The 113,735-nt window shown below is 65.3% G+C and carries 103 protein-coding genes (2 of these 103 running past the window's edge); 51 read left to right on the top strand and 52 right to left on the bottom strand.

The genetic code is table 11. The features are described 5' to 3' along the window. Together ACIPPQ_RS15340 and ACIPPQ_RS15335 are read left to right on the top strand one after the other, a co-directional pair. Nucleotides 1–259, top strand: the end of a protein-coding gene (locus ACIPPQ_RS15340; RefSeq protein ID WP_446544932.1) for a GNAT family N-acetyltransferase. The gene continues 293 nt to the left of window position 1, outside the view; only the last 259 of its 552 coding nucleotides appear in the window; the start codon falls outside the window, past its left edge; the stop codon is at nt 257–259. Between the two features lie 136 nt (nt 260–395). Further along, on the top strand, nt 396–1,145 hold the full coding sequence (locus ACIPPQ_RS15335) for a hypothetical protein (RefSeq protein WP_446544931.1): 750 nt from the start codon (nt 396–398) through the stop codon (nt 1,143–1,145). A gap of 69 nt (nt 1,146–1,214) precedes the next feature. On the opposite strand, the gene ACIPPQ_RS15330 is transcribed toward ACIPPQ_RS15335, so the two are convergent. Next, entirely contained in the window at nt 1,215–1,397 is a 183-nt protein-coding gene (locus ACIPPQ_RS15330) for a CsbD family protein (protein WP_327456057.1), read from the bottom strand. A gap of 214 nt (nt 1,398–1,611) precedes the next feature. Between ACIPPQ_RS15330 and ACIPPQ_RS15325 the strand changes: the two genes are divergently transcribed. Further along, complete coding sequence (locus ACIPPQ_RS15325; RefSeq protein WP_446544930.1) at nt 1,612–2,349, top strand: pentapeptide repeat-containing protein; 738 nt, start codon at nt 1,612–1,614, stop codon at nt 2,347–2,349. 9 nt (nt 2,350–2,358) lie between these two features. Here the strand turns inward: ACIPPQ_RS15325 and ACIPPQ_RS15320 are convergent, their stop codons facing one another. The 3 genes from ACIPPQ_RS15320 to thiS are packed head-to-tail and all read right to left on the bottom strand — an operon-like array spanning nt 2,359 to nt 3,688. Further along, nucleotides 2,359–3,135 carry a bifunctional sulfur carrier protein/thiazole synthase protein gene (locus ACIPPQ_RS15320; protein WP_446544929.1) on the bottom strand — a complete coding sequence of 259 codons (777 nt, stop codon included), beginning with the start codon at nt 3,133–3,135 and terminating at the stop codon, nt 2,359–2,361. A 2-nt stretch (nt 3,136–3,137) separates the two neighbouring features. Next, nucleotides 3,138–3,488 carry a VOC family protein gene (locus tag ACIPPQ_RS15315; RefSeq protein ID WP_446544928.1) on the bottom strand — a complete coding sequence of 117 codons (351 nt, stop codon included), beginning with the start codon at nt 3,486–3,488 and terminating at the stop codon, nt 3,138–3,140. Continuing rightward, on the bottom strand, nt 3,488–3,688 hold the full coding sequence (gene thiS / locus ACIPPQ_RS15310; RefSeq protein ID WP_446544927.1) for a sulfur carrier protein ThiS: 201 nt from the start codon (nt 3,686–3,688) through the stop codon (nt 3,488–3,490). Before thiS ends, ACIPPQ_RS15315 begins: the two co-directional genes overlap by 1 nt. Nucleotides 3,689–3,768: 80 nt before the next feature. Between thiS and ACIPPQ_RS15305 the strand changes: the two genes are divergently transcribed. The 4 genes from ACIPPQ_RS15305 (at nt 3,769) to ACIPPQ_RS15290 (ending at nt 7,574) form a co-directional block, all read left to right on the top strand. Continuing rightward, a complete protein-coding gene (locus tag ACIPPQ_RS15305; protein WP_446544926.1) occupies nt 3,769–4,209 on the top strand; it encodes a type II 3-dehydroquinate dehydratase in 441 nt (146 codons plus the stop codon). A gap of 69 nt (nt 4,210–4,278) precedes the next feature. Then, entirely contained in the window at nt 4,279–4,764 is a 486-nt protein-coding gene (accB, locus tag ACIPPQ_RS15300) for an acetyl-CoA carboxylase biotin carboxyl carrier protein (protein ID WP_446544925.1), read from the top strand. Nucleotides 4,765–4,775: 11 nt separating this feature from the next. Next, on the top strand, nt 4,776–6,137 hold the full coding sequence (accC, locus tag ACIPPQ_RS15295) for an acetyl-CoA carboxylase biotin carboxylase subunit (RefSeq protein ID WP_446544924.1): 1,362 nt from the start codon (nt 4,776–4,778) through the stop codon (nt 6,135–6,137). Nucleotides 6,138–6,209: 72 nt separating this feature from the next. After that, nucleotides 6,210–7,574: a L,D-transpeptidase family protein gene (locus ACIPPQ_RS15290; protein WP_446544923.1), complete on the top strand. Its 1,365-nt coding sequence runs from the start codon at nt 6,210–6,212 to the stop codon at nt 7,572–7,574. A gap of 48 nt (nt 7,575–7,622) precedes the next feature. Here ACIPPQ_RS15290 and ACIPPQ_RS15285 read toward each other — a convergent pair whose 3' ends face one another. Next, nucleotides 7,623–8,390 carry an AraC family transcriptional regulator gene (locus ACIPPQ_RS15285; RefSeq protein WP_446544922.1) on the bottom strand — a complete coding sequence of 256 codons (768 nt, stop codon included), beginning with the start codon at nt 8,388–8,390 and terminating at the stop codon, nt 7,623–7,625. A gap of 94 nt (nt 8,391–8,484) precedes the next feature. Here ACIPPQ_RS15285 and ACIPPQ_RS15280 point away from each other — a divergent pair, with 94 nt between their 5' ends. Then, entirely contained in the window at nt 8,485–9,729 is a 1,245-nt protein-coding gene (locus ACIPPQ_RS15280; protein ID WP_446544921.1) for an MFS transporter, read from the top strand. Nucleotides 9,730–9,771: 42 nt separating this feature from the next. On the opposite strand, the gene ACIPPQ_RS15275 is transcribed toward ACIPPQ_RS15280, so the two are convergent. After that, on the bottom strand, nt 9,772–10,518 hold the full coding sequence (locus ACIPPQ_RS15275; protein ID WP_446544920.1) for a murein L,D-transpeptidase catalytic domain family protein: 747 nt from the start codon (nt 10,516–10,518) through the stop codon (nt 9,772–9,774). Between the two features lie 169 nt (nt 10,519–10,687). Here ACIPPQ_RS15275 and ACIPPQ_RS15270 point away from each other — a divergent pair, with 169 nt between their 5' ends. Then, nucleotides 10,688–11,032, top strand: a complete 345-nt coding sequence (locus ACIPPQ_RS15270; RefSeq protein WP_446544919.1) for an arsenate reductase family protein — start codon at nt 10,688–10,690, stop codon at nt 11,030–11,032. On the opposite strand, the gene recF is transcribed toward ACIPPQ_RS15270, so the two are convergent. Continuing rightward, nucleotides 11,029–12,138: a DNA replication/repair protein RecF gene (gene recF / locus ACIPPQ_RS15265; RefSeq protein WP_446544918.1), complete on the bottom strand. Its 1,110-nt coding sequence runs from the start codon at nt 12,136–12,138 to the stop codon at nt 11,029–11,031. The two genes, ACIPPQ_RS15270 and recF, sit on opposite strands and share 4 nt — an antisense overlap. A gap of 414 nt (nt 12,139–12,552) precedes the next feature. Here recF and ACIPPQ_RS15260 point away from each other — a divergent pair, with 414 nt between their 5' ends. Beyond that, nucleotides 12,553–12,732, top strand: coding sequence for a PspC domain-containing protein (locus tag ACIPPQ_RS15260; RefSeq protein WP_039580111.1), 180 nt, complete (start codon nt 12,553–12,555; stop codon nt 12,730–12,732). A 93-nt stretch (nt 12,733–12,825) separates the two neighbouring features. Here the strand turns inward: ACIPPQ_RS15260 and ACIPPQ_RS15255 are convergent, their stop codons facing one another. The 8 genes from ACIPPQ_RS15255 to ACIPPQ_RS15220 all read right to left on the bottom strand — a co-directional run bounded on the left by ACIPPQ_RS15255 (nt 12,826) and on the right by ACIPPQ_RS15220 (nt 27,552). Further along, nucleotides 12,826–13,527, bottom strand: a complete 702-nt coding sequence (locus tag ACIPPQ_RS15255; protein ID WP_446544917.1) for a TonB-dependent receptor — start codon at nt 13,525–13,527, stop codon at nt 12,826–12,828. 114 nt (nt 13,528–13,641) lie between these two features. Then, nucleotides 13,642–17,928: a DNA-directed RNA polymerase subunit beta' gene (gene rpoC / locus ACIPPQ_RS15250; RefSeq protein WP_446544916.1), complete on the bottom strand. Its 4,287-nt coding sequence runs from the start codon at nt 17,926–17,928 to the stop codon at nt 13,642–13,644. Nucleotides 17,929–17,981: 53 nt separating this feature from the next. Next, on the bottom strand, nt 17,982–22,160 hold the full coding sequence (gene rpoB, locus ACIPPQ_RS15245) for a DNA-directed RNA polymerase subunit beta (RefSeq protein WP_446544915.1): 4,179 nt from the start codon (nt 22,158–22,160) through the stop codon (nt 17,982–17,984). Between the two features lie 240 nt (nt 22,161–22,400). Next, a complete protein-coding gene (locus ACIPPQ_RS15240; RefSeq protein ID WP_446544914.1) occupies nt 22,401–23,510 on the bottom strand; it encodes a hypothetical protein in 1,110 nt (369 codons plus the stop codon). Nucleotides 23,511–23,589: 79 nt separating this feature from the next. Then, on the bottom strand, nt 23,590–24,258 hold the full coding sequence (locus ACIPPQ_RS15235) for a DUF4197 domain-containing protein (RefSeq protein ID WP_446544913.1): 669 nt from the start codon (nt 24,256–24,258) through the stop codon (nt 23,590–23,592). A gap of 139 nt (nt 24,259–24,397) precedes the next feature. Continuing rightward, nucleotides 24,398–24,952, bottom strand: coding sequence for a hypothetical protein (locus tag ACIPPQ_RS15230; RefSeq protein ID WP_446544912.1), 555 nt, complete (start codon nt 24,950–24,952; stop codon nt 24,398–24,400). A gap of 111 nt (nt 24,953–25,063) precedes the next feature. Next, nucleotides 25,064–26,848: a diguanylate cyclase domain-containing protein gene (locus ACIPPQ_RS15225; RefSeq protein WP_446544911.1), complete on the bottom strand. Its 1,785-nt coding sequence runs from the start codon at nt 26,846–26,848 to the stop codon at nt 25,064–25,066. 89 nt (nt 26,849–26,937) lie between these two features. Further along, nucleotides 26,938–27,552 (bottom strand): TetR/AcrR family transcriptional regulator, encoded by a 615-nt coding sequence (locus ACIPPQ_RS15220; protein ID WP_446544910.1) that lies wholly within the window; start codon nt 27,550–27,552, stop codon nt 26,938–26,940. Nucleotides 27,553–27,636: 84 nt separating this feature from the next. Between ACIPPQ_RS15220 and ACIPPQ_RS15215 the strand changes: the two genes are divergently transcribed. After that, on the top strand, nt 27,637–29,079 hold the full coding sequence (locus tag ACIPPQ_RS15215) for an 8'-apo-carotenoid 13,14-cleaving dioxygenase (RefSeq protein ID WP_446544909.1): 1,443 nt from the start codon (nt 27,637–27,639) through the stop codon (nt 29,077–29,079). On the opposite strand, the gene ACIPPQ_RS15210 is transcribed toward ACIPPQ_RS15215, so the two are convergent. Then, nucleotides 29,000–29,863 (bottom strand): NTP transferase domain-containing protein, encoded by an 864-nt coding sequence (locus tag ACIPPQ_RS15210; RefSeq protein ID WP_446544908.1) that lies wholly within the window; start codon nt 29,861–29,863, stop codon nt 29,000–29,002. The genes ACIPPQ_RS15215 and ACIPPQ_RS15210 overlap by 80 nt on opposite strands. Next, on the bottom strand, nt 29,860–30,888 hold the full coding sequence (locus tag ACIPPQ_RS15205; protein WP_446544907.1) for a D-alanine--D-alanine ligase family protein: 1,029 nt from the start codon (nt 30,886–30,888) through the stop codon (nt 29,860–29,862). The genes ACIPPQ_RS15210 and ACIPPQ_RS15205 overlap by 4 nt, the downstream gene beginning before the upstream one ends. Before the next feature lie 288 nt (nt 30,889–31,176). Here ACIPPQ_RS15205 and ACIPPQ_RS15200 point away from each other — a divergent pair, with 288 nt between their 5' ends. Further along, the gene (locus ACIPPQ_RS15200) at nt 31,177–32,208 is read left to right on the top strand and encodes a hypothetical protein (protein WP_446544906.1); all 1,032 of its coding nucleotides are present in this window, start codon (nt 31,177–31,179) and stop codon (nt 32,206–32,208) included. Nucleotides 32,209–32,330: 122 nt separating this feature from the next. Here ACIPPQ_RS15200 and rplL read toward each other — a convergent pair whose 3' ends face one another. Together rplL and rplJ are read right to left on the bottom strand one after the other, a co-directional pair. After that, nucleotides 32,331–32,702, bottom strand: coding sequence for a 50S ribosomal protein L7/L12 (gene rplL, locus ACIPPQ_RS15195; protein ID WP_093513122.1), 372 nt, complete (start codon nt 32,700–32,702; stop codon nt 32,331–32,333). Nucleotides 32,703–32,761: 59 nt separating this feature from the next. Then, nucleotides 32,762–33,277, bottom strand: coding sequence for a 50S ribosomal protein L10 (rplJ, locus tag ACIPPQ_RS15190; protein ID WP_056373887.1), 516 nt, complete (start codon nt 33,275–33,277; stop codon nt 32,762–32,764). 373 nt (nt 33,278–33,650) lie between these two features. On the opposite strand from rplJ, the gene ACIPPQ_RS15185 reads away from it, so the two are divergent. The 6 genes from ACIPPQ_RS15185 (at nt 33,651) to ACIPPQ_RS15160 (ending at nt 36,388) form a co-directional block, all read left to right on the top strand. Beyond that, on the top strand, nt 33,651–34,094 hold the full coding sequence (locus tag ACIPPQ_RS15185; protein ID WP_446544905.1) for an acetyltransferase: 444 nt from the start codon (nt 33,651–33,653) through the stop codon (nt 34,092–34,094). A 100-nt stretch (nt 34,095–34,194) separates the two neighbouring features. After that, nucleotides 34,195–34,800 carry a PadR family transcriptional regulator gene (locus ACIPPQ_RS15180; protein ID WP_446544904.1) on the top strand — a complete coding sequence of 202 codons (606 nt, stop codon included), beginning with the start codon at nt 34,195–34,197 and terminating at the stop codon, nt 34,798–34,800. Then, complete coding sequence (locus tag ACIPPQ_RS15175; RefSeq protein WP_446544903.1) at nt 34,800–35,129, top strand: DUF2218 domain-containing protein; 330 nt, start codon at nt 34,800–34,802, stop codon at nt 35,127–35,129. Before ACIPPQ_RS15180 ends, ACIPPQ_RS15175 begins: the two co-directional genes overlap by 1 nt. 92 nt (nt 35,130–35,221) lie before the next feature. Then, a complete protein-coding gene (locus ACIPPQ_RS15170; RefSeq protein ID WP_446544902.1) occupies nt 35,222–35,746 on the top strand; it encodes a DUF2975 domain-containing protein in 525 nt (174 codons plus the stop codon). Further along, a complete protein-coding gene (locus tag ACIPPQ_RS15165) occupies nt 35,746–35,955 on the top strand; it encodes a helix-turn-helix domain-containing protein (RefSeq protein WP_058539484.1) in 210 nt (69 codons plus the stop codon). The genes ACIPPQ_RS15170 and ACIPPQ_RS15165 overlap by 1 nt, the downstream gene beginning before the upstream one ends. Before the next feature lie 187 nt (nt 35,956–36,142). Further along, nucleotides 36,143–36,388: a TFIIB-type zinc ribbon-containing protein gene (locus ACIPPQ_RS15160; protein WP_446545032.1), complete on the top strand. Its 246-nt coding sequence runs from the start codon at nt 36,143–36,145 to the stop codon at nt 36,386–36,388. 11 nt (nt 36,389–36,399) lie between these two features. Here the strand turns inward: ACIPPQ_RS15160 and ACIPPQ_RS15155 are convergent, their stop codons facing one another. From ACIPPQ_RS15155 to ACIPPQ_RS15145, 3 genes are all read right to left on the bottom strand, one after another. Continuing rightward, a complete protein-coding gene (locus ACIPPQ_RS15155; protein ID WP_446544901.1) occupies nt 36,400–37,797 on the bottom strand; it encodes an amino acid permease in 1,398 nt (465 codons plus the stop codon). Between the two features lie 75 nt (nt 37,798–37,872). After that, nucleotides 37,873–38,514 (bottom strand): YoaK family protein, encoded by a 642-nt coding sequence (locus ACIPPQ_RS15150; RefSeq protein WP_446544900.1) that lies wholly within the window; start codon nt 38,512–38,514, stop codon nt 37,873–37,875. A 5-nt stretch (nt 38,515–38,519) separates the two neighbouring features. After that, the gene (locus tag ACIPPQ_RS15145) at nt 38,520–38,807 is read right to left on the bottom strand and encodes a 4a-hydroxytetrahydrobiopterin dehydratase (RefSeq protein WP_446544899.1); all 288 of its coding nucleotides are present in this window, start codon (nt 38,805–38,807) and stop codon (nt 38,520–38,522) included. A 51-nt stretch (nt 38,808–38,858) separates the two neighbouring features. Here ACIPPQ_RS15145 and ACIPPQ_RS15140 point away from each other — a divergent pair, with 51 nt between their 5' ends. From ACIPPQ_RS15140 to ACIPPQ_RS15125, 4 genes are read left to right on the top strand one after another with little or no spacing between them, the layout of a single operon-like run. Continuing rightward, a complete protein-coding gene (locus tag ACIPPQ_RS15140; RefSeq protein ID WP_446544898.1) occupies nt 38,859–39,278 on the top strand; it encodes a metallopeptidase family protein in 420 nt (139 codons plus the stop codon). Continuing rightward, a complete protein-coding gene (ccmA, locus tag ACIPPQ_RS15135; RefSeq protein ID WP_446544897.1) occupies nt 39,275–39,859 on the top strand; it encodes a heme ABC exporter ATP-binding protein CcmA in 585 nt (194 codons plus the stop codon). The genes ACIPPQ_RS15140 and ccmA overlap by 4 nt, the downstream gene beginning before the upstream one ends. Further along, entirely contained in the window at nt 39,856–40,503 is a 648-nt protein-coding gene (locus tag ACIPPQ_RS15130) for a heme exporter protein CcmB (protein ID WP_446544896.1), read from the top strand. Before ccmA ends, ACIPPQ_RS15130 begins: the two co-directional genes overlap by 4 nt. Beyond that, entirely contained in the window at nt 40,500–40,910 is a 411-nt protein-coding gene (locus ACIPPQ_RS15125; protein ID WP_446544895.1) for a VOC family protein, read from the top strand. The genes ACIPPQ_RS15130 and ACIPPQ_RS15125 overlap by 4 nt, the downstream gene beginning before the upstream one ends. A gap of 437 nt (nt 40,911–41,347) precedes the next feature. Here ACIPPQ_RS15125 and rplA read toward each other — a convergent pair whose 3' ends face one another. The 7 genes from rplA to ACIPPQ_RS15090 form a co-directional block, all read right to left on the bottom strand. Continuing rightward, nucleotides 41,348–42,046 (bottom strand): 50S ribosomal protein L1, encoded by a 699-nt coding sequence (gene rplA, locus ACIPPQ_RS15120; RefSeq protein WP_446544894.1) that lies wholly within the window; start codon nt 42,044–42,046, stop codon nt 41,348–41,350. Nucleotides 42,047–42,050: 4 nt separating this feature from the next. Continuing rightward, nucleotides 42,051–42,482, bottom strand: a complete 432-nt coding sequence (rplK, locus tag ACIPPQ_RS15115) for a 50S ribosomal protein L11 (protein ID WP_293644906.1) — start codon at nt 42,480–42,482, stop codon at nt 42,051–42,053. Between the two features lie 153 nt (nt 42,483–42,635). Beyond that, nucleotides 42,636–43,574 carry an acyl-CoA thioesterase gene (locus tag ACIPPQ_RS15110; RefSeq protein ID WP_446544893.1) on the bottom strand — a complete coding sequence of 313 codons (939 nt, stop codon included), beginning with the start codon at nt 43,572–43,574 and terminating at the stop codon, nt 42,636–42,638. A gap of 52 nt (nt 43,575–43,626) precedes the next feature. Beyond that, a complete protein-coding gene (gene nusG, locus ACIPPQ_RS15105) occupies nt 43,627–44,163 on the bottom strand; it encodes a transcription termination/antitermination protein NusG (protein WP_037516051.1) in 537 nt (178 codons plus the stop codon). Nucleotides 44,164–44,197: 34 nt separating this feature from the next. Continuing rightward, nucleotides 44,198–44,395, bottom strand: a complete 198-nt coding sequence (secE, locus tag ACIPPQ_RS15100) for a preprotein translocase subunit SecE (RefSeq protein ID WP_137752919.1) — start codon at nt 44,393–44,395, stop codon at nt 44,198–44,200. 186 nt (nt 44,396–44,581) lie between these two features. Beyond that, the gene (locus tag ACIPPQ_RS15095; protein ID WP_446544892.1) at nt 44,582–45,859 is read right to left on the bottom strand and encodes an MFS transporter; all 1,278 of its coding nucleotides are present in this window, start codon (nt 45,857–45,859) and stop codon (nt 44,582–44,584) included. Nucleotides 45,860–45,992: 133 nt separating this feature from the next. Then, on the bottom strand, nt 45,993–46,598 hold the full coding sequence (locus ACIPPQ_RS15090; RefSeq protein ID WP_446544891.1) for a TetR/AcrR family transcriptional regulator: 606 nt from the start codon (nt 46,596–46,598) through the stop codon (nt 45,993–45,995). Between the two features lie 140 nt (nt 46,599–46,738). Between ACIPPQ_RS15090 and ACIPPQ_RS15085 the strand changes: the two genes are divergently transcribed. The 3 genes from ACIPPQ_RS15085 to ACIPPQ_RS15075 are packed head-to-tail and all read left to right on the top strand — an operon-like array spanning nt 46,739 to nt 52,457. Then, complete coding sequence (locus tag ACIPPQ_RS15085; protein ID WP_446544890.1) at nt 46,739–47,893, top strand: efflux RND transporter periplasmic adaptor subunit; 1,155 nt, start codon at nt 46,739–46,741, stop codon at nt 47,891–47,893. Between the two features lie 6 nt (nt 47,894–47,899). Then, nucleotides 47,900–51,064, top strand: a complete 3,165-nt coding sequence (locus ACIPPQ_RS15080; RefSeq protein WP_446544889.1) for a multidrug efflux RND transporter permease subunit — start codon at nt 47,900–47,902, stop codon at nt 51,062–51,064. Further along, the gene (locus ACIPPQ_RS15075) at nt 51,057–52,457 is read left to right on the top strand and encodes an efflux transporter outer membrane subunit (RefSeq protein ID WP_446544888.1); all 1,401 of its coding nucleotides are present in this window, start codon (nt 51,057–51,059) and stop codon (nt 52,455–52,457) included. Before ACIPPQ_RS15080 ends, ACIPPQ_RS15075 begins: the two co-directional genes overlap by 8 nt. Nucleotides 52,458–52,475: 18 nt before the next feature. Here the strand turns inward: ACIPPQ_RS15075 and ACIPPQ_RS15070 are convergent, their stop codons facing one another. From ACIPPQ_RS15070 to ACIPPQ_RS15045, 6 genes are all read right to left on the bottom strand, one after another. Then, nucleotides 52,476–53,384 (bottom strand): SDR family NAD(P)-dependent oxidoreductase, encoded by a 909-nt coding sequence (locus tag ACIPPQ_RS15070; protein ID WP_446544887.1) that lies wholly within the window; start codon nt 53,382–53,384, stop codon nt 52,476–52,478. 76 nt (nt 53,385–53,460) lie between these two features. Continuing rightward, nucleotides 53,461–54,213, bottom strand: coding sequence for a TetR/AcrR family transcriptional regulator (locus ACIPPQ_RS15065; protein WP_446544886.1), 753 nt, complete (start codon nt 54,211–54,213; stop codon nt 53,461–53,463). Beyond that, entirely contained in the window at nt 54,200–55,786 is a 1,587-nt protein-coding gene (locus tag ACIPPQ_RS15060; RefSeq protein WP_446544885.1) for an AMP-binding protein, read from the bottom strand. Before ACIPPQ_RS15060 ends, ACIPPQ_RS15065 begins: the two co-directional genes overlap by 14 nt. Further along, nucleotides 55,783–57,411: a carboxylesterase/lipase family protein gene (locus ACIPPQ_RS15055; RefSeq protein ID WP_446544884.1), complete on the bottom strand. Its 1,629-nt coding sequence runs from the start codon at nt 57,409–57,411 to the stop codon at nt 55,783–55,785. Before ACIPPQ_RS15055 ends, ACIPPQ_RS15060 begins: the two co-directional genes overlap by 4 nt. After that, nucleotides 57,408–58,652 (bottom strand): spinster family MFS transporter, encoded by a 1,245-nt coding sequence (locus ACIPPQ_RS15050; protein WP_446545031.1) that lies wholly within the window; start codon nt 58,650–58,652, stop codon nt 57,408–57,410. Before ACIPPQ_RS15050 ends, ACIPPQ_RS15055 begins: the two co-directional genes overlap by 4 nt. A gap of 81 nt (nt 58,653–58,733) precedes the next feature. Next, nucleotides 58,734–61,034 carry a TonB-dependent receptor gene (locus ACIPPQ_RS15045; RefSeq protein WP_446544883.1) on the bottom strand — a complete coding sequence of 767 codons (2,301 nt, stop codon included), beginning with the start codon at nt 61,032–61,034 and terminating at the stop codon, nt 58,734–58,736. A gap of 258 nt (nt 61,035–61,292) precedes the next feature. On the opposite strand from ACIPPQ_RS15045, the gene ACIPPQ_RS15040 reads away from it, so the two are divergent. Continuing rightward, nucleotides 61,293–62,399, top strand: a complete 1,107-nt coding sequence (locus tag ACIPPQ_RS15040) for a DNA alkylation repair protein (RefSeq protein WP_446544882.1) — start codon at nt 61,293–61,295, stop codon at nt 62,397–62,399. A gap of 20 nt (nt 62,400–62,419) precedes the next feature. Here ACIPPQ_RS15040 and ACIPPQ_RS15035 read toward each other — a convergent pair whose 3' ends face one another. Then, on the bottom strand, nt 62,420–64,480 hold the full coding sequence (locus ACIPPQ_RS15035; protein WP_446544881.1) for a transglycosylase domain-containing protein: 2,061 nt from the start codon (nt 64,478–64,480) through the stop codon (nt 62,420–62,422). A gap of 185 nt (nt 64,481–64,665) precedes the next feature. On the opposite strand from ACIPPQ_RS15035, the gene ACIPPQ_RS15030 reads away from it, so the two are divergent. The 11 genes from ACIPPQ_RS15030 to ACIPPQ_RS14980 all read left to right on the top strand — a co-directional run bounded on the left by ACIPPQ_RS15030 (nt 64,666) and on the right by ACIPPQ_RS14980 (nt 80,511). Then, nucleotides 64,666–66,879: a chondroitinase-B domain-containing protein gene (locus tag ACIPPQ_RS15030; RefSeq protein WP_446544880.1), complete on the top strand. Its 2,214-nt coding sequence runs from the start codon at nt 64,666–64,668 to the stop codon at nt 66,877–66,879. Continuing rightward, the gene (locus ACIPPQ_RS15025) at nt 66,876–69,038 is read left to right on the top strand and encodes a heparinase II/III domain-containing protein (protein WP_446544879.1); all 2,163 of its coding nucleotides are present in this window, start codon (nt 66,876–66,878) and stop codon (nt 69,036–69,038) included. Before ACIPPQ_RS15030 ends, ACIPPQ_RS15025 begins: the two co-directional genes overlap by 4 nt. Next, on the top strand, nt 69,035–70,318 hold the full coding sequence (locus ACIPPQ_RS15020; RefSeq protein WP_446544878.1) for an MFS transporter: 1,284 nt from the start codon (nt 69,035–69,037) through the stop codon (nt 70,316–70,318). Before ACIPPQ_RS15025 ends, ACIPPQ_RS15020 begins: the two co-directional genes overlap by 4 nt. A gap of 13 nt (nt 70,319–70,331) precedes the next feature. Further along, nucleotides 70,332–71,084: an SDR family NAD(P)-dependent oxidoreductase gene (locus ACIPPQ_RS15015; RefSeq protein WP_446544877.1), complete on the top strand. Its 753-nt coding sequence runs from the start codon at nt 70,332–70,334 to the stop codon at nt 71,082–71,084. Nucleotides 71,085–71,106: 22 nt separating this feature from the next. Continuing rightward, nucleotides 71,107–71,946, top strand: coding sequence for a rhamnogalacturonan acetylesterase (locus ACIPPQ_RS15010; RefSeq protein ID WP_446544876.1), 840 nt, complete (start codon nt 71,107–71,109; stop codon nt 71,944–71,946). Between the two features lie 115 nt (nt 71,947–72,061). Further along, on the top strand, nt 72,062–74,926 hold the full coding sequence (locus tag ACIPPQ_RS15005; protein WP_446544875.1) for a TonB-dependent receptor: 2,865 nt from the start codon (nt 72,062–72,064) through the stop codon (nt 74,924–74,926). 10 nt (nt 74,927–74,936) lie between these two features. Further along, nucleotides 74,937–75,827 carry an alpha/beta hydrolase fold domain-containing protein gene (locus tag ACIPPQ_RS15000; protein WP_446544874.1) on the top strand — a complete coding sequence of 297 codons (891 nt, stop codon included), beginning with the start codon at nt 74,937–74,939 and terminating at the stop codon, nt 75,825–75,827. Between the two features lie 83 nt (nt 75,828–75,910). Then, nucleotides 75,911–76,657, top strand: coding sequence for a FadR/GntR family transcriptional regulator (locus tag ACIPPQ_RS14995; RefSeq protein ID WP_446544873.1), 747 nt, complete (start codon nt 75,911–75,913; stop codon nt 76,655–76,657). Between the two features lie 19 nt (nt 76,658–76,676). Next, nucleotides 76,677–77,462 carry a 2-keto-4-pentenoate hydratase gene (locus ACIPPQ_RS14990; RefSeq protein ID WP_446544872.1) on the top strand — a complete coding sequence of 262 codons (786 nt, stop codon included), beginning with the start codon at nt 76,677–76,679 and terminating at the stop codon, nt 77,460–77,462. Between the two features lie 2 nt (nt 77,463–77,464). Then, nucleotides 77,465–78,484, top strand: a complete 1,020-nt coding sequence (locus ACIPPQ_RS14985; RefSeq protein ID WP_446544871.1) for a sugar kinase — start codon at nt 77,465–77,467, stop codon at nt 78,482–78,484. Between the two features lie 95 nt (nt 78,485–78,579). Further along, on the top strand, nt 78,580–80,511 hold the full coding sequence (locus ACIPPQ_RS14980) for a hypothetical protein (protein ID WP_446544870.1): 1,932 nt from the start codon (nt 78,580–78,582) through the stop codon (nt 80,509–80,511). Here the strand turns inward: ACIPPQ_RS14980 and ACIPPQ_RS14975 are convergent. From ACIPPQ_RS14975 to ACIPPQ_RS14935, 9 genes are all read right to left on the bottom strand, one after another. Continuing rightward, nucleotides 80,508–80,990 (bottom strand): DUF421 domain-containing protein, encoded by a 483-nt coding sequence (locus ACIPPQ_RS14975; RefSeq protein WP_446544869.1) that lies wholly within the window; start codon nt 80,988–80,990, stop codon nt 80,508–80,510. The genes ACIPPQ_RS14980 and ACIPPQ_RS14975 overlap by 4 nt on opposite strands. Then, a complete protein-coding gene (locus tag ACIPPQ_RS14970; RefSeq protein ID WP_446544868.1) occupies nt 80,990–81,505 on the bottom strand; it encodes a hypothetical protein in 516 nt (171 codons plus the stop codon). The genes ACIPPQ_RS14975 and ACIPPQ_RS14970 overlap by 1 nt, the downstream gene beginning before the upstream one ends. A 126-nt stretch (nt 81,506–81,631) precedes the next feature. After that, nucleotides 81,632–82,810 carry a dipeptidase gene (locus ACIPPQ_RS14965; protein ID WP_446544867.1) on the bottom strand — a complete coding sequence of 393 codons (1,179 nt, stop codon included), beginning with the start codon at nt 82,808–82,810 and terminating at the stop codon, nt 81,632–81,634. Continuing rightward, nucleotides 82,807–84,384: a serine hydrolase gene (locus ACIPPQ_RS14960; protein WP_446544866.1), complete on the bottom strand. Its 1,578-nt coding sequence runs from the start codon at nt 84,382–84,384 to the stop codon at nt 82,807–82,809. The genes ACIPPQ_RS14965 and ACIPPQ_RS14960 overlap by 4 nt, the downstream gene beginning before the upstream one ends. After that, nucleotides 84,384–85,535, bottom strand: a complete 1,152-nt coding sequence (locus tag ACIPPQ_RS14955; protein WP_446544865.1) for a YkvI family membrane protein — start codon at nt 85,533–85,535, stop codon at nt 84,384–84,386. Before ACIPPQ_RS14955 ends, ACIPPQ_RS14960 begins: the two co-directional genes overlap by 1 nt. Continuing rightward, entirely contained in the window at nt 85,532–86,572 is a 1,041-nt protein-coding gene (locus ACIPPQ_RS14950; RefSeq protein WP_446544864.1) for a DUF1611 domain-containing protein, read from the bottom strand. The genes ACIPPQ_RS14955 and ACIPPQ_RS14950 overlap by 4 nt, the downstream gene beginning before the upstream one ends. 19 nt (nt 86,573–86,591) lie before the next feature. Continuing rightward, nucleotides 86,592–88,778, bottom strand: coding sequence for a TonB-dependent receptor (locus ACIPPQ_RS14945; protein ID WP_446544863.1), 2,187 nt, complete (start codon nt 88,776–88,778; stop codon nt 86,592–86,594). A 4-nt stretch (nt 88,779–88,782) separates the two neighbouring features. Further along, nucleotides 88,783–89,925: a dipeptidase gene (locus ACIPPQ_RS14940; protein WP_446544862.1), complete on the bottom strand. Its 1,143-nt coding sequence runs from the start codon at nt 89,923–89,925 to the stop codon at nt 88,783–88,785. Between the two features lie 223 nt (nt 89,926–90,148). Next, nucleotides 90,149–92,128, bottom strand: coding sequence for a serine hydrolase (locus tag ACIPPQ_RS14935; protein ID WP_446544861.1), 1,980 nt, complete (start codon nt 92,126–92,128; stop codon nt 90,149–90,151). A gap of 142 nt (nt 92,129–92,270) precedes the next feature. Between ACIPPQ_RS14935 and ACIPPQ_RS14930 the strand changes: the two genes are divergently transcribed. Together ACIPPQ_RS14930 and ACIPPQ_RS14925 are read left to right on the top strand one after the other, a co-directional pair. After that, nucleotides 92,271–92,897: a helix-turn-helix domain-containing protein gene (locus tag ACIPPQ_RS14930; protein WP_446544860.1), complete on the top strand. Its 627-nt coding sequence runs from the start codon at nt 92,271–92,273 to the stop codon at nt 92,895–92,897. Further along, on the top strand, nt 92,890–94,581 hold the full coding sequence (locus ACIPPQ_RS14925) for an N-acyl-D-amino-acid deacylase family protein (RefSeq protein ID WP_446544859.1): 1,692 nt from the start codon (nt 92,890–92,892) through the stop codon (nt 94,579–94,581). Before ACIPPQ_RS14930 ends, ACIPPQ_RS14925 begins: the two co-directional genes overlap by 8 nt. Here ACIPPQ_RS14925 and ACIPPQ_RS14920 read toward each other — a convergent pair. Together ACIPPQ_RS14920 and ACIPPQ_RS14915 are read right to left on the bottom strand one after the other, a co-directional pair. Further along, nucleotides 94,578–95,477: an oxygenase MpaB family protein gene (locus ACIPPQ_RS14920; RefSeq protein WP_446544858.1), complete on the bottom strand. Its 900-nt coding sequence runs from the start codon at nt 95,475–95,477 to the stop codon at nt 94,578–94,580. The genes ACIPPQ_RS14925 and ACIPPQ_RS14920 overlap by 4 nt on opposite strands. A 15-nt stretch (nt 95,478–95,492) precedes the next feature. Next, nucleotides 95,493–97,964 (bottom strand): TonB-dependent receptor, encoded by a 2,472-nt coding sequence (locus ACIPPQ_RS14915; protein ID WP_446544857.1) that lies wholly within the window; start codon nt 97,962–97,964, stop codon nt 95,493–95,495. 139 nt (nt 97,965–98,103) lie between these two features. On the opposite strand from ACIPPQ_RS14915, the gene ACIPPQ_RS14910 reads away from it, so the two are divergent. Both ACIPPQ_RS14910 and ACIPPQ_RS14905 read left to right on the top strand, forming a co-directional pair. Beyond that, entirely contained in the window at nt 98,104–98,853 is a 750-nt protein-coding gene (locus ACIPPQ_RS14910; protein WP_327453932.1) for a helix-turn-helix transcriptional regulator, read from the top strand. Between the two features lie 55 nt (nt 98,854–98,908). Continuing rightward, nucleotides 98,909–100,033, top strand: a complete 1,125-nt coding sequence (locus ACIPPQ_RS14905) for an acyl-CoA dehydrogenase family protein (RefSeq protein ID WP_446544856.1) — start codon at nt 98,909–98,911, stop codon at nt 100,031–100,033. On the opposite strand, the gene ACIPPQ_RS14900 is transcribed toward ACIPPQ_RS14905, so the two are convergent. Continuing rightward, on the bottom strand, nt 100,030–101,052 hold the full coding sequence (locus ACIPPQ_RS14900; protein WP_446544855.1) for an acyl-CoA dehydrogenase family protein: 1,023 nt from the start codon (nt 101,050–101,052) through the stop codon (nt 100,030–100,032). The two genes, ACIPPQ_RS14905 and ACIPPQ_RS14900, sit on opposite strands and share 4 nt — an antisense overlap. A gap of 222 nt (nt 101,053–101,274) precedes the next feature. Here ACIPPQ_RS14900 and ACIPPQ_RS14895 point away from each other — a divergent pair, with 222 nt between their 5' ends. Continuing rightward, complete coding sequence (locus tag ACIPPQ_RS14895; protein WP_446544854.1) at nt 101,275–102,186, top strand: EamA family transporter; 912 nt, start codon at nt 101,275–101,277, stop codon at nt 102,184–102,186. Here the strand turns inward: ACIPPQ_RS14895 and ACIPPQ_RS14890 are convergent. After that, the gene (locus tag ACIPPQ_RS14890; protein WP_446544853.1) at nt 102,183–103,082 is read right to left on the bottom strand and encodes a hydroxymethylglutaryl-CoA lyase; all 900 of its coding nucleotides are present in this window, start codon (nt 103,080–103,082) and stop codon (nt 102,183–102,185) included. The genes ACIPPQ_RS14895 and ACIPPQ_RS14890 overlap by 4 nt on opposite strands. Nucleotides 103,083–103,200: 118 nt before the next feature. Here ACIPPQ_RS14890 and ACIPPQ_RS14885 point away from each other — a divergent pair, with 118 nt between their 5' ends. Then, a complete protein-coding gene (locus ACIPPQ_RS14885; protein ID WP_446544852.1) occupies nt 103,201–104,364 on the top strand; it encodes a CaiB/BaiF CoA transferase family protein in 1,164 nt (387 codons plus the stop codon). A 4-nt stretch (nt 104,365–104,368) separates the two neighbouring features. Then, on the top strand, nt 104,369–105,073 hold the full coding sequence (locus tag ACIPPQ_RS14880; protein WP_446544851.1) for a glutathione S-transferase family protein: 705 nt from the start codon (nt 104,369–104,371) through the stop codon (nt 105,071–105,073). A 3-nt stretch (nt 105,074–105,076) separates the two neighbouring features. On the opposite strand, the gene ACIPPQ_RS14875 is transcribed toward ACIPPQ_RS14880, so the two are convergent. Together ACIPPQ_RS14875 and ACIPPQ_RS14870 are read right to left on the bottom strand one after the other, a co-directional pair. Continuing rightward, nucleotides 105,077–105,802: a glutathione binding-like protein gene (locus ACIPPQ_RS14875; protein ID WP_446544850.1), complete on the bottom strand. Its 726-nt coding sequence runs from the start codon at nt 105,800–105,802 to the stop codon at nt 105,077–105,079. Between the two features lies 1 nt (nt 105,803). Then, nucleotides 105,804–106,310: a DUF3237 domain-containing protein gene (locus tag ACIPPQ_RS14870; RefSeq protein ID WP_446544849.1), complete on the bottom strand. Its 507-nt coding sequence runs from the start codon at nt 106,308–106,310 to the stop codon at nt 105,804–105,806. A gap of 122 nt (nt 106,311–106,432) precedes the next feature. Between ACIPPQ_RS14870 and ACIPPQ_RS14865 the strand changes: the two genes are divergently transcribed. Together ACIPPQ_RS14865 and ACIPPQ_RS14860 are read left to right on the top strand one after the other, a co-directional pair. Further along, nucleotides 106,433–108,697 carry a TonB-dependent receptor gene (locus tag ACIPPQ_RS14865; RefSeq protein WP_446544848.1) on the top strand — a complete coding sequence of 755 codons (2,265 nt, stop codon included), beginning with the start codon at nt 106,433–106,435 and terminating at the stop codon, nt 108,695–108,697. A 91-nt stretch (nt 108,698–108,788) separates the two neighbouring features. After that, nucleotides 108,789–109,499 carry a glutathione S-transferase N-terminal domain-containing protein gene (locus tag ACIPPQ_RS14860; protein ID WP_446544847.1) on the top strand — a complete coding sequence of 237 codons (711 nt, stop codon included), beginning with the start codon at nt 108,789–108,791 and terminating at the stop codon, nt 109,497–109,499. A 3-nt stretch (nt 109,500–109,502) separates the two neighbouring features. Here ACIPPQ_RS14860 and ACIPPQ_RS14855 read toward each other — a convergent pair whose 3' ends face one another. Next, nucleotides 109,503–110,270 carry an SDR family NAD(P)-dependent oxidoreductase gene (locus ACIPPQ_RS14855; protein ID WP_446544846.1) on the bottom strand — a complete coding sequence of 256 codons (768 nt, stop codon included), beginning with the start codon at nt 110,268–110,270 and terminating at the stop codon, nt 109,503–109,505. Nucleotides 110,271–110,378: 108 nt separating this feature from the next. On the opposite strand from ACIPPQ_RS14855, the gene ACIPPQ_RS14850 reads away from it, so the two are divergent. The 5 genes in view from ACIPPQ_RS14850 to ACIPPQ_RS14830 are tightly spaced (at most 11 nt apart) and all read left to right on the top strand, a layout consistent with a single transcriptional unit that may run on beyond the window. Then, nucleotides 110,379–111,674: a spinster family MFS transporter gene (locus ACIPPQ_RS14850; protein WP_446544845.1), complete on the top strand. Its 1,296-nt coding sequence runs from the start codon at nt 110,379–110,381 to the stop codon at nt 111,672–111,674. Then, nucleotides 111,671–112,558, top strand: coding sequence for an SDR family NAD(P)-dependent oxidoreductase (locus ACIPPQ_RS14845; RefSeq protein WP_446544844.1), 888 nt, complete (start codon nt 111,671–111,673; stop codon nt 112,556–112,558). The genes ACIPPQ_RS14850 and ACIPPQ_RS14845 overlap by 4 nt, the downstream gene beginning before the upstream one ends. A 10-nt stretch (nt 112,559–112,568) precedes the next feature. Continuing rightward, nucleotides 112,569–112,964, top strand: coding sequence for a nuclear transport factor 2 family protein (locus ACIPPQ_RS14840; RefSeq protein ID WP_446544843.1), 396 nt, complete (start codon nt 112,569–112,571; stop codon nt 112,962–112,964). 11 nt (nt 112,965–112,975) lie between these two features. Next, nucleotides 112,976–113,623: a carboxymuconolactone decarboxylase family protein gene (locus ACIPPQ_RS14835; protein ID WP_327453962.1), complete on the top strand. Its 648-nt coding sequence runs from the start codon at nt 112,976–112,978 to the stop codon at nt 113,621–113,623. Beyond that, nucleotides 113,620–113,735: the 5' end (the start) of an SMP-30/gluconolactonase/LRE family protein gene (locus ACIPPQ_RS14830; RefSeq protein ID WP_446544842.1), read on the top strand. Its footprint extends 799 nt past the window's final position; the window shows 116 of its 915 coding nt (coding positions 1–116); the start codon lies at nt 113,620–113,622; the stop codon falls past the right edge of the window. Before ACIPPQ_RS14835 ends, ACIPPQ_RS14830 begins: the two co-directional genes overlap by 4 nt.

The raw sequence follows: 113,735 nt of genomic DNA, 5'->3' as shown, positions 1-113,735 counted from the left end.
CGCCAAATTCGCGGGCAAGGGCTATGCGCTCGAAGGCAGCGTCGCGGCGTGCGACTTTGCGGTCGAATTCCTGAAGTGGCCCGAACTGATGCACAGCATCGATCCCGCCAACACGCGCTCGCAGGCGCTCGCCAAGCGGCTCGGCGCGATGAACAGCGGCCCTACCCGCCTGCCCGCGCCGTTCGAGGACGCACCGGTCGACGCGTGGACGCAAAGTGCCGATGCCTGGCGGGTGAAGCGCAAGGAATTCCTGCCCTGAAAATCGCGATATCGGCAAAAGCGTCTCGCTCCGAGACAGTTCTCGGCTAACAAAGCCTCGCCCGTTAACGCATTTTATTTGCGCCTTTTTGGTCAGGATCGGGCATTCCCGTCACAGGATTAAGGGAGTGTTAGCGATGATGTTGCGCGGAAAATGGCTCGTTGCCGGCTTGCTGATGGCGGCCGCACCGCTTGCCGGTTGCCGGGACAATCCCAATGCAAAGGCCGACCTCGCGCCGCTCGACGACGGGCTGACGAACGCCGATCCGGCGATCAAGGGCGCGCTCGAAGACAAGATCATGGTCGATCCGAAGCTCGCCGACCAGTCGAACCGCAACGCCGTGGGTCCCGGCAACCGGCCCGTAGACGGCGGCGTCCCCGGCATCGCGGGCGGCAAGGCCGCCACCGCCGCCGAAGCCGCCGCTGCGCTGGCCGCCGGCAAGCTGCTCGCCGCGCCGAAAGCCCTGCCCTTCGAGGCCGGATGCGACGGCTGCGAAGCGGAAAAGCGCCCCGTCACGATCGGCGCCCTCGCGCGCGACCAGCAAAAGGGAAGCTGCGACGCGAAGCTGACCTATGGCAATGCGTGGGCCGATCGCCTGCCCGCCGCCTTCAAGGTCTATCCGCGCGCGACGCTGCGCGAGGCCGCAGGGATCGCGGGCGGCAAATGCAATATCCGCGTCGTCAATTTCCAGACCGCGGCATCGATGCAGGCGGTGCTCGACTATTATCACACGATGGCGATCCGCGCGGGCTACACCAGCGATCACCGCGTCAACGGCAACGAACATATGCTCGGCGGCACCAAGGGCGACCTCGCCTATGTGCTGATGATGCGCCGCGACGGCGCGATGACCGACGTCGACCTGGTGGCATCGGGCGGGAAATAGTCCTTCCCGCAAGCCCAAAAAAAAGGCCCCGGTTTCCCGGGGCCTTTTTCTTGGCGGACGAACAGCCCGTCAGATCTTGTCGCCAAGCGCGCCCTGCACCTTGCCTTTGAGGTTCTGGGCTTCACCCTTGCGTTCCTGCGCTTCGCCTTCGGCGCGAAGACGCTCGTTGTCGGTCGCCTTGCCGATCGCCTGCTTGGTGTTGCCAGCAGCTTCGTTGGCGAGGCCTTTTGCCTTTTCGGTGAATTCACCCATGGGGAGTCTCCTTATCTTGGCAGAGGCGGGAGGGGCTCGCCTCTTGTGAGACCAACGGAAGGCCGGGAAAGCTGTTCCGCCGTTTGGGACAAGGCGTTCACTACAGGAGGTAATCGACCGATGGCGGTCGCATCAAGCCGACCCGCCGAACAATGTTCTTGATACGTTCCAATCATCTCCTTACGCAGCCTGGCTGGATTGGGGAGAGCGAGCGGTGGAACTGGAGCCGGGCTGCGTCATCGAACAGACCGATCTGTCGGATTGCGACTTTGCCGACGCCGACCTCGCGGGCGCGATGCTGACCGGCTGCGTGATGCGCGACGTACAGTTCAGCGGAACCTGCCTGCAAGACGCGCGCCTGACCGGATGCCGCCTGATCCGCTGCCGTTTCGCCAATGTCGACATGCGTGACGCGATTTTCGACAATTGCTCCTTCGTCGACGACGCCGGCCATGTCGGCGCGCAATTCGCCTTCTCCCGCCTCGATCAGACGCGGTTCGCCCGCACCGATCTGTCCTTCGCCAAATTCGACCGGTCGGCGCTGTTCGGCATCGAGTTCGACGCGTGCAACCTGCGCGGCGCCGCATTTCACAAAGCCGATTTCAGCCGGACCTTCGGGCGCAAGCTCGTCAAGACCGCGGCGACGATACGCGGCTGCAACCTCGAATTCGCCGACCTGAACGGCATACGGATGCCCGACTGCGACCTGTCGGGCTCGAATTTCCGCGAAGCCGTGCTGTTCGATGCCGATCTGGAGGGCGCCGACCTGCGCGGCGCCGACCTGGTCCTCGCGCTGACCGCCGGCGCCAAACTCGCGCGCGCCGACCTTCGCGAAGCCGACGTCGCGGGCCTCAATCCGAAGGAGCTGGCGAGCCTCGACGGCCTGATCATATCGGCCGACCAGCAGACGCACCTCCTGGCCGCGATGGGGCTGGAAATCTATCCGGGCTGAAGGACCCGCCTAGATCAGCCCCGCCAGCGGGCTCGACGGATCGGCATATTTGCGCAGCCCCATCCGCCCGGAAAGATACGCATCACGCCCCGCCTCGACCGCAAGCTTCATCGCGCGCGCCATGCGGATCGGGTCTTTCGCTTCGGCAATCGCGGTGTTCATCAGCACGCCGTCGCAGCCGAGCTCCATCGCCACCGCGGCGTCGCTCGCCGTGCCGACGCCCGCATCGACAAGCACCGGCACCGACGCGCCCTCGACAATCAGGCGGATCGTGACGCGGTTCTGGATGCCCAGCCCCGAGCCGATCGGCGCGCCGAGCGGCATCACCGCGACCGCGCCCGCATCCTCGAGCTGCTTCGCCGCGATCGGATCGTCGACGCAATAGACCATCGGAAGGAAGCCCTCTTTCGCGAGCACTTCGGTCGCCTCGAGCGTCTCGCGCATGTTCGGATAGAGCGTCTTGGCCTCGCCGAGCACTTCAAGCTTCACAAGGTCCCAACCGCCCGCCTCGCGCGCGAGCCGCAAGGTGCGGATCGCGTCGTCGGCGTTGAAGCAGCCCGCAGTGTTGGGCAGGTAAGTGATCTTCTTCGGATCGATATAGTCCGTTAGCATCGGCGCGGTCGGGTCCGACACATTGACGCGGCGCACCGCGACGGTGACGATTTCCGCCCCCGACGCTTCGACCGCCGCGGCATTCTGCTCGAAATCCTTGTACTTGCCGGTGCCGACGATCAGCCGCGACGTGAAAGTCCGGCCGGCGACGGTCCAACTGTCGATCTTGTCCACATTCAATCCTTATTCTGTACCACGTTCGCGATATCGCCGAGCGGATCGCGAACGAAAAAGCGGCGGACGCCCCACGGCTCGTCGCGCAGGGCGTATACTATCTCGTGCCCCGCCGCGACCGCCCGCGCATGCACCGCGTCGACATCGTCGACCCCGACCGAATAGGCGGGATGCAGCCCCGAGGGATCCCCAGTCAGAATGCTGATCTGCGCCATCGGCTGGCTGCCCGAGCGATAGGTGGCGATGAAATCCATCGCCATCGCGGTTTCCAGCCCCAGCACCTCGTTGAAAAAGCCCTCGCCGGTCCGCACGTCGTCGGCATAGCGATTGGGTACGATGCGCGCGACCGGCATCAACCGCCCCCCACGAAATGAACAATTTCCAGCGCATCGCCCTCGGCGAGCGTCACATCGGCCAGCGTCGAGCGCGGCACGATCACCCGGTTGCGCTCGACGGCGACCTTCTTCACGTCGAGACCGACCGAGGCGACAAGATCGGCAACGCTGCCTTCGCGCACCTGCCGTTGTTCGCCGTTGAGGATGACCGAGATCACTGGGGAATCCGCCTTGCTTTGCCTTTGCCGAGCAGCCCATATAGGGGGAGCGCCCTGCGTCGCAACCGAAAGACCGCCTCTTGCCCGACCTTCCCACCGTCTTCGTCTTCTCCGGCCCCAACCTCAACCTGCTCGGAACGCGCGAGCCCGAGATTTATGGCCACGACACGCTGAACGATATCCACGCGCGGCTCGAGACACAGGCAGCCGAACTGGGGCTGCGGGTCGAATGCCGCCAGACGAACCATGAAGGCGTGCTGATCGACTGGCTCCACGAGGCCTATGTCGCGGGCGCGAAGGCGGTATTGCTCAACGCGGGGGGCTATACGCACACCTCGATCGCGATCCACGACGCGATCAAGTCGATCAAGGTGCCGGTGATCGAGGTCCATTTGTCGGATCCGATGAAGCGCGAGGAATTCCGGCACATCAGCTATGTCGGCATGGCAGCGGTCGCGCATTTTGCGGGACACGGCGCGAACAGCTATACGCTGGCGCTGGACGCCGCCGCCCGTCTCTGACAATAGGGCGCATCAAAAACGGGGTCCGAGCGTCGGTACACCGACGCCGCAACAACAGGAAAAATTCTCATGGGTGACCATAAAGACAATGGCATCAACATCGATCCGGCCTTCGTGCGCGCGCTCGCCGAACTGCTCGACGACACGCAGCTTTCCGAAATCGAGGTCGAGGATGGCGAGCGCAAGGTGCGCGTCGCGCGCACGCTGACCGCCGCGGCGCCCGTCGCCTACGCCCCGGCGCCGGTCGCTGCGCCCGCCGCCGCCGCGCCGGCCGCACCCGCCGCGGCGCCCGCGGCCGCTGCCCCCGCCGCCGACAGCTTCGCCGACGCGGTGAAGTCGCCGATGGTCGGCACCGTCTATCTCGCGCCCGAACCGAGCGCGCCCAATTTCGCCGCCGTCGGTTCGGCGGTGAAGGCCGGCGATACGATCCTGATCATCGAGGCGATGAAGGTCATGAACCCGATCGTCGCCCCTGCATCTGGTACGCTCAAGGCCGTGCATGTCGAGAACAGCCAGCCGGTCGAATTCGACCAGCCGCTGTTCACCATCGGCTGAGCCCCTCACCCATGGCCATTGAAAAGCTCCTGATCGCCAACCGCGGCGAGATCGCGCTGCGCATCCACCGCGCATGTCACGAGATGGGCATCAAGACCGTCGCGGTCCACTCGACCGCCGACACCGACGCGATGCACGTCCGCCTTGCCGACCAAGCCGTCTGCATCGGCCCGCCGGCGGCGAAGGACAGCTATCTCAACATCCCCGCGATCATCGCGGCGGCCGAGATCACCGGCGCCGACGCGATCCATCCGGGCTATGGCTTCCTCTCCGAAAACGAGCGTTTCGCCGAGATCATCGAAGCGCACAACATGGTCTTCGTCGGGCCGAAGCCCGAGCATATCCGCACGATGGGCGACAAGGTCGAGGCCAAGCGCACCGCGGTCGCGCTGGGCCTCCCCGTCGTTCCGGGTTCGCCCGGCGCGGTGACCTTCAGCGAGGAAACGAAAAAGCTCGCGAAGGAAATCGGCTATCCGGTGCTGATCAAGGCCGCCTCGGGCGGCGGCGGCAGGGGCATGAAGGTCGTCCCCGACGAAGACAGCCTCGAAAGCCTGATGGGTCAGGCATCGAGCGAAGCGGCGGCCGCGTTCGGCGATCCCACCGTCTATATGGAAAAATATCTGGGCAACCCGCGCCACATCGAATTCCAGGTGTTCGGCGACGGCAAGGGGCAGGCGATCCATCTCGGCGAGCGCGACTGCTCGCTCCAGCGCCGCCACCAGAAGGTGCTCGAAGAAGCCCCCTCGCCGATCATCTCTGCCGAGGAGCGCGCGCGCATGGGCGGCATCTGCGCCGACGCGATGGCGAAAATGGGCTATCGCGGCGCCGGCACGATCGAGTTCCTGTGGGAAAATGGCGAATTCTTCTTCATCGAGATGAACACGCGCATCCAGGTCGAGCATCCGGTGACCGAAATGATCACCGGCTTCGACCTCGTCCGCGAACAGATCCGCATCGCGGGCGGCGCGGGCCTCTCGGTCAAACAGGAAGATCTCGAATTCCGCGGCCATTCGATGGAATGCCGCATCAATGCCGAGGACCCGCGGACGTTCCTGCCCTCGCCGGGCAAGGTGACGAGCTATCACGCCGCAGGCGGGATGCATGTGCGCGTCGATAGCGGGCTCTACGCCGGCTATTCGATCCCGCCCTATTACGACAGCATGATCGGCAAGCTGATCGTCTATGGCCGCAGCCGCGAAAGCTGCATGATGCGGATGCGCCGCGCGCTCGAGGAAATGGTGATCGGCGGGATCAAGACGAACATCCCGCTCCACCAGGCGCTGCTCGCCGACCCCGACGTGATCCACGGCGACTATACGATCAAGTGGCTCGAAGAATGGCTGGCACGGCAGGATGAAGAGGCGAAAGCCTGACATCTATTCTTGCGACGGAGTGTGCGGCCGCTCACTTTAATTGCGGATAGTTTTTGGCTATGGGCTTTAACCATGGTCAAAAACTCCCCCATTTCGGCGCGTCCCGCTGCGGCGCTTTTCCTCCCGCTGACCCTGCTCGCGGCGCCCGTCGCCGCGCAGACGAACGTCAAGGAGGATTCGGTCGTCCTCCAGCCCGACAAGGTCAAGGACGACGCCCCCGTCGTCGAGACCGCGGCCGAGGCGAACCTGCCGAGCTGGTCGAAACAGAATGCCGAAGCGCTGCTCGCCTCGATCGAGGGCGTCGGCGCCGAAGGCCTGTTCGCAAAGGATTACAGCCCCGACGCACTCGCCGCCGCGATCATGAGCGGCGATCAGGCGCGGCTCGACAAGACCGCGACCGACACCTTCCTGCTGCTCGCGACGCACCTGCGCGACGGGCGCACGCCCAACGCGGCGCGCAAGCAGTGGTTCATGGTCGACAGCGACGGCGACAGCGAACCCCTGCTGTCGCTTCTCGCCGCGGCGCTGGGCGCCGGAACGGTCAGCGAAACGCTCGCGACGCTCGACCCCGTGCACCCCGATTTCGCCGCGCTCAAGGCGTCGCTGAAGAAGGCAAAGACCCCGGCCGATGCCAATGCGATCCGCGTCAACATGGAACGCTGGCGCTGGATGCCGCGCACGCTAGGCGAACGTTATGTCGTCAGCAACGTCCCCGAATATGTGACGCGCGTCGTCCATGGCGGCACGATCATCGCGACGCACAAGGCCGTCGTCGGCAAGAATTCGACCCCTACGCCGCAACTCAACCCGATGGCGACCGGGATCATCGTCAACCCGACCTGGACGCTGCCGCGCAGCATCATCAACGAAGGCATCGGCGCGACGATCGCACGCAACCCGTCGGCGGCGCGCGCGCAGGGCTATACCTGGACGGGCAGCGGCAAGACGCTGTCGGTCGTGCAGCAGCCTGGTGCGAACAACGCGCTCGGCGTGATGAAGATGGAGATGCTCAACCCGCACGCCATCTACCTCCACGACACGCCGTCGAAGGGCGCGTTCGCCGCGGCGGCGCGCGCATTCAGCCACGGCTGTATCCGCACCGAGCGCGCGCTGCACTTCTCGGGCCTGATGGCGGTGATGTTTGCGGGCAAGAGCCCCGAGGAATTCGGCGAGGCGATCGCGAGCGGCAAGACGACGCGCTTCGGCTTCGATAACCCCTTCCCCGTCTATGTCGCTTATTGGACCGTTATTCCCGACGGCAAGGGCGGGGTGAAGAAGCTCGCCGACATCTATGGCCGCGACGCGCCCGTGGTGGCGAGCTTTGCCAAGCCCGGCCGCCCGACCGCGACGATCGTCGCACCGACGCCGCCGGCCGTCGTTCCGACGGTCACGACCACCGCACGCGCGACGACGCCGGGGACCAGCGGTATCTATTGATAAGCGGCGCCCGACGAAGCCGTCGCCCGGGCGACGGCTTCGGAAGTGTCACGGCGAGCGGTAGCGGCTCGGCGGCACCCCGAGCATGCGCTTGAACATCGTCGAGAAATTGCCCGGGCCGTCATAGCCAAGATCATAGGCGATCGACGTTACCGGCTCGCCCGCCGCCAGTTTCGGCAACGCAACTGACAGGCAGGCCTGCTGGCGCCATTCGGCAAAGCTCATCGTCGTTTCGCGCCGGAACAGCCGGGTGAAGCTGCGGCGGTTCATCCCCATCGCATCCGCCCATTCGTCGATCGTCGCCGCCGCGTTCGGCCGCTCGAGGAAGGAGTGACATCGTCTTGCCAGCGCCGGATGCGACGGGAAGGGAACCGCCAGCGGGATCGGCGGCGCCGCGTCGATTTCCGCCATCAACAGCTGCATGATCAGGCCGTCGCGCCCGGCGACATCATATTCGGGTGTCACATGCGCAGCGGCGGACAGGAGGTGGCGAAGCAACGGCGACACGCCGACGACCTGACACTGGAGTCCTCTGCCGGCGCACTCTCCGGGTTCGACGAGGACGCTGCGCGTTTTCACCGCACCCACCATGCGCACCGAATGCGGCGTGCCGCCCGGAATCCAGACCGCGCGCTCGGGCGGCGCCACCCACGCGCCCGACGGCGTGCTGACCGCCATCACGCCGCGCGCGGCATAGAGAAACTGGCTGCGGCGGTGCCGATGTTCGGCCAGCTCGAACGAGTCCGGATAATCGTGACCGATCGCGATGAGCGGCCGCGCCACATGGTCATTCTCGTCGGGATAAAAGTCCATCATGTCCCACTCGCAGAAATGATTGGCTCATACAAGCAAGCGGGAACAAGGCGCCCTTGCTAGAGGCGCGCTTCCCAGAAAAGCGAAAGACCCGATCGTGACCGATTCCGCCGCCACCCTGCCCATCTCCCCCGATATGCTGCCTCCCGCCGCGCCGCGGCAGGACGGACCGAAGCTGGTGGTACAGATCGTCGGCGCGGTCGCCTTCGCCCACCTTCTGAACGACCTGATCCAGGCCGTGCTTCCGGCGATCTACCCGATGCTCAAGGATAAATATCATCTGAGCTTCGGCCAGATCGGCTGGATCGCGCTCATCTATCAGGTCACTGCCTCGCTGCTCCAGCCATGGGTCGGGCTCTATACCGACAAGCGTCCGCTGCCCTATCTGCTGCCGCTCGGGATGATCGTCACCTTGGTTGGCGTCGGCGGCCTCGCGATGGCGGACAGCTATTCGGCGCTGATCCTCGCGTCCGCCGTCATCGGGGTCGGATCGGCGACCTTCCACCCCGAGGCCTCGCGCGTCGCGCGGATGGCGTCGGGCGGTCGCTTCGGCACCGCCCAGTCGGCGTTCCAGGTCGGCGGCAACTCGGGCTCCGCGCTCGGCCCCATCGTCGCATCGGCGATCATCCTGCCGTTCGGCCAGACCGCGGTCGGCTGGCTCGCCTTCGTCGCCGTCGCGGCGATCTGGGTGCTCTTCGGCGTCACGAAATGGCGGTTGCAGCACAGCCGGGCGCAAGCCAGTGCCCCCGCCGCCGTCCATGCGTCGCCTCACAGCCGCCGCGAAATCATCCGCGCGCTTTCTGCGATCGGCATCCTGATGTTCGCCAAGTTCATCTACATCGGCGCCTTCACCAACTACTTCACCTTCTACCTGATCGAACGGTTCGAGCTGACCGCGCGCGAATCCCAATTCTATCTCTTCTGCTTCCTCGCCGCGATCGCGGCCGGAACCTTCGCCGGCGGACCGGTCGGCGATCGCATCGGCCGCAAAGCCGTGATCTGGGTGTCCTTCCTCGGCGTCGCGCCCTTTGCGATGATCCTGCCGCACGCCAACCTGTTCTGGACGACGATCTTCGCCATTTCGATCGGCCTGATCATGTCGTCGGCGTTCGCCGCGCTCGTCGTCTATGCACAGGAACTCGTCCCGGGCCGCGTCGGGCTGGTGTCGGGATTGATGTTCGGGCTGATGTTCGGGATCAGCGGGGTCGGCGCGGCCGGGCTCGGCCAGCTTGCCGACCTCTATGGCATCGTCTGGGTGTATAAGTTCTGCGCTTACCTGCCGCTTCTGGGCCTCGCGACATTCCTGCTACCGCGCTCCGACGAACATAGACGAACCGCCTGAGGAGAGGTTCGTCGAAATGCCCGGAGTGGCGAGTGAACGCGCCTAGTCCGTGGTCTTCGGCAGCGGCCCGCTGATCGAGCTCGCGCGCCGCAGATTCTCCATCCCCGGCAGCGGGTCGGCGGGCGGCAGTTCGAACGGCTTGGGCATCGGCGGCGGCGCGCTCAGCCGGTCGGCGAACAAGAGCCGCCCCGGCCCGAGCTTGTAGAGGATCATCGGAAGCAGTTCTTCGCCGAAGACGAAGCAGCCTTCGCTGCGCCCCAGCTTGCCCTGCGTCGCGATCAACGCCGGCTCGGCGTACCAGGCGCCGTGCACGACGATCGCGCGCTGGTCGGCCGAATAATTGTCGGGCTCCAGCCCCGCGAGGCGCATCGACGATCCGTTGGCGCCCCAATAATAGTCGCTGGTGCGATACGCGCCGCGCGAGGTCGCGAGGCTGCCGACGCGGTTCGAGAAACTCTTGAGCCAGCCGTCGTGCTGCGGGTCCGACCCGCGCCCGTGCGTCACGGGGAACATGTCGACCTTGCCCGCAACCATGTCGACCAGCGCGAAACGCGGGCGCGACGACGGCAGGCCGAAATCGACGACGCCGACGCGGTCGCTCTGCGGAATATTGCGTCCCTGCATCGCGAGCTGCTTCTTCGCCACGGCCAGATAGTCGACCGGCGGCGGCAAAGGCGCCACCGGCTGCTGAACCCAATTGGGGAGCTGTGCCCGCGCCGGTACGGCGGCCATCGCCCCCGCTCCCGCCATCGCTGCCAGCATCGCCCGTCGATCGATCAATTCATTCACTTGCAACCCAACCCCGCATTGGCCGCCTTTTACGGTCCTTCGACTTTGCATAAGTCGTATGTTGGCCGCGAAAGGCAAGCAGGTGGTTCCCCTTCATGCGGGAAGATGTGCCATATATGCCATGAATAGCGAGTTTACGCTGCTGTAAGGCTGCGTTAGGACACGCGCCATGAACGCAACCATCTGGCACAACCCCGCTTGCGGCACCTCGCGCAAGACGCTGGCGATCCTTCAGGAAACCCCCGGCGTCGCGCTGACGGTGATCGAATATCTGAAAAACCCGTACAGCGCGGACAAGCTCCGCCAGCTGTTCGCCGACGCCGGCATCTCCGCGCGCGAGGCGCTGCGCCTGCGCGGCACCGACGCCGAAGAGCGCGGGCTGAAGGATGCGAGCGAGGACGATATCGTCGCCGCGATGGCGGCGAGCCCTGCCTATGTCGAACGGCCGATTGTCGAGACCGATAAAGGCGTGAGACTGTGCCGCCCGCAGGATGTGGTGCACGAAATCCTCTAACCCGCAGCGATCCGCCCGCCCGCGATGCGGAAGCGCGTGACCGGCCCCGGCATGTCGCCGAACAGCGCCGCTTCGGTCCCCGTCAGCCACGCCTGCCCGCCCTGCCCCGCGAGCCGCTCGTAGAGCGCGCCGCGGCGCAGCGGGTCGAGGTGCGCCGCGACCTCGTCGAGCAGCAGCACCGGCCGCTGCCCGCGCGCGCGCGCGACGCTGTCGCTGTGCGCGAGGACGAGCGAGAGCAGCATCGCCTTTTGCTCGCCGGTCGAACAGCGCGCCGCGGCGCGGCCTGTCGCGGCGTGAACAGCCGACAGGTCGTCACGATGCGGGCCGGCGGTCGCCCGCCCCGCCGCGGCGTCGATACGGCGGCGCGCCGCGAACAGCGCCTTCAGCGCGTCGACTTCGTGCGGCGCATCGCGCGCGGCGCCGTCGCCGTCGACCAGGGTCAGCAGCGGGCGCGCGAAGGGTGCGTCGGGTTGCCCCGCGAGTTCGACCGACAGCCCGGCGAGCATATGCTGGCGCGCCGCGTCCATCGCCGCACCATGTTCGGCGAGCTGCGCCTCGAGGCTTGCGAGCCACGCCGGATCGGCGGCAGATAGGTCAGCGAGCAATTTCCCCCGCGCGCGTAGCGCCGCCTCGTAGCGGTTGCTGTGCTGTGCGTGGCGCGGGTCGAGCGCGAGCACGAGCCGGTCGAGGAAACGCCGCCGGTTGCCCGCGGTCTCGACGAACAACCGGTCCATCGCGGGGGTCAGCCACAGCACCGCCAGCCAGTCGCCGAGCGCGGTCGCGGCGGCGGTCGCGCCGTTGATGCGCACGATCCGCCGCCCCGGCTGCGCGGCCTCGATTCCCGTTCCCAGCGCCACCGGCGCTAGGTCCGCACCAGCCTGCACCTCGGCAAACACCGCGAAGCCGCCGCTCGCGCCGTCGCGCACCATGTCGGACAGCGCCGCACGGCGAAGCCCGCGCCCCGGCGCGAGCAGCGAAATCGCCTCCAATATATTGGTCTTGCCCGCGCCATTGTCGCCGTGCAGCGCGACAAGCCCCGGCGCGGCCGCCATGTCCGCGCCGGCATGATTGCGAAAATCGGTCAGCGAAAGGCGGGTCAGCGTCATCTGCCTGCCCGCCTACCGCAGCCTCAGCGACGAAGCCAGCGCATCCGCCAAGCAGGTTCCATTGAAATTTTTCCGACTAGCGGGAATTTTCACCATCACAGCGCATTTTTCGCGCTGAAATAATATGTCGCGAGCCGAAAAACCCCGCTTAACCGCCAATGAATGAAATTGGCACGGTCCCTGCGTTACTGTTGGCATCCACCGGATGGCCCGGATGGAAGGTTCAAGGAAGGAAAATATCATGGCCCATTTCAACGTCGAATCGTTCAAGAGCTACGCAATCGCTGCGGTTGCCTCGCTTTACTGCTCGATCATGCTCCTCGCCGCTGCCGGCCCCAACGGTCTGGTCGCCTGACCGACCGCCGCGGCCCTCGATAAACGCCGGCCGTGCTGGCCGGGATGGAAAGGAAAGAAATGAAACAGGGTTTTCGCAAGAATCGTCGCGACGGGATGATCTTCGGCGTGTGCGCCGGAATGTCGGACCAGTTCGGTATCGACGTCTTGTGGACGCGCGTCGGCTTTGTCGCCCTGACGCTTCTGGGCTTCGGCCTGCCTCTGCTGCTGTACCTCGCCGTCGCGATCCTCGCGCCCTAGGACAGCCCGGGCCGGCCGCCTTACAGGCGCAGTCGCACCGGCCCGCATATTCCCAGGACCAAGGGCTCACCGGCCACCCCGGTGGGCCCTTTTCTATTTGGGCCGCACCGTGAAACGGTACGGGATGTACAGAAACACTTCGGTCGCGCTCGCTTGCGCCCAGATCAGCTGCTCGTTGAGCCCCGCGACCTCGACGCCATAATCGGTGCCAAAGGCGCCAGCGGTTTTCAGCGCTTCGGCGGCGACGAGCTTGACGATTTCGGGGCGGTATTGATCGGGGTTGATGATCGTCAGCGTGATCGCACCGCGACGCTCCATAAGCGCGCGCCCTTCGGCGGGCACGCCCTTGATGAAATTGTCGATCCGCGATTGCGCGCTGCCGACCGAGCCGCCGAGCTTCGCCTTCACATAGACCGAAATTTCGCTCGTGTCGGGGCGGCCGCCGCCCGAAAAGGCGAGGTCGCGATAATTGGCCGCGGTCACCTTCGTCAGTTCGAACTCGCCGGTGACGAGTTCGACCCCCGCCGTGTCGGCGCGGCGGATCGCGCTTTCGATCATCGCATGGATTTCACGCTTGCGGACATCGGCATCGCGCGAATCCGAAGTGAACTTGACCGGCTGGATCGCGCTGTCCGCGGGGCGCCGAAGGCCGACCACCGTCTGTTCGTCGGACAGGTAATCGGCCGAGGCGCGCTGCCCCGTCACCACCACCTCGCCCTGGATATTGCTGTTATCCTGCGCGATCGCCGGCATCGTCCCGGCGATCAGCGCCATTCCCAAAAGACCAATGCGCATCGTCCCTCTCCTTCCCCATCGAGGAGGCGAAGCTATCAGCTTGCGGCCAAAGAAAAAGCCCCGCCGGATCGCTCCGGCGGGGCTCTTTTCTGTCAGCCAAAGGCCCGAGGAAGCTTATTCCTCGCCTTCGCCTTCGGGGCGCTCTTCGACCATCACGTCGTCGGTGGTGAAATCTTCACCCTGCACCTTGCCGAGCGGATCGTCGCCGATCGCCGCTTCGGGGCCCTGCGCCAGTTCGGCGGCATGCTCTTCGGCAGCGGTCGTCGGTGCGATCAGATGCTCCTGGTTCGCGGCGCGCATGGCGGCACGGAGAGCAGCATCCTTCGACGAGGCGGTAACGCGGACGCGGTTCATGGCAGCGCCGGTACCCGCCGGGATGAGGCGGCCGACGATGACATTTTCCTTGAGGCCCTGCAGCGAGTCGATCTTGCCCTGCACCGAAGCCTCGGTGAGAACGCGGGTCGTCTCCTGGAAGGACGCCGCCGAAACGAAGCTGCGGGTCTGCAGCGACGCCTTGGTGATGCCGAGAAGGACCGGACGGCCTTCCGCGGGGACACCATTCTTCGGCAGCTTGGCGTTATATTCCATCATCTCCAGATAATCGAGCTGTTCGCCCGGCAGCAGCGTGGTGTCGCCGCCAGCGGTGATCTCGACCTTCTGCAGCATCTGGCGAACGATCACCTCGATGTGCTTGTCGTTGATCTTCACGCCCTGCAGTCGATAGACTTCCTGGATTTCCGCGACGAGATATTCGGCCAGCGCCTCGACGCCCATGACGTCGAGGATGTCGTGCGGGTTCGGCGAACCGCTGATCAGCGCGTCGCCGCGCTTGACCTGGTCGCCTTCCTGCACTTCCAGCACCTTCGACTTGGGAATCAGGTACTCGATCGAATCGCCTTCTTCCGGAACGATCGCGATCTTGCGCTTCGCCTTGTAATCCTTGACGAATTCAATGCGGCCGCTGATCTTCGCGATAACGCTGTTGTCCTTCGGAATGCGCGCTTCGAACAGCTCGGCAACACGCGGCAGACCGCCGGTGATGTCGCGCGTCTTCGACGCTTCGCGGCTGACACGCGCCAGAACGTCGCCCGCCTGCACTTCCTGACCGTCCTCGACCGACAACATCGTGCCGACCGCGAGCAGGTAGCGTGCCGCTTCGCCCGACTGGTCGTCGAGCAAGGTCAGGCGCGGCTGGAGGTCTTCCTTCTTGGCGCGGCCCGCCGAGCGATATTCGATCACGACGCGCTGGGCGATACCCGTCGCTTCGTCGACCTGTTCGATCAGCGTCTTGCCGTCGGCAAGATCCTGATACTTCACGACACCCTGCTTTTCGGTGATCAGCGGCATGGTGAACGGATCCCATTCGGCAATCCGGTCGCCCTTCTTCACCTTCTCGCCGTCCTTGTGCATGATCTGCGCACCATAGGGCAGCTTGTGGGTCGCGCGTTCGCGGCCTTCGGCGTCGATGATCGCGATTTCGCCCGAACGCGACAGCGCCAGACGGCGGCCGCGCTGGTCGACGATCGTCGCCATGTCGCGATATTCGATCGTACCGTCCGAAATCGCTTCGGCGTTCGACTGCTCGTTGACCTGCGCCGCACCACCGATGTGGAACGTACGCATCGTCAGCTGCGTGCCGGGTTCACCGATCGACTGCGCAGCGATAACGCCGACAGCTTCACCGATGTTGACCGGCGTACCGCGGGCAAGGTCACGGCCATAGCATTTGCCGCAAACACCCAGCGTCGCTTCGCAGACCAGCGGCGAACGGATCTTGACCGACTGGACTTCGGCATCCTCGATACGCTGCGTCGTCGCTTCGTCGAGCAGCGTGCCGACCGGCGCGATGACATTGCCGTCCTTGTCGACGACGTCTTCGAGCGTGGTACGGCCAAGGATACGTTCGCCCAGCGAGGCGATCGTCGAACCGCCCTGGATGATCGCACGCATTTCCATGCCGCGGGTCGTGCCGCAATCTTCCTCGATCACGACGCAATCCTGCGACACGTCGACCAGACGGCGGGTCAGGTAACCCGAGTTCGCCGTCTTGAGCGCCGTATCGGCGAGGCCCTTACGCGCACCGTGGGTCGAGTTGAAATACTCGAGAACGGTCAGGCCTTCCTTGAAGTTCGAGATGATCGGCGTTTCGATGATCTCGCCCGACGGCTTGGCCATCAGGCCGCGCATGCCGGCGAGCTGCTTCATCTGGGCCTGCGAACCACGGGCACCCGAGTGCGCCATCATATAGATGGAGTTGATCGGGGCCAGACGGCCGGTCTTCGGATCCTTCGGCTCGGCGCGGATTTCGTCCATCATCGCGTTCGCGACCTTGTCGCCGCACTGCGACCAGGCGTCGATCGCCTTGTTGTACTTTTCCTGCTGCGTGATCAGGCCGTCCTGATACTGCTGCTCGAAATCCTTCACCAGCGCACGGGTTTCGTTGACCATGCCTTCCTTCGAATCGGGGATGATCATGTCATCCTTGCCGAAGGAAATGCCCGCCTTGAACGCGTTGCGGAAGCCCAGCGCCATGATGGCGTCGGCGAACAACACGGTCTCTTTCTGGCCGGTGTGACGATAGACCTGATCGATCACGTCGCCGATTTCCTTCTTGGTCAGAAGGCGGTTGACGACGTCGAAGGGCACGGTGTGCGACTTCGGCAGGCATTCACCGATGAGCATGCGGCCCGGCGTGGTCTCAAAGCGCTTGAGATACTCATTGCCCTGCTCGTCGGTCTGCGGAACGCGGCTGATCACCTTCGTGTGCAGCGTCACCGCGCCGGTGAACAGCGCCTGATGCACTTCGGCCATGTCGGCGAGCAGCATGCCCTCGCCCGGTTCGCCTTCGCGTTCCATCGAGAGATAATAGAGACCCAGCACCATGTCCTGCGACGGAACGATGATCGGCTTGCCGTTCGCAGGGGACAGGATGTTGTTGGTCGACATCATCAGCACGCGCGCTTCGAGCTGCGCTTCCAGCGAGAGCGGCACGTGGACCGCCATCTGGTCACCGTCGAAGTCGGCGTTAAACGCGGCGCAGACCAGCGGGTGAAGCTGGATCGCCTTGCCTTCGATCAGCACGGGCTCGAACGCCTGGATGCCGAGGCGGTGAAGCGTCGGGGCGCGGTTCAGGAGGACCGGGTGCTCGCGAATGACTTCGTCGAGGATGTCCCAGACTTCCTTGCGTTCCTTTTCGACCCACTTCTTCGCCTGCTTCAGGGTCATCGACAGACCCTTGGCGTCGAGGCGCGCATAGATGAACGGCTTGAACAGCTCGAGCGCCATCTTCTTCGGCAGGCCGCACTGGTGCAGCTTGAGTTCGGGACCGGTCACGATGACCGAACGGCCCGAATAGTCGACGCGCTTGCCGAGCAGGTTCTGACGGAAGCGGCCCTGCTTGCCCTTGAGCATGTCGGACAGCGACTTGAGGGGACGCTTGTTGGCACCCGTGATCGTGCGGCCGCGGCGACCGTTATCGAACAACGCGTCGACAGCTTCCTGCAGCATGCGCTTTTCGTTGCGGACGATGATGTCCGGCGCACGCAGCTCCATCAGGCGCTTCAGGCGATTGTTACGGTTGATCACGCGGCGATACAGGTCGTTGAGGTCCGACGTCGCGAAGCGGCCGCCGTCGAGCGGCACCAGCGGGCGCAGTTCGGGCGGGATGACCGGCACGACCTCGAGGATCATCCATTCGGGGCGGTTGCCCGATTCGATGAACGATTCCACGACCTTCAGGCGCTTGATGATCTTCTTGGGCTTGAGCTCGGACTTGGTGGTCGCGAGGTCTTCCATCAGGTCGACGCGTTCCTGCTCCAGATCGAGATTTTCGAGGAGCACGCGGATCGCCTCGGCGCCGATGCCGGCCGAGAAGGCGTCTTCGCCATATTCATCCTGCGCGTCGAGCAGTTCGTCTTCGGTCAGAAGCTGGAACTTCTCGAGCGGGGTCAGGCCGGGCTCGAGAACGATATAGGCTTCGAAATAGAGGACGCGTTCGAGCTGCTTCAGCTGCATGTCGAGCAGCAGGCCGATGCGCGACGGCAGCGACTTCAGGAACCAGATGTGCGCGACGGGCGCGGCGAGCTCGATATGGCCCATGCGCTCGCGGCGGACCTTGGTCACCGTGACTTCGACACCGCATTTTTCGCAGACGATGCCCTTGTATTTCATGCGCTTATACTTGCCGCACAGGCATTCATAATCCTTGATCGGACCAAAGATGCGCGCGCAGAACAGGCCGTCACGCTCGGGCTTGAACGTGCGATAGTTGATCGTTTCGGGCTTCTTGATCTCGCCGAACGACCACGAACGGATGCGTTCCGGGCTCGCGATGCCGATCTTGATCATGTCGAAGGTTTCGGGCTTCGCGACCGGGTTCATGAAGTTGGTAAGCTGGTTCATATTCTAGCTCCATCTTCCCCTCTCGCGCGGCGCGAGAGGGGTGAGGAAAAATCTTATTCGGCGGCTTCGGGAAGGGCTTCCGGACCTTCGTCGGGGTCTTCTTCCGAATAGGAAGAGAGTTCGACGTTGAGGCCCAGCGAGCGCATTTCCTTGACGAGCACGTTGAAGCTTTCGGGAATGCCGGCCTCGAAGGTGTCGTCGCCCTTGACGATCGCTTCGTAAACCTTGGTGCGGCCGATCACGTCATCGGACTTCACCGTCAGCATTTCCTGAAGCGTGTACGCCGCGCCATAAGCCTGCAGCGCCCACACTTCCATTTCACCGAAGCGCTGGCCACCGAACTGCGCCTTACCGCCCAGCGGCTGCTGGGTGACAAGCGAGTACGGCCCGATCGAACGCGCGTGGATCTTGTCGTCGACAAGGTGATGCAGCTTCAGGATATACATATATCCCACCGTCACCTTGCGGTCGAAACGGTCGCCGGTGCGGCCGTCATACAGATCGACCTGACCCGACCGGTCGAGACCGGCGCGTTCCAGCATCGCCGACACGTCGCCTTCGCGCGCGCCGTCGAAAACCGGGGTCGCGAAGGGCACACCCACCGACAGGTTTCCGGCGAGTTCGACGACTTCATCGACGCTGCGCGCCTTGATTTCGTCGGCATATTCATCGCCATAGGCCTGCAGCAGCGCCTCGCGCACCGCTTCGGGCGGAGCGCCCGCTTCGGGGTCGGGGTTGGCCATGCGCCAGTCCTCGAGCGCCGCGGTGATCTGGCGGCCGAAACCGCGCGATGCCCAGCCGAGGTGCGTTTCGAGGATCTGCCCGACGTTCATGCGCGACGGCACGCCCAGCGGGTTCAGAACGAAGTCGACGTGCGTCCCGTCTTCGAGGAACGGCATGTCCTCGATCGGCAGGATGCGGCTGATGATGCCCTTGTTGCCGTGACGGCCGGCCATCTTGTCGCCCGACTGAAGCTTGCGCTTCACCGCGACGAAGACCTTGACCATCTTGAGCACGCCCGGGGCGAGTTCGTCGCCGCGCTGCAGCTTTTCGACGCGGTCTTCATACTTCGCGCTGATCCGCTTGATCGCGTCGTCATACTGCGCCTTGATCGCTTCGAGGGCGGCCTGCGCATTGTCTTCGACAACCGCCAGCTTCCACCAGTCGGCGCGGTCGAGGTCGACGAGCATCTCTTCGGTGACGACATCGCCCTTCTTCAGGCCCTTCGGCACGGCGCTGGTCGCCTGACCGATGAGCAGTTCCTTGAGGCTCGAGAAGGTCGCACGGTTGAGGATCGCGCGTTCGTCGTCGGCGTCCTGCTTCAGGCGCTCGATCTCTTCGCGTTCGATCGCGATCGCGCGTTCGTCCTTGTCGATGCCATGACGGTTGAAGACGCGGACTTCGACGACCGTGCCCGACACGCCCGGCGGCAGGCGGAGCGAAGTGTCGCGCACGTCGCTGGCCTTTTCACCGAAGATCGCGCGCAGCAGCTTTTCTTCCGGCGTCATCGGCGATTCACCCTTGGGGGTGATCTTGCCGGCCAGAATGTCGCCCGGGCCGACTTCGGCGCCGATGTAGACGATGCCCGCTTCGTCGAGGTTGCGAAGCGCTTCCTCGCCGACGTTCGGGATATCGCGCGTGATGTCTTCGGGCCCGAGGCGCGTGTCGCGTGCGGTGACTTCGAATTCCTCGATGTGGATCGAGGTGAAGACGTCGTCCTTCACGATGCGTTCGCTGATGAGGATCGAGTCCTCATAGTTATAGCCGTTCCACGGCATGAACGCGACGAGCACATTCTTGCCGAGCGCCAGTTCGCCGAGCTCGGTCGACGGACCGTCGGCGATGATATCGCCGCTCTTGACCACTTCGCCCACCTTCACCAGCGGACGCTGGTTGATGCAGGTGTTCTGGTTCGAACGCTGGAACTTCTGGAGGCGATAGATGTCGACGCCCGACTTGCCGGGTTCGACCATGTCGGTCGCACGGATAACGATACGCGTCGCATCGACCTGGTCGATCACGCCGCCGCGGCGCGCCGCGATGGCCGCGCCCGAATCGCGCGCAACCGTCTCTTCCATGCCGGTGCCGACGACCGGCGCCTCGGCGCGGATCAGCGGCACAGCCTGACGCTGCATGTTCGAACCCATGAGCGCGCGGTTGGCGTCATCGTTTTCGAGGAACGGGATCAGCGATGCCGCTACCGAAACGAGCTGCTTCGGCGACACGTCCATCAGCGTGATCTGATCGCGCGGAGCCATCAGGAACTCGCCCGCTTCGCGCGCCGAGATCAGCTCGTCGATGAAGCTGCCGTCGGGGTTGAGGTCGGCGTTCGCCTGCGCAACCGTGTGCTTCGATTCCTCCATCGCCGACAGATAGACGACCTCGTTGGTCACCTTGCCGTCGATGATGCGGCGGTACGGGGTTTCGATGAAGCCGTATTTGTTGACGCGCGCAAAGGTCGCGAGGCTGTTGATCAGACCGATGTTCGGGCCTTCGGGCGTTTCGATCGGGCAGATACGGCCATAGTGCGTCGGGTGAACGTCGCGGACTTCGAAGCCCGCGCGTTCGCGCGTCAGACCGCCCGGCCCAAGCGCCGACACGCGGCGCTTGTGGGTGACTTCGGACAGCGGGTTGGTCTGGTCCATGAACTGCGAGAGCTGCGACGAGCCGAAGAATTCGCGCACCGCGGCGACCGCGGGCTTCGCGTTGATCAGGTCGTTCGGCATCACGGTCGACACGTCGACCGAGCTCATGCGCTCCTTCACGGCGCGCTCCATGCGCAGCAGGCCGACGCGATACTGGTTTTCGAGCAGTTCGCCGACCGAACGGACACGACGGTTACCGAGGTTGTCGATGTCGTCGATTTCGCCCTTGCCGTCCTTCAGGTTCACCAGTTCCTTGACGACGGCGAGAATGTCCTCGCTGCGCAGCGTGGTGACCGTGTCCTCGGCGTCGAGGCCGAGGCGCATGTTCAGCTTGACGCGGCCGACGGCCGACAGGTCGTAGCGCTCGGCGTCGAAGAAGAGGCCGCCGAACAGCGCTTCCGCGGTTTCGCGCGTCGGCGGTTCGCCGGGGCGCATCACGCGATAGATGTCCGAAAGCGCCTGGTCGCGATCCTCGGCCTTGTCGGCCTTCAGCGTGTTGCGGATCCAGGGGCCCGTGTTGTTGTGGTCGATGTCGAGCAGGACGAGCTTGTCGATGCCGGCGCCGTCGATCTTCTCCAGATTGTCGGCCGACACTTCGTCGCCGGCTTCGATATAGATCTCGCCGGTCGACTCGTTGATCAGGTCATAGGCGCTGTAACGGCCGAAGATTTCCTCGGTCGGGATCAGCAGCGTGTCGAGACCGTCCTTCGCCGCCTTGTTGGCAAGGCGCGGGCTGATCTTGTGGCCGGCGGCGAAGACGACTTCGCCGGTCTTGGCGTCGACGACGTCGAACGCGGGCTTCGACCCGCGCCAGTTTTCGACGACGAACGGGACTTTCCAGCCATTCTCGGCGCGCTCGAAGACGAGGCGGTCATAGAAGGTGTTGAGGATTTCCTCGCCCGACATGCCCAGCGCATAGAGCAGACTGGTGACCGGCAGCTTGCGCTTGCGGTCGATACGGACGTTGACGATGTCCTTGGCGTCGAATTCGAAGTCGAGCCACGAACCGCGATACGGGATCACGCGCGCGGCGAACAGGAACTTGCCCGACGAGTGGGTCTTGCCGCGGTCATGGTCGAAGAGCACACCCGGCGAACGGTGCATCTGCGACACGATGACGCGCTCGGTGCCGTTGACGAAGAAGGTGCCGTTCTCGGTCATGAGCGGCATGTCGCCCATGTAAACGTCCTGCTCCTTGATATCGAGGACCGAACGGGTGTCGGTTTCGCTGTCGACTTCAAAGACGATCAGGCGGAGCGTGACCTTCATCGGCGCCGCATAGGTGATGCCGCGCTGACGGCATTCCTCGACGTCATACTTCGGCGCTTCGAGTTCGTAGTGTACGAAGTCGAGCTCGGCGGTACCGGCGAAATCGCGGATCGGGAATACGCTGCGCAGCGTCTTCTCGAGGCCCGAAACATAGCCGACCGAGGGGTCGGACCGCAGGAACTGCTCATAGGATTCGCGCTGCACCTCGATGAGGTTGGGCATCTCCACCGCTTCGTGGATGTTGCCGAACAGCTTACGGATTCGCTTGCTTGCGGTTGCTTCGAGGGCCTTGCCCACCGACTTCGCCTTGGTCGCCATAAGTGATTGTCTCGCCTTAAGAAAAATCAGTCGCGAGCGCATCGACGCGAAAAAAGCCGCAGGCCAACCGTTGCCGGTTTACCGCAGCTTTTCAACGCTGTCGAAATCCCCGCCGCCCTATCCGTACAGCCCGCTGCGCAAAGTCAGGCTCTATCTCGGACGATGGGGTATGGCGGGGATATAGGATTGGGGGTGCGCTCTGTCAACGGGAGCGCGGTGAAGTGATGGCGCGAACGGCTGCTATGGGTCGGGGAGCGGACGCAAGCCGGCCCCTTCCGTTGTTCGTTTGGCGCGTCGCTCGTCGGCCCATTGCAATACGTTGCCCGTCAAACGTCGGCTATGAAGACCCATTGCGACCCGGCACACGCCCGCGAAGTCGCTCGCCCCATCCAGCGCGATAATCTGCATGGCATCGTCGCTCTGGAATATCTCGGCTTCGGAACCCGATCGGTGGTTCCGCTGTATCGGCGGTGCACTTGCCTGCCCTTCGGCCAGCGATGCAAACGTCGGGGCCCATACCGGCGGCCGCGATGACGAAACCGGCCGCGGCAACCGGGGTGGCGGCGCGAGCGGCCGTTTGCTGTAATCGTAATCGGGCGCCCGAACCGGCTCGACCCCAAGCGAATATGGACGCGGCGATGGCCCGAAACGCAGGCCAAGGAAGCGGCCATAATGCTGGTCGCGACATTGCATGAAGTCACGTGTCCGAACGAAGCGATCGGCGCCGGGTTGTCCATCGTAAATGGTGAGCAGCGCAGTCAGCCGGTCGCCATCGGCTTGTGTCACGACGAGACATGCGTCGCCTGCTTCCTCGATCCGGTATTTTCCGGTTTGAAAACGTCCGGGGTTCTGGCCGACGATTGCGGCCGCCTGCGCTTCCGGTGAAGTAAAGAAGCGAGGGTCGAAACCGACGAAGCTCACCGGTCCCAACCCGGCAAAATCGGCACTGTCATGGCCGCTCAGGCGGAAGCTGGACCAAGCGCGATTTGACCCCCAATAGCGATAAAAGGGAGCGGGCGTGCCCGCCTCGTGCTGGAGCAGCCCGGCGGGGAAATTTGAGTTGGATTGATAGAGCGAATAGGGTCTGGACTTGTCAATGTCGGCGAAGCGCTCGACGCGCCGCGAAAGATAGCCCGGCGGAGGGTCGAAATATTCATCGAGCGAAAAGCGGAAAGGTCGATATCGATCCTCAGGCTTCTGGAAGATCAATGACAGATAGCGTTGAACTGTCGGTGGCAGCGACGCGCGCCTATCCCACGAGCACTCGTCCGCAGGATCGACCACAGCCTCACTGGAGATCGGAGCGACAACTGCCATCGCCGCGACCGCGACGCCAACGCCCTTTCTCATCCTAGCGCGCCCCCTTCATGCCGATTGAGCAACCTTATGGTCGCTATCTACCCGATTCTTCGACGCCAGCTCGCGCCGCCTAAAACACGCCCTTCAACAGCTTCGCCGGGTTGCGCCGCAGGTCGGCCTCCTCCCCCGCCATATAGTGAAAAATGCCCTTCAGCGCCTGCTCGGTCACCGACCGGGTCAGCCCGTCGCGCGTCAGCCCCGCCGACGCCATCAACTGGTTGCCCTTCGACAGCTGGTCGAGCTGGCGAAAGGCGCCGACATTTTCCAGCGCCGATCCGATCAGCGGCGACACCTTGCCGAACAGCACGTCGCCCGCGCTGCTCTGCAGATAGCGCGTCGCGCCGTCATTCTTCGTCACCAGCGCAGGCGCGTCGGTCCAGCGCAGATTGTCGATCGCGGCGCGAAACACCGGCTTCGCCTCCCCCGCCGCCTTGCCGCCGGCATCGTTCAGGCTTTTGGTGAGGTTGGTGGTGAGGCCGAGCTTGTCGCCCATGCCGAACAGCTTCGAGGCGAGCTTCCCGTTCGCGCCCGGCAACAGGATGCGCACCGCGGTATCGGCGTAAAAGGCGCCGGGCTGCGACAGCCGGTCGAGCGCGCCGTCCGACGCGCCCGCGATCAGCCCTTTGACGCCGCTCTTCGGCAGCTTCGCCATCGCCCAGGGCGCATGCGCCAGCGCAAACAGTCCCGTCGCCCCCGCGAGCAGCATCCGCCGCGCCATCATTGCTTCGTGCGATTCCATGGCGCTTGCCTCCCTTGCCTTGCGATCCGGTATCAGGGTCTATCAGCAAAGTCGTCGCCACCAAAGCGCGACGAACCGGGATGGAGCCGTCGAGGAGCACCTCGTCCACTGATCGGGGTATTCGGCAACTATGGGGTGGTTAACTGCCGTCGCCCAATGCACGCTTGAAGGCCGACTGAGCGGTGTTTGTATCAAAGGGTGCGGCACCCAGTTCCGGAAAGGATTGAGCGCTTCGGGCGGCGTCGTTCAAGCGAGCGGCGGTTGCGCCAGCACGCCAACACTCCACGAGTATTTGCTCTTCCTGCGATAGGTTGTCCTCGCCGGAAAAACCCGCATGAAAAGCCCGAAAAACATCATCTCTCGCGGCGAAGTATCCGATCCCGGTTTCAAATTTTTCCACTGCACTATCAATCAGCGATGCCTCGTCCTCTGCGCCAAGTCGATGGAGCCAAACTCGCGCGAGCATAAGTGCATCGTCGATCCGTTTTTCGGTATTCGAGATCACCTCAACCGAAGCATCGCCACCTTCGTCCCAGATAGTTATCCCTTCATCATCGACGTCAATTGAATGCGGACGACCATCCGCCAGCCGAACAATCGCTTCACCGTCGACCGGCACCTCGAATTGGTCGCACTGCAATTCCACGAAGATTTGGAGGGGGCGCGTTCCCCTATTTCGTATGGGTATTCGCACGGGGCCTTCTCCATTATCAAACTCTGCGTGCCATACTTGTGGTTATGGCATCATCTCTGATGTCCTCAATCGGTCGAAACCAGCCCTCTCAACCTCGACCGAACATCCCCCTCACGCCGCGCTGCGCAGCCGGTTCCGCCCTTCGCGCTTGGCGACATAGAGCGCCTTGTCGGCGCGGTGCAGCAGTTCCTCGACGTCGAACTCGCCATCATAGACCGCAAGCCCGATGCTGATCGTCGCCTGCGGCAAGCCTTCTTCCGCCGCGGTGCCGGCCTCGACCGCCTTGCGCACGCGTTCGGCGACGATTTCGGCCGCCTGCGCACTCGACCGCTGGAGGATGCAGACGAATTCCTCGCCGCCGATGCGCCCCAGCATATCCTCGTCGCGCAATGCGGCCTTCGCGCGCTGGCCGACGCGGTGGATCACGCGGTCGCCCATCGCATGGCCGTGCGTGTCGTTGATCCGCTTGAAATGGTCGATATCGAAGATCGCGACCGCAAGCGGGGCGCCATTCTCGCGTGCGCCGGCCAGCGCCTTTTCGAGGAACGCCAGCGTATGGCGGCGGTTTGGCAGCCCGGTGAGCATGTCGGTGTTCGCGACGCGCTCCGCGGCGCTGCGGGCTGCCTCCAGGATGCGGGCATTCTCGACCGTCTCGGTCACGTCCTGTACGGTGCCGAAGATCCCGATCGCGCGGCCGTCGCGTCCCCTTTCGATCGATCCGTGCGATTTCACATGCCGGACCTGGCCGTCGGCGCGCCGGATCCGCCCCTGGAATTCAAAGGGTTCGCCCGTCCGTACCGCCTCTTCCAATATCTTCCGTACCGCCACCCGGTCCTCGGCGACATATTGTTTGACGCTATATTCGACGTCGACCGGCACGCCGGGTTCCAGCCCGTGCACGCGATAGGTCTGGTCCGACCAGCTGATCGTCCAATGGACCAGGTCGACGCGCCAATGGCCGACGAGCGCCGCAGCCTCCGCCTGCAGCAGCCACCGGTTGCTTTGTTCGAGCCGCCTCGCCAGCCGCTGGCGGCCGATCAGCAAGGCAGCGAGCGGCAAGGTCGCGAACAGCAGCGACAGCAGGTAGAATTGCAGGAACAGCACCTTGACCTTCGGCGCCGTCTCGATCGCTGCGATCGGCCCATATCCCTGCCCGGTCAGCAGCGACGCGGCGATCGTCACGATCAGCACCCCCGCCGCGGCGCCGAACGGACCCAGCCGGTACGCCGCGGCAACGACCGCGATGCACGGCAGGAAGGTCACGGGAAACTGCGACTGCGAAAAGGACAGGATGGTGACCAGTCCTGCGCCGGTCAGGATCGCGGTCGCCTCGGTCTTCATCCCCGCGGGCGCATTGGCGAACGCGTTCATCCCGATCATCCGCGCGAGCATCACGATCGGCGGGGTCACGATCAACATACCGAGCAGGACGGTCGTCAGCCACGAGAGGAGGAAGTCGATCCCCGTGCCGGCGAGCGTCGACGCCAGCACCGCGCTGACCGCGCTCGCGGCAAACGCCGCGATGCAAAAATTGACGACCGAGCGCGGGACCATGAACGACAGCTCGCCGGGTTCGCGGCGACGGATCAGCCACAGCGCGACGACGGCCTCGCAGGCGTTCGAAAAGGTAAAGGCCAGACACGACCAGAGCGGCGCGCCGCCGTAGATATTGGCGGCGAGGCTGGCCGACACCATACCGGCGAAAGCCGCGACCCTCGCCGATGGTGGCATCAGCAACAACAGCGCGAGGAAATAGCCGCTCGCCGGCCATACCGCGGCGATATTGTCGGCGCCCTTGGTGGCGTGCAGCGACAGGCTCGCGAGCAGGAAATATCCCGTTGCGGTCAGGAGGAACCAAAAGACCGCCTCGACTCTGGGGGACAGCGACCGGGTCATGCGCCCAAATAACCGAAAAGGGGAAAATAAACCGCTAATATTATGCCGGATACCCTCCTGCCCGCGACGCCGCTATATCGCGCCGCGCGTCAATCGATCCCGCCGAACGTCAGGCCGACGACCTCTTCGACCATCGCCTCGTCCCATTCGATGCGCCGGTCGAGGATCAGCATCGCGAGGCCGTGAACGAGCGCCCACGCGTGCAGCGCGGCGGTGTCGGGATTCTCCACCCCGGGAAGCGCCTCGCCCACCCCGGCGCGGAGCAGGTTATAGGCGACCTCGCTGCCGTCGCCGGCATCGTCGGCATAGCGTTCGGGCATCTGGCGCGTGAAGCTCAGGCGGAACAGCGCGGGCTCGTCGTGCGCGAAGCGGACATAGGTCGCGCCGGTCGCCTTGAAGCCTGCGCGGCCGCCACCGGCCTTCAGCCACGCCTGCGCCTGCAACGCGCCGAGCCGCCGGAGGCCCTCGTCGGCGAGCGCGTCGAGCAGCGCCTCCTTGTCGGGGAAATGCCGGTAAAGCGCGGTTGCGCTCACCCCCACATCGCGCGCCAGCGCGCGCAGCCCCAGCTCGGCACCATCGCCCTCCGCCAGCCGCGTCAGCCCCGCCGCGATCACCGCCGCGCGCAGGTCGCCATGATGATAGGTGCCGGCCGCCTTCGCGGCGCCGTCGCCTTTTATGTTGACACTGTTATCTTTGATTGCCATATGTTGTCACTGTAAACATCTCGAGTCGCCGTTGCAACCCCCGCTGCGCGGCACTTTCGCCAACATCCGTTAAGGAGCATCATCATGGCAAGCAACGTCGAAACCCTGATCCGCGGCGCCGTCGTCAAGGGCATCGGCAAGGTCGCCGATTTCAATCGCAAGCGCCTGCCCCGCCCGACCGACGCCCACCCCTTCCTGACCGGCATCCACAAGCCGATGACCGAGGAATTCACGCTCGAGGCGCTCCGCGTCGACGGCACGATCCCCGCCGCACTGACCGGCCGCTATCTGCGCAACGGCCCCAACCCCGCCGCCGAGCCCGATCCCGCCAGCTATCACTGGTTCACCGGCGCCGGCATGGTGCACGGCATCCGCATCGAAGGCGGCAAGGCCGACTGGTACCGCAATCGCTGGGTGCGCGGCAGCGAGGCGTGCGAAGTGCTCGGCGAGGAACTGCCCCCCGGCCCGCGCGAAGACCGCAACGATGCGCCGAACACCAACGTCGTCGGCCTCGCCGGCCGGACCTTCGCGATCGTCGAGGCCGGCGGCAAGCCGGTCGAGCTGGGCTATGAACTCAACACCATCGCGCACAACCCGTTCGACGGCACGCTGGCCGGCGCCTATACCGCGCATCCGCATCATGATCCCTTCACGGGCGAGATGCACGCGATCACCTATCGCGGCGACGAACCGAACAAGGTGTGGCACGTCGTGCTCGACAAGGATGCCCATGTCGTCCGCGAGGAAGCGATTTCCGTCAGCGACGGCCCGTCGATCCACGATTGCGCGATCACCGAAAATTACGTGCTCGTGTTTGACCTTCCCGTCACATTCTCCATGAAGATGCTGCTCGGCGGCTATCGCTTCCCCTATGCGTGGAACGAGGCGCATCCGGCGCGTGTCGGCCTCCTTCCCCGCAACGGCAGCGGGGACAGCATCATCTGGGTACCGGTCGAGCCCTGCTATGTCTTCCACCCCGCCAATGCCTATGAGACCGCCGACGGCAAGGTGATCGTCGACGTCGTCGCGCACGAAACGATGTTCGCGCAATCGAAGCGCGGCCCCGACAGCGAGAAGTCGCGCATGGAACGCTGGACGATCGATCCCGCCGCCGGCACGACAATTCGCACGGTCATCCACGACCACGCACAGGAATTCCCGCGCTACGACGAGCGGCTGACGACGCGCCCCTATCGCTTCGCGTACAGCGTCGCGATCCCTGACGGCGCATCGGCCGAATGGGCGCTCGCCGAAACGCGGCTGTTCCGCCACGATCTCGAAAAGGGCACGACCGACGCCCATGACTTCGGGCCCGGACGCCACCCCGGCGAGTTCGTGTTCGTCCCGCGCAGCGACGACGGCGCCGAGGACGATGGCTGGCTGATCGGGCTGGTGGTCGACATGAACGACGAGACCACCGACCTCGTCATCCTCAACGCCGATGATTTTACCGGGTCACCGCAAGCTGTCGTTCACCTGCCGCACCGGGTTCCCCCGGGGTTTCACGGCAACTGGGTCGCGGATTGACGATATCGGGGCGCCGCATCAGCGCCTCGGTCACCGCCAGCGACCGCATATTGTCGACATCGATTGCAGTGGCTCCGTCGCCGATCAGCAGCGGGGCCACCTCGACTTTCAGCCGGCGCGAGATGCGCGCGAAGATATGGTGGATCGGGCCGAGGCCGAAACGGAAACGCAGCAGGTTGACGAGCCCGAAGGCCTGCATCACCCGCAACGGCTTCTTGACGAACTGGCCGCCGCCGCGGAACGCCTCGGCCGCGCGAAGCGCGTTCGGATGCCCGATCCAATAGGCATTGCAGTTCGACACCGCGACGTCTGAAAACTCGTAGAAGCGCCGTTGGCCTTCGGGATGGACCGCCAGCACATCCTCGCGCCGCGCCAGCGCGACCCCCGCCTCGGCGCCCAGCCGATCCGCCTCGGCTTCGATCTCGGCGATCGTCGCGGGGGTGAGCAGGCAATTGTCGGCGGTGGTGACAAGCAAAGGGAAGCTGGCCACGCCTGCGACGGAAAGCACCGAATCCGCAAGATTGTCGGCCGCCGGTACAATGACTAAGCGCGGACCCAGCGATGCGATCACCGGATCGTTCATCAGATCGTCGAGCAACGCCGCGTGGTGCGTCGAGACGAATATGCGCGCCGCCGAACTGCCCGCCGCACTCTCCAGCACATGCGCGATCATCGGACGGCCCGCGACGGGGACAAGACATTTGTCCGCGACCCCGTGCGCCTCGGCGAGCGGATCGACCGCGCCGGGGCGGCGTCCCGCGAGGATCAGGATCGAACCGCTCATGCCGCGTCGCGTCGCGCCGCGGCGGGCGCAATCTGGCGGATCATGCTTTCGGCAACGATCGTTTCGATCAGTTGCGCATGCGTGAAACCCGCCGCGACGGCAGACCGCGAGAACAGCTTTTCGGACCAGAGGTTGCAGTTGAGGTTGACCTCGAGCAGCCGGACGTCGCCGCTCGTATGGTCGACGCGAAACTCGAAGCGGCCGTAATCGAACGGGCGGAAGACATCGGCCATCCGCTTCGTATATTCGATAATCTGCGCCGCAATCGCGGGATCGTCGAACCGTTTGATACTGTATCCGATGCTGCCGACCAGATCGCGCTTTTCCTGATAGGTGCGAAGCTGCGTCGGATCGGCCTGTTCGAAGATCATCATCGGCAGTATCGTCGGCTCGCCGTCCAGCGTGATCACGGGAACCTCGATATCGCTGCCGTCGATAAAGGGTTCGACGAGCGCGTCATGGTCGAGCGCGTGGATCTCTGCGACAGCCCGCGCAAGCTGGCCCCGGTCATGCGCGTCGCGCACGCCCCATGAGGCGGAACTGTTGTTCGGTTTGATCACCCAGCGTCGTGCCGGCGGACAGCGCGATACATCGACCGGCGCGCCCCGGCGGAACAGCGTCCAGGGCGCGGTCGGCACACCGCGCGCGGCCGCTTCGAGCTTCGTCAGATGCTTGTCGTCGGACAGCCCGCGCACGATCGGCGACGCGCCGAGGTACGGCAGGCCGTGCCGGTTGCACAGCAAGGGCAGCAGCATTTCCGAATTGAAAAAGCCGCCGCGGTTGAGCAGCGGAAAAACGAAATCGGCGGCGGGCCGGTCGAACAGCGCAGCATAGCTGTCGGCAATCAGCAGTTCGACGCCGATCCCCTCCAGCGTCTCGCGCATTTCACGGTGGTACGGCGCATGATTACCGTCGTCGGGGTGCAGCCCGCCCGTCCAGCGCGCGTGCTTCGCGATAAAGAGCAGCCGCTGCGTTTCGCGCAGGCGCGCGGGCAGCGAGGTCGGGGCAAGATCGGTCGTTTTCATGCGCCGCGTGGACCATGCGGAGGTTGCGGTGGAATGACGAATTGATGAATGGGGCGACGCCAAAGCGCAAAGAGACTGTCATCTTGTTCGGGGAAACCAACCGAAAAACGGGCCTCTTCCACCGGTCGCCGGCAAGGGTAAATCACCGCTCGCCCGGTCGCAGAGGGGTTTGCGCGGCGCGACCGGCCGTGCCGGAATCTTCGCCGCGCCGTCCGGGGCGCACGGCTCATCGTACAAACAGCGTCCTTCGAGCAGCATTTTCGCAGCGCGGTTCGTTGGCCCTTCACTATGACGAGAAATATCGCCCTCTCCCGCCCCGCCATGAGCGCGATTGCCGCGTTCCTGGTCCTTTCCACGCCCGGCGCCTTTGCGCAGGAAACGCCGACCGTCACGATGACGCCGCCGGTGGCAGCGCCGACGCCGCAGACCCCGCCGACGGTGGCCGAACCGAGCATGACCGCACCGGTCGCTGCGCCGCAGACCGCCGAGCCGCCCGCTCCCAAGCCCGTCATCCGCGTCCCGCTGGACATTGCGCCCGCAGAAACCACCCCAGCGCCCAAGGCGGCCGAACGCGCGGCGCCGCCCGCCCGCGCCGAACGCAGCACGGCGCGCGCTCGAACGGCTGTCGCAGCACCGACTGCCGCGCCCGCAGCCGCAGCGCCGGTAACCGAAGCCGCACCGACCGAAGGCTTCACCCCGATGGCCGCGCCGGCGGTCACGCCGGTCGAACCCGTCGCCGAGCCCGTCCCCGCACCCGCGGAAAAGGCCGCGGTAACGGGCGGCGACTTCCCTTGGGAAATCGCTGGCGGCGCAGCCGCGCTGTTGATTATCGGCGGTGCCGGCCTCGCCTTTGCCCGTCGCCGCCGTGTCGCCGGTGCTGCGGTCGAAGAGACCCCGACCTATGCTGCGGAACGTACCGCGCCGGCAGGGCCGCTTGCCGACGGCACCCAGCCGTGGGTGACGCCCGCCTATGCGCCGCGGCAGGAGCCCGCTGCGCCGCGCAACACGCCGGCCTTCGCCGCCGCACCGAGCGGCAGCATGGGCCGCCACGAAGCGATGGCGCTCGCCGGCCCGACGCCCGACAACCCCTTCGCCACGCTCAGCAAGCGCCTCAAGCGCGCGCGCTTCCTCGATCGTCAGGAGCGCACGAGCTATGACGAAGCGCTCGCCAGCCAGAAGGATATGACGCGCAAGCCGGTCAGCGCGTGGGAAATCTCGCAGCGCCCCGCCCCCGCGACGGAGGAGCAGGAGGTGCGCCGCCCCGAACCGGCGCGCGTCCGCACCTCGACCAGCTTCCGTCCGGGCTTTTCCAAGAGCTGAGCGTTCGGATAACCCGCGGTGGTCCCCTCACCGCAAAGAAAAAGGGCGGTGCCGCGAGGCACCGCCCTTTCTCATTTTCGCAGGAACGCGGCCGGACGAACCGACCGGACCCGTGAACCGAATTACTTCAGTTCGACGGTCGCGCCGGCGGCGATCAGCTTCGCCTTCAGCTCTTCAGCTTCAGCCTTGCTGGCGCCTTCCTTGACGGCCTTCGGCGCGCCTTCGACGAGCGCCTTGGCTTCGCCCAGGCCCAGGCCGGTGATCGCACGGACTTCCTTAATCACGTTGATCTTGTTGCCGCCGTCACCCGTCAGGATGACGTCGAATTCGGTCTGCTCTTCAGCAGCCGGGCCAGCAGCGGCAGCGGCCGGAGCGGCAGCAACAGCAGCGGCAGCCGAAACGCCCCACTTTTCTTCGAGCAGCTTCGAAAGTTCAGCAGCTTCCAGAACGGTCAGCGCCGACAGGTCTTCAACGATCTTTGCGAGATCAGCCATGTTATTTCTCCATCAGAACCGGGATATCCCGGTAGTAAGTTTAAAGGTTCAGTTCGAAATCACGCTGCTTCTTTGGCGGCATATGCGCCAAAAACCCGCGCCAACTGGCCGGCCGGAGCTGCGGCAATCTGCGCAACCTTGGTGGCCGGAGCCTGCACCAGACCGATGATCTTGGCGCGGAGCTCGTCGAGCGAGGGAAGCGAAGCCAGCGCCTTCACGCCATTCACGTCGAGGACCACGTCGCCCATGCCGCCGCCAACGATTTCAAGCTTGTCGTTGGTCTTGGCAAATTCCACGGCGATCTTCGCAGCCGAGACCGGATCGGTCGAGGTTGCAAGGGCCGTGGGACCGGTCAGCAGTTCGCCGATACCGGTGTAGGACGTGCCATCGAGCGCGATTTTGGCAAGACGGTTCTTCGTGACGCGAAAGTCGGCTCCTGCGTCGCGCATCTGCTGGCGCAGCACCGTCGACTGAGCGACGGTCATGCCGAGGTTGCGGACGACCACAACCGAGGCAGCTGATGCCAGCGTAGCGTTCAGCGAGGATACGGCTTCGGCCTTTTCCGTACGATCCATGCCTATACTCCACTCATCTGCCCGGATGCGCTGACGCCGAAACGCACGCGCCGCCGGGCGGCTAACACACGCAAACACAGACGCGAGCCAAGGCTCACCTGTCTTTGCGCAACGATGTCCGATGGGGTCGGTCAAGACGCGTCGCCTGATCGAACAGGCGGGCGACCGAAAAAGACTGTTCCCCGTCTCGGCTGGAAATTAAGAAGGGCAAATCCCCTTCACCAACTGTCTCGGACGGAATTGCCACGGCCGAGGCCGGGACAACACGGGGGCGCTAATAGCGTCGGTGGCCGCAGAGTCAAGGCCAATGGCCGGCCCCCTATAGTAGCTCAGGGCTTTTCCGATCCCGCCACGATCGACTAAAGCCCTGCCCATGATACGCATCCGCCCTTCCACTCCCGCCGACGGAGAACGCGCCGTCGAGATATGGCGCGCCGCCGTCGACGCGACGCACGACTTCCTGTCACCCGAAGACCGCGCCGCGATCGAAGCCGAAGTCCGGGGCTTCCTGCCCTCTACCCCGCTCTGGTTCGCAGTCGACGGCGCCGACCGGCCGGTCGGCTTCATGCTGCTCGACGGAACGAGCATGGAGGCGCTGTTCATCGATCCGGCGCATCGCGGCGCCGGGGTGGGCCGGGCGCTCGTCGCGCACGCGCTGGAACGCCACCCCGTGTTGACCACCGACGTGAATGAACAAAATGGCCAGGCCGTCGGCTTTTACGAGCGCCTCGGTTTTGTGCCGACCGGACGGTCGGAACGCGATGGCCAGGGGCGGGCTTATCCGCTGATTCACATGCGCTTCGCTTCCCCGACCTGATCGCCCCAGCCTTCACGGCGAAATTTTTCCCGGCGCCTCTTGCGTATCGCATCTTAAGATATATCTTAGACGCATCTAGAATCACTCTAAGGAACGAAAAATGATATTCTACGCAAAAATGGATGGCCGCGGCTGCGGCGGACGACATGCGATGCATCGCGGCGGACGCGGCTTTGGCCACGGGTTCGGGCATGGCTTCGGCGGCGGTGGCCGTCGGGGCGGCGGCCGGGGCGAGCGCGGCGAACGCCGGCGCATGTTCGATGGCGGCGAACTGCGGCTCGTGCTGCTCAAGCTGATCGCCGATGAACCGCGCCACGGTTACGACCTGATCCGCCACATCGAGGAACTCACCAGCGGCAGCTATGCACCGAGCCCCGGCGTCATTTATCCGACGCTGACGATGCTCGACGACATGGGCTTGATCGAAGCGCAGCAGAGCGACGGCGCGAAAAAGCTGTTCGCGATCACCGACGCCGGCCGCGCCGAACTCGAAACCAACGCAGAAATCGTCGAAGCCGCGATCGCGCGCCTGACCGCGGTCGGCGAGGAAACGCAGCGCACGGACTCGGCCTCGGTCCGCCGCGCGATGGGCAATCTTCGCCAGGTGCTGATGAACCGGCTCGGCGACCGCGACCTCGATAACGCCGCGTTGCACGACATCGTCGCGCTGATCGACGAGGCGGCGCAAAAGATCGAGCGACTGTGATGGCGCCTGTGTCATTTGGCACGATCGCCGGCGTGCCGACCGCCCACGCGAGCAAATATCTGCAGCAGCTGTGCAAGCACTGGCAGCATAATCTCGCGGTCGAATTCACCCCCGACCATGGCACCGTGACCTTCCCCAAGGACGCACGCGGTGCGGCTTGGACCGGCGACGCGTTGGTGACCTTCGACGCGGGCGCCGACGCATTGTCGGTCCGCATCGACGCCAGCAGCGGCGAGCATCTCGAAGCGATGAAGGGCGTCGTCGCCCGCCACCTCGATCGCTTCGCCTTTCGCGAGGCGCCGCTGGCGTTCGACTGGCAGGCGGCATGACTCAAGAAATATCGTTTTTCGATAATATCGATTGACGATAATAATTTGTGGCAATATATCGTTCTTCGATAATTCAACTATCGGAGAACGATATGCCTACGCCCAATCCCGCCTTACTCGGCGCCACGCGTGGACTGCTGTGGCTGATCCTCGGGCTGATCGCCGCCTCGGCCGTGCTTGTAATCGGCGTCGCCATCGCGCTGATCGTCGCATGGCCGACGGTCATGGCCGAATTCCGGAACGCCCCCGAGTTCACCGACGTTACGACGCTTCGTTTTCCGGTCAGCGTAATGATGGCGCTGCTTTTCGCGATCCTCGCCGCCGCCGCCTACATGATCCGCCAGCTCCAGGCGCTGGTGGCGAGCGCGGCGAGCGATCCTTTCGTCATCGCCAATGCCGGGCGACTGCGCCGGATCGGCTGGGCGCTCGTCGCCGTCCAACTGCTGGCGATCCCGCTGCACTGGACTGCGAGCAGCATCGCGAAGGCCGGCAGCGATTTCGGCGACATGGGCGGGGTCTCGCTCGGCAGCCTGCTCGCGATCCTCCTCGCCTTCGTGCTCGCCGCGGTGTTCGAACAGGCGGCCGCGATGCGCGCCGACCTTGAAGGGACCGTGTGATGGCGATCGTCGTGAAACTGGATGACCTCCTCCACGCCAAGCGGATGACGCTGACCGACCTGTCCGACCGCATCGGCATCACGCTCGCCAATCTATCGATCCTGAAAACCGGCAAGGCCAAGGCGATGCGCTTCTCGACGCTCGAGGCGATCTGCACCGAGCTCGATTGCCAGCCCGGCGACTTGCTGGCGTTCGAAGCCGACAGCTGAACAGAGCGCGGCGAACCTTGCCCCGTTCCGCCTCCCCGGTCGGAACGGGGCATTTTCCATGCGGAACGCAAAGTGCGATGACACGTTGAAACAGATGGCGGTCCTTCGGGCCGCCTTCGTCATGAAAGGAAAATTCGTGTCCGATGCCCAGGGGCTGCTTTGCCCGACCTGCCGCGTGAGCCTGACCATGTCGGAACGGCAGGGAATCGAAATCGACTATTGCCCGCAATGCCGCGGCGTCTGGCTCGACCGCGGCGAGCTCGACAAGATCATCGAGCGCAGCGAAGCTGCGAACGCGCCCGCCCCGCGCGCGTCCGCTCCTCCCCCGCCGCCGCAGCCCGAATATCGCGAGCGCGGCTATGACGACCGCCATTACGGCAAGCCGTACAAGAAGAATTACAAGAAGAGCTTCCTCAGCGAGCTCTTCGATTAGGGCCAGCCCTGTCAGCCGATGATGGCGTGCCGGCGGGCGTAAAGGAAATACACGGCCAGCCCGCCGACATTCCACACGAGGAACCAGAGCTGCGTCTGCGCCGGCAGGCTGAAGAACAGATAGATGCAGCCGAGCACCGCGATGCCGCCGACCACCCATGGCAGCGGCGCGCGGAAGGTGCGCGGCGCGTCGGGCGCGCGGCGGCGCATGATGAGCATGCACACCGACACCGCGGTGAAGGCGGCCAGCGTACCGGCATTGGCAAGTGCGGCCAGCTCACCCAACGGAATGAAGCCCGCCAGCACCGCGACGACGAGCGCGGTGAAGATGGTGATGCGGACGGGCGTCCCGCGCGACGAGAGCCGGGCAAGGCTGGCGGGCAGCAAGCCGTCGCGCGCCATGGTGAAGAAGATGCGGCTTTGCCCGTAGAAGAAGGCGAGGATGACGGTCGGCAGCGCGATGATTGCCGACACCGCCAGATATTGCGCGGCCAGCGGACTGCCCAGTTCGCGCAGGATCAGCGCGAGGGGCTCGGGGCTGTTGGCGAAGCGGCTGTACGCGATCGCCCCCACCGCCGCGACCGCGACCGCGATATAGATGAGCACGCAGACGAACATCGACCCGACGATCCCGATCTTCAGGTCGCGGTCGGGATTCCGCGTCTCTTCCGCCGCTGTCGCAATCGCGTCGAAGCCATAAAAGGCAAAGAAGATGATTGCCGCGGCCGCCATCACGCCGCGCTCGACCCCATCGGGACCCATATGCTTGGAAAAGCCATAGGGGCTGAACGGTTCGAGGTTCGCCGCATTGAACGCCGGAAGCGCCACCGCCACAAAGATCACGAGCGCCAGCACTTTCACCAGCACGAGGATCGCGTTGAGCGTCGCACTTTCGCGCGTGCCGACGAGCAGCAGCCCCGCGACGACGGCGATGATCGCAATCGCGGGCAAGTTGACGATGCCGCCCAGTTCAGGCCCCTGCATCAGCGCCATAGGCACGCCCGCCCACGCTTCGAGCAAGGGTGCGGCATAACCCGACCAGCCGACCGCGACCGCGCTGACGACCAGCGAATATTCGAGGATCAGGCTCCATCCGACCACCCACGCAAGCAGTTCGCCGATCACGACATAGCTGTAGGTATAGGCGCTGCCCGAGGCGGGGATCATCGTCGCCATTTCGGCATAGGCCAGCGCGGCGCAGGCGCAGATCAGGCCCGCAATGCCGAAGGAAAGAATGACCGCAGGCCCCGCCTTGTCGGCGCCGACCCCGATCAGCGTCAGGATGCCCGTCCCGACGATCGCGCCGACGCCGAGCGCAATCAGGTGCGGCCAGCTGAGCGTTCGCGCAAGGCCATGCCCTTCCTGCGTCTCGGGAACGATGGCCTTACGGCGCAGCAGGCTGTCACTCATGCGACTCTCTCCTAAAGGAAAAATTTTTTCCGCTTGTGGAGGCCGATCGCGCGGAAGGCAATATGGCCCGGACTTTCACCCCGGCGATCGGGTGATCATCGCAGCCCTGATTGCCAGCAAGGCCGCGAGCATGACGGCCAGGCCATAAGCCATCGCCGGCGACCACAGGGCGACACACGCGCCGACGATTGCGCCCGCGACGAGGCCCGCCCATAGCCAGAGATGATGCGGCCACCGCGCGTCACCCACTCCGCGCAACGCATTGGCGATTTTCTGTCCCGCCTGGACGATCGTGCCGGTCATATAAGTCACCCCGACGACCGCACCGTCGCGCCCCTCGATTGCGGCATTCGCGGCGCCCATGGCGAGCGCGAGGAAGGCTATGGCGGGCACGACCGCACCGGCCAGCCGGAATCCGGCAGCGACCGCGAGGAGAAGTGCCACGAGGGTCAGCACCACGGGCGCACGCGGACGCCGGCTGTACGCGGCAACCAGCGAACCGGCGACGACCCCGGCAAGGAACATCAGGATGATCGCGCCGGCAACCAGCGCCGCATCCTGCCATTCGGCGGCACCCACCGCGAGCCGCGTCGAATTTCCGGTCATGAAGGACACGAAGAAACCCGACGAGTCGATGAACCCGACCGCATCGACAAAGCCGGCAAGCATTGAAACCGCGACCGCCAGCGCCTGATAGGACCGGTCGAAGCGGATCACCGCTGCTAGACCAGTGCTTCGATCGCCTCGGCCAGCTTCGCGTCGCGCTCGGACAATCCGTCGGCATCGTGCGTCGTCAGCAATATGTCGACGCGGTTATAGACGTTCGACCATTCGGGATGATGGTCCATTTTTTCGGCGATGATCGCGACGCTCGCCATGAAACCGAACGCCTGCGCGAAATCGTCGAATTTGAAGCGGCGGGTGATCGCGTCGCGTGCGGGTTCGTGCGTCCATTCGGGAAAGCGCGCGAGCAGCGCCGTGCGGGCGTCTTCGTCGAGTTTCTGAACCATCTCTTTTCTCCCGCTGGTCAATGTCGTGCGCTCGCCATAAGGAAGGGCGCGATGAGCGACAAGAGCAGCCTGCCCGCCGGATGGACCGGAACCGCCCCCGATGCCGATGCGCTGTTCGCGATGGCCGAGGCGGCGCTGGAAACGATGCCCAACGTGTTCAAGCCGCATATCAGCGGCGTCGTGATCGGTATCGAGGAGTTCGCCGACGACGAAACCCTCGCCTCGCTCGATATCGAGCACCCCTATGATCTGACCGGGCTTTACGAAGGCCGCCCGCTGACCGAGCGCAGCATCGGGGAGAGCGGCGGCATGCCCGACCGCGTCACCCTCTATCGCATCCCGATCCTCGTCGAATGGATCGAGATGGGCGAAAAGCTCGAAGGACTGGTGCGCCATGTGCTGATCCACGAATTCGGCCATCATTTCGGCTTCTCCGACGACGATATGCACGCGCTGGAAGATATGGCGTGACCGAGCTTCTGCGGCTCGACAATGTGGCGTGCATCCGCGGCGACCGCCTGTTGTTCGAGGGTTTGTCGCTGACGCTGAACCGCGGCGACGCCTTGTGGCTGCGCGGTCCAAACGGTGCGGGGAAGTCTAGCCTGATCCGCCTGGCTGCCGGGCTTCTCCGTCCGGCTGCGGGAACGGTCGAGCGCCGCGAACGTCTCGCCTTGATCGATGAAGCCTCGGCACTCGACGCCGAACTGCCGCTGCGCCGCGCGCTCGATTTCTGGGCGCGGGTCGACACTGTCGACGGCCACAGGGTCGACCGCGCGGTGGACGAGATGGCGCTGGCGCCGCTCGCCGAGGTGCCGGTGTCGATGCTCTCGACCGGCCAGCGCAAGCGCGCCGCGATGGTGCGCGTCATCGCCAGCGGCGCGCCGATCTGGCTGCTCGACGAGCCGGCGAACGGCATGGACGATGCGGCGCAAGCACGGCTCGTCGCAGCGATCGCAAGGCACCGCGCTGACGGCGGTGCGGTGCTGCTGGCATCGCATTTCGCGCTCGGGGTGCCCGATCTCGCCGAACTCGACATGGGCGCGCTCGCGTGACCGCGCTCATCGCCCTCTTCTGGCGCGACCTTCGCCGTGCATGGGGCAGCGGAGCGTTGTGGCTGCCGGTGCTGTTCTTCCTCCTCGTCGCCACCGCTTTTCCTTTCGCGGTCGGCCCCGACGCGCCGCTGCTGCGCCGCGCGGGCGGCGGGATGGTGTGGGTCGCGGCGCTGCTCGCGGCGCTGCTCCCGATCGACCGGCTGGTACGTCCCGACAAGGATGCGGGCGTGCTCGACCAGCTTGCGGTGCGCGGCTTTGCCGACGAGGTGATCGCCGCGGTGAAGATCGCAGCGCACGCGATCGGTTTTGGCCTGCCGCTGATGATCGCGCTCTTCCCGGCATCGGCGCTACTCGCACAGGACGCCGGGCGCGTCGAACTGCTCGCGACCGGGATCGCCATCGCCATCCCGGCCCTTGCCTCGCTGGCGGTCTTGAGCGCGGCGCTGACCGCGAACCACAAGGGCGGCAGCGCGATCGGCGGGCTGCTCATCCTGCCGCTCGCGGTGCCGATGCTGATCTTCGGCGCCGGGATGCTCGACCCGTCGGGGCGCGGCGCGATGAAACTGCTCGCCGCGACGAGCCTGCTTCTCACCATGATCGGGCCGTTCGCCGCGGGTTCGGCGCTGCGAGGGCTGCGCGAATGACCCGCCAATCGCTCGCGCATATCGCGCTCGTCGTGCGCGATTATGACGAGGCGATCGACTTCTATGTCGGCACGCTCGGCTTCACCCTCGTCGCCGACGACTATCAGCCCGCGCAGGACAAGCGCTGGGTTCTCGTCGCCCCGCCGGGCAATCCGCCGGGCGGTGCAACGATCCTGCTGGCGCGGGCTTCCAATGAAGAGCAGGCTAGGTTTATCGGCGATCAGGCGGGCGGCCGCGTCTTCCTGTTCCTGCAGACCGACGATTTCGCCCGCGACTATCAGCGCCTGCTCGACAAGGGCGTGCGGATCGAGCGCGAACCGCTGGAGGCCGATTATGGCACGGTAGCGGTGTTCCTCGATCTTTATGGCAACAAATGGGACCTGATCGAGTTTCGTCGACCAGAATGATGGTTTTCGACCGATTGCGAACGTCGGATTAGAGCGGCTATCTCGTCGCAGCGAGGAGAAGCCCGGCAATGGAAGAAAGACCCCTACGGCCAAATGAGGTGTGCGCTGTAGAAAGCGCCGATGGCCGCCTGGTCATATCCATTTGCAAACGGCCAGACGGCCTATTCTATTTCCACGCGGACCAGCTTGAATACGTGGAGGAATGTGAAGAGGACCTTTGGCAATACGGCATGCTAGAAACAGGCCTGTTCGGCACACCCGACGAGGCAGAGACGGAAGCCAGAACGCGCTATCGCAGCCTCGGTTAGGGAGAGCTTTTTTGGCGCATTTGCTTGATGAGCTATTGTCCCGCCTAACAACCGCTCACCACGCCCGAACCGCGCATAAGAAAAGGGCCGGAGTTTCCCCCGGCCCTTTCCTAATTCAGTGCGTGCCAATCAGGCGCCGGTCACTTCGGCCGTGTCGACCTTGATGCCGGGGCCCATCGACGACGACAGCGCGATCTTGCGGACATATTTGCCCTTCGCGCCGGCCGGCTTGGCCTTGACGATCGCGTCGACGAAGGCGTCGAAGTTCTGGCGGAGCTTTTCTTCGCCGAACGACAGCTTGCCGAGGCCGGCGTGGATGATGCCGACCTTTTCGACGCGGAATTCGATCTGACCGCCCTTGGCGGCCTTCACGGCTTCGGCGACGTTCGGGGTCACGGTGCCCAGCTTCGGGTTCGGCATCAGGCCCTTCGGACCCAGCGTCTTGCCGAGGCGGCCGACGATGCCCATCATGTCCGGCGTCGCGATGACGCGGCCATAGTCGAGGTTACCCGCGAGCATGTCTTCCATCAGGTCTTCGGCACCGACCTTGTCGGCGCCGGCGGCCAGCGCCTTCTCGGCGTTGTCGCCGCGTGCGAACACGGCAACCTTGACGTCCTTGCCGGTACCGGCGGGCAGCGTCACGACGCCGCGGACCATCTGGTCGGCGTGGCGCGGATCGACACCCAGATTCATCGCGATTTCGAGCGTTTCGTCGAACTTGGCCGAGGCCAGCTCGCGAACGGTCTTGATCGCTTCGTCGACGGCGTGAAGCTTCAGCGCGTCAACCTTGCCCACGAGGGCCTTCTGCTTCTTGGTCAGCTTTGCCATCGGTTCAGCCCTCCGTCACTTCGAGGCCCATCGAGCGGGCGCTGCCTTCGATGATCTTCGTCGCCTGTTCGATGTCGTTGGCGTTGAGATCCTTCATCTTGATCTCGGCGATTTCGGCGAGCTTCGAGCGCGCGATCTTGCCACCGCTGATCTTGCCCGGCTCCTTCGAACCCGACTTCAGGTTCGCGGCCTTCTTGATCAGATAGGTTGCCGGCGGGGTCTTCGTGACGAACGAAAAGCTCTTGTCGGCATAGACGGTGATGATGGTCGGGGTCGGCGTGCCCTTGTCCAGGGAATCGGTCGCGGCGTTGAACGCCTTGCAGAATTCCATGATGTTGACGCCGCGCTGACCGAGTGCCGGCCCAAGCGGCGGCGACGGGTTGGCGGTGCCGGCGGGCACCTGCAGCTTGATGTAGCCGCTAATCTTCTTAGCCATGATGGCCTCCTGTCTTTCTGTCGCCCCGGACGGATCCGGGACTCAAAATTAGCGGTCGAACAGAAGGGCATCACCCCTTCCTCCCGCGCGGAATCACGCCCGTATCTGACGCGAAGCGGCGCGCATAAGCGCAAACGCCGCAGAAAACAAGCCTTATGCGTCGGGCGCGGGCGGCGTGATGCGCAGCAGGCCTTCCTGCATTGCCGATGCGATCAGCGTGCCGTCGCGGCGATAGATCAGCCCGCGATTGATCCCGCGGCTGCCGCCCGTCCAGTCGCTGTCCATGACATAGACGAACCAGTCGTCGACGCGGATGTCGCCATGGAACCACATCGCATGATCGAGGCTGGTCGAGAAAAGCCCGGGGGTCGACCAGGTCAGGCCATGCGGCAGCAGCGACGACGACAACAGTCCCATGTCCGACACATAGGCAAGGAAGGCGCGGTGGAGCAGCGGATCGTCGCCGATCGGCGCCGCGAGCCGGTACCATTGATAATGCGTCGTCCCGCGCTCGGTCGAGGACGGACGGAAATTGCGCGTCTCGAACGGCCGCAGCCGCGCCATGCGTTCGAGCTGCGCGTCGCTGACATTGGGATCGGCGGCCAGATTTTCGACGAGTTCGGCGCACTCCTCGGGCGGCAGCACGTCGGGCATCGGCGCCTGATGCGTCGCGCCGGGTTCGGGCGCGTGGAACGAGGCGGTCAGGTTGAAGATGACCTTGCCGTCCTGCCGCACGACGACGCGGCGGTTGGCGAAGCTGCGCCCGTCGAAGTCGCGATGAACGCGGAAATGGAGCGGCTTCGCCTCGTCTCCGCCGCGCAGGAAATAAGCGTGGAGCGAGTGCGCCGGCTTGCCCGGATCGACGGTGCGCGCCGCGGCGGCGAGCGCCTGCGCGATCACCTGCCCGCCGAAGATGCGCTGGCGGGTCGGCTTGTCGAACGCGGGAAAGGTGAATTCGTCCTCAAGCCCCGGGACGGGATCGAGTTCGAACAGGCGCGTCACCGCCGCGACGACCTTCTCGGGCGAAAAAGCCGCCTGAATCTCGCGCGCGCGATCGATGCGAGCCTGGATCTCGTCGGGAGAAAGGCTCATGCGCATGTTCCGTTCGATGGACTCCGCACGCCTTCACAGGCGCGCGGCGATGTTATTTGAAGCGTTCGACCTGTTCGAAGTCGAGCTCGACGGGGGTGGCGCGACCAAAGATCGACACCGACACCTTGACGCGCGCCTTTTCGAAATCGAGTTCCTCGACCAGCCCGTTGAAGCTGGCGAAGGGACCGTCGAGCACCTTGACCTGATCGCCGATTTCGTAATCGACGCGGATTTCCTGCTTCGGACGGGCCGCGGCCTCTTCCTTGCTGTTCAGGATGCGCGCGGCTTCGGCTTCGCTGATCGCCTGCGGTTTGCCCATCGATCCGAGGAAGCCGGTGACCTTCGGCGTGTTCTTGACGAGGTGATAGACATCGTCGGTCATCGTGAGCTTGGCGAGCACATAGCCCGGGAAGAACTTGCGTTCGGCCTGGACCTTCTTGCCGCGCTTCACCTCGGTGACGGTTTCGACCGGAACCTCGACCGCTTCGACGAAGTCGGTCAGGCCCATGCGTTCGGCTTCGGAAAGCACCGAATCGCGAACCTTGTTCTCGAAACCCGAATAGGCGTGAATGATGTACCAGCGCGCCATGTGTATCCGTATCCTGTCCCTGTAACCGCGGCGATTAGCGCGCGAGCGACGTCAGCCAGCTGACGATCGCGTTGAAAACCGTGTCGACGCCGAAAAAGAACAGCGACAGGATCGTCGTCATGATGAGCACCATGATCGTCGTCTGCACCGTCTCGCGGCCCGTGGGCCAAACGATCTTGCGGGCTTCGGCGCGTACCTGATTGATGAACTCAGCCGGGCTGGTCTTCGCCATGTCGATCGTCCTGTCCTAATAACGTCCTTGATCCGGGCCAGATGGGTTGCCGCTGCCCAGGCGTCAAGCGCGCTTTGGGCAATAGTCCGCCCACCCTCCCCGAGCGTGTCGGCGAAAGGCGGGAGAAAAACGGCGCATCTGTCCGAATGAAAGCGGCCTTTACTTCTGCGGCGCAGCGATTGCAAGTCAAAGGCGGGCGGGCGAACGCGCCAGCGCGCGCTGCATCAAAAGCAGCAGGCCGACCATGACGATCCAGCTTACCGTCGGCTGGAGCGCGAAGATGAGGTGAAGCTCGCGCGCCGCCGCCGCGCCGTCCTGCGGATCGAAGCCGACCAGGTCGAGCGCCGCGTAGCTTACCGCGATCGCGGCAGCGACGCCGAACTTCTGCATCAGGTTGAGCAGCGCGAACAGGAAGGCCGCGCGCCCCCGCCCGCAGCGCGCGGCGTCGTGCGGGATCAGATCGGCGAGCATCGAGTAGGTGAAAAGCAGCCCGACAAAACCCGTCCCGAGCAGCAGCGAAAAGCCTACCGCCTGCCCGATGCCTTCGGGTTCCTGAAACAGGGTCGTGACAAGCAGGCTCGAGATGAGCAGCCCCATCGCCATCATCATCGGCGGTTTGCCGAACCGCCGCGCGAGGAAGGTCCAGACCGGCGACGCGAGCGCGCCGCCAATGAAGCTCGCAAAGAGGAGCACCGCGCTCTGCCCGTCGAGGTCGAGCACCGCGGCGGCGAAGAAGACGAAGAGCGAGGTCAGCGACCCGAAGGCGAAACTGTTGAGGAATTGCACGCCGAGCAGCAGCATCAGCGGCGGGAAGGACAGCGAGGCACGAATTTCGGCCCGCCAGCCGATCCCCGGCTCCGCGACCACGGCGCGCGGCGGGACGAGCCGGATCGCGAACAGCGCGATCGGCACCATGAGCAGGAAGAGGCTCGCATAAGCCATGATCCGCCCTTGCAGGCTGAGCCCGGGGATCAGGAGCTGCGCCGCCGCCGGAGCCGCAAAGGCGAGGATCAGCGCGATCTTCGCGAACCAGTCGCGCATCCCGTAAAGAAGCGCGCTGTCGGCCGGCGAGCGCACGAGCGCGGCGCCCCACGACAGCTGCGCGACCTCGTACAGGCTGTAGCTCGAATAGAAGAGCACCATCATCAGGAACAGCGCCGCGAAGGGCAGTTGGTCGCCGACCGTCACCAGCGCGAGCAACAGCAGGAACAGCGGCACGACCGCAAGCAGCATCCAGTGCCGATGCGCGCCGAGCCCGGTGCGCACGCGGTCGACCATCGTGCCGATCAGCGGGTCGACGACGCCGTCCCAGATTGTCGTGAGCGAGAAGAGCAGCCCGACCAGCGCCACCGAAATCACCCCGCCCTCGGCAATATAGGGCGGCAGATAGACGCTGAACGGCAGTCCCAGCATCACGGTGGGTCCCGCGGTCGCGGCATAAGCGGCCACCGTGCGCGGGCGCAACGCTGGCTTCTCATCCGCTTGGACAACCGAAGGCAGGGCGTTACTGGCCAAGGCGTGAGGCTCCCGAAGCAGGAGCCTGCACGCTTTCAGCTATTTACAGCCATGTCAACAGCCGCACATGCGGCGCGGCTATCTATCGAATCTTGAAATGCGAAAAGAAGGGCTGAAGCCGCCAGTCGATCTGCTCGCTGTCGAGCCATTCGACCTCGATCCCCATCAGCGTGTTCAACATGGAATCGCCGACGACGATATCGAAAAACAGACGCGCCGCGGCATCCGGCCGGTCAATCTCCGCCCGGCCCGTTGCCGCCCACTCCGCAAACAGTTCGATCAGTTCCTCCAGCGCGGGCACATGAAGGTCGAGATAAATCTGCATGGCGAACTCATGGTCGCGCAAACTCTCGGATATCAGCATCCGCATCAGGCCGACGGCGTGTGGCGATTCCATCAGCTCTTTCTGCCGATGCGCATAACGCTTCAGGATTTCGACGTTGGACAATCCCCGGGTCGCATCGTCGTCGAGCGACCGCAGCATGGCTTCGTCGCACCAGCGCGTCGCGATCGCGCGCAGCAGCCCCTGCTTGTTGCCGAACAGCTCGTAAAGCGTCGCCAGCGACCCCCCCGAGCGCTTCACGATTTCGGCGAGGCTCGTGCGCTCATAACCCTGTTCGAGGAACAGCGCCTCGGCCGCATCGAGGATCGCACCCTGCCTTCGTTCGCGTGGCGATAGTCTATCCATTTGACATAAAGCCAATTCCGACATGCCCAAAATTTCTCCCCTCCCTTGCGCTTTTTTGTAATTTAAATTACAGGGCGCCTCAACGCAAGCTTTTGCGTATAAACAAATCCCGCACAACTGCGATTTTTTCAGGGGTCCTTATGAGTCGCCTTCGTCCTCTCAGCTGCGCCGCCGGCGCTGCGCTGGCCCTGTTGCTGGCTTCCTGCTCGTCCGAAGCGCCGCCCGCGCCGCCGCCACCCGAGGTCGGTATCGTGACGATCCGCACGCAGGCCGTGCCCAACGTTATCGAACTGCCCGGCCGCGTTCAGGCGTATCGCACCTCGGAGGTCCGCGCTCGCGTCGACGGCATCGTCGAGCGCCGCCTGTTCAACGAAGGCAGCTTCGTGCGCGCCGGGACCGCCCTGTTCCGCATCGATCCGCGGCAGCTGACCGCAACGGTCAATGCGGCGCAGGCGCAGCTCGCCCGCGCCCAGGCGACCGCCGCCAACGCGCGGCAGGTCGTCGGCCGATACCAGCCGCTGCTCGCCGACCAGGCGATCGGCAAGCAGGAATATGATGCGGCCGTCGCCGCGCAGCGTACGGCGGAAGCCGACGTCGCGGCCGCGCAGGCCAATCTGCAATCGGCGCGGCTGAACCTCGGCTACTCGATGGTCACCGCCCCGATTTCGGGCCGCGCACGCCGCGCCGAGGTTACCGAGGGTGCGCTCGTCAGCGCCGCCGGCGGCACCTTGCTGACGACGATCGAACAGATCGACCGCGTTTATGTCAATTTCGGCCAGTCGAGCTCGGACCTGCTCGCGACGCGCCGCGAGATGGGATCGGGCAAGGTCAGCGTGCCGCAGCTCGAGCGCGTCGAAGTGCAACTGATCCTCGAAGACGGCACCGCGCTTCCGGTGGTCGGCCATCTCGACTTCCTCGATCTCTCGATCGATGAGGCCACGGGCACTGCGGCGCTGCGCGCCGAATTCCCCAACCCGAACGCGGCATTGCTGCCCGGTCAGTTCGTGCGCGCGCGCATTTTCGCCGGCAATCGCGCCGACGGGGTGCTGATCCCGCAGCGCGCGGTCAAACTCGCCGCCGACAATGCCAGCGTCATGGTCCTCGATGCCAAGAATAATGCGACGGTGCGCCCGGTGAAGCTCGGCACGATGGTCGCGGGCCAGTGGGCGATCCTCGACGGGCTCAAGCCCGGCGACCGGGTCATTACCGACGGGTTGCAAAAGGTGCAGCCGGGTCAGCCGGTGCGCATCGCCCAGCCCAAGGGCGCGGCGCCTGCCCCCGCGGCGAAGCGCTGACCTGACATGACCCCCCGTTTCTTCATCGACCGGCCCATCTTTTCCTGGGTCATCGCCATCGGCATCCTGCTTGCCGGGATCATCGCGCTGCGCGGGCTGCCCGTGGAGCAATATCCGTCGGTCGCGCCGCCGTCGCTGACAATCGGCGTCACCTATCCGGGCGCCGACGCCAAGACACTCGAGCAGAATGTCACGCAGGTCATCGAGCAGGAGCTGAACGGGGTCGAGGGCTTCCTCTACATGGCCTCGACCAGCGAGTCGAACGGCACCGCGTCGATCAACCTGACCTTCGAGGCGGGGACCGACATCGACAATGCCCAGATGGAGGTCCAGAACCGCCTGCGCCGGGTCGAACAGCGGCTGCCCGAGGATGTCCGGCGTCAGGGCATCTCGGTCACCGAGGCCAATTCGGGCTTCCTGCTGATCGTCGCGATCACCTCGAAGAGCGGCAACACCGACCCGATGGAGGTCAACAACTTCGCGAACACGCGCGTCCTCGACGAACTGCGCCGCGTGAACGGGGTCGGCAACGTCCAGGCCTTTGCGCCCGAATATGCGATGCGCATCTGGCTCGACCCGCAAAAGCTCGCCTCGCACAATCTGTCGCCCGCCGAAGCGCTCGGCGCGGTGCAGGAGCAGAATAGCCAGACGCCGGGCGGCCAGCTCGGTGACCAGCCGATCGCCAAGGGCGCCGAGCTCAATGCCGTCATCACGACGCAGGGGCGCTTCACCAAGCCCGAGCAGTTCGAAAGCATCATCCTGCGCGCCAACCCCGACGGGTCGGCGGTGACGCTGGGCGACGTCGGCCGCGTCGAGCTGGGTGCGGCAAGCTATCTCTTCTCGTCCGAGCTCAACGGCAAGCCGATGGCGGGCCTCGCGGTCCAGCTCACGCCGGGCGCCAACGCGCTGGCGACGGCGGAGGGCATTCGCGCGCGGATGGACGAGCTGTCGAAGGGTTTCCCGCCCGACATCGTCTGGTCGATCCCCTATGACACGACGCCCTTCATCAGCCTGTCGATCGAAGAGGTGGTGAAGACACTCGCCGAGGCGATGGTGCTCGTCTTCCTCGTCATGTTTCTGTTCCTCCAGAACTGGCGCGCGACCGTCATCCCTACCGTGGTCGTTCCGATCGCGCTGGCGGGGGCGTGCCTCGGCCTCTGGATGTTCGGTTTCTCGATCAACGTGCTGACGCTGTTCGGCATGGTGCTGGCGATCGGTATTCTCGTCGACGACGCGATCGTCGTGATCGAGAATGTCGAGCGCATCATGAACGAGGAGCATCTGCCCCCCTATGAGGCGACGGTGAAGGCGATGAGCCAGATCACCTCGGCGATCATCGGCATAACGCTGGTGCTGATCGCGGTGTTCATCCCGATGGCCTTCTTCCCCGGATCGACCGGCGGCATCTATCGTCAGTTCTCGATGACGCTCGCGATCTCGATCGCCTTCTCGGCCGTGCTTGCGCTCACGCTGACGCCCGCGCTCTGCGCGACGCTGCTGAAACCGCACGACAAGACGGCGCGCAAGGGCCGGATCGGTGCCTTCTTCGACCGCTTCTTCGGTCGCTTCAACGACTGGTTCGGTCGCACCACCGACCGCTACCAGGGTGGCGTCGGCAAGATGCTCGCTACACCGCTGCGCTGGCTCGGCGTCTTTGTCGCGATGGTCGCGATCACGGCCCTGCTGTTCACCCGCCTGCCGGGATCCTTCCTGCCGCAGGAAGACCAGGGCTATCTGATCACCGTGATCCAGGCGCCCCCGGGCGCGACGACGCAGCGTACCAACGAGGCGACCAAGCAGGTCAAGGCCTTCTTCGCCGAACAGCCGCAGGTCGCCAACGTCGTGTCGGTGAACGGCTTCAGCTTCTTCGGCCAGGGCCAGGCGAACGCGATCATGTTCACCCCGCTCAAACATTGGGACGAGCGCAAGGGCGACGGCGACAGCGCCGACGCGATCGCCGGCAAGGCGATGGGCACCTTCATGGGCATCAAGGAGGCGTTCGCCTTCTCATTGAGCCCGCCGTCGATCCCCGAACTCGGCACGTCGAGCGGCTTCACCTTCAAGCTGCAGGATCGCGGCGGCAACGGGCGCGACGCGCTGATCGCCGCGCGCAACCAGATCCTTGGCGGTGCGATGCAGAGCAAGCTGCTCGCGAACGTACGCCCCGAGGGTCAGGAGGATGCGCCGGTGCTGAAGGTCGATATCGACCGGATTCAGGCGCGCGCGCTCGGCCTGTCGATCGGCGACGTCAACGCGACGCTCGCGATCAGCTTCGGCAGCGCCTATGCCAACGACTTCACCCGCGAAGGCCGCGTGCTGCGCGTGCTGCTCCAGGCCGACGCCGCGAGCCGCATGACGCCGCAGGACGTGCTCGACCTGCGGGTGCGTAGCGCAAATGGCGGCATGGTGCCGTTCGGGTCGTTCAGCAAGGCCGAATGGTCCGCCGAGGCGCCGCAGCTCCAGCGGTACAACGGCTATCCCGCGATGACGATCTCGGGCGAACCCGCACCGGGCCAGTCGACCGGCGAAGCGATGGCCGAGATGGAACGGCTCGCATCGCAGCTCCCGCAGGGCTTCGCGTTCGAATGGACCGGCATTTCCTATGAGGAAAAACAGTCGGCGGGCCAGATCGGGATGCTGCTCGGCCTGTCGCTCGTCGTCGTCTTCCTGCTGCTCGCGGCGCTCTACGAAAGCTGGGCGGTGCCGGTCTCGGTGCTGCTCGTGGTGCCGCTCGGCGTGCTCGGCGCGGTGCTCTTCTCGATGATGCGCGGGCTGTCGGCCGACATTTACTTCAACGTCGGCCTGATCACGATCATCGGCTTGGCCGCGAAAAATGCGATCCTGATCGTCGAATTCGCGATCGAACAGGAAGCCGAAGGCAAGCCGACGCTCGATGCGGTGATGGAGGCGGTGAAGCTTCGCCTGCGCCCGATCATCATGACCAGCCTCGCCTTCATCCTCGGCATGGTGCCGCTCGTCATCGCGAGCGGGGCCGGGGCCGCCAGCCGCATCGCGGTCGGCTCGGGCGTGATGGGCGGGATGATCGCCGCCACGCTGCTCGGTATCTTCTTCATCCCGCTCTTCTACCTGTCGGTGCGCAAGTGGATCAGCCGCAAACGGCCGCCTGCACCGGCGGAAAAAGGACATCATGAGGAACCCGGCCATGCGTAACCTGATCGCCCTCGCCGCGGCGACGACGCTCGCCGGATGCGCCAATATGGCGCCGCCGCACGAGCGTCCGCCGCTGTCGACCGCCCCCGCCTATCCGGCCGAATTCGCCGGCGATGTGACGCTCGGGCAGCGTGCGACCGAAGTCAGCTGGCGCGACTTCTTCGCCGATCCGCAGCTCGAGGCGCTGATCGCGCAGGCGGTCGAACGCAACCGCGATCTCGCCGTCGCCGTCGCGCAGATCGAGGAAGCGCGCGGACTGTACCGCATCCAGGACGCCGACCGGCTGCCCACCGTCGGTGCCAGCGCCGATGCGACGCGCAGCCGCGGCCCGTCGCTGACCGGTCCGGGAACCGACACGACCAACCGCTATTCGGTCGGGGTCGGGGTCACGTCGTTCGAGCTCGATTTCTGGGGCCGCGTCAAAAATCTGTCCGAGGCGGCGCGCAGCCAGTATCTCGCGACCGAACAGGCCGAACGCGCCTTCCGGCTCGCGCTGGTGCGCGACGTTGCCTCGTCCTATTTCGCCTCGCGCGGCGCCGACGAGCAGATCACCCTTGCCGAAGCGACGGTGACGAGCCGCAAGGAAGGGCTCCGCATCGCGAAACGACGGCTCGACGCGGGGGTGACCTCGGCGCTCGATTATCGCCAGTCAGAAACGCTGCTGACGCAGGCCGAAACGCAGCTTGCGAGCCTGAAGCTCGGCAAGGCGCAGGCCGACAATTTCCTCGCCGTTCTCACCGGCGGGCCGGTCGCCGGTCCCCTGCTCGCGCCGCTGCCGCTCGTCCAGCAGGGACAATCGCCGACGCTGACCGCCGGACTGCCGTCCGACCTGCTCGTCGCGCGGCCCGATGTGCTCGCCGCCGAAGAACGGCTGCGCGCCGCGCGCGCGAATGTCGGCGCGGCGCGTGCCGCCTTTTTCCCGTCGATCTCGCTCACCGGCAATTTCGGCTTCGCGTCGGGATCGCTCGACAATCTGTTCAGCGACAATGGCATGAACTGGAGCTTCGGCCCGTCGATCCGGCTGCCGATCTTCGACTTCGGACGCAACAAGGGCAATCTGACCGTCGCCGAAGCGCGCGAGAATATCGCGATCGCGACCTATGAGCGCACGGTACAGGGCGCGTTTCGCGAGGTGGCCGACGCGCTCGCCGGGCGCCGCTACCTTGCGGATCAGGTCGCGGCGCAGGAACGCGGCACGCTCGCGCAGCGGCGGATCGCCGACCTCGCGCGCAAACGGTACCGCGAAGGCGTTTCAACCTATCTCGAAGTGCTCGACGCCGAACGCAACCTGTTCGCCGCCGAACAGGCGCTGATCGAACTCAGGCGCGCGCAGGTCGACAATCTGGTGACGCTTTATGTGGCGCTCGGCGGCGGGCTCGTCGAACGACGCTGACCTGGGGCCGCGGCGCGGTTAGCGCGCCGCAGCCAGCGCCGGCGATCGCGACCCCGCGCTCGCCAGCTCGCGTTCGGCCTGCGTAAAGCCATAGCCCGGGACGATCGCGCCATCGCGGCCGGATACGTCGGCCCAATCCGCAACCAGCTGTTCACCCGCATCGGCCCCGGCGCCGATATGGCGGCCTTCCGAAAGCGTCACGTCGGCGCAGGCGAAATGCCCCGCACCCGCGCAGAGAATGGCCCGCGTCGGCGCATGTTCGCCGACCAGCGCCAGCAGGCCGGGGCTGACGAGCGCGGGGTCGAGCAGTTCCAGGCTGGCGTCGGCCAAGACGCCGTGCGTCATCTGCGTCGCGGCGGTCGGCGCAAGGCTGTTGACCCGAATCCCGTATTTCTCGCCCTCGATCGCCAACGTCTGCATCAGGCCGACGAGCGCCATCTTGGCGGCGCCGTAATTCGCCTGTCCGAAATTGCCCCACAGCCCCGACGACGAGGTCGTCATCACGATGCGCCCATATTGCTGCGCGCGCATCGCTTCCCATACCGCCTTGCAACAGATCGCTGCGCCGATCAGGTGAACGTCGACGACGAGCCGGAAGTCTTCGATGCTCATCTTGGCAAAGCTCCTGTCGCGCAGGATGCCCGCGTTATTGACGAGGATATCGATCTGCCCCCACGCATCCTGCGTCCGGCGGACCAGTTCGTCGATCGCGGCTTCGTCGGTGACCGAAGCTGCCAGCGCCAGCGCCTCGCCGCCGTTCGCTGCGATCTCGGATGCAACCTGCTCGGCGGCCGGCAAAGCGAGATCGTTGACGACCACGCGCGCGCCCCGGGACGCCAGATAGAGCGCATGGGTCCGGCCCAGCCCGCCGCCTGCACCGGTGACGATCGCGACGCGCCCCTTCAATGGCAACAGTTCATCCTTCATGCTCAAATCTCCATTCACTATCTAGTGAGTTAATATTTGCGTCGCGCGCTCGAGGCGTTCCTCCCGCCTGCCTTGCCTATATCTTCTTGTTGCAGACCTGCAGGAAGCCGGCCGCCATGAACGAAGCCATGCGCGCCTTGATCGCTTCGAAATCTTCGGATTTGCAGAGGCCGCCCGACAGCTTGTCGATGCGCCCCGTCCGCGCGAGCGTGACCATCAACGCGCCGGTAACGAAATGATAGCCCCAGAAGATGTCCTCCTCGGCGCAATCGGGCATCGCGCGCTTGAGCAGGTCGATCAGGCGAAGCACCACCGGATCGAAATGGCTGTCCATCAATTCGGCGCCCCATTCGGGGGTGTTGGCAACCTGCGCGCCGAGCGCCCCGTAATTCTTCCAGCCGTCGCCGCCATGGATGTAGAGATCGAGGTCGGTGTCGAGGAAGGCGTGGAGCGCGCCTTCGATCGTCGGCTTGCCTCCGGTCGCACGGTCATATTCGTCGAGCGCCTGCATCCGCTTCGTACTCGTTACCACTGCGCGCCGCGCGAAAACCGCGTCGAACAGCTTCTTCTTGTCCTCGAAATAATAGTTGAGCAGCGTGTGGTGCACGCCGACACGCTTGGCGACATCCTTGAGCGTCACGCCGTGCAGGCCGTGCTTCGAGAAGAGAAACTCGGCTTCGTCGAGGATCTGCTCCATCGTTTCGGCACGCTGTTCGGCCTTGGTCGATCGCCGACGCGTTTTCGCCTGTTCTGTCACTCGTCCGACTTCCAATATCTGTTCCGTCGCCGCCCCTGCCGCGACGCCCCCGTGCCGATCAACCCGCGCCATGGTCGTTCCGCAAGCGAATCTTATCGATTTTTCCGGTCGGCGCCAGCGGCATGGCGTCGAGCCGCACCACCGCATCGGGAATCCACCAAGGCGCCACGCGACCCTTGAGCGGCGCTAACAACTCGGCATCGCCAATATCTTCGCCCGCGCGCAGCTCGACGAGCAGAACCGGTCGCTCGCCCCATTTGGCGTCCTCGCGGCCGATCACCGCGGCGAGCGACACCTGCGGCAGCGCGCCGACGACCGCCTCGATCTCGGCGGGGTTGATCCACTCGCCGCCCGATTTGATCAGGTCCTTCGCGCGGCCGGTGATGACCAGATTGCCCTTCGCATCGATGCGGGCGAGATCGCCGGTCGAAAACCAGCCCTCCGTGTCGGTCGCCGGCTCGTCCTGACCGAAGTAGCGATCGACCACCGCCGAGCCGCGAACATGCAAATGCCCCTCGCCGCCGCGCTGTTCGGCGAGCGGCGTGCCGCCCGCGCCGGTGAGCAACAGGTCGACCCCGATCGCAGGCCGCCCCGACACCGCCGCCGAGCGGTGCGGATCGCTTGGCGGCGCGATCGTCCCGAGCGGCGACAGCTCGGTCATCCCCCAGCTCGTCTGCACTGTGACGCCGAGCAACTTCTCGATCCGCGTCATCAGGGCGGGCGCCATCGGTGCACCGCCGACGATGATCCGTTCGAGCGAAGGAAGCGCGGCGCCCGTTTGCTCGACATGCTCGGCAACGCCCAGCCAGACGGTCGGAACCCCGACGCCGACAGTCACGCCTTCGGCGGCGACCAGGCGGGCAAGGCTGGCACCGTCGGCCTGCCGGCCGGGCAGCACAAGCTTGCCGCCGACCGCGGGCAACGCGAACGGCAGGCCCCAGGCATTGGCGTGGAACATCGGCACGACGGCAAGCACTGCGTCGCGGCGGGTGAAGGCCATGACGTCGGCCTGCAGCGCGCGGAGCGTGTGGAGAAAGCTGCCGCGGTGCGTATAGGTCACGCCCTTTGGCGCCCCGGTGGTGCCCGAAGTGAAGCACAGCCCCGCGGGCGACCGCTCGTCGAAAGCGCCCCAAACCGCGTCGCGGCGCGCAGCAACAATCAGCGGCTCGATGTCGACCAGCGACGACGCTCCGGCCGCCCACTCGGCGGCCTTGCCGTCGATCACCAGCACGCGCTCGATCGCGGGCGCACGCTCGGCGATCAGGCGCGCGAGCGGCAGCAGGTCGGCGCTCGCGACCAGGATCCGCGCACTCGACTGCACCGCCATCGACGCGAGCTGCGATCCGGTCAGCCGCGGGTTGAGCGTGTGACATACCGCGCCCATCCCCATCACCGCGTACCAGGTTTCGACATGCGCCTGGCTGTTCCACGCGAGCGTCGCGACACGGTCGCCCTGCCCGATTCCGAAGCCAGCGAGCAACGACGAGATCGCGAGGCTGCGATCGCGAAGCCCGGCATAATCGATGCGGGCAAGGCCGCCGTCCTCTTGCGCCGTCACGACCTCGGCATCGCCGTGCCAGCGCGCGGCATGGTCGAGGAACTTGTTCAGCGTGAGCGGATAATCCTGGATGCTGCCGTCGATCATGGACAATTCGCGCCCTTCGCCAGAACGGGGGACATGATGCCGGTGTTCCAGTTCCATGGCTGGTTGCCCGCCGCGCGGCGACGGCAGACCGCCGCCTCGTGCAACGCATACATGCCGGGCATCAGCCGCGCCCCGGCGCGCGGGATGTCGGCGAAGGCCATGAAGGCGGCCTCCTCGCCATAGGGGCGCCACGCCGCGTGCCCCGCCGCTTCGGGCTTGCCGGTCCTCGCGAAGGAGACCCAATAATCGCCCATCGCGGCCGCAAATCTGCGCTCGGCGACGGTATCGGGGATCTTGGGCCAATAGGGCGGCGTGTCGTTCGCGGTGCCGAACACATAAGGGATTTCGGCCGCGTGGAAGCCGTGCAGCCCGGCCTCGCTCGCCGCCGGATAACCATGGTCGAAGAGATATAGATAGGCGGGCTGGCCGAGCGCACCCTGCTTGATCGCAAGCCGTTCGGACGTCCAGCCATAGAGCGCGTCGCGCGGCGTCGCGAGAACCGCCTCGCCCAGATCGCTTGCGGGATAGAGTTTCAGCCAGGCATCGGCGAGGTCGCCGTACCGCGCGCGGATCGCCGCCTCATAGGCAGCGGCATTGGCAGGGACCGGCGGGGCGAGCATGCGCAGCGAGCGGATCTCGCCGATGTTGAACCCCGCAATCATCGGCACCGGCGCCTGCTCGCCGCGATCGAAGATGTCGACGAGCTGGCGCGGCAATATCTTGCCGTCGACGGTGCCCCACGGGAAATAGCCGGCCTTCAGCGCACCATCCGACAGCGCGGTCGCGTCCATCGCGCGGAGCGCCGCCAGGTCGTCGGCGCCCAGCGCGGCGGCAACCCGCATACCCGTCGCCTCGGCGGCGGGTTCGCCATGGCGCTCCTCCTTCAGCGACGGGGTCGAGATCATATAGGCGCTCTGCGCGATTGCCTTGTGGAACAGGCCGTGCGCGCGCGGCGACGCCATCAGGTACATCACGCTGAGCGCGCCCGCAGACTCGCCCGCGATCGTGACATTGGCCGCATCGCCGCCGAACGCGCCGATATTCGCCTTCACCCACTCAAGCGCCGCAATCTGGTCGAGCAGGCCGTAATTGCCCGAAACGCCGTCGGGCGATTCCGCGCTCAGCGCCGGATGCGCCAAATAGCCGAGGACGCCGAGCCGGTAGTTGATCGACACGACGATCGCGCCGCGCGCCGCAAGCTTCGCCCCGTCGTACATCCCCTCATGGCTGTAGCCGGTGGTGAGCGCGCCGCCGTGGATCCACACGATCACCGGCGCATCCTTGGCCCGTTCGGGCGCCCAGATGTTGAGCGTCAGGCAGTCCTCCGAAATCTTAGCCGGCGGATTGGCGTAGATATGCACCGCGTTCGGGCGCGGCTGGATACACGCGGCGCCAAAGCTCTGCGCCTTGCGCACCCCGGTCCAGGCCGCCAGCGGCTGCGGCGCTTTCCAGCGGAGCGGCCCGACCGGCGGCTGCGCGAAGGGAATGCCCTTGAACTCGCGGACCTTGCCGACCGCCTTGCCTTCGACCGTACCTGCGGGCGCCTCGACCACCGGACTCGCGGCGACGGCGGGCGCCGCCATCAAAAGCCCGGCCGCCGATAATGCGGTGCGCAACATCATCATGCCTGTTTCTCCTGCCGACTGTCTTCCCGGCGCAGCAGCCGCGCGAGCCAGAGGAACAGCCCGATCGCGATCACATAGAAGGGGGTCAGCGTGTACAGCGCCGTTTGCAGCCCATGGAGGTCGCCCTGCGCCTTGAACCAGTCGCTGGCGAAGCCGACCCATGTCGGCCCCAGCCCCAATCCGATGAAATTCATGATGAGCAGCAGCAAGGCGCCCGCGAGCACGCGCTGGCCCGGCTTCACTTCCTCCTGAACGAGCGCGACCGACGCCGAGAGATAGAAATAGTTGAAGATCATCACGACGGTGAGCAGCGCCAGCGCCAACGGCCAGCCGGGCGCCCAGACAAAAGCGAGATAGAAAGGCATCGCGACCGCGAGCGACAGCGCGGGGGCGATCGCATAGCCCGCGCGCGATTTGCGGACCATGCGGTCGATGACGCGGCCCGAAACGACCATCCCGCCGCCCATGCCGATCAGCAATACCAGCGCATACCAGATCGCGACGTCGCCAAGCACCATGCCCTTTTCGCGCATCAGGAACAGCACCGCGAAATTGCCGAGGCCGTAGGTGACGAACTGCGTCGCCCCGCTGCCCAATGCCGCGAGCATCAGGACGGGATGCGACAGGAACATGCGGACCGTCGGCCAGAAGGCCGCCTTGTCGTCGGCGGGTGAATTTGCGGGCGAAGCCGCCACATCGGTCGCGCCGCGCTTCGGCTCGCGCACCGTCAGCCAGACGACCAGCGCCGTTACGATGCCGATCGCGCCCACCGCGATGAAGGGAATGCGCCAGCCGAAGCGCCCGGCGATCGCCGCACCGAACGCCACGCCCGCCGCCGCGCCGATCGCCGGACCAAGGTTGAAGATGCCGAGCGCCGCCGCGCGCTTGCCCGGCGGATAGGTGTCGGTGATGATCGCATAGGAGGGCGGCACGCCCCCCGCCTCGCCGAAGCCGACGACCATGCGCGCGACGACCAGCTGCATATAGTTGGCGGCCATGCCGCACGCGACGGTGGCGCCGCTCCAGATCGCGCAGGCCGCCGACAAGACACCGACGCGGCTCGTCCGGTCGGCGAACCAGCCGACGGGGATTGCGATGAAGCAGTAGAACATCGCGAAGTAGAGCCCGCTGATCAGCCCGAGCTGGCCGTCGCTGATCTGCAGAGCATCCTGGATCGGCTTGGCGAGGATCGACAGCAGCTGCCGGTCTAAGAAGTTCAGCACATATACGAAGCAGAGCATCCCCAGCACGAACGAAGGATTGCTCCCCGACCGCGTGGACGCTGCGGCCGGGGAAATTGTGCGATCGGCGGCCGCCACGACTTAGAGTCCGTAGCCGAGGCGGATACCGAAGGTACGCGGACGCATCGTCCCGAAGCGGCTCACGAGGAAGGCTTCGGGATGGATGTAGGTGATCGAATGATCGTCGAAGAGATTTTCGACATAGAGCTGCGCCGAGATGTCGCCCTTCTTCAAACCGAAGCTCATGTTGACGTTGCTGTAGGCGTCGGTCTTGCCAAAGGTCGAGAGCGGCACGGTGGGACGGCCCGGGGTGTTCGGGAAGCTGCTGTTGTACGACCCGATATGCTGCGCATTGACCGCCAGCATCGCATCGACGTCGGTCGCAAGCTTGAAGCTGTAAGACATATAGGCCGACCCCTGGATCCGCGGCGCCGACAGGCGATGCCCGAGCACCGCGCCCGAGATCGCCGCTTCCTCCGGCGACAATTTGGTGATCTTGGAGTCATTATAGGCGCCGTTGAAACCGATCGCCCATCCGGTCGCGGGGATCACGCCGACCTCGAACTCGAAGCCCTTGCTGCGCGCGGCGCCGATGTTCGTCGCGAACTGCACCGAGTCCGACTGACGGTTTGCCTGCGCCTGGATGTTCCGCCAGTCGATCAGGTAGAAGGCCGCGTTCATCGATACGCGCCCGTCCAGCCAGCGCGCCTTGGCGCCGACCTCATAGCTTTTGAGGTTATCCGAAGTGGCCCCATAAGGGATAGTGATGTCGTTCGGATCGACGAGGCTGGGTGCGCCCGCACGTGCGTTGACGATCGGCGCGCGGAAGCCGGTCGAGAAGGTCGCATAGGTGGTGAGCGCGTCGCTCGGCTTGAAGGTCGCGCTCGCTTTCCACGATGGCTTCGATCCCTTCGCCTTGACGCCCTCGGCCGCGACATAGGGGGTGAAGGTCGTGAAGTTCACCGGCAGGCCGAGCAGCGCATAATCATAATAGTTGAAGCCGAATGCGGTCGCGAGATAGCCGCCCGCCTCGGTGAATGCCTGCGCCGACGTCTCGCCATAACGCATCCCGCCGGTCAGCCAGAATTTGTCCGAAAAACGGTAGGTCAGCTCGCCGAAGCCCGCGAGCTCCTTGCTGAGCGAATGCGTATAGAGCTTCTGGAAATATTTGTCGGGAAGGCCGGTCATATTGCGATCGGCAAGGAAATCGAGGTTCGAGCGGTAGAAATAATCGACGTCGCGGCGGCGATCGAGATAGAAGCCGCCAACAACGAACTGGAACGGACCGTCGAGAGTCGAGGCGAGCCGCGTTTCCTGCACGAACACCTTGTCATAACCGTCGGCGTCGAGACCGAAGGCGATCGGCGCGCCCGGGAAGGAGCCGGGCGCGAAGGTTCCGGCGAGATCGACGTAGAAGCGCTGTTCGAAGTCCGAATAGGTCGACGAACTGGTAAGCTTGGCAAAATCGAACTCATATTCGATCGTCGCGTTGGCGATCAGCTGCTTGCCGGTGAAGCGGTCGGGCTCGTCCGACACGCGTTTGTTGCGGCCGAGCGACGGGTCGGTCAGCGAGCTGTCCTTCGGATTGCTATATTCGTAGCTGCCGAGCAGCTTGATCGACAGCCGGTCGGTCGGGCGCCACAACAGCGTCGCGCGGCCGCCATAGTCGATCAGCGTGTTCGAATTCTTGCGCCCCGTCCCGACATTGTCGAGATAGCCTTCCTCGTCGCGGTAAAAGCCGACGACGCGCAGCGCGAGCTTGTCCTCGACCAGCGGCACATTGACCATTGCATTATAGCGCTGGCGGATCGAGTCCGATCCGGTCAGACCGAGGTCGACGAGCGCCGAGACATCGAAATCATTGAGATTCGGGCTTTTCTGCAGAATGCGCATGGCGCCCGAAAGCGAGCCCGACCCGAACAGCGTCCCCTGCGGCCCGCGCAGGAATTCGACGCGCTCGACGTCGAACAGGTTCGGGTCGACGACGGTGGTGTTGCCGATCGTCGAGACCGGAAGCTCGTCGATATAGATGGCGACCGAACTTTGCAGGTTGGCGTTATAGCCATTCGTCGCGATGCCGCGCGCGGTGAAATTGTTGAAGTTCGCGGTCGGCTTGTTCAGCACGACGCCGGGGGTCTCGCGCCCGATACCTTCGTAACCGACGATGCCCTTTTCGGTCAGTTCCGACTGCGAAAAGGCCGAGATGCTGATCGGCACATCCTGGATGCGCTCCTCGCGGCGCGTCGCGGTAACGATGATGTCGTTGGCGCCCGATGCCTCGTCGGCCTGCGGCGCGGTGTCGGCCGCGTCCTGCGCGGCGGCGCCCGCCGGGATTGCGAAAAGTGCGCCCGCACATACGGACGCAAGCAGCTGAACCCTCATCTTGCCCTCTCCCATCAATCGCCGCTCGGTCGTCGGCATGATGCGTTCATGACACCGGTTCGGAAGCGAGTCAATATTCACTCTCACGTGTGTGAATGAAATAGGAGGGATAGATCGGGACAAGGAAGCGCGGGATCGAAGCGCGCCGAAAGGCATGCCCGGGCGAGGAAAATTGCCGCGAAGTGCACCGCGCTGTTGCCATCCCGGCCAGCCAACCCGCATGATCGTGCGGACATCCCAATCCGGAAAAAGACAGCGATGACGACCGAAGCCGCCACCCCCGCCCTGCTCAAGGACCTTCTCGGTCCGCCGGCGCTCGAAACGATTGCCGATGCGGGGGCGGCGGCGTCTCCGCATTTCGACCGGCCCGCATTTGTTTGTGCCGCGTCGGACGGCCTCGAAGAATTGTCGATCATGGAACGGGTGCGGCATATTGCCGACGCGCTCCACATCGCGCTGTCCGGCGACTATGCCGCGGCGCTCGATATTCTTCGCGCGATGGCGCCCCGATTGACGCACGCTTTTCAGGCGATCGCGGTCACCGAATATGTCGCACGATACGGACTCGACGATTTCGACGGATCGATGGACGCGCTCGCCGACCTCACGCGCTTCGGTTCGGCCGAGTTCGCGATCCGGCCTTTCCTCGCGGCAGATACGCCGCGCGCGCTCGCCATAATGACGCGCTGGACCGCGCACGAAAATGAGCATGTCCGGCGGCTCGCGAGCGAAGGCGCCCGGCCGCGGCTACCATGGGCCTCGCGCGTCCCTGCACTGAAGGCCGACCCGACGCTTGCAGCGCCGATCCTCGAAGCACTGAAGGCCGACCCGAGCCTTTATGTTCGCAAATCGGTCGCGAACCATCTGAACGACATCGCGAAGGACCGCCCCGACTGGCTACTGAGCCGCCTTGCGGGCTGGCAACAGGACGATCCGCAAACGGCGTGGATCGTGCGCCATGCGCTGCGCACGCTGATCAAGAAGGGCGACCCCGGCGCGCTCGCGCTCATCGGTGTCGGCCATGGCGCAGCGGCTACCGTGCGCCATTTCGGCATCTCTCCCACAACCGTCCGCCTCGGCGACCGGGTCGCGCTCGCCGCCGAGCTCGTGTCGGATGCGGCCGAGACCCAGCGGCTCGTTGTCGATTACCGCGTCCATTATGCGCGCGCAGGCGGCAAGAGCGCGCCCAAGGTGTTCAAGCTCAAGACCTTCGATCTGGCAGCGGGCGACACCGTCCGCCTCTCCATCAGCCAGACGATCCGCGACTTCAGCACACGGCGCCACCATCCGGGACGCCACGAGGTCGAACTGATCGTCAACGGGCAGACGATGGCGACGGCCGCGTTCGATCTTTCGTCAAACTGATCGGCTCGGGCCAGCCCCCCCTATGGCGGCGTAGGCGCCTGCTCGTTTGCGGCGGGGGGCGGGCGTCCCTCCGAAACCGTCGGGCGTCCTTCCTGGATCGGCAGGCGCAGGTCGATCCGGCTGCCGTTGATCTCGGTCGAGATGACCGCGTCCCCGCCCTCGATGCCGACGCGCGTGCGGTCGCCGATCGGGATGTCGCCGATATCGGGGATGTCGAGCGGCTCGACGGGTCCGGCGGGGTCGACCGCCTTCGGACGCGGCGCCGCGCGCTTGCCCGACGCTTCGGTCATGAAATCGCGCCAGATGCGCGCCGGCAACCCGCCCCCCGATACGCCCTGCAGCGGCGTATTGTCGTCGTTGCCGATCCACACACCGACCACGAGCCCGTTGGCATAGCCGACGAACAGCGCGTCGCGATTGTCCTGGCTCGTCCCCGTCTTGCCGAAATTGGCCTGCGGTAGCCGCGCCGCGCGGCCGGTGCCGCGGTTGACCGCGGCGCGCAGCATTTGTTCGATATCCTCATGCTCGCGCGACCCGAAGCGACTGGGTCCAGAAATGAGGTTTTCCAACCAGCCCTTTTCCTCGCCCTTGAACGCGCGCGGTTCGACCGGATAGCTGTTCGCGGCGACCGCGGCGTAGGCGGCGGTGAGTTCGAGCAACGTCATGCTCGACGTGCCGAGCGCAAGGCTGGGATCGCCCTTGGTCATCGGCGCGGTGACGCCAAGGTCGCGCGCCATGTCGATCACCTTGTCGTCGCCAACCTCGCGAAGCAGCCGCACCGCGGCGACATTGCTCGACGAGGCAAAAGCGTCTTCAAGGCTGATTTCCCTCGAATAGGCGCCGCCCGAATTTTTGGGGCGGTACGATCCGGTTTCGATCGCGCTGTTGTCGATCATGTCGTCGGGCTCCCAACCGGCGCGCAGCGCGGCGAGATAGACGAACAATTTGAAGGTCGAGCCCGGCTGGCGCCGTGCCTGCGTCGCACGATTGAAGGGCGACGCGGCATAATCCTTGCCGCCGATCATCGCGACAACCTCACCGTTCGGGCGCATCGCGACGAGCGCGACCTGCGCCTTGCCGAGTCCTGCGCGGCTCGTGACGCGCCGCGCCGCCGATTGCAACCGCGCGTCGAGCGTCGTCGTGATCGTCTGGCGTGAATAGCCGACATCGCTCAACTTGCGCGCCTCGGGCAGCGCCCAGTCGGCGAAATAAGTCCCGGTCGGCAGCGTATTGCGCGTCCGCACGTCGATGCGCGGGGTGCGCAGCGCCTTCGCTTCGCTTGTCGTCAGATAGCCGGTGTCGACCATCGCGTTCAGCACCAGCTTCATCCGCTTTTCGGCCAGATCGGGGTTGCGCGTCGGCGCGAGGCGCGAGGGCGCCTGCACCAGTCCCGCGAGCATCGCCGCCTGCGCCGGGGTCAGCTTCTCGGGCTGGCGATAGAAATAATGGAGCGACGCGGCGCGCAGCCCATAGGTGTTGTCGCCGAAATAGGCGTTCGACAGATAGCGTTCGAGGATCTCGTCCTTGGTCAGCCAGGATTCGAGCCAGAAAGCGATCAGCGCCTCGCGCGCCTTGCGCCCGAGCGTGCGCTTCGGCGTCAGGAAAGTGAATTTCGCGAGTTGCTGGGTGATCGTGCTGCCGCCCTGCGTCCGCCCGCCGGTGACATTGCTCCACACCGCGCGCGCGATGCTGCGCGGATCGACGCCCCAATGGGTGTAGAAACGCCGGTCCTCGATCGCGAGAAAGGCGCCCGTCACATGCTTCGGCAGATCCTTCGCCTTCACCGGCGTGTCGACGATCGCGCCGATGCGCGCGATCGGCGTGCCGTCGGATGCGAGCAAGGTGATTTGCGGCGGCGCGATCGGTTCGAGCGATTTCGACAGGGGCGCGGTCAGCGCGAGCCAGCCGACGAGCAGGAGGAAGATCACGCAGAAGATCGCAAAGCCGCGCGAAAGGCGGCGCACCCATTTGCGCCGGCGCGTTTCAGGAACCGGCGGCGGCGCTGCGATGTCGGCGAAAGGGTCACCCGGCGTCGCGGCGAGGGTGGAATCGGGGCCTTGGGGTTTACGGAACCATTTCATGCGCGGCGCCCGTATTACAATCCCAACACAGCATAAGCAAATGGCTTATAACGAGCGCACCGCGACGCCATGACAGGTGGTGCCCAAAATTGGTTTGGCAAATCGTCAATCAAACTGGGTTGAAATCGTCATACCACTTATGTAGACCAATGCGCGATAACAACGCCGATACCGGGGAGAGATTCATGCTGCTACGCGCTGCCTTGACGATCGCGATCAGCGCTTCGACGGCGCACGCCGCGCTCGCGCGCGACATTGCGGTCGCCGATCAGACGCAGTTCAAGGCAGCGGTCAAGGCGGCCAAGCCCGGCGATTCGATCATTCTTGCCGACGGCGAATGGCGCGACTTCCAGATCGTCTTCACCGGCACCGGCACCGCCGGCAAGCCGATCACCCTCACCGCGCAGACCAAGGGCAAGGTCATCCTGACCGGCCAGTCGAACCTGCGCCTCGGCGGCCGGCATCTCGTCGTGTCGGGGCTCGTCTTCCGGGGCGGCGCCAGCCCGACCGACCAGGTCATCAGCTTCCGCCGCGATTCGAAAACGCTCGCGTCCGACAGCCGCGTCACCGAGGTGGTGATCGACGGTTACAGCAAGGCCGACCGCCGCGCCGAGGATATCTGGGTCGCGCTCTATGGCACCGGCAACCGCGTCGACCATTCGCATTTCGAGGGCAAGACCAACAGCGGCGTCACGCTCGCGGTGATCCGCCGCGCGGGCGACCCGCTCGATAACCGCCATCGCATCGATCACAATTATTTCGGCCCGCGCCCGCCGCTCGGTTCGAACGGGGGCGAAACGATCCGCATCGGAACGAGCGAGGAATCGCTGTCGGCGTCGAACAGCGTCGTCGAACGCAACATCTTCGACCGCACGAGCGGCGAGGTCGAAATCGTCTCGGTCAAGTCGGGCGGCAACATCATCCGCGAAAATCTGGTGCTCGAAGCGCAAGGGGCCTTCGTCCTCCGCCACGGCAACGGCAACCTCGTCGAGCGCAACATCTTCCTTGGCAGGAACGTCCCCGACACGGGCGGCGTGCGGGTGATCAATCGCGACCAGATCGTCCGTGGCAATTATTTCGAGGGCCTCGCGGGCACTTCGTTCAAGAGCGCGATCAGCGTGATGAACGGCGTGCCCAATTCGGTGATCAACCGCTATCATCAGGTCGCAAATGCGCGGATCGAGGGCAACAGCATCATCGACAGCGCACGCATCACATTGGCGGCGGGTGCCGATGCCGAACGCTCGGCGGCACCGACGGACAGCAAGTTCGAGCGCAACCTGATCGTCGGCGCCAAGGGACAGGACCCGTTCCGCGCCGAGGGCGAAATCACCGGCATCACGTTCGCAGGCAATGTCGAGGCGAAAGTGGCGAAGCCGTTGGTGGGCGCGGGCGTCGAGCAACGTGACGTGACGCTCGAACGCGCACCCAACGGCCTGTTTTATCCCACCGATCCGGCGCTCGCCGCGGTCGGCGCGCCGCGCGACCTCAAGCCCGTAACCCGCGAAGAAGTCGGCGCCAGCTGGTATCGCGGCTATGCGCCCGAAGCCGCGTTCGGCACCGGCACCGTCCGGCGGCTCGCAGCAGGCGCCTCGCTTGCGCAGGCGGTCGCCGATACGAAGGCGGGCGACACCCTCGCGCTCGCCACCGGCACATACGATGTCGCCGCGCCGCTCGCGCTCCGCCATCGGCTGACCATTGCAGGCGCAAAGGGCGCGAAACCGGTTGTCCGCGTCGCTTCGGGTCTCGCCCAAATCGAAAGCGGCGGCGGGCTGCAGCTCGAAAATCTCGCGGTCGATGCAAGCAAGGCATCGGGCGAAGGCGCGTTGATCGCGGCCACCGCAGGCATCGCGCCGAACTACAGCATCGCGCTCGAAGGCGTATCGGTGCGCGGCCCGGGCAAGGGCCGTCTTGATGGCATCGTCATGGCGCCCGGAACCTTTGCCGACGATGTGACGATCACGAACAGCGACTTCGCCGAGATGGGCGTCGTCGTCGCCGCGACCGGCGAGCAGGAGCCGAAAGGCTGGTATCCGATGGAGCGGCTGACGATCGCCGGCAGCAACTTCGCGCGCGTTGCAATGGTCGCCGACCTCTTGCGCAAGGGCACCGACGAAAGCACTTTCGGTCCCTGGTTCGCGATGACCGGATCGAGCGTCGCCGACAGCGGCCGCGACGGCGCGTCGCTGCGCATCTCAGGCGCGCAGCACGCCGACATTGCGCAGAATAATTTCGCCAAATCGGACGGCATTCTCGTCATCCATTCGGTCGGCGCGCCCGAAACACGGATCGCATCGAACGCCTTCGCGGCGACCCCCGCACCACGGATCGAGGAATTGGCATGGAAAGGCCCCCCGCGCGGCCTGGTCGCCGGCAATATCGTGGAGGCCCGCCCGTGACCCGTACGCTCGCCCTGCTGCTCGCCGCCGCGGCATTTTCGACGGCTCCGGCCACGGCACAGCCCGCCGCCGCCGCGACGGCACAGGCCGCCTCCCCGCTCTTCGCCGCCGAGATCGAGCGCGCGAAAGCGGACGTCGAGGCATCGATCCGCGCCGGCGTGAACGTTCCGGTGCCGAAGGACCCGGGCGGCGGCTTCACCCACGAACAGCACAAGCGCAACTATCGCACGATCTTCGAAGGCGGGCAGCTCTTCCGCCTGACCGGCGACGTGCGTTACCGCGACCATGTCCGCGACCTGCTGCTCGCTTATGCCGACCTCTATCCAAAGCTCGGGCCGCACCCCGCAGCCGCGAACCAGATCCCGGGCCGCCTGTTCTGGCAGAGCCTGAACGACAGCGTATTCCTCGTGAACGCGGTGCAAGGTTATGGCGAAATCCGGGACGCGTTGCCCGCCGCCGACCGCAAGCGCATCGACGACCAGGTGATCCGCCCGATGGCGCGCTTCCTGTCGGACGGATCGCCCGAGGTGATCAACCGCATCCATAACCATGCGACGTGGGCCGCCGCGGGCGTCGGCCTGTCGGGCTATCTGCTCGGCGACCGCGACCTTGTCGACAAGGCGCTGCTCGGGCTCGACAAGAGCGGGAAGGCGGGCTTCTTGCGCCAGCTCGACCTGCTCTTCTCGCCCGATGGCTATTATGCCGAAGGCCCTTATTATCAACGCTATGCGCTGCAACCTTTTGTCGTCTTCGCAGCTGCAATCGCCGCGAACGATCCCGACCGCAAGATTTTCGAGTACCGCGACGGCATCGTCCTGAAGGCGATCCGGACCGCAATCGACGTTACCCACGACGGATATTTCCTGCCGATCAACGATGCGATGCCCGACAAGAGCCTGCGCACCGAGGAACTCCATCACGCCGTCGCCATAGCCTATGGCGCGACGAAGGACCCGGCTTTCCTGTCGATCGCCGACTGGCAGGGGCGCACCGTGCTGACCCCTGCGGGACAGGCGATGGCGGCGGACCTTGCGGCGGGCAAGGCGAAGCCCTGGCCCTTCGGCTCGCGCCTGCTGTCCGACGGCCCCGACGGCAAGGGCGGCGCACTCGTCCTGCTGCGCACCAAGTCCGACCCGACCGGCCCGCTGCTCGTCGCCAAGAACACCGTACAGGGCATGGGGCACGGCCATTTCGACCGGCTCGGCTGGCTCTATTATGACGAAACCGGCGCGGTGGTGACCGACTATGGCGCGGCGCGTTTCCTGAACGTCGAGGCCAAGCGCGGCGGGCGCTACCTGCCCGAAAACGACAGCTGGGCAAGCGCGACGATCGCGCACAACACACTTGTCGTCGATGAACAAAGTCATTTTGCAGGTGACTGGAAAGCTGGTGAAAAATTGCCAACTCGCCAACTCGCCGCGTCGCTCGAAGGGCCGACGCGCTATGCGATCGGCGCAATCGACAGCGCGTACAAGGATGTCCGCATCCGCCGCGCGCTGCTGCTGGTCGAAGTCGACGGCCTCTCCAATCCCCTTGCGCTCGATATCCTCCACGGAACTGGCAGCGGCAGGCATCGCTATGACCTGCCGCTGCATTTTTCCGGACAGATCATCGACAGCGATATCGCGTTCGACCGCAAGCTGGCCGAACGCCCGGTGCTGGGCGCGGCCAACGGATACCAGCATCTGTGGGTCGACGGCGAAGGCACGAAGCCCGGCAAGGCGCGGCTGACGTGGATGCAGGGCAGCCGGTTCTACAGCTACCATATGGCGCCGCCCGCGGGCGCGCGCTTCATCGTCGCCGAAAGCGGCGCGAACGATCCCGAGTTCAACCTGCGCCGCGAGCCCGCGCTGATCCAGCGCGTCGACGGCGCGGCGGACGCGACCTTCGTCAGCCTGCTCGAACCGCACGGCGCCTATGACGCGTCGGCCGAAACCGTCGTCGCGAGCAGCGCGCGCGTCACCGCGCTCGAGCATCGCAAGGAAAAGGGCGTCGATCTGGTCCTGATCACCCTCGTCGACGGGCGCCGCATCGCGGTCGCGGTCGCCGACGATGTTGCGGCGGACGCCAAGCACAGCGTCACCGTCGACGGCCGCACCCTCGCCTGGACCGGCCCCGTCGGCCGCCTCGACATCGCCAAGACCGGAGCGAAAAAATGAGCAATACCAAGGGCCGCTTCCGCTGGTGCGTCATTGCGCTGATCGCGCTCGCCACCGTCATCAACTATATCGACCGCAACGCGCTCGCGGTGATGTGGCCCGAAGTGTCGAAGGAAATCGGCGCCACCAAGGAAGATTATGCGCTGCTCGTGACGATCTTCATGATCTTCTACGCCTTCGGCCAGTCGCTGTTCGGGCGCATCTTCGACGCGATCGGCACGCGAATGGGTTTCACCATCTCGATCGTCGTCTGGTCGCTGTCGATCGCAGCCCATGCGCTGGTGCGCTCGATGCCGCTCCTGATGGTCCTGCGCGCCACATTGGGCGTCAGCGAGGCGGGCAACTGGCCCGGCGCAGCCAAGGCGAACGCGCTGTGGTTCCCCTCGCGCGAACGCGCCCTCGCGCAGGGCATCTTCAACGCCGGCGCCTCGCTCGGCGGCATCGTATCGGCGCCGCTGATCGCGCTGCTGTTCGTCCAGTTCGGCTGGCACGGAACCTTCCTCCTGATCGGCGTGCTCGGCTTCATCTGGCTCGTGCCGTGGCTCTGGTTCTACAAGGCCGATCCCGAAAAGCATCCGGGGCTGAGCGAGGAAGAGCGCGAATATATCCTGACCGGCCGTACCGAGGCGGGCCGCGACGACAGCCGCCGCGTGCCGCTCGGCGAACTGCTGCGCTATCGCCAGAGCTGGGGCGTGATCCTGTCGCGCTTCTTCCTCGATCCGGTCTGGTGGCTCTTCGTGTCGTGGCTGCCGATCTACCTCGCCGAAACCTTCGGCTTCGACGTCAAGCAGATCGGGCTTTTCGCGTGGGTGCCCTTCGTCGGCGCGATGCTCGGCAGCCTGTTCGGCGGCTGGTTCGCAGGGCGGATCATCAGCAAGGGCGGCGGCGTGCACAGGGCGCGCATGACGACCATCGCGATCGGCTGTGCGATCATGCTCCCGTCGCTGCTGTTCACGATCGGCGCAAGCGATCCGCTGACCGCGGTGCTGCTGATTGCCTGCATCCTCTTCGGCTTCCAGATGGCGATCGGCAATATCCAGACGCTGCCCAGCGACTATTTCGGCGGCGGCGCAGTCGGCAGTCTTGCCGGGATCAGTGGCACCGCCGCGGTCGCGGGCACGCTCATCACGACGTGGCTCGTCCCCGTGCTCACCACGACAAGTTACGCGCCGATCTTCGCGCTCTCTGCGGCGATCGTCCCGATTTCCTTCCTGTGTTTCTGGCTGGTCGGCGGTCGCGTCGAACCGGTCACCATCAAACCCACCCACAATCAAGAATAAGGAATAGCATCACATGAATCTCCAGGGGAAAACCGCGCTCGTCACCGGCGGCGGCCGCGATATCGGCCGATCGGTCTCGATCGCCCTCGCCCGCGCCGGCGTTCGCGTCGCGATCAACTATAACAGCGGCCGCGAAGCCGCCGAAGACACGCTGAAGACGATTCAGGATGCCGGCGGCGACGCCTTCCTCGTGCAGGCCGACGTCACCGACAGCAGTGCGGTCAAAACGATGCTGGAAGAAGTCGGCGTCGCGTTCAGCGGCCGGCTCGACATCCTCGTCAACCTCGCGGGCGGCATGGTCGCGCGCAAGACGTTGAGCGAGATGGACGAGGAATTCTTCGACCATGTCATGACGCTCAACCTCAAATCGGCCTTCCTCGTCCTGCAGGCCTCGCAGCCGTTCCTCGGTGAAGGGTCGGCGGTCGTGAACGTGTCGTCGCTCGCGGGCCGCGACGGCGGCGGCCCCGGCGCGTCGGTCTATGCGACCGCGAAGGGCGCGCTGATGACCTACACGCGTTCGATGGCGAAGGAACTGGGGCCGCAGGGCATTCGCGTCAACGCCGTCTGCCCCGGGCTGATCGGAACGAGCTTCCACGACATCTTCTCGAAGCCCGAGGGCCGCGCCGCGGTGGCCGGCAACACGCCGCTCCGCCGCGAAGGCCATCCCGACGAGGTCGCCGACACGATCGTCTATCTCGCCTCGCCCGCCGCGAGCTTCCTCGCCGGGGTCTGCCTCGACATCAACGGCGGCCTCGCCTTCTCCTGAGTTCATCCGAAAGGACGTGAATATGCGCTGGCTTCTCGCCACAGCCACGGCCGCCCTGCTGACCAGCGGGGCGCAGGCCCAGACCCGCGAGCGGACCGATGCCGAACCGCTCGAACCGTACAAGATCATCCTTGTCGGCGATTCGACGATGGCGCCGCACAGCGGCTGGGGCGGCGCCTTTTGCGCGCAGCACGTCAAATCTTCGGTCGCGTGCGTGAACGCCGGACGCGGCGGGCGCAGCACGCGCAGCTATCGCCAGGAAGGCGGCTGGGACATCGCGCTCGCCGAGGCGAAGGTGCCGGGATATCGCGGGACGTGGGTTCTGATCCAGTTCGCGCACAACGACCAGTCGTCGCGCCCCGAACGCTGGACCGACGAAACGACCGAGTTTCCCGCCAACCTTCGCCGCTTCGTCGAAGAGGTGAAGGCGGCGGGGGCAACCCCCGTGCTCGTCACACCGCTGACGCGGCGCGAGTTCAAGGACGGCAAGCTCAAGAACACGCTCGCGAGCTGGTCCGATCAGGTGCGCGGCGTCGCCAAGGCGATGGATGTGCCGCTGGTCGACCTCAATGCCCTTAGCGCACGTCAGGCGCAGGAAATGGGAGCCGAGATGGCGACCAAGCTCGCGCAGGAGCCGCCGACTGCGGAGGAACTTGCCGCGGCAAAGGCGGGGACCACCCTGCCCGCGCCGCCGGCGCCGCCCGCGCCGCCGCCGGTCACTGGCGACGGCGCACGCGGACAGGTCACGCGCAAGTTCGACTACACGCATCTCGGCGCCATTGGCGCCGAAGTGACCGCCAAGCTCGTCACGCAGGCGCTGGCGCGCGCCGTTCCGGCGCTGCGGAGCCAGCTCGTCCGCTGACGACAAGTGTATGGCAAATTGGACTAACCAATTTGCCATACACAGTGGTTGACAATTTTGCTGCAATGCCTGACATTATTGGTCAGAACAGAATCGACATTTGGGGAGAGACGAAGTGAATTCTCGTAATCACGCGCGCACGCTGCGCGCAGCCTTGCTGGCCGGCGCAGGTTCGACGCTGTTGTTCGCCGCGATGCCCGCGATGGCGCAGGACGCGCCCGCCCCGGCGCCGCAGGCCGAGGATGAGGAAGACGCAATCGTCGTCACCGGCATCCGCGAGACGATCCAGAATTCGATCAACACCAAGCGCGAGGAAACCGCCATCGTCGACGCGTTGTCGTCCGACGACATCGGCGACATTCCCGCCATCTCGGTCGGCCAGGCGATCCAGACGATCACCGGCGCGACGACGCACCGCGAAAAGGGCGACGCGTCCGAAATCGCGCTGCGCGGCCTTGGTCCCTTCCTGTCGAACGCGACCTTCAACGGCCGCGATGCGACGAACGGCAGTGGCGACCGCTCGGTGAACTTCAACCAGTTCCCGTCCGAACTCGTCAACAATATCAAGATCTACAAGACCCAGCAGGCGAGCCTCGTCGAAGGCGGCGTCGCGGGCACGATCGAGATCGGAACGCTGCGCCCGCTCGATTTCGGCAAGCGCCGCCTGCAAGGCGAGGTCAAGGCGCAGTACAATCCTTATGGCGACCGCATCACCGGCGGCTCGGGCGGCATCGGCTGGCGCGGCACGCTGAGCTATGTCGACCAGTTCGCGAACGACACGATAGGCATCGCGATCGGCGTCCAGCGCAACGACACGAACAATCCCGAAGAAACCTATGCCGCGTCGACGACATGGACCGCGTGCCAGGCCGCGCCCGTCGTCGCCAACAACACGTGCGACGAATATACGCGTGCCGAATATGGCCAGAACCGGCCCTTCTACCTGGTCCCCAACGCTTACACCTTCCGCCAGATCAGCGAGACCGACAAGCGCGACGCGGTGTTCGGCGCGATCCAGTGGCGCCCGACCGACACGCTCGATATCAACCTCGACGTTCAATATTCGGACCGCACCTTCGTCGAGAGCCGCCGCGACCTCAACCTGTCCGAAGGCCGCGTCGGCCTGACCAACGTCGTGTTTGACGAAAATGGCATCGTCCAGAGCCTGAACGGCCTGTCGGCGATCGAATCGAACGGATCCGAACTGTCGCGGTCGGAGGAATATCTGGGCGGCGGCCTGTCGGTCGACTGGGAAGCGAGCGACCGTCTGACGATCAAACTCGACGGCAGCTATTCGCGCACGATCCGCAAGGAAATCGAACGCAACGTCCGCCTGCGCACCGCGGCGACCGACGTCAACGGCGTGCGTACCGTGTTCAACAACCGGCGCATTCCCTATAAATATGAGATCACGCCGGGCAGCTTCGTCCCGACGATCACGATCGACCCGCGCTTCGACCTCAACAATCACGATCTCTTCTGGGAGGACGCCCGCTTCCGCCGCGATGAGGCCAAGCGCCACAACGAAATTTTCGCCGGCCGCTTCGACGCGACCTATGAGCTCGACGGTTTCCTGAAGAATATCTCGGCCGGCGGCCGCTGGTCGCGGCTCACCTATCGCGACTACGACCTGCGTAACGAAGATCCCAGCCTGGTCACACCGACCGCGACCGACAAACGGATCAACAATATCTGCCGTCAGGCCTTCCCGCAGACCGATTTCCTCTCGGCGGCGAAGGGCAACAGCATCAACAGCTGGGCGACCTTCGACGTCGACTGCCTGTTCCGCGAATATCTGGGGACCGAGGACCCGGGCCTGCCCGACGAAATGCGCTCGGTCGCGAGCCGCGACGTCAAGGAAACCACTCTCGCGGGCTATGTGATGGCCGATTATGCGAGCGACCTCGGCAACATGCCGGTGCGCGGAAACATCGGCGTGCGCATCGTCAACACGCGCGTGACCTCCAAGGGGCTGCGTAGCGACCTCGTCCTCGTCCCCGATCCCAGCGGCGACGGCTCGTTCGGGCTCGACGAAACCGGCAACTTCGTGACCGAAACGATCAAGAGCAGCAACACGCGCATCCTGCCGAGCGTCAACGCGATCTTCGAAGTCGCGCCGGACACGCTGGTCCGCCTCGCCGGCTATCGCGCGATGTCGCGTCCCAACCCCAGCGCGCTTGGCGCCGGGCGCACGATCACGCTCGAAGGCGGCGAGGAGTTTACGTCGATCGGGGATGCGATCGACAATATCCGCGCCAACGGCAGCCCGCGCCTCAAGCCGCTGATGTCATGGAACGGCGACCTGTCGGTCGAATGGTATCCGAACAAGGACAGCCTCCTGTCGGCGACGGTCTACTACAAGCAGTTCAACGGCGGCTTCCAGCCGGTCGTTTACGACGAGGATTTCACGATCAACGGCGAGACCGTGTCGATCCCGGTGACGCAGACGCGCAACAGCCCCGACAAGTCGCGCATCTATGGCCTCGAGCTGACCGCAGCGACGCGCTTCAGCTTCCTGCCGAAGCCGCTCGACGGGCTCGGCGCCAAGGTCAGCTACAATTATGCGGATTCGAATTTCGAGACGCAGGACATCCGCCTCGGCGACGAATATAATCCGGTCACCGACACGGTCAGCGAAGGGATCATCCCGCCAGCCGGCCTGTCGGGTTATTCGAAGCATGTGCTGTCGGCGCAGGCCTATTACGATATCGGCCCTGTGTCGTTGCAGGCGATTTACAACTACCGGTCGAGCTATTTCCAGGACTTCGTCGGCGGCAACAGCCAGCTCCGCTACGTCGGGCCGAGCGAGACCGTCGATTTCCGTGCGTCGCTCAACCTGATGAAGGGCGTGTCGCTCCGCTTCGAGGCGCTCAACATCTTCAACGAGCCGAAGGCGACCTATATGCCGGTCTATGGCAGCAGCCGTCAGTACCACTATTATGGCGCCAAATATTTCATCGGCATCCGGGCGCGGATCTAGGATCCGGACGATGCGGTGGGCCGTACTCGGCTTGACGATGGCGGCGGCGCTCCCGGCAACGGGCGCGTCCGCCGCCGACGGCGTCGAGCCGCATATGATCGTGAAGGACGCCGTCTATCACACCGTCGGCGGCCTGCCGCTGCACCTCGACATCTATGCCCACCCCGATGCGGGGAAAACACCCGGACCGGTGCTGATCCATTTCCACGGCGGCGGCTGGGCGCGCGGCGCGCGCCCCGAAAGCTGGATGGGGTTCCGGTCCTATCTCGCCGCCGGCTTTTCCATCGTCACCGTCCAATACCGGCTCGCGGGCCAGGCCCCTGCCCCCGCGGCGGTGCAGGATGCCCGCTGCGCGCTGCACTGGGTCGGTGCCAACGCGGCGCGGTTCGGTTTCGACAGCAGGCGGATCGTCGTTTCGGGAACGTCGGCGGGCGGCCACCTCGCGCTGATGGCCGGGCTGCTGCCGCCCGCGAACGAAGTCGATCCCGATGACTGCAAACAGGCTCCGAAGGCCGCGGCGATCCTCGACTTCTATGGCCCCGCCGACCTGACCGCGACCTACGGCGGCAAGCGACACCCGACGATCGCGAACTGGATCGGCACGGGCCCCGGGGCGGCGGCGATGGAGCGCCGCATGTCGCCCGTCACCTGGCTCTCCGCGACAAGTCCACCGGTCTTCATCGGCCATGGCGACGCCGACCCCGTCGTCCCGGTCGCGCAATCGATCGAGCTCAAACGGCGGCTCGACGCGCTGGCGGTGCCTTCGGACATCTTCGTCGTCGCCGGCGGCGGGCATGGCAAGTTCGATCCGGCCAGCCAGTCGGCGATGACCGCGCGCGCGCTGACCTTCCTGTGCGGCCGCGGCATACCGGCTCCAGCCGCATGCGGGACGAAAAACTGATGCGCGCGTCGGTCATGGGCTTCAAACTTGTCATACCGGATTGTATGGACTCCCTGAGACATAGTTGGGGAGATGACTGAACCATGGCCGAACGCCGCCTTTTCGAGGATGTCGCCGACACGATCCGGCGCCTGATCCTGGACGGAACCTATCCGCCCGGAACGCGGTTGCCGGGCGAGCGCGAGCTGTCCGAACGGTTCGAGGTCAGCCGCGTGACGATCCGCGAAGCCGAGATCGCGCTGCAGGCGACGGGCTGGATCCACATCCGGACCGGCGCCGGAGCCTATGTCGAAGCCGTGCTTCCGGGCGACAATGCCGTCCTGCCCAAGGTCAGCGCATTCGAACTGACCGAGGCGCGTTCGCTTTTCGAGGCCGAGGCCGCGGCGCTCGCCGCGCCGACCATCTCGGCCGAGACGCTCGAAAAGCTCGAAACGCTGCTGACCGCGATGGCCGACGAGAATGCGAGCGAGGACCAGATCAGCGCGATCGACCGCGAGTTTCACATGACGATCGCGGCGGCGTCGAACAATAAGGCGATCATCCATGTGATCGAAAGCCTGTGGCGGATGCGGATGGAATTGCCCGAAGTGCGGACGAGCCATTCGATGGTCTGCCAGAAGGACGGCAAGGCCCGCCAATCCGAACATTCGGACGTCGTCGAAGCGCTGCGCAAGCGCGATGCGTCGGGCGCGCGGCTCGCGATGCGGCGCCATTTCAACCGCCTGCTCGAATCGATGCTCGACGAAACCGAGGAACGCGCGCTCGTCGAACTGCGCCAGCGCTCGGCCGAAAGCCGCGAACGCTACCTGCTGAGCGCCAAGCTCGCCTGATGCCGCCGGGACCGCTTCTATGAGCGCCGCGACGCGCGCGCAGGACGCGGTTTCCGCCCTCCTCGAAGCCCGGCGAACCGGTCGCGCGCTGGAGCGTTTCCCCGCACCGGTGCCCGCAACCCTTGCCGATGCCTACGCCATGCAGCAGGGCTTGCTCGCCGCGCTCGGCGGGCGGGTGCTCGGCTGGAAGGTCGGGCGTATCCCGCCCGCGATGGTCGCCGCGCTCGGCGCCGAGCGGCTCGCGGGGCCGATCCTCCGCTGCGCCGAACTCGATGGCGACGCACCGGGCGAGGCGCGCGTCTTCGCGGGCGGCGCGGGCGCGATCGAGGCCGAGGTGATGCTCCGCCTGCGTGCCGTGCCCGATCGCCCGCTTGCCGCCGACGACGACACGCGCAGCTGGGTCGACGCCATCCATGCGGGTTTCGAGATCGCGAGTTCGCCCGCCCCCGACGTCCATGCCCACGCGCCCTTCGGCATCATCGCCGACATCGGGATCAACAACGGCCTGCTCGTCGGCCCGCGCCTCGACGCCGCCGATTTCGACCGCCTTGAGGTGACCACCGCGATCGACGGCGCCCAAATGGGCACCGGGCGCGCATGCGACATACTCGACGGCCCTTGGGGATCGCTGCGTTTCCTCGTCGGCCTCCATCATGACAGTGTGATCCGGCTCGAGCCCGGCCAGTGGATTTCGGCCGGCGCGATCACCGGGGTCCATCCGATAACCCCCGGCCAGTCGGCGACCGCGCATTTCGGCGATCGCGTCCGCATCGCCTGCACCGCCATCCCCGACCCCGGAGCCTGACCATGACAGAATCGAAGAAGACAATCGCCTGTTTCGGCGAGGTCGTTTTGCGGCTGGGCGTCCCGCACGGCGAGCTGCCGCTGCAATCGGCGCGCTTCGACGTGCATGTCGGCGGCGCCGAAGCCAATGTCGCGGTCGCGCTGGCATCGCTCGGTCATGACGTCGCGATGATCAGCGCCGTTCCCGATGACGCGCTCGGCGACGGCGTCGTCGACCGGCTGCGCAGCCACGGCGTCGACACGCGGCGGCTGTTGCGGCCGGCGGGCCGGATGGGGCTCTATTACCACCTGCCCGGCGGCCCGATGCGCCCCGACGACGTCCAGTACGACCGCGCCGAAACCGCCTTCGCGACGATGGCGCCCGCCGATTGGGACTGGGAGCATCTGCTCGCGGGCGTCGGCTGGCTGCATCTGTCGGGGGTCACTCCGGCGCTGGGGCAGCGCAGCGCCGACGCGTCGCTCGAAGCGGTGCGCCGCGCGCGCGCTGCAGGGATCGGCGTCTCATTCGACGGCAATTGGCGCGGCAAGCTGTGGGAACGCTGGCACAGCGATCCCGCCACAATCCTGCGCCCGATCGTCGCCGAAGCGACGCTGCTCTTCGGCAACCACCGCGACGCCTCCTTGCTCCTCGGCCGCGATTTTTCGGGCGACGGCGCCGACCGGCGACGCGAGGCCGCGCTGGCGCTGCTCGACGCCTTCCCGCGGCTCGAACGCGTCGCGTCGACCGCGCGCCGCATCATCGAGCCGACGCGCCACGAACTGCGTGCCCGGATCGACACGCGCGGCGACCAGGCACAGAGCGACGCCATCGTCATCGCCCCGGTGATCGACCGGATCGGCACCGGCGATGCGTTCGCCGGCGGAATCCTTGATGCGCTTTTCAACGGCGAGACGCTTGCCGCCGTCGCGCAAAACGGCCTCGCTGCCGCCGCCCTCGCGCACGGCATGCGCGGCGATTTCGCCCCGCTGTCGCGCCGCCTGCTGCAAGGCGCCTCACCCGCCGCGAGCGACGTGGCGCGCTGATCCCGCGCCTATTGTCCAACAACAGCAGCGACTTGACCGGCGCGCCGGGGTAAGAAGGGGCAAAGAAAGCCCCGTTCGTCCCGGAGAGCGTGACCATGAGCCAGACGCCGACCCGCTATTGCGACCTCGTAATGAAGGGCGGCATCACGAGTGGCGTCGTCTATCCCAACGCCGTACTCGCGCTCGCACGCGATTTTCGTTTCAAGAATATCGGCGGGACGTCGGCGGGCGCGATCGCCGCGGCCGCCACCGCCGCGGCGGCGCTCGGCGACCGCAAGCATGTTGCATCGGGATCGGCCGCGTCCTGCCCCGCGACCCTCGGCTTCGCCGGGCTCGAAACTGTCGCGGCACAGCTATCGTCACAAGGTTTCATCTTCGGCCTGTTCCAGCCTGCGCGCGGAGCGAAAAATGCCTATCGGTTGATCGTCACACTCGCCGGAAACGCCGGCCCGCTCCGCAAGCTCTTCGCGGCCATGATCGCCGTAGTGGCAGTCGCGCCGCTGGAAGCGCTCCTCCTGCTCGGACTGTTTCTTTCGCTCGGCTATTGGTTTGCCGGCACGCCGGGATTGGTTGCGGTCGCACTTCCCTCCGCTATTTGCGCCTATCTGGGCGCCGCGATCGCCGCTGTGCTGCGCGTTGCGCGCGTCGCCCGGCGCAATCTCCTCGGGCTGTGCTCGGGCCGGACGGTGCGCAGGGGCGCATCGCAGCCCGCGCTGACCGAATGGATGCACGATGTCCTGCAATCGCTGTCGGGCAAGGCGGCGACGGACCCGCTGCTGTTCGACGACCTGTGGTCGGCACCGCGCTATCCCGGCGAGCCCGTTACCGAAACCGCGATCACGCTCCAGATGATCACCACCGGTGTGTCACATCACGAACCGCGCACGCTGCCGTTCAACGATGCGGCATTCTGGTTCCTGCGCGAAGAATTCGATCTGCTGTTTCCAAAGGCCGTCGTCGACGCGATGGTCGCCGAAGCAGGCGCGCCCGACCGGGTCGACGGCAAGGCCTATTACCGCTTGCCTTCGAAGGGACGGATGCCCGTTCTGGTAGCGATGCGAATGAGTCTCAGCTTTCCGTTGCTGATCAGCGCGGTGCCGCTGCACGAACCGGTCGGCAGGCGAACCCGGCGCGGGGACGACGAAGGCGAGACGTTCGACGGCGAAGAGGCCGGCAACGAAAACACGCTGAGCCAGAGCACCGACAGCCTCGCGACGGGCGGCGAGGCGCCCGTCTCGTCGATCGAAGGCTTTCGCATCTGCTGGTTTTCGGACGGCGGCGTGTCGAGCAATTTCCCGCTCCACCTCTTCGACGCCCCGCTTCCGCGCTGGCCGACCTTCGCCATCAATCTCGTCTACCCTCAGGATAGCGCCGCCGGCGTGCCGGTCGAAAGCAGCGAGCCGCATAATCCGCGCGACGCGGCCGAAGCCGCGGTGTGGCTTCCGCTCCACAACAATCGCGGGTGGAGGCGCAGCTACCGCTCGATCGCGCGGCCCGTGGCGCTCGCCGAGATTTCGGGTTTTCTGTTCGGGATCATCAGCACGATGCAGAACTGGCGCGACCTCCTGCAATCGCGCGCGCCCGGGCAGCGCGACCGGATCGTCCACGTCTCGCTCGACGCGACCGAAGGCGGCATGAACCTCGACATGTCGCAGGCGATCCTCGACAGCATTTCGCTGAAAGGGACCGCCGCGGGCGAGCGGCTATACAGCTTTTCCTTCGCCAATCATTATTGGGTGCGATGGCGCAATGTCGCGTCGGGACTCCAGCGCTACACGATGCGGATCGCCGCGAGCGCCGATGTCATCCCGCCGATACCGGCCTATGAAGGCGCGTTCGCGACAGTACGAGCCGGAACGCCGCCGCCCGTTTCCTATAAATTCCGCTCGACCGAGGCGCAGTCGGCGTCGCAGAATCTCTACGCCGACCTGGTCGCCCGCGGCAAGGAATGGGCCGACCTCGGCCCCGATCTCGGCGACGGCACACCCAGGCCGCTGCCGCAGATGCAGATCACGCCGATCTACTAGCTGGCGGGCCCGTCCCGATCCTGCTGCGGCGAAGCCTGATCGTCCTTCTTGATGAAGCTCATCTTGCCCTGCGGTTCGAGGATCGCCCACGCGACGTCCGACATCCGGCCGATGCCCGCGAGGCGCATTTCGGACAATATCTCGTCGCGCGTCAGCCGATCGCGGCGCAGGTTTTCCTCGACCACCTTGCCGTCGCGCACGATCACGCGCGGCGCGCCCTCGAGCAGGTCCTTGGCGCGCGGGAAGAGATAGGCGGTCCAGCTCAGCACAAGCGCCCAGAAAGCGAAGGTACAGATCGCGAGCGTCGCACCCGTCAGGCTGAAGTCATTATGCGTGACCCCCTGCTGGATCAGGTCGCCGAGCACGACGAGCACGACAAATTCGAACGGCGTCATCTGGCCGAGTTCGCGCTTGCCGAGCAGCCGGATCAGCAGGAACAGGATGAAGAACATCACCGTGGCGCGCAGGACGATATCCATCAGGGACGCACCTTGATGCGCAGCGGCATCGCGCCAATGCGGCGGTCGCCGTCGAGGACCGTGATTTCGCCTTCGGTGCCGGCGAAGAGTGGCGGGTTGATCTGGCCGTCGATCTTGACGTGCAGGCTGTCGCCCGCATCGAGCCGCCCATAGGAGAAATGGAACCGGCCGTCCTCGAAACTCTCCCCGGCGGCGGCCGGGATCATCGTGTTCACCGTCATGTCGTGCCAGAGCGCGGGCGATACCGCGATCACGGCATCCTCGATCGGCGCCTTGGCGATCAGTGTGATGTCGGTTTCGAAGAATTCGCCGTTCCGGATCGTCGTCGGCGTCTTCACGATCAGGCGCGCATCGCCGAAATCCGCTGCCCTGGGCGGGCTGGGCTGCCCCCCGGTAACCCCCAGCCAGGCCGCGAGCAGGATACCCCCGAGGACGAGGATCGAGATCGGGCTGGCGTGCCGGTCCCAAAGGCGCGGACGCGATGGCCCGGATTCGATTCCTTCGAGCGCCTGCATCCGATCCTCCGGCCTGCACCCCGCCGCCGCGTGGCGTCGGGGACTGATCAATGGACGCTTGGCACTGATTTTCGTTCCACGTACCGGCGCGCGGGCCGGGGGTACGACGGTCGACGCCGCGAGCCTCTATTTTCCCTGCGCGGCGATGACGCGAAGGACGTTGCCGCTCCACATCTTTTCGATGTCGGCGTCCGAATAGCCCGCTGCCTTCAGCCGTTCGGTGACCTTCGGCAGCGCGGTGATATCCTCGATACCCGGCAAGCCGCCGCCGCCGTCCCAGTCGGCGCCGAAACAGATATGATCGACACCGCCGACTTCGATCGCGCGCAGCACCATCATCATATAGGCCTCGAAATCCGCGGCCCACATCCGTTCCTTCGCATCGAGCGCGCGCCACTCGCGGTTGAGATCGGCCTGCTCGGCCGGTGCGAGTGTGCCGATGCGTTCGAGTTTGCCGAACAGCGCGGCGCGCGCGGACGACATGTTCATGTCCGACAGGAATACGGTCGAAAGGCACATCGCGCCGCCCTTGGCGGCAAGCTTTTTGAGCCGTTCCTCGTCGAGGTTGCGCGGGTGACTATGCGCCGAGCGCAGGCTCGAGTGCGAAAGCAGGATCGGATATTTCGACAGCGCGAGCAGCTGGTCGAAGGCCGCGTCCGACGCATGGCTCGCGTCGATGACGATGCCGAGCCGGTTCATTTCGGCCACCCATTGCTTGCCGAGCAGGCTGAGCCCGTTCCAGCGCGGCGTGTCGGTTGCGCTGTCGGCAAACTGGTTGTTCTTCGAATGCACCGGCCCCGCGAGCCGGACGCCCTTCTTGTAGAACTCCTCGAGCAGCGACAGGTCCTCGCCGAGGGGATAGCTGTTCTCGATCGATTTGAACGCGACGAGCTTGCCCGCCTTGCTCAGCGCCCGTGCGTCGGCCGCGGTGCGCGCGGGACCGATCTGCGCCGCCTGCGCGCCCAGCGTCCGGTCGATCAGGTCCGACCGCCCCCGCGCATGGGCGAGCGCGTCGGCGTAGCCCTTTGCGGTCAGCGGCCCCTGATCGGTGTAGATGACGAAGAAGCCGCCATCGAGATTGCCGTCCTTCATCCGCGGGATGTCGAGCTGGACGAGGTCGTCGGCCAGTGTGTGGCGGTCGGCGAAACTCCATCCCTGCCGCTCGAAATGCGTCGGCGTATCGAGATGCGTGTCGAGCACGAGCATCCGGCTGTGCAACGGCGCTTCCGGCGGCTTCACCGGCTTTTCGTCCGCTGTGCAGCCCGCCAGCGCGGTGGCGGCAAGCAGGACGGCGATGCGCTTCATTTCGCGTCCTTCACGGGCTTCAGGTCGAGATCGTGATAATCCCAGCTGAAGTCGGCGATCTGGCTAACCGCCTTCATCGTCACGCCGGTGATCTTGCCGTCGGCGTCGAGCGCGAAAGTGACATAAGCGGGTTCGATCGCCGGATCGTCGAAATCGGTGACGAAGCTGTCATATTGCCAGTGCTTGAGCCGCCCCGCCATCCGCGGCGTCGAGGTGAAGTCGATCGTCAGTCCCTTGCCGGCCTGCCCGATCACGATGTCGCCATACCAGGGATCGCGGTAACGCCCCGCATAGCCAGCGAGCGCGAGCGAGGGTCCCGATTTCACCGGCGACGCCTTCGCCTTTTCGAGGAACGCCTTGCCGCCCGCCAGCCGCGCCTCGAACCAGTCCTGCCACTTGGTCGTCCAGCCATAATCGGGCTGATCGAGATAATGATCGAGCAGCTCATAGGTCAGCCCGAGGATCATTCCGCTGTCCTCGCTGTTGAGCATGATCGCGAAACCGACATTCCTGTCGGGGATCATCACGACGCGCGTGATCGAGCCGAAGACACCGCCGCTGTGCTGGACTATGCGATGGCCGCGATAATCCTGCACCTGCCAGCCGAGCGCATAGGCTTGCTGCGTCGGCTGCGCGGGCTTGAGCGCCTCGGGCAATTCGCCGATCGGCATCGGGGTGACGGGCGCCCACATTTCGGCGGCCTGCTTTTCGCTGAACAGCCTTTTGCCGTCGGGCAGCGCGCCATGCGCGAGCTGGATCTTGAGCCACGCCGCCATATCGTCGGCGCTGAGCGCGAGGCCGCCCGCGGGCGCGCCGTTGCGGCCGAGTTCGTCGCGCTCGTCGAGCGCCTGCTGCGGACCAAGCCCGCGCAGCGCGCCCGACAGGCGCGCGTGCGGCCACGACCGGTTCGCGATGCGGAAGCGGTCCTCGCTGTCGCTCGTCGCATTTTTCATGCCCCCTGCGCGCAGCACGCGGTCGCGCATGAACACTTCCCACGTCTGCCCGGTGACCTCTTCGATCAGCTGGCCGGCGACGGTGTAGAGGATATTGTCATAGGCATAGGCCGAGCGGAAACTCGTCACGGGTTTGAGGTAAGCGACACGCTCGACCGTCTGCTTGCGCGTCAGGTGCGTGCGCGGCACGAACATCAGGTCGCCCTGCCCCAGCCCCAGCCCGCTGCGATGGACGAGCAGGTCGCGGATCGTGATCTCGCGCGTGACCCATGCATCATACATGCGGAACCACGGCATATGCTTGATCACCGGGTCGTCCCACGCGATCTTGCCCTCGTCGACGAGGATCGCCAGCGCGGTCGCGGTCATCGCCTTGCCGGTCGAGCCGGTCTGGAAGATGGTCTGTCCGTCGACCGGCGCCGGGTCGCCGATCTTGCGCACTCCCCAGCCGCGCGACAGCGTCGTCTTGCCATCCTCGACGATCGCGATCGACACGCCCGCGGCGCCGATCTTCTTGCGAAGCGCCTCGACGCTCGTGCCGATGTCGGCGGGCGGCTCGGCCCAAACAGGCGTCGCCACCGACAGCATCAGCGACAGGGCAAGCAGGCGAACGGCTTTCATCAGAGAGTCTCCATTTCGGGAACGGGCGAACGGCGCAGCAGGCGCCAGACGCCCACAGTGAGCAACGGCAGGACAAAGACGGCAAGGAACAGCCAGGCGAGGAAACGGTATCCGCTGGCGATCAGGTCGACGAGCCCGATGCGCCCCGCGACGAACATGCAGCCCGCGAGGATGACCGCGCCGATCACGGCGCGCGCGCCGGGCGTCAGCGCGGGACGCCCGCGGCTCTCGATCGCGCCCGAGATGCGCTCGTTGATCGCATGGACCGCACCCGCGCCGCTTTCGAGCAGGGCGGCGAAGATCATCACCTGGAACAGCACGTGGAAACCCGGAACCGTCATCTGGCGGAGCAGGAAGTCCGACGGCAGGGTCTCGGCGCCGATCGCCGGGTAGAACGCCATCATCGCAACGAAAAACAGGATTGCGGGCAGCATCGACAACGGCCCCGCGATCAGCCCCGCGACGACCGCATCGCGCTGGCTCGTCAGGTGACGCAGCACCGGCAGGATCACGACGGCGCCGACGATATTATAGCTCGCATAGGTCAGCCCGCCCGCCATCCAGTTGCCCCCTATCCAGCCACCAGGCGGCGGCGGCGCATTCGCAAAGCCCTGCCCGATCAGCCCGCCGAAGCTGGCGAGCGCAAGGACAAGGAACAGGCCGTAGACGCCGTAGAGCAGGAAGGAGACATATTTGAACATCTGTTCGACGACGCCCGTCCCCCACGCGGTGACCGCGACGATCGAGACGGCGAGCAGGATCACACCTGCAAGTTCGGGCCAGCCGAAGGTCGCCGCGCCGATCGCGCCGGCCGCGGCGCCGAACACCGCAAGGATGAGGACGACGAAGATCAGATAGGCGGCCTCGAACGCGACCCACGCCGGGCCGAGCAACCCCTTGAAGAAAGCACAATAATCATAGGCGCCGAGCTGGCGCGCAAGCGCGAAGGTCAGCGCCGCGACGACACTCCAGATCAGCGTCGCGAGCAGCATCGCGGCGAGCCCGCCCCATGGCCCCGACGGCACGAAATATTCGGCCAGCTCGCGCCCCGTGGCATAACCGCCGCCGATGATGACCGCCTTCAGTGCAAAACCGGGCAGCAGGAAGCGCTGGAACCAGCTCGACTTGCTGCCCGCCTCGCCCACACTCATGCGAGGATATTTTCAACGAGCGCGTCGAACGCCGCACCGCCGCGGATCGGATCGGCGACGGGGAACCCGAGGCGTTCGCTCTCGGCCGCCATCAGCGCCTCTGCCGCGTCGGCGTCATAGCTCGACGTATTGAAGCTCACCCCGCCGCAGCGGATCGCGGGATTGGTGCGGCTGCCGAGCCGGATCGTCAGATCGATGACCTCCTCGACCGAAGGCAGCTTGAAACTCTCCATGCCCAGGATCACCGTGCGCGACGGATCGTGGCAGACGACGAACACGTCGGGCTGGCTGCCGTGGAGCAGTCCAAGCGAGACCGCGGCATAAGCGGGGTTGAAGATCGACCCCTGCCCCTCGATCAGGTCCCAATGATCGTCGGTCGCGTCGGGGCTGAGCATTTCGGCCGCCCCCGCTTCGAAATCCGAAACCACCGCGTCCATCGGCATGCCGCCGCCCGCGATCATGATGCCCGTCTGTCCCGTCGCGCGAAAATCGGCGTCGAGGCCGCGTTCGAGGAAAGCCCGATGCAGCGCGAGCGCGGTATATTTCTTGCCGAGCGCACAATCGGTCCCGACGGTGAGCAGCCGCTTGCCGCTCCGCTTGCGCCCGCTCGCGATCGGGATCGCGGGCGGCGGGGTGCGGATGTCGATCAGCCGCTGCCCCGTGCGCCGCGACGCCTCGATCAGCGCCGGAATGCTGCCGAGCCGGACGTGCAGGCCGCTGATGATGTCGAGCCCGGCGTCCATCGCCTCGACCAGCGCGGCGATCCAGTTCTCACCGATGATCCCGCCCTGGTTCGCGACCCCGATCACCAGCGACCGCGCCCCCGCCGCCCGCGCTTCGGCGGGCGACAGGCGCGGCAGGCCGGTGGAAACGGTGCAACCGCCGATCGCCAGCTCGCCGACGCAGCGATCCGCCGCCCAGTCGGCAAGGCCAAAGGCGGTCTTGGCATAGCTTGCCTCGGTCGTGTCGCCGAGGAACAGCAGGTAAGGCTGCGGCAGGGCCAGTCTGTCGGCCAGCCTGCCGAGGGGCGCGTTCATCTTTTCCAACTCCAGACGATCAGAAAGCCATGTCGAGCGCGACGCCGATGGTGCGGGGCTGCAACGGCGAGATCGCCAGGAAGCTCGGCCGGTTGAGACCGTCGGCCATCGTCGAACGCGCCATCTCACCCTTGTTGTCCAGAAGGTTGCGGGCATAGGCGCGCAATGTCCAGTGATCGTTGAAGGTCACCGAAGCGTTGAGATCGACCGACGTATAGGGCTTGGCGCGCGCGACGAGCGGGTCGCTCTCGACCAGCGACAGCCGGCTGCTCGCATGACGAACCCCAACGCCGAAGCTGCCCTTGTTGCTGCTTCCGAGTGCGAATTCATAGTCGGCGCGCAGCGCGCCGCTGAACTTCGGCACCGCCGGCAGACGGTCGCCATCGGCACCGCCGATGTCCGGCACATCCTCGCTGAGCGTCGCATCGGTGTAGCTGCCCGTCGCGCTGATCGTGAAGCCGGCCGCCGGACGCAGCGCGAGGCTGCCTTCGAAACCCTTGCTCGTCGCCTTGCCGCCGTTCGCACCGCCGGAAACGCCGCCGAACGCGCGTGTGACCTGTATATCGGTCCAGTCCATCCAGAAGAAGGCTGCGTCGACCGTCACCATGCGGTCGGCGAAATCCGCCTTCAGCCCGACCTCATAGTTGGTCATGCGGTCGGCATCGACGCTGGGCGGCACATTGGGAACGATGACGTTCGGGCCGCCGGGGCGATAGCCCGTCGCGACGCGCGCGTAGAGCATCGCGTCCTCGTTGATGTGAAACTGCGGGCTGACCGAGAAGGTCCAGACGCTTTCGGCCGAGGTTCCGGGATTATCCGCCTTTGGTACGATTGCCCCCTCGCTCTGCTGGCGGAAGGTCTGCTCGTTGCGCGCCCAGCGGAGACCGCCGGTGATCTCGAACCGATCGGAAAGCTTGAAGGTCGCGTTACCGAAGACCGCATATTCCTTGTAGGTCGCAGGCAGGCCAACGGTCGCGAGTGGATCGAGCGCCGCGATCGGGTTCCCTGCCATGTCGAACGAGCGGACCAGCTGCGCATTGCTCGTCGTTTCATCGGTGAAGAAGCCGCCGACAAGCCATTCGAAGCGGCCGCCGCTCGGCGAGGCAAGCCGCACCTCCTGCGTCCATTTCTTGAGCCCCAGGTCGAGCGCGAAAGGCGTGATACCCGGCGCAACCGCGCCGCCCGTCAAAATCGGGAAGAGGACGCCGAACGCATAGCTCGCGTCCTGCACCTGCGCGCTCTGCGTCTTGCTGTATGTCGTCGCCGAGGTCAGCGTCGCGGCGCCGAAATCATAGTCGATCGTCGCCGAATAATAGTCGAGATCGATGTCGTAGGATTCGGGCACATAATTGTTGTACGAGCGCCCGTCGCCGAGCCGCTTGCCCGTGAGATCGGCGGCGTAGAGACCATTGCCTTCGGAATCGAGTGACTGCCAGATCCCGGCGAGCTTCACGCTGAGGTCGGGCGTCGGCGTCCACAGAAGCGCAACGCGGCCGCCGCGCTGTTCATAGTCATTCTGGTCCCTGAGCGCGGCGTTGTTCACACTGTCGACCCAACCCGGCGTGCTGCGCCAGGCGAAGCTGCCGCTGACCGCGAGCTTGTCCTGGACGATCGGCACGTTGACCATCGCCTGTGCGCCCCAGCCGAGGCCGTCGCCGCCCTTGATCGCAAAACCTTCGACACCCGCCTTCACGCTGAAGTTGTTCGTGTTCGGCTGGACGGTGACATATTTCACCAGCCCGCCGATCGAACTGGCACCATAGAGTGTGCCTTGCGGGCCCTTGAGCACCTCGATCCGTTCGAGGTCATAGGGCATCAGGTCGATCGTGAACGCCCCGGCGCGATTATAGATCGCACTCGAACCCACGGGCGCATCGTCGAGATAGATACCGACCGTCTGCGCCGAGTTGAGCGGCGCGACGCCGCGCAAGGTGATCGTCGTCTGCCCCGGCGTGCCCCCGTTGCTGACGTTCATGCCGGGAACATAACCCGCATAATCGACGAGCGAGGCCGAGCCCTGTTCCTGCAGTTCCTCGCCGCTGACGACGGCGATCGCGATCGGCACGTCCTGCACATTCTGCGTCCGTTTCTGCGCGGTCACGACGATTTCGCCGCTCGCCTCGACGGCGCCCGCTTCCTGCGCCTGCGCCGGCATCGCCGCCATCATCGCGCCCATGCTTGCTGCAACAAACAGTCCCTGTTTCATCGTCTTACCCCCAGACTTGGGCGAGCAGGCGGCGGAAATTGCCACCGAGCACGGCCCGGATGTTTTCGTTCGAATAGTTACGGCGGATCAGTTCCTCGGTGAGGTCGAAGGTCTTGAGCGGATGATCGAACCCGTCGATGTCGATCTTGTCGCGAAAGGCGTAGCTGCCCTTGTAGCTGCCCTTGAGCAGCGCATATTCGTCAGGCTTCATGTCGTCATAGCCGTGGAGGTCGGCGTCCGACCCGATGCCGACATGGTCGATCCCGACGAGCTTCGCGACATGGTCGATATGGTCGGCCATATGCCCGACATTCGTCGGGTCGGTCGTGCGCACGAACATGCGCACGCCGGTAATGCCCATCACCCCGCCCTTCGCAGCGAGCGCCTGGATCGCCGCGTCGGTTTTGACGCGCGGGTGGTCGACGAGCGTGCGGGCGTTGCTGTGCGTGATCGCGATCGGTCCCTTGGCGATGGCGATCGCATCCAATGTCGTCTTGTCGCCGCAGTGCGAGACGTCGACGAGCATCTTCTGCTTTTCCATCTCGGCGATGATCGCGGCGCCATAATCGCTGACCCCGCCGTCGACGCGTTCGGTGCTGCCCGACCCGATCAGGTTCTGCGCGTTATAGGTGAGCTGCGCACAGCTAAGGCCAAGGCGGCGGAACAGCGCGACATCCTCGATCTTCTCGAAATGCTCGGCATTCTGGATGCCCATGATGACGGCGCATTTCTTTTCCGCCTTGGCGCGGTCGAGATCGGCGACGCCGTCGACGAGCGTGAACACGTGGCTGTTGCGCCCGGCAAAGCCCTGCCAACCGGCGAGGAATTCGAGCGCCTGTTGCTTTGCGCCCGGACCGCCGAGGCCATAGGCATTGTGGAAGCCGGTGATGCCGCTGGCCTTGAACTCGGCGGCCTCGGCGTCGGTCAGCCGGTGCGCGACATAATTTTCGTCGAGGGTGATCTTGAGCGGGGCGAGCATGTCGATGACGAGCGACGAAGCGACGAGGTCGACGGCGCGGCGCGAGTAGCTCTTCCCCGGCGCCGCGGCGAAGGCAAAGGCGCCCTTGTTGATCATCGGCGCCGACACAGCGGCACCCACCACGCCCGCGAGTGCCGCGCGGCGCGTCATCTGGAACGACCCCGTCATCCCAACCTCCCTCTTTTATAGTTTCAATGTAGACTATTGTCCTAATCAGAAAATTGTCAACCCATTTAGGACATAAATTTGTCACGCTCCGAGTTGGGCTGACTGGCTCCCGAATGGCGACGCAGTTTCGGTAAAGCTGTGCGGCAAAGGCGCGGGCCCCGATGACACGAAAAACGCTCGACCCGAAGGTCGAGCGTCAGTTCGCGCGCGCTTTACGCCCGCATCAATAGACCATCCCGAAACCATAGAGATGGAAGGCAAGCGTCACCCACACGAGCACGAGCCCGGCAAGGATCAGCAGCATCGCACCGAGTTTCATCGTCCAGCGGCGCTTGTCCTTGATGCTGAGCCACAGGTGCCAGCCCGCCGTTGCAAGCAGGCCGAAAGCGGCGAGCGGCGTCAGGATGCGCAGCAGGTGGATCAGCCAGTCGAGCGGACCGCCGATCGCGCCGATATCGGCCGAGAAGGCGGCGATCAGCCCGAACCAGCCGGCAAGCGCGGCGATCGCGAGCCACGCGAAGACCCGTGACAGCCGGTATGCACGGCGCGCCTTGCCCTCAAGCGCGAAGTCCGCCTTGAAGCTGCGGCGCACCAGCGCACGCACCGGCCACGCCAGCGCGGCGAGCAGGATGATGCCGAAGGCGAAGATCAGCGCCGGGTTGAGCCAGGCGGCATTGACGCTCGCCGGGGCGGGCTCGAACACCATGAAGGGCGAGCCCCCATCGACGCTCCACCGCACCACGCGGCCGTCCTTGACCTCGGCGGCAACGCGTTCGCCGGTGCCGGTATCGCGCCATACGAAGGGCTCCACCTCGACCCAGTCGCGTGCGCCCGCACCCAGGCCGTCGAGCGCCGGAAGCGTGATCTTGCCGTCCTCGGTCAACGAAATCGTCGTCTGGCCGAGCAGGCCGAACAGGCTCATGAAGTTGGTGAACGACCCGCGGCTGCTGATGTAATTGCCGAGCATCATCTGCGCATGTTCTTTTGCGGTCTTCGCATCGACCTGGCCGGGCTTTTCGGCGCCGGGCAGGTAGCGGTCGGCGAACTTATGGAACAGCGCGCTGCGGATCGCGCCCGCATCGCCCTGCTTCCCGGCGCTGTTCATCGAGATGTACACACCGATATCGGCGTCGGGGAACAGCCACAGATAGGAGTGGAACCAGACGGTGTCGCCGCCATGCGCGATCGCACGGTGGCCATTGACCCATTGTTCGTAGAAGCCGAGCGCCATGCTGTTGAGCGGGCCGACGCCGGGTGCCTTGAAGTCGTGCATCTGCTTCGCGGTCTCGGGCTTGAGCAGCCCTGCGCCGTCATTGAGGTGCGCGATCATGAACTTGCCCATGTCGGCGCCGCTCGCCGACAGGCTGCCCGCCGGCGCCGGGATCACCATCTCGAACGGCTTGGGCTTTTGCGTGACGTCGGGATAACCCTTCGACATATGCCGCGCGAGATTGGCGGGAAGCGGCTGGCGGAACGATGAATGCGCCATGCCGAGCGGCTTGAAGATATGATTATCGATATAGTCGTCGAAATCCTCGCCGCTGACGCGCTCGACGATATAGCCCGCGAGCGCGGTGGCATAGTTCGAGTATGCCGGGGTCGTCCCCGGCGCAAAGACGCGGTCGGGCAACGCGAGCGGCATTTGCTTCTTGAGCGCCATCACCGACTTGGGATCGCTACTGATCAGGTAGCGCACCGATTCCTGGAAACCCGCGGTGTGCGTCATGATGTTGCGCATCGTCACCGGCTTGCCCTGATAGGGCGGGATCTTGAAATCGAGATAGGTGTTGACGTCCTTGTCGAGGTCGATCTTGCCCGCCTCGACCTGCTGCATCACCGCGGTCCAGGTCAGGAGCTTCGACACAGAGCCCGGACGGAAAAGCGTGGTCTCGGGCAGGACGGGTGCGCGCTTCGCGACGTCGGAAAAGCCATAGCCCTTCTGGAGCACGACCTGATCGCCGCGAACGACGACGACGACCGCGCCCGGGATGCGCGCGCGTTCGAGCGCATAGGGCAGGTAGCCGTCGAGCCAGGCTTCGAGGTCTTTCGCATCTAGCGCGACCGGCGCTGCTGCTGTTTTGGCGGCCGGAACCGCCGCCGCTTCGGCTTTCTTCGCCGCCGGCGCGGGCACAGGCCCCTGCGCCGCCAGCGGCAGCGCGGCAAATGCCGCGAGCCCGATCATCGCCTTTCGGATGAAACGCATCGCTTTCCCCTTTTCTTTTGCGAGGCCTGTCACACCTTGCAGCAAGCCGCGCGACCCCTTACCAAGGGACCAACCTCTGTTAGCCCGATAGGGACATAATGATCCTGATTGGAAAATTGTCAAACATGGAATGGAAAAACTGATGGCGGACCGCTCGACACCGCCCACGCTGGGCACGGTGATGAAGAGCATCCGGTCGCGCAACGGCTGGACGCTCAAGGAAATGAGCGCGAAATCGGGGATCCCGGTGTCGACGCTGTCCAAGGTGGAGCATGACCGGCTCACGCTCAGTTACGACAAGTTGCAGCAGCTCAGCCAGCGATTGAACATCCGCATGTCGGACCTGTTCGCCGAGGATGACGAGGATCAGGCGCCGCGCGTGACCGGCCGCCGCAGCATCGGGACGGTCGACCAGGCGGTGCGCGTCACGACCGACAATTATGATTATCACTATCTGTGCACCGACCTCCGGCAAAAGCGGATGATCCCCATCATCACGCGGATCCGGGCGCACAGCGCGCGCGAGTTCGGCGACCTTGTCCGCCATCAGGGCGAAGAATTCATCTTCGTCCTCGAAGGCGAAGTCGAGATTCATACCGAATTCTACGACCCGGTCGCGCTCAAGACCGGTCAGGGCATCTATCTCGATTCGTCGATGGGTCATGCCTATGTCGTCGCCGAGGGATATGAGGAGGCGCTGGTGCTCGGCGTCTGTTCGAGCGCCGACGACGGGCTGATGGACGAGCTGATAAGGAATCTTCATGGTTAGCCGCCCGGCCGCCCGCGCGCTGCTTCTGGGCAGCGCCCTTCTCGTCTCGGTGTCGGCACAGGCGGCGGACGCCGCCTACGACCTGATCATCCGCGGCGGCACGATCTATGACGGGTCGGGCAAGGCGCCGGTCGTCGGCGATGTCGCGATCAAGGGCGATCGCATCGTCGCGGTCGGCAAGGTCGAGGGCAGCGCGAAAACCGAGGTTGCGGCGAAGGGCATGGCGGTCGCGCCGGGCTTCATCAACATGTTGAGCTGGGCGACCGAGTCGCTGATCGCCGACCCGAAAAGCCAGAGCGACATCCGTCAGGGCGTGACGCTGGAGGTGATGGGCGAAGGCTGGTCGATGGGGCCGATGAACGCCACGATGAAACGGCTCGAGACCGAACGCCAGGGCGACGTCAAATATCCGATCGAATGGACCACGCTCGGCGACTATCTCGGCTGGCTCGAAAAGCGCGGGGTTTCAACCAATGTCGCGAGTTTCGTCGGCGCGGCGACGGTGCGCGTCCACGAACTGGGCGAAGACGATGTCGACCCGACGCCCGAACAACTCGCGCGGATGCGCGCGCTTGTCCGTCAGGCGATGAACGAGGGCGCGATGGGGGTCGGCAGCTCGATCATCTACGCCCCCGGCTCCTATGCCGAGACCGACGAGCTGGTCGCACTGACCAGCGAGGCCGCGAAATGCGGCGGGATGTATATCAGCCATATGCGCTCCGAAGGCGACCGGATCGAGGAAGCCGTCGACGAGCTGATCGACATCTCGCGCCGCTCGGGCGCGCCGGCCGAAATCTATCATTTGAAGATGGCGGGGCGCAGCAACTGGGGCAAGCTCGACACGGTCGTGAAGAAGATCGAAGCGGCCCGCGCCGAGGGGCTCAAGATCACAACCGATATGTACACCTATACCGCCGGCGCCACCGGCCTCGATGCCGCGATGCCGACGTGGGTGCAGGCGGGCGGGCTCGAGGAATGGATCAAGCGGTTGAAAGACCCCGCGATCCGCGCGCGCGTCACCGCCGAGATGAAGCAGCCGGGCAGCGACTGGGAAAATCTCTATTTCGGCGCGGGCGCCGACAAGATGATCCTGTCGGGGTTCAAGAATGACGCGCTCAAGCCGCTGACCGGCAAGACGCTTGCCGAGGTCGCGGCGATGCGCGGCAAGTCCCCCGAAGAAACCGCGATGGACCTCGTCGTCGAGGACGGATCGCGCGTCGGCACCGTCTATTTCCTGATGTCGGAAGACAATGTGCGCAGGCAGGTCCAGTTGCCATGGATGAGCTTCGGGTCGGACGCCGCGTCGCAAGCGACCGAGGGCGTCTTCCTGAAATCGGGCGCACACCCGCGCACTTATGGCAATTTCGCGCGGCTGCTCGGCCGCTATGTCCGCGACGAGAAGCTGATCCCGCTCGAACAGGCGGTGTACCGCCTCACCACCCTGCCCGCGACCAACCTCGGCATCAAGGAACGCGGCGCGCTACGACCCGGCTATTATGCCGATGTCGTGGTGTTCGATCCGGCGACGATCGGCGACCGGTCGACCTTCGAAAAGCCCCACCAATATTCGGTCGGGATGCGCGACGTCTTCGTGAACGGCGTCGGCGTGCTGCGGAACGGCGAGCATAGCGGCGCGACGCCGGGGCGCGCGGTGCGCGGCGCGGGCTGGAACCGCTGTTCCTAGGCGGCGGCGAGCAGCCGCTGCTGCTCGGCGGGTGATTTGAACAGGAAATCGTGCGGCAGGCCGAGCCGGACGCTCGCCTGGCAGTGCGGCGCGGCGCGGTCGACATGGCGGTCGGCAAGCCGGCCGGCGATGCGTAGCGCGGTGCGTTCGAGCCACGTCAGGTCATAGCGCGGGCCGAGCTCCAGCTTGCGGCGGATATGCGGCGGAAGCAGCGACACCGAAGCGCGCGCGATCGCGCGGTGGAGGAAGCGCGGCACGCCGGGTGCCGCCTTGCCCGACTGGATAATATCGAGGAATTCGAAGATGATCGAATGCGGCTCGAAGCGCGGTTCGAGTTCGTCCATCATCGCCATGAAAGCGTCCACCGTCGGCGGCGTATGCCGCGCCCCGAACTCGCGCCCGATCGCATCGCCATCGGCCATGAAGCGATCCTTGTCGGCGTCGCTGAGCGGACGGACGAAGCGGTCATAGGCCATCAGGAAGCCATAGGAAGCGGTCGCCGCGACCCAATCGAGCAGCAGCGGATCGAGCGCACGATATTTCGTGCCGTCGGGGGTCTCCCCCTCCACTTTTCCGTGCATCCGGTTGACCTGCCCGATGACGGCTTTCGCGCTGCTCGCCGGTCCATAGCAGGCGAGCATCGCAACGAGCCCGGTGCGGCGCGAACGCCCGATCGGGTCGGCCTTGTAGGTCGAATGGTCCCACACCCCCGACCGGATGCGCGGCTCGGCAAATTCGAGCAGCACCGCGGCGATGCCGCCGATGCCGAGCGCGATCGGGTTCTTGTAGATGCGCCACTGGATACTGTCGGGCGCGAGCAGCGCGGGTTCGCCGACGGGGGCGGCGAAGTCGATCGCCGTCCCCAGATATTCATCCTGCATCGGCAAACGCGCCACGCTGTCCGTCTCCTTCTAGAAGTCGTAACCCAGCGTCAGGCCAAAGGTTCGCGGCTGGTTGGCGAACCGGACCACAACGTTGGCGTTACTGGCGACCGCCGACCAATAATATTTGTTGAACAGGTTTTTCGACCACAGCGACAGCGACCAGCCGCTTTCGTCCTTGAGACCAAGGCTCGCGTTGACGACGGCATAGGAGGCGACCTCATAGAGCGGATCATCCTCGAAAATCGTGTTCGCCTTGCCCTGGTAACGCAGGCTGACCGCACCATTGAGGTTAAGCGTGTCACTGATCGGCGCGTCATAGGCCGCGACGATGCTACCCTGGAAACGCGGGCTGTAAATGAACTCGGCACCGTCGAAATTCTCCGGCTGGCCAGCGGCATTGGTGCCGAGATAGTCGATCACCTTCGTCTTCAGCCACAGGCCGTTGGCCGCGATGGTCACGCCCTCCGCCGGTCGCAGGGTCAGCTCGCCTTCGAGGCCATAGGCCTTCGACTTCGGCACATTGTCGAGACGCGACAGCGCCGTGTAGATCGGATCGGCAAAATAGGTGCTGATCTGCTTGTCCTTATAGTCGTAATAGAAGGCCGCGAAATTGGCCTGGAGCAGCCGGTCCGCCAGCGTTGCCTTCACGCCCAGTTCGTAGGCGGTCAGCTTTTCCTGCGTCACCGGTGCATTCTGGCGCGCCTTGCTCGCCGCGTTGACCGGCGAGGTCCCCGACTTGTAGCCGCGCGACACCGACGCATAGACGAGCGTATCGTCGTTCGGCGACCAGTCGAGCGCGACCCGCCAGGCAAGGTTATTCTCGTCGAGCGTCGAAATCACCGGGCCGAAGCTGTTGGTGACGTCGTTGAAGGTGTTGCACTGGCCTTCGGAAATCGGTGCCGGGATCGGCAGCGTTCCGCCGGCCGAGAAGAGGAAACGGTTCACGACGTTGACGTTCGGCAACATGCTGCCCTTGTAGTCGCGCGAACAGCCGACATAGTCCTGCTTGTCTTCGGTGTAGCGCAGCCCGACCGTCAGCTTGAGCTGGTCGGTCAGTTCGGCATCGGCGTTGCCGAAGACGCTCCACGTCTTCGTGTTCATCGTGCCGATGTCTTCATAGGTGCGGAAGGCGGTCGCCATGTCGGCGGCGGTGTAGCCGCCCGAATTGAACGGCGTGTTGAGCAGGTTGACGCCGGGCACGATGATGAAGGGCACCGCGCGGATGAAACGCGCATTCGCATTTTCGCCGAGCAATGTGCGGTTGCTGTCGACGATCTTGTCGTGACCATAATAGCCCCCGACCAGCCAGTTGACCCGGCCGGCCTCGCCCTCGAAATGGATTTCCTGGGCAAAGCTCTTGATCCGGCCATCGGCCTTTTGCAGCAGGACTTCGAACGGCGCGCCGCTCCAGTCGGACAATGCCTTGCGCTGGAAGTCATTGTAACTGGTCAGGCTGACGAACTTCGCGGTGTCACCGATTTCCTGGTCGATGCGCGCCTTCAGGCCCCAAAAACGGTTGTTTTCCGCAAGGTAGCCCGGCAGCCCCTCGCCGCGTCCGATATTGGCAGAACGTCCTGCCTCGGGCGCCCAATCGGCCTGGCTCGCCTTGGTCGGAAAATTGTTCGCCAGATAGGTCGCAAGCCCCGGAGCGTTGAACAGGCGCGAATTGCTGGTGCCCGACACCGGGTTGGTCGCGGGCGTGAAGCCGATGCCCTGGCCGGCAACGGTGTCCGACTTGTTCTGCCACCAGGTCACCGACAGGTCGATGCTGGTCCCCGGGCCGGGATCGATCGCCAGCGAGCCGCGGATGCCCAGCTTGTCGACCTTGCCGAGGCGTTCGTCGGGGCGCGCATTGCTGATCTGCCAGCCCTTGTCGCTGTTTTCGCTGCGCACCGCGATGCGCGCCGCGACGCCCTCGCCGAGCGGACCCGAAATATGACCCTCGAAATTATAGGTCTGGTAATTGCCGAGCTCCGCCTTGACGCCGCCCTCGAACGTGTCGGTGGGCTTCGCCGTGATGAAGTTGATCAGGCCGGCGGTGGTGTTGCGGCCATAGAGCGTGCCCTGTGGTCCCTTGAGCACTTCGACGCGTTCGAGATCGTACACCGGCCCCGTGTTCATGATCGGATAGGCATAGGCGACCTCGTCGACATAGGTGCCGACGGTGGAGGTGGCCGAGAGGTTGATCGTGTTGAAGCCGATACCGCGCAGCGTATAGGTCGGCACGCCCTGATAGCTTTGCGAGACGGTGAAGCTTGGCGCCACCGTCGTCAGGTCGCGCATGTCGGTGACGCGCAGGCTTTCTAGCGTCGCGCCATCGACCGCCTGGATCGCCATGCCGACGTCGTTCATCGATTCGGCGCGGCGCTGTGCGGTGACGATGATGTCGCCTTCCGCCGCAACCGTTTCGGCCGCCGCTTCCTCGACCGCGAAGGCCGGAGTCGCCAGAACGAGACCCATCGCCGAACCCGCGCCCAGGAAAATACGCATTGCCTTCATCACTCATCCTCCCTCAAACAGCTTGTCGCCGGGCTCGTCTTTGTGCGAGCGTCGTGCGAAGCCGGACCGTGACAGAACAGAGGATCGTGGCCGGGCGAACAAGCTGACACCTGTGTCAGGATAGCGGAGGGACGAACGCGTGACCGATCAGAGGGCCGAATGCTGGGCTGAAATGCCCGCGCTGATCGCGGCGGTACAGGCCGCTGGCGACACGATCGGCCTGCCCTACGTCGCCGCGCAAGCCGACCTTGGCGACCCCGAACCGATGAGCGACGATGAGGGACGCCCCTATGCCGAAACCAGCTTTCATTGGGTCGATCCCAGCTATGCCTATTGGCGCGATCGCAAGCTCGCGCTGCAGCTCGCTTTCCTGACCGCGGCACGGCTCGTTGCCGAGCCCTTCTATTACAGCGACGGGCGGCTCGGTACCTGGCGCCCAACGCACCTGCTCGACGAGGTCGATTGCTCGCAGGCGCGGAACACCCCCAATTTCGGCGAGGCGATCATTGCGCCGGTGCACCTGCCACGCGGTCTGGTCGGTGCGGTCTTCTGGTGTTCGCGAGAGCCGGTCGGGGTCGAGGCGATTTATGCCGAGCACGCCGGCCACCTCCACAACCTCGCGGTCAAGCTGATCGCAACACACAATGAAGCACGCGGGCGGCCGCGCAATGCCACGGTGCCGCAGACGCTGACCCGCCGCGAGGTGCAGTGTTTGCGTTGGGCCGCGGCGGGAAAGACCGACGGCGAGATCGGGATCATCTTGTCGCTGTCGGTGTCGACCGTGCGCTTCCATTTGCGCAACGCCTCGACGAAGCTCGGCGCGACCGGACGCGCGCAGTCGATCCAGATCGCAGCGGGACTCGGCTTCGTGGGCGCGCGCGCGGCCTGATGCAGGTGCCAGCTTGGCCCGGCCCTGCCGCGACCTACAAGTCCGGGGGATGGACATGCTGAACGATCCCGCACTCATGGCTTTTCGCGAAGAGGTTCGCGCCTTCCTCAGCGCGAATTTGCCCGACGACATCCGCCGCGGCGCCGCGCGCGCGACGAGCGTCTTTATCGACCCTGACGTCTCCCTGCCCTGGCAGCGCATCCTTCATGCCAAAGGATGGGCCGCGCCCGACTGGCCCGCCGAGTTCGGCGGCCCCGGCTGGAGCGAGATCGAGCGTTATATCTTCGCCGCCGAATGCGCGCGCGCCGGTGCACCGAACCTCGCGCCGATGGGGCTGAAGATGGTCGCGCCGGTGATCATGCACTATGGCAGCCCCGAACAGCGCGCGCACTATCTGCCGCGAATTTTGTCGGGCGAAGATTATTGGTGCCAGGGCTTTTCGGAACCCGGCGCGGGGTCCGACCTTGCCGCGCTGCAGCTACGCGCGACGCCGGACGGCAACGACTATATCCTCAATGGCTCGAAGATCTGGACCACCCACGCCCATTTCGCGAACCGCATGTTCGCGCTCGTGCGCACCTCGAACGAAGGCAAGCCGCAGGCGGGGATCAGTTTCCTGCTGCTCGACATGGCGACGCCGGGACTCACGGTCGAGCCGATCCGCACGCTCGCCGGCGACCATGAATTCAACCAGGTATTCTTCGACGATGTCCGCGTCCCGCAGGCAAACCGGCTCGGCGGCGAGAATGAAGGCTGGTCGGTCGCGAAGCATCTGCTGACCTTCGAGCGCGGCGGCAAATACGCGCCGGGGCTGATCGGGCGGCTCGAAGGGCTGCGCGCGCGCAGCGACATCGATCCGGTGCTGCGCGCACGGCTCGACCGCGAGGCGGTGACGCTGCAGGCGCTGCAGGCGCTCGAACTCAAAGCGATGCGCGGCGTCGGCGGCAGCCCGGCGCTCTACGCCTCGGCGCTCAAGATACTCGGCACCGAGACGGCGCAGCGGATCGACACGCTGGCGTGCGACATCGCGGGCCACGCGGCATGGGCCGACGCCGACGGACAAACGCCCGCCGACCTCGCAGTGGCGGTACCGCGCTATCTGAACGACCGCGCCGCGACGATCTACGCGGGCTCGAACGAGATCCAGCGCGACCTGATCGCGCGGACGATGCTGGACTAGCCAGCCACCTCGGAAAAGCGCGCGAGATGACCCGCGCGCGGGCCAAAGGCCGCGGCGATCGCGAGCGCGCGCTTGAAATGCCCGCCAAGGCTGAGCTCTTCGGTCAGTCCCATCGCGCCGTGAATCTGCACCGCGCTTTCGCCGACGACACGTACCGCATCGCCGACTTCGATACAGGCGGCGCTGACGGCTTGCGCGCGGTCGGCGCGGTCCTGATCGACTGCGAGGATCGCAGCTTCGGTGAGCGCCGCCGCCTTCATCAACGCAAGCTGCATGTCGGCGGCACGATGGCGCAGCGACTGGAACCGGCCGATCGCGGTGCCGAACTGCTTGCGCTGGCCAAGATAGTCGACGCTGTCGGCGATCATCTGCTGCATCAGTCCCACCGCCTCGGCACAGCGCCCCGCAAGGATCAGGTCGTTGACATAATCGGCCGACGCGCGCGCTTCGAGCCCGCTCGCGAGCATCGTCGCATCGCCGGGTTTCAAGGTGAAAGCGAGATCGGCGGATACGCTGCCGTCGTGCATGATACGATGGCGCTGTTCGACCTTTACGCCGTCGACGGCGACGAGCAGCAAGGCGTTGTCGCTCGCGAGCAGCAACAGATCGGCCTCCGCCGCTCCCGCGACCAGCACCGCGGCACCGCGGATCAATCCGCCTTCAACGACCGGCATCGCCGCGGTCGAGGCGGTACAGATAATAGCAATGCGCTGGCGGCCCGCCGCTAGATCGGCCAACGCCGGATGGCCGGGCGCCGTTCGCGCCAGCAGCATCGTCGCTGCCGCATGCGAAAGCCAGTCGGCGCCCGCGAGTGCGGGGCCGAGCTCGGCCATTACGACGGCGATATCGATCGCCCCGCCGCCGAAGCCCCCGACCTCCTCGGGCAACGCGATCCCCGCAAGGCCAAGCGAGTCCGCCAGATCGCGCCAGCCTGGACGCGCATTGTCGATGAGGAAGCGCTGGACGCTGTCGCGCAGCATCTGCTGCTCGTCTCGAAGCGGCAAGTCGAGTTCTGCCATCTCAGATCGCCAGCGTGGCGCGGCGCGCTTTTGCAATATCGTGTGTCATTTGCTCTCCCGCGCCTTTCCTGCAACGCGCGGCGCCATGGGTCTAGCTGGTTGGTGTAGCAGGTTGGTGCGCATGCCGACGCGGGGGCATATACTTAGCAATAAAACTATTGCATGGGGCGGCATGCACAGGATGGGGCGAGTCGAGAACAGGGCGCAGGCGGGGCGGACGCGATGAACCCGATCTGGCTTCCCGCATCGCTGTTCGGCGGCTTGTTCCAGGCTTGGCGCACGGCACTCCAGCAGCGGCTTCGCGCCGAACTGAGCGTCAGCGGCGCGGGGCTGGTGCGCTACCTCTACGGCCTGCCCTTCGCGTTGGTTTTCGCCGCGGCTTGGCTGACAATCCAGCACGACGCGATTCCGGTGTTCGGCGGAGTTTTCGTCGGCTTCGCGGTCGCCGGCGCTATCACCCAAATGGCGGGGACGATCCTGCTGATCATGGCATTCGGGCATCGCGGCTTCGTCGTCGGGACCGCCTTTTCCAAGACCGAAGCGGTGCAGGCCGCGCTCGTCACCGCGCTGTTCCTCGGCGAGCGGCTACCCTTGCTCGCCTGGATCGGGATCGTCGCGGGCGTCGCGGGCGTGCTGGTGCTTGCCCTCGCGGGACGCGGAGTCTCGGCGCGCGAGATTTTGCGCGCGCTCGGCCAGCCCGCGGCGCTGTGCGGACTCGGCGCGGGATCGATGTTCGCGCTCGCCGCGATCGCGGTAAAGCTCGCGACCGCCGAACTCGAAGGCGTCGACCTGATCGGCTCGGCGCTCGTCACCCTCGTCGTCGTGATGGCGATCCAGACCGGGCTTCACATGCTCTGGGTCGCGCTGTGCGACCGCGACACCCTGCGCGCCGTCTTCCGGCAATGGCGGACGTCGAACCAGGTCGGGCTGCTGTCGGCGCTCGGATCGGCGTGTTGGTATATCGGTTTCGCGGCCGCACCCGCGGCGCTGGTGCGGATCGTCGGGCAGGTCGAGGTCGCCTTCACGATCGGCTTTGCGCATTTCTATCTGCGCGAGCCGGTGCGCTGGCAAGAGATTGCCGGGCTGCTGCTCGTCGTCGGCGGGGTCGTGATGGCGCTGCTCGCGACCTTCTAGAAAGCGGGCGCCTTGCTGACCATCGCGGGCAAGGGCCGCCCCATCACCCCGGTCAGCCATCCGGCAGCGTCGACCACCTGCGGCAACGCCACACCGGTTTGGATGCCGCTGTTTTCGAGCAGGTAGATGACATCCTCGGTCGCGACATTGCCCGCCGCGCCCGGTGCGAAGGGACAGCCGCCGAGCCCACCGAGCGACGCGTCGACGGTGGCCGCGCCTGCATTCACCGCCGCCCACACATTGGCGATGCCGGTGCCCCGCGTGTTGTGGAAGTGAACGCGCACGGGCAGGTCGCCGACCGCATCGCGCACGCGCCCGACCATCTCCGACACCTGCCCCGGCACGCCCACCCCGATCGTATCGGCGAGCGCGATTTCACGCGGGTTCGCGTCGGCGGCGCGCTTCGCCATCTCGACGACATGCTCGATCGGCACCCTGCCCTCGAACGGACAGCCGAAGGCGGTGGCGATGGTGATCTGCCCGCCGCGCCCCGCTTCCTTCGCCAGCGCAACAATCTGCATCGCCGCGGCGAGCGATTCGTCGGAGCTTTGCCCTTGGTTGCAAACCCCGAACGTATCGCTCGTCACGCACACCGCGCCGAGTTCGTCGATGCGCCCGGTCCCCAGCGCGCGCTCCGCGCCGCGGCGGTTGAGGACCAGCCCGATATAGGTCACATCCTCGCGCTCGGGCAGCATCGCCACCAGTTCCTCGGCATCGGCGAGTTGCGGCACCTTCTTGGGATTGACGAAGCTCGTCACCTCGATACGCCGGACACCATAATCGATCGCGCGGTGGATCAGCCCGAGCTTGTCGGCGGTCGAGACGATCGCAGATTCATTCTGGAGCCCGTCGCGCGGACCGACCTCGACGATTTCCACACCATGATTTTTCAACATCTTGCGTCCTGATCATCCTGAGTCATTTAGCAGGTTGAAAATTACATAGCATTCTAAGTATAACATGGCCATGGGCGAGGCAGGCCATTCTATCAGAGTCGGCCGCGAAAGGAATGATATGAGCGAGACGAGCAGCGGGGGCGCGCTGGAAGGCATCAAGGTCGTCGAAATGGGGCAGTTGATCGCGGGTCCCTTCTGCGGACAGCTTCTCGGCGACATGGGCGCCGAAATCGTCAAGCTCGAGCCCCCGGTGACCGGCGACCAGATGCGCAACTGGGGCCAGGGCGACAAGCCGAGCTGGTGGCGCGTGATCGCACGCAACAAATATTCGGTCGCGGTCGATCTGCGCTCGGAAGAAGGCCAGGCGCTTGCACGCGAGCTGATCGCGAAGGCCGATATCCTTATCGAGAATTTCCGCCCCGGGACGCTCGAGAAGTGGAATCTCGACCCGGCAGAGCTGCGCAAGACCAATCCGGGTCTCATCGTCGTGCGCGTGTCGGGCTACGGCCAGACGGGTCCCTATTCGGCGCGTGCGGGGTTCGGCGGTATCGGCGAAGCGATGGGCGGCTGGCGCGGCATCGTCGGCTATCCCGACCTGCCGCCGGCGCGCATGGGGGTGTCGATCGGCGACACGCTCGCCGCCACTTACGGCTGCATGGGCGCGCTCGCGGCGCTCCACCATCGCAGCAAGACGGGCGAAGGCCAGATCGTCGACTCTGCACTTTATGAGGCGGTGCTGCAGGTGATGGAATCGACCGTATCCGACTATTCGGCGAGCGGCACCAAACGCCGCCGCACGGGTTCGACGCTGCCCGCGATCGCGCCGTCGAACGTCTATCCGTGCAAGGACGGCGAATATCTGATCGGCGCCAATCAGGACGGCGTCTTCGCGCGCCTCGCCGCCGCGATGGGGCGCCCCGAACTCGCCAGCGACGAGCGCTACGCGACGCACCGCGCGCGCGGCGTGCGGCAGGAGGAGCTCGACGCGCTGATCGGCGAATGGACTGCGACGCTGACGATCGAGGAGCTCGAAGCGAAGATGGTCGAGGCCGGCGTTCCTGCTGGGCGCGTTTATGACGCCGAAGACATGCTCGCCGACCCGCATTTCGCCGCGCGCGAGGCGCTGGTCGCCGTTCCCGACGAGGAACTGGGCGAAATCAGGATGCAGGGCGTATTCCCCAAGCTGTCGGCAACGCCGGGCAGCGTGCGCCGCCCCGCCCCGCTCGCGGTCGGACAGGACACCGCTGACGTGCTGAAACGCTGGCTCGACCGCGAGGCGTGAGGCGATGATCACGCTCTATGGCGGCCCCACGCCCAATGCGCGCAAGATCGCAATCGCCCTCCTTGAAATGGGGCTCGAATGGCGGCTCGAATATATCGACATCCTTGCGGGCGATCAGCTCACCCCCGAATTCCTCGCGCTCAACCCGAACAACAAGACCCCGGTCATCGTCGACGACGAAGGTCCGGAAGGGCCGGGCTTCGTGCTGTGGGAAACCGGCGCGATCCTGCTCTATCTCGCCGAAAAGACCGGGCGCTTTTTGCCCGTCGATCCTGTGAAGCGCGCGACCTGCTGGCAATGGCTGATGTTCCAGGTGTCGGGCGTCGGCCCGATGTTCGGGCAGGAAGTGCATTTCACCCATTATGCCAAGGACCGGCACGACTATGCGATCGCGCGCTACAGCCGCGAGGTCGACCGGCTGATGATGGTGCTCGACAAACGACTGGGCAAAGCCGAATGGCTTGCCGGCGACGAATATAGCATCGCCGACATGGCGACCCTCCCCTTCCTGCGCCGCCAGCTGATCGAAAAGGCCGGACGCTTTCCGAACGTCGACCGCTGGGGCGCCGCGATGCTCGAACGCCCCGCAGTCGCCGAAGGTATGAAGGTCGGCGTTGCGCGCGCCGAGACGATCGAGGGCGGCCTCACTGGCTTCACCGACGCGCATCGCGCGATCCTGTGGGGCGACCGCCAACACGCGAAGCGCTGATCTTCAGTCCTTCGCGACGGCGGCGTGGTTCGCGTCGCCGAACATGTTCGACCATTCCTTCTCATCGAGCGTCTGGTGCCGCCCGACATACTTGGCGGGTGCCTTCAGATCCGCGCGCGCCATGGCGCGCGCCACCGCAGGGCGCGCGCGGATGCGTTCGAACCAGTCGTGCATCGCGGGCCATTCGTCGAGTCCCATGCCCATCACGAACGCCGACGCGCGGCCGGGCCAGATCGCCATGTCGGCGATCGAATAATCGTTGCCCGCGACATAAGCGCATTTCTCCAGCCGCTTTTCGAGCACGGTCAGCAGGCGCTGAACCTCTTTCGTATAACGTTCGACGGCATAGTCCTGCCCCGCGGGCGCGTAGCGGAGGAAGTGGCTCGCCTGCCCGCCCATCGGCCCGAGTCCCGCGACCTGCCATGTCAGCCACGACAGCGTCGCCGCGCGCGCTGCACCCGATGCAGGCAGGAAGCGGCCGCTCTTTTCGGCCAGATATTGCAGGATCGCGCCCGACTCGAAAACCGTCACCGGATCACCGCCACCCGCCGGGCCCCCGTCGACAATCGCAGGCAGCTTATGGTTCGGATTGATGCGCCCGAATTCGGCGGTCAGTTGGTCACCCTCGAAGATGTCATAAGGGATCACGCGATAGGGCTCGCCGATCTCCTCGAGCATGATCGCGATCTTCTGCCCGTTCGGGGTCGCCGAATAATGGAGGTCGATCATCTCAAAGCACCTCGTGGATCACATGGCGCACACCGAAATCGGTGCGTTCGCCGACGCCCACCGCGAGCACGCCGTTGAGCCAGCCATATTTTGCGCTCGCGGTTTCGAACACCGGCGCGATTCGCAGATAGTAGCGCGACGCGTCGGCGTCGGGGACCGCGGGATCGACGAAGGTCGCGCGGACATCGTCGGGAATGATGTTGCGTCCGGTGTAGCTCAGATAGATGAGGTCGCCGTCGTCGGTCTGCCACACCGCGCGCGCATCGAAGGTGCCGACCGACGCCGCATCGCCAAGCCGTCCCGAGCGCGACCAATTGCCACCGCCCGGCAGGATTATCCCGTTGATACGGGGTCCAAAAAAACGGCCGCCACTGATATAGCCGAGCCGCTGGTCGCCAAAGGGCGACGCGCCGATCCCGATGATCCCGCCCCCCACTTCGAACTCGGCGGTGCACAGATGCCGCGTCGCCAGCGCGGTTGGTGCGTCTTGCAGCTTTTCTTCATTCATGATGCGAATCCTCTTCCAGCCTATGGACAAGCATAAAACCATTAGTATACTAAGGGTCAATCAGATTGACGGATCGGAAGGCTTTCCGGGACCGCAACAACAAGCTCTATGGGAGGGTGAAGATGAAGGTGCATACCCAGTTCCTGCTGTCCGGCGTTGCCGCGATCGCGATGCTCGCCAATGCCGCACCGGCGATGGCGCAAGCCGCCCCCGCCGACACGGCGGACGTCGACGACAGCAACACCAACGAAATCATCGTCACCGCGCAAAAGCGCGAGCAGAATCTGCAGAATGTGCCGATCTCGATGGAAGTCGTGAGCGGCGCCAAGCTCGCCGAATTCAATACGAGCGACATCAAGGCGGTGATGAACTACACGCCGAACGTCTTCGTCCAGTCGACCGCGGGCAACGACGTCATCTATATCCGCGGCTTCGGTTCGCCGCCGGCGAACTTCGCCTTCGACCAGTCGGTGTCGCTCTATGTCGACGGCATCTACGCCGGCCGCAACCGCCAGGCGCAGGCTCCCTTCTTCGACCTCGCGCGCGTCGAGGTGCTGCGCGGTCCGCAGGGCGCGCTGTTCGGCAAGAACACCGCAGCGGGTGCGGTCAGCGTCGTCTCGGCGGGTCCGACCAAGGATTTCGAGGGCGCGATCACCGGCCTCTATAATTTCGACCATAAGGGCACCGATTTCTCGGGTTACCTGTCGGGACCGATCACCGACACGCTCGGCGCGCGCTTCGCGTACAAGATCGTCAACCAGGACGGCTATATCTACAACCGCGCGACCGATCACGACGATCCCGAAATCCGGTCGCAGCTGCTGCGCCTGACGTTGAAGTGGGAACCGTCGGACAATTTCGATTACACGGCGAAGGTCGAATATGGGAACCGCGAAGTTATCGGCGGCATCACCGTGTCGAGCCCGCTGACCAGCGGGCAGGATCCGCAGACCACGCGTTATCTCGAACGTTCGGCGCTCGGCGACGAAGGCAATGACAATAAGTCGGTGATGATCTCGGGCGTCGGCAACCTCGCGCTCGGCGATTTCACGCTCACCTCGGTCACCGGTTACAGCTGGTTCAAGTCGAAGATCGTCAACGGCTTCGACCAGACGATCCCGAACAGCGGCGGCGCCGTCACCGCCAACTCGGTGTATAACGCCTTCCCCGAACGCTTCGACCAGATCTCGCAGGAAATCCGTATCCTGTCGCCGACCGGGCGGACGTTCGAATTCATCGTCGGCGCCTACTACGACAAGTCGAACTATCAACTGGAGCAATATCAGGGCTTCAACATCGCGGCGCTCAACTATTTCGGCCGCATCGACAGCCTGTTCAAGCAGAAGGCCGAATCCTGGTCGGCATTTGGTCAGGCGACGGTCAACATCAGCGACGCGTTCCGCGCGATCGGCAGCCTGCGCTACAGCCACACCAAGAAGGACGGCGATTTCGCATCGCGCCTCGTTTACGGCCCCTTCGCGCTGCGCCCGATTTCGAGCGCCACGGGTTCGATCAGCGAAGGCAATGTCGATCCGTCGGTGACGCTGCAATATGACATCGCGCCGCGCATCATGGTCTACGGCACCTGGGGCCGCGGCTCGAAGTCGGGCGGCTTCGTCTCGAACACGCTGGGAACGACGAACGCGACCTTCACCTTCGAACCCGAACGGTCGGAGAATTTCGAGGCCGGCATCAAATCGACGCTGTTCGATGGCAAGGTCATCGCCAACGTCTCTGCCTATCATACCAAGTTCAAGGACCTGCAGGTCTCGGTCTACCAGCCCGCAACGTCGAGCTACCTGACCGGCAACGCCGCAGCCGCGACGTCGAAGGGGCTCGAAGGATCGCTCAGCATCTTCCCGACCCCCAATTTCGACATCAGCGCGTCGGCCGCCTATTCGGATATCAAATATGACAATTATCCGGGCGCGGCCTGCCTCGCCAGCCAGCCGCTGTCGGTTTGCAACCCCGCACAGACCGATCGGACGCAACCGAACCACGTCGCGAACAACAACCTGGCCGGTTACCCCGTCGCCTACTCGTCGAAATATACCGGCAGCGTTACCGCGCACGCGCGGTTCGACATGTCGGATGACCTGAAGCTCGACATCACCGGCGTTGCGTCGGCGCGGTCGAAATATTTCAACTCGGACAACCAAAGCCCGATCTTCGGCGTGCAGGGCGGCTATGCCAAGCTCGACCTGCGCGTCCAGCTCGCCGATCAGGACGACCGCTGGCACGTCGCCGTCGTCGGCAAGAACCTGACGAACGAAAAGACGATCGGCAGCGCCTTCAACCTGCCGTCGCCGATCACCGCAAACCCGCGCGCGATCCTCTATCTTGAGCCCACGCGCAACATTTCGGTCGAGGCCGGGATCAAGTTCTAACGATGTCCCAGGGATCGGCCGCCGTCGATGCTTCCCTCGACAGGGAAGCCGCGATGGCGGTCGTGACCTGTTTAAAGGGGTGAACCGCGATATGATCGACGTCTATTTCACCCCGACGCCGAACGGCCACAAAGTCTCGATCATGCTCGAAGAGATCGGGTTGCCGCACCGGCTGCTCGCGATGAATATGCTCGAGGGCGATCACCTGACCCCCGAATATCGCCGGATCAACCCCAACGGCCGCCTTCCCGCGATCGTCGACCATGACCCGGTCGGCGGCGGCGCACCGCTGCCGGTGTTCGAAAGCGGCGCGATCCTCCTCTATCTCGCCGAAAAGAGCGGCCAGCTACTTCCCGAGAGCCCGCGTCGGCGTGCTCAGGCGCAGCAATGGCTGATGTGGCAGATGGCAAGCTTCGGCCCGATGCAGGGTCAGGCACATCATTTCATCCGCTATGCTCCCGAGGGACAAACCTATCCGGTCGAACGCTATCGCAACGAGACGCTGCGCCTGCTCCACGTCCTCAACGGCCGGCTGGGCGAGGCCGATTATCTCGCGGAAGAATATTCGATCGCCGACATCGCGGCGTGGCCGTGGACGCGCGCGATCCGCGCGATCGGGCTGACACTCGACGATTATCCGGCGGTCGCGGACTGGTTCGCGCGCATAGGCGAACGCCCGGCGGTGATCGCGGGCACCGACGTCAAGAATGCCGCAAACCTGTCGAGCGCGCGCCCGGTGCTGACCGAGGAACAATGGTCGAACCTGTTCGGCAAGAATATGCTCGAAGCGCCGACGCGCTGATTCCTAAACCGTGTCCGCGTGCCCCCACTGATATTCGACCTGGCCGTCGAGCCGCCGCACCGCAACCCAGTCGCCGCCCGCGAGGCCGTCATCCTCGATCAGCATCGCAACGCCGCCGGCGATATCCTCGGGCACGCACGCCTCATTGTTCGCGAGCACCGCCTTCATCCATTCGGACTTGCCGCCCGCGCCCGTCGTGTCGAGGATCGGCGTATCGACCAGCCCCGGCAACATGCCCGCCACGCGGACATTGCACTCCGCCTTCAGCGGCGCGCAGCAGCGGGTGAACATCATCACCGCCGCCTTGGTCGTTGCATACATGGCATCGTAGAAACCGGTGCCCAGCGCCACCGTCGACACGGTGTTGACGATCACCCCGCCGCCGCGCTTTCGCATCGCCTGCACCGCGATCTGCGTCGCGGCGACAAGCGAGGTGATGTTGACGTCGATGATCCAGCGGATGCGCGCCGCATCGACGTCGGGGAATTGCGGCAGGCCCGACACGACCCCGGCATTGTTATGCAATATGTCGACGTCGCCATGCGCGCGAAACCAGGCTTCGGTTGCGGGGATGTCGGAGAGGTCTAGTATGTGAATGCTCGCCCGCGCCCCCGCCGCCTCGACGAGCCGCGCGGTCTCGGCGAGCCCCGTCTCATTGACATCGACGAGCGCGATTTCCGCCGCGCCGCGGGCCGCCAGCATGACTGCACTCGCGCGGCCGATACCGCCGGCCGAGCCCGTTACGATGGCGCTTTTACCCTTGATCTCCATCTCTTCTCTCCCGTCGGTTTTGCCGTTACCGTAAAGCACGTTGACAGATAAACTTAAATATCTAAGTATTTTTGGAACGAGAAGACTCGTGCATTTTTGGAGAGTGTGATGACAGAGGCTACCGCCGTTAATGCAGGCGCCGCGGCGTCCGACAGCGGTCTCGCGCTACGCCGTAATGTCGCGCTCGCCATGCTGTTCATCGTGGGCACGATCAACTTCGTCGACCGCCAGCTCCTGTCGGTGCTCGTCGAACCGATCCGCGCCGAGATGGATTTCAGCGACACCCAATTCGGCCTGCTCACCGGCCTTGCCTTCGCGCTCTTTTATGCCGCGATGGGGGTTCCCGTCGCGATGATTGCCGACCGCTGGAACCGCGTGAAGCTGATCGGCATCGCGTGCGTCGTGTGGAGCGGCTTCACCGCGGCGTGCGGCATGGCATCGAGCTTCTGGCAATTGGCGCTCATGCGCTTCGGCGTCGGTGCGGGCGAAGCCGGCGGCACCGCGCCGTCGCTGTCGGTCATCGCCGACTATTACCCACCCGCGCAGCGTCCGCTCGCGATCGGCATCTTCACGCTCAACGGCCCTTTCGGCGTCTTTGTGGGCGCGACCTTCGGTGCCTGGGCCGCCGCGAACATCGGGTGGCGCAACGCCTTCATCCTGATCGGCATCGTCGGCGTCATTGTCGCGCCGATCCTGATCTGGCTTGTCCGTGAGCCCGCGCGCGGACAGATGGACACGCAAAAGGCGGCCGACGAAGCCCTGCCCTTTTCGCAGAGCCTTGCGATGTTCTGGCGGCGTCCGTCGCTGCGTATGGTGATGATCGGCAGCGGCCTCGCCGCCTTCACCAGCTATGGCATGCTCAACTGGATCCCCGCCTTCCTGATGCGGACGCAGAAGATGCCGCTCGACGCCATGGCGACCTATTTCGGCCCGGCGGCGGGCATCACCTTCGGCATCGGCATCCTCGGCGGCGGGTGGCTGGTCAGCCACCGTGCGAAGGTGTCGGCGCGCGCTTATGGCACCATCCCGGCGCTTGCGACCGCCGTCCTGATCCCGACCTTCATCGCCGCGCTGCTCGTCGACAGCTGGCAGCTCTCGCTCGCGCTCATGCTGATCCCGATGGCGGCGTGCACCGCCTATGTCGCCCCGGCGCTTGCACTGGTCCAGAATCTGACCCCGCCGCGCAGCCGCGCGACCGCCGCCGCAGTGCTGATGCTGATGTTCAACATCATCGGGCTCGGGCTCGGCCCGCTGTTCGCCGGGATCGTCAGCGACAGCCTGAAACCCGAATATGGCGACGAAAGCCTGCGCTGGGCGCTGATGGCGCTCATGCCCTTCGCCGCCGCTGCCGGGATCACGCAGTATCGCATGACGCGTTACCTCGAGAAGGACTTCGCCGAATGACCGATGTCGCGGGCAAGACCGCCTTCATCACCGGCGGCGCGAGCGGGCTCGGACTCGCCACCGCCAAGGCGCTCGCCGCCAAGGGTGCGTCGGTCATCCTCGCCGATATCGACGGGGCGGGCGCCGATGGCGCGGCCGAAGCGCTGCGAAGCGAAGGCGCCAACGCGCTCGGCCTCCAGCTCGACGTGACCAGCGAGGACAGCTGGGCCGCTGCAGGCGAACAGGCGCGCGACTTCGGCCCCGTGCGCATCCTGTTCAGCAACGCCGGGGTCGGCGGCGGATCGGGGCCGTTCGAGCAATATGATACCGACGTCTGGCGCTGGAACTATGCTGTCAACGCGCACGCGCATCTCTATGCCTGCCGCACCTTCCTCGGCGACATGAAGGCGAGCGGCGAGCCAAGCCACCTCGTCATAACCTCCTCGATGGTCGCGATCGTGCCGCCACCGATCTCGGTCGCCTACATCAGCTCCAAATATGCGACACTCGGCATCGCGATGGCGCTGCGCAACGAGCTGGCCGAAACCTGCGTCGATATTTCGGTGCTGATGCCCGGCATGTCGGCAACGCGGATCGTCGAGACAACGCGCGACCTGCGCCCCGTCGAGGTCGAGGTCGGCAAGGCCGCGGCTACGAGCCAAGCGATGCAGGGCGTGCTCGCGGGCGGCATGGCACCGGGCAAGATCGGCGCACGTGTCGTCGAGGCGATCGAGGCGGGCGACTACTGGATATTCACCCACCCCGAATGGAAGGCGATGGCCGAGCTGGTGACGCAGGACATGCTGTCGTCCTTCGGCCCCTCGGCCGATCCCGCGTACAAGGGCGACGATATCGACGGGCTGATCGCCGCCAATGGCGGCCGCATGTTCGGCGCGCGAGTTTAAGGAGGATATTATGGCAGAGCAGGACGACATCCGCGCCATGGCGCAGCGCTTTTTCGACGCGATCGAGGCGGGCGACATCGAAACGATGCAGGGCAGCTTCACGCCCGACGCCGAAATCTGGCACAATACCGACGAGTTGATCGTCACCCCGGCGCAGACCGCACAGACGCTGACCGGCATGGTCGCGCGGATCAAGGACCGCGAATATGCCGAGCGCCAGCTCACCACCTTTCCCGGCGGCTTCGTCCAACAACATGTACTGAAGGGCAAGCGCGTCCACGACGACGGCGAGGTCCGCCTGCCCTGCGCCATCATCTGCAAGGTCGAGAATGGCAAGATCACGCGGCTCGACGAATATTTCGACAGCGCACACGTCGCCGCATTCCGCAAATTCGCCAACGCCTGAGGAGACATCCCATGCCCGTCCTGCGCCAGGTTCCCCGCTCGGAAGTCACCGACGAGACCGTCCTCGCTTATTACAACCGCCTGTTCGGCGACCGCGACCCCGTCGCCGAGCCCGGCACCGCGACCGGCACGCCCGGCGACTGGTGGACCGTCTTCGCGCTGTCGCCCGACATCTTCGAACATGCGGTCAAGGGCTTCGCCGTCTATCGCAATCCGGCGCGCACGATCGATCCGGTCCTTCGCGAGCTCGGCCAGACGCGCGCGGGCTGGGTCAAGGGCAGCCAGTTCGTTTTCTCGCAGCATTGCAAATCGCTGCGCGGCCTCGGCGTCAGCGACGAGAAGATCGCCGCGATCGCGCACTGGCAGGTCGCCGACTGCTACAACGAGCAGGAGCGCACCGTGCTCGCCTACGCCGACTGCCTTGCCCAGGCCGGCGGACGGGTGCCGCTGGAGGTCTTCGACAAGCTCAAGACCTTCTGGAACGACGAGCAGATTTTCGAATTCACCTACATCACTTGCCTCTATGACATGCACGCGGTGATCACCCGTGCGCTGCGCATGGAATATGATGCGCGCGAGGACCCGATCGTCGAAGTCGCGGCGCCCGAAGGCTTCAACGCCGCGGACTTCCTCAGCGCTCCGCGCCCCGCAAACGGATGAGCGAATTCGGCGCCCCCGAGATCGTCGCGACCGGCCTTCGCTTTCCCGAAGGCCCGGTGCCGATGGCCGACGGGTCGGTGCTGCTCGTCGAAATCGCGCGCGGCAGGCTGAC

The organism is Sphingopyxis sp. LARHCG72 (genome assembly GCF_052871675.1).
The sequence above is the reverse complement of the archived record's forward strand: the minus strand, read 5'-3'. Positions and strand labels throughout refer to the sequence as shown.

Bases quoted from the DNA above. Each gene is read 5' to 3' on its own strand.
- ACIPPQ_RS15335 (WP_446544931.1), top strand. From the start codon at position 396: ATGATGTTGCGCGGAAAATGGCTCGTTGCCGGCTTGCTGATGGCGGCC.
- ACIPPQ_RS15330 (WP_327456057.1), bottom strand. From the start codon at position 1,397: ATGGGTGAATTCACCGAAAAGGCAAAAGGCCTCGCCAACGAAGCTGCT.
- ACIPPQ_RS15315 (WP_446544928.1), bottom strand. From the start codon at position 3,488: ATGCCGGTCGCGCGCATCGTACCCAATCGCTATGCCGACGACGTGCGG.
- accB (WP_446544925.1), top strand. From the start codon at position 4,279: ATGGGTGACCATAAAGACAATGGCATCAACATCGATCCGGCCTTCGTG.
- accC (WP_446544924.1), top strand. From the start codon at position 4,776: ATGGCCATTGAAAAGCTCCTGATCGCCAACCGCGGCGAGATCGCGCTG.
- ACIPPQ_RS15290 (WP_446544923.1), top strand. From the start codon at position 6,210: ATGGTCAAAAACTCCCCCATTTCGGCGCGTCCCGCTGCGGCGCTTTTC.
- ACIPPQ_RS15285 (WP_446544922.1), bottom strand. From the start codon at position 8,390: ATGATGGACTTTTATCCCGACGAGAATGACCATGTGGCGCGGCCGCTC.
- ACIPPQ_RS15270 (WP_446544919.1), top strand. From the start codon at position 10,688: ATGAACGCAACCATCTGGCACAACCCCGCTTGCGGCACCTCGCGCAAG.
- recF (WP_446544918.1), bottom strand. From the start codon at position 12,138: ATGACGCTGACCCGCCTTTCGCTGACCGATTTTCGCAATCATGCCGGC.
- ACIPPQ_RS15260 (WP_039580111.1), top strand. From the start codon at position 12,553: ATGAAACAGGGTTTTCGCAAGAATCGTCGCGACGGGATGATCTTCGGC.
- ACIPPQ_RS15255 (WP_446544917.1), bottom strand. From the start codon at position 13,527: ATGCGCATTGGTCTTTTGGGAATGGCGCTGATCGCCGGGACGATGCCG.
- rpoC (WP_446544916.1), bottom strand. From the start codon at position 17,928: ATGAACCAGCTTACCAACTTCATGAACCCGGTCGCGAAGCCCGAAACC.
- rpoB (WP_446544915.1), bottom strand. From the start codon at position 22,160: ATGGCGACCAAGGCGAAGTCGGTGGGCAAGGCCCTCGAAGCAACCGCA.
- ACIPPQ_RS15240 (WP_446544914.1), bottom strand. From the start codon at position 23,510: ATGAGAAAGGGCGTTGGCGTCGCGGTCGCGGCGATGGCAGTTGTCGCT.
- ACIPPQ_RS15235 (WP_446544913.1), bottom strand. From the start codon at position 24,258: ATGGAATCGCACGAAGCAATGATGGCGCGGCGGATGCTGCTCGCGGGG.
- ACIPPQ_RS15225 (WP_446544911.1), bottom strand. From the start codon at position 26,848: ATGACCCGGTCGCTGTCCCCCAGAGTCGAGGCGGTCTTTTGGTTCCTC.
- ACIPPQ_RS15220 (WP_446544910.1), bottom strand. From the start codon at position 27,552: ATGGCAATCAAAGATAACAGTGTCAACATAAAAGGCGACGGCGCCGCG.
- ACIPPQ_RS15215 (WP_446544909.1), top strand. From the start codon at position 27,637: ATGGCAAGCAACGTCGAAACCCTGATCCGCGGCGCCGTCGTCAAGGGC.
- ACIPPQ_RS15210 (WP_446544908.1), bottom strand. From the start codon at position 29,863: ATGAGCGGTTCGATCCTGATCCTCGCGGGACGCCGCCCCGGCGCGGTC.
- ACIPPQ_RS15205 (WP_446544907.1), bottom strand. From the start codon at position 30,888: ATGAAAACGACCGATCTTGCCCCGACCTCGCTGCCCGCGCGCCTGCGC.
- ACIPPQ_RS15200 (WP_446544906.1), top strand. From the start codon at position 31,177: ATGACGAGAAATATCGCCCTCTCCCGCCCCGCCATGAGCGCGATTGCC.
- rplL (WP_093513122.1), bottom strand. From the start codon at position 32,702: ATGGCTGATCTCGCAAAGATCGTTGAAGACCTGTCGGCGCTGACCGTT.
- rplJ (WP_056373887.1), bottom strand. From the start codon at position 33,277: ATGGATCGTACGGAAAAGGCCGAAGCCGTATCCTCGCTGAACGCTACG.
- ACIPPQ_RS15185 (WP_446544905.1), top strand. From the start codon at position 33,651: ATGATACGCATCCGCCCTTCCACTCCCGCCGACGGAGAACGCGCCGTC.
- ACIPPQ_RS15180 (WP_446544904.1), top strand. From the start codon at position 34,195: ATGATATTCTACGCAAAAATGGATGGCCGCGGCTGCGGCGGACGACAT.
- ACIPPQ_RS15175 (WP_446544903.1), top strand. From the start codon at position 34,800: ATGGCGCCTGTGTCATTTGGCACGATCGCCGGCGTGCCGACCGCCCAC.
- ACIPPQ_RS15170 (WP_446544902.1), top strand. From the start codon at position 35,222: ATGCCTACGCCCAATCCCGCCTTACTCGGCGCCACGCGTGGACTGCTG.
- ACIPPQ_RS15165 (WP_058539484.1), top strand. From the start codon at position 35,746: ATGGCGATCGTCGTGAAACTGGATGACCTCCTCCACGCCAAGCGGATG.
- ACIPPQ_RS15160 (WP_446545032.1), top strand. From the start codon at position 36,143: ATGTCGGAACGGCAGGGAATCGAAATCGACTATTGCCCGCAATGCCGC.
- ACIPPQ_RS15155 (WP_446544901.1), bottom strand. From the start codon at position 37,797: ATGAGTGACAGCCTGCTGCGCCGTAAGGCCATCGTTCCCGAGACGCAG.
- ACIPPQ_RS15145 (WP_446544899.1), bottom strand. From the start codon at position 38,807: ATGGTTCAGAAACTCGACGAAGACGCCCGCACGGCGCTGCTCGCGCGC.
- ACIPPQ_RS15140 (WP_446544898.1), top strand. From the start codon at position 38,859: ATGAGCGACAAGAGCAGCCTGCCCGCCGGATGGACCGGAACCGCCCCC.
- ACIPPQ_RS15125 (WP_446544895.1), top strand. From the start codon at position 40,500: ATGACCCGCCAATCGCTCGCGCATATCGCGCTCGTCGTGCGCGATTAT.
- rplA (WP_446544894.1), bottom strand. From the start codon at position 42,046: ATGGCAAAGCTGACCAAGAAGCAGAAGGCCCTCGTGGGCAAGGTTGAC.
- rplK (WP_293644906.1), bottom strand. From the start codon at position 42,482: ATGGCTAAGAAGATTAGCGGCTACATCAAGCTGCAGGTGCCCGCCGGC.
- ACIPPQ_RS15110 (WP_446544893.1), bottom strand. From the start codon at position 43,574: ATGAGCCTTTCTCCCGACGAGATCCAGGCTCGCATCGATCGCGCGCGC.
- nusG (WP_037516051.1), bottom strand. From the start codon at position 44,163: ATGGCGCGCTGGTACATCATTCACGCCTATTCGGGTTTCGAGAACAAG.
- secE (WP_137752919.1), bottom strand. From the start codon at position 44,395: ATGGCGAAGACCAGCCCGGCTGAGTTCATCAATCAGGTACGCGCCGAA.
- ACIPPQ_RS15090 (WP_446544891.1), bottom strand. From the start codon at position 46,598: ATGGATAGACTATCGCCACGCGAACGAAGGCAGGGTGCGATCCTCGAT.
- ACIPPQ_RS15085 (WP_446544890.1), top strand. From the start codon at position 46,739: ATGAGTCGCCTTCGTCCTCTCAGCTGCGCCGCCGGCGCTGCGCTGGCC.
- ACIPPQ_RS15080 (WP_446544889.1), top strand. From the start codon at position 47,900: ATGACCCCCCGTTTCTTCATCGACCGGCCCATCTTTTCCTGGGTCATC.
- ACIPPQ_RS15075 (WP_446544888.1), top strand. From the start codon at position 51,057: ATGCGTAACCTGATCGCCCTCGCCGCGGCGACGACGCTCGCCGGATGC.
- ACIPPQ_RS15070 (WP_446544887.1), bottom strand. From the start codon at position 53,384: ATGAAGGATGAACTGTTGCCATTGAAGGGGCGCGTCGCGATCGTCACC.
- ACIPPQ_RS15065 (WP_446544886.1), bottom strand. From the start codon at position 54,213: ATGGCGCGGGTTGATCGGCACGGGGGCGTCGCGGCAGGGGCGGCGACG.
- ACIPPQ_RS15060 (WP_446544885.1), bottom strand. From the start codon at position 55,786: ATGATCGACGGCAGCATCCAGGATTATCCGCTCACGCTGAACAAGTTC.
- ACIPPQ_RS15055 (WP_446544884.1), bottom strand. From the start codon at position 57,411: ATGATGATGTTGCGCACCGCATTATCGGCGGCCGGGCTTTTGATGGCG.
- ACIPPQ_RS15050 (WP_446545031.1), bottom strand. From the start codon at position 58,652: ATGCTCTGCTTCGTATATGTGCTGAACTTCTTAGACCGGCAGCTGCTG.
- ACIPPQ_RS15045 (WP_446544883.1), bottom strand. From the start codon at position 61,034: ATGAGGGTTCAGCTGCTTGCGTCCGTATGTGCGGGCGCACTTTTCGCA.
- ACIPPQ_RS15040 (WP_446544882.1), top strand. From the start codon at position 61,293: ATGACGACCGAAGCCGCCACCCCCGCCCTGCTCAAGGACCTTCTCGGT.
- ACIPPQ_RS15035 (WP_446544881.1), bottom strand. From the start codon at position 64,480: ATGAAATGGTTCCGTAAACCCCAAGGCCCCGATTCCACCCTCGCCGCG.
- ACIPPQ_RS15030 (WP_446544880.1), top strand. From the start codon at position 64,666: ATGCTGCTACGCGCTGCCTTGACGATCGCGATCAGCGCTTCGACGGCG.
- ACIPPQ_RS15020 (WP_446544878.1), top strand. From the start codon at position 69,035: ATGAGCAATACCAAGGGCCGCTTCCGCTGGTGCGTCATTGCGCTGATC.
- ACIPPQ_RS15015 (WP_446544877.1), top strand. From the start codon at position 70,332: ATGAATCTCCAGGGGAAAACCGCGCTCGTCACCGGCGGCGGCCGCGAT.
- ACIPPQ_RS15010 (WP_446544876.1), top strand. From the start codon at position 71,107: ATGCGCTGGCTTCTCGCCACAGCCACGGCCGCCCTGCTGACCAGCGGG.
- ACIPPQ_RS15000 (WP_446544874.1), top strand. From the start codon at position 74,937: ATGCGGTGGGCCGTACTCGGCTTGACGATGGCGGCGGCGCTCCCGGCA.
- ACIPPQ_RS14995 (WP_446544873.1), top strand. From the start codon at position 75,911: ATGGCCGAACGCCGCCTTTTCGAGGATGTCGCCGACACGATCCGGCGC.
- ACIPPQ_RS14990 (WP_446544872.1), top strand. From the start codon at position 76,677: ATGAGCGCCGCGACGCGCGCGCAGGACGCGGTTTCCGCCCTCCTCGAA.
- ACIPPQ_RS14985 (WP_446544871.1), top strand. From the start codon at position 77,465: ATGACAGAATCGAAGAAGACAATCGCCTGTTTCGGCGAGGTCGTTTTG.
- ACIPPQ_RS14980 (WP_446544870.1), top strand. From the start codon at position 78,580: ATGAGCCAGACGCCGACCCGCTATTGCGACCTCGTAATGAAGGGCGGC.
- ACIPPQ_RS14975 (WP_446544869.1), bottom strand. From the start codon at position 80,990: ATGGATATCGTCCTGCGCGCCACGGTGATGTTCTTCATCCTGTTCCTG.
- ACIPPQ_RS14970 (WP_446544868.1), bottom strand. From the start codon at position 81,505: ATGCAGGCGCTCGAAGGAATCGAATCCGGGCCATCGCGTCCGCGCCTT.
- ACIPPQ_RS14965 (WP_446544867.1), bottom strand. From the start codon at position 82,810: ATGAAGCGCATCGCCGTCCTGCTTGCCGCCACCGCGCTGGCGGGCTGC.
- ACIPPQ_RS14960 (WP_446544866.1), bottom strand. From the start codon at position 84,384: ATGAAAGCCGTTCGCCTGCTTGCCCTGTCGCTGATGCTGTCGGTGGCG.
- ACIPPQ_RS14955 (WP_446544865.1), bottom strand. From the start codon at position 85,535: ATGAGTGTGGGCGAGGCGGGCAGCAAGTCGAGCTGGTTCCAGCGCTTC.
- ACIPPQ_RS14950 (WP_446544864.1), bottom strand. From the start codon at position 86,572: ATGAACGCGCCCCTCGGCAGGCTGGCCGACAGACTGGCCCTGCCGCAG.
- ACIPPQ_RS14945 (WP_446544863.1), bottom strand. From the start codon at position 88,778: ATGAAACAGGGACTGTTTGTTGCAGCAAGCATGGGCGCGATGATGGCG.
- ACIPPQ_RS14940 (WP_446544862.1), bottom strand. From the start codon at position 89,925: ATGACGGGGTCGTTCCAGATGACGCGCCGCGCGGCACTCGCGGGCGTG.
- ACIPPQ_RS14935 (WP_446544861.1), bottom strand. From the start codon at position 92,128: ATGCGTTTCATCCGAAAGGCGATGATCGGGCTCGCGGCATTTGCCGCG.
- ACIPPQ_RS14930 (WP_446544860.1), top strand. From the start codon at position 92,271: ATGGCGGACCGCTCGACACCGCCCACGCTGGGCACGGTGATGAAGAGC.
- ACIPPQ_RS14925 (WP_446544859.1), top strand. From the start codon at position 92,890: ATGGTTAGCCGCCCGGCCGCCCGCGCGCTGCTTCTGGGCAGCGCCCTT.
- ACIPPQ_RS14915 (WP_446544857.1), bottom strand. From the start codon at position 97,964: ATGAAGGCAATGCGTATTTTCCTGGGCGCGGGTTCGGCGATGGGTCTC.
- ACIPPQ_RS14905 (WP_446544856.1), top strand. From the start codon at position 98,909: ATGCTGAACGATCCCGCACTCATGGCTTTTCGCGAAGAGGTTCGCGCC.
- ACIPPQ_RS14900 (WP_446544855.1), bottom strand. From the start codon at position 101,052: ATGGCAGAACTCGACTTGCCGCTTCGAGACGAGCAGCAGATGCTGCGC.
- ACIPPQ_RS14895 (WP_446544854.1), top strand. From the start codon at position 101,275: ATGAACCCGATCTGGCTTCCCGCATCGCTGTTCGGCGGCTTGTTCCAG.
- ACIPPQ_RS14890 (WP_446544853.1), bottom strand. From the start codon at position 103,082: ATGTTGAAAAATCATGGTGTGGAAATCGTCGAGGTCGGTCCGCGCGAC.
- ACIPPQ_RS14885 (WP_446544852.1), top strand. From the start codon at position 103,201: ATGAGCGAGACGAGCAGCGGGGGCGCGCTGGAAGGCATCAAGGTCGTC.
- ACIPPQ_RS14880 (WP_446544851.1), top strand. From the start codon at position 104,369: ATGATCACGCTCTATGGCGGCCCCACGCCCAATGCGCGCAAGATCGCA.
- ACIPPQ_RS14875 (WP_446544850.1), bottom strand. From the start codon at position 105,802: ATGATCGACCTCCATTATTCGGCGACCCCGAACGGGCAGAAGATCGCG.
- ACIPPQ_RS14870 (WP_446544849.1), bottom strand. From the start codon at position 106,310: ATGAATGAAGAAAAGCTGCAAGACGCACCAACCGCGCTGGCGACGCGG.
- ACIPPQ_RS14865 (WP_446544848.1), top strand. From the start codon at position 106,433: ATGAAGGTGCATACCCAGTTCCTGCTGTCCGGCGTTGCCGCGATCGCG.
- ACIPPQ_RS14860 (WP_446544847.1), top strand. From the start codon at position 108,789: ATGATCGACGTCTATTTCACCCCGACGCCGAACGGCCACAAAGTCTCG.
- ACIPPQ_RS14855 (WP_446544846.1), bottom strand. From the start codon at position 110,270: ATGGAGATCAAGGGTAAAAGCGCCATCGTAACGGGCTCGGCCGGCGGT.
- ACIPPQ_RS14850 (WP_446544845.1), top strand. From the start codon at position 110,379: ATGACAGAGGCTACCGCCGTTAATGCAGGCGCCGCGGCGTCCGACAGC.
- ACIPPQ_RS14845 (WP_446544844.1), top strand. From the start codon at position 111,671: ATGACCGATGTCGCGGGCAAGACCGCCTTCATCACCGGCGGCGCGAGC.
- ACIPPQ_RS14840 (WP_446544843.1), top strand. From the start codon at position 112,569: ATGGCAGAGCAGGACGACATCCGCGCCATGGCGCAGCGCTTTTTCGAC.
- ACIPPQ_RS14835 (WP_327453962.1), top strand. From the start codon at position 112,976: ATGCCCGTCCTGCGCCAGGTTCCCCGCTCGGAAGTCACCGACGAGACC.